Below are 100,905 nucleotides of genomic sequence, written 5' to 3'. Positions count from 1 at the left end.
GGGGGGCGGGGCGGTGGGGGGGGCGCGGCCGCGCCCCGCGGCCCCCCCCCCCCCCCCGCCGGGGGCCGGCCCGGCGGGCGCCGCCCCCGGGCGGCCCCCCCCCCCCCCACACAACAACCCCGCACAGCATTCTTGGCGGTCATCGGGCGAACGATGCTAGTTTCCCGCCGTGGCCTCGACCGCCGCGTGCACCGGTTACCGGCGAAGCCGTACGGAAAAGCCGGCGCGGAATGAATACCGATCCGACGGACGGTGATGACCTCCCGTCGTGCTGTTCCCGGAGCGGTCCGGAAACCGATCTCCCCGATGAATGCAGTGGCTCTGCCAAGGAGTGGCCGTGACAGACAGCCCCACCACCCCGTTGGTCGTCGTGCTCGGCGCCTCCGGCCTGCTCGGCACGGCAGTGACCCGGGAGCTGGCCAACCGCCCGATGCGGCTGCGACTGGTGGCCCGCCGCCCGGCGTCGGTGCCCGACGGGCACCGCGCCGAGATCGAGGTCCGCCAGGCCGATCTGACCACGCCCGGTGCGGTGGCCGAGGCCGTCGACGGAGCCGACGCGGTGCTGCATCTCGTCGCCCATATCGCCGGTTCGGCGACCTGGCGGGTCTCCTCGGGAGACACGGCGGCCGCCCGGGTCAATCTGGGACTGGTGCACGACGTCATCGACGCGCTGCGTGCCCGGCGGCGGAGCCGGCCACCGGTGGTGGTCTTCCCCGGTTCCACCTCGCAGACCGGCAGCTGCGCCGCCGGGCGCATCACCGAGTTCACCCCGGACGAACCGCTGACCACGTACGACCGGCAGAAGCTGGACGCCGAGCTGGCGCTGAAGGCCGCGACCGCCGAGGGTGTGATCCGCGGGACGACCCTGCGGCTGGCCACGCTGTTCGGGCAGGGCGCGGCGGCCGGCTCGTACGACAAGGGTCTGGTGTCGACCATGCTGCGCCGCGCGTTCGCCGGTGAACCGCTGACCATGTGGCACGACGGCTCGGTCGCCCGGGACCTGGTCTGCGTCGACGACGCCGCCCGCGCCCTGGTCGCGGCCCTCGACCACCCCGACCGCCTGGCGGGGCGGCACTGGCTGGTGGGGACCGGCCGGGCCACCACCATCGGTGCGCTGCTGACCGGCATCGCCCGAGCGGTCTCCGAGGCCACCGGAGAGCCGCCGGTCCCGGTCGTCCCGGTCCCGCCGCCGGACCAGGCCGGCCCGACCGACTTCCTCGACTTCGTGATCGACCCCTCGGCGTTCACGGCGGCCAGCGGCTGGCGGCCGCAGATCCGCTGGGAGGACGCGGTGCAGCACACCGCCACCGCGCTCGCCCAGCAGGCATCCGCGCAGCACCGGGGCGCCGCACGGCCGCAGTCCTGAAGCGTCCCCCGGAGCTTGCGCACCCCGTCCGGCAAGTCCACAACCCCTACGGAGTTCCCATGTGCCCGTCGCACGCCCCGCGTTCGTCAACACGGCCCGACGGCCGCACCCGGAACGAGGTGACACGGTGAGGATCCTGGTCACCGGCGGTGCCGGGTTCATCGGCTCGCACTATGTGCGCACCCTGCTCGACGGCGGCTACCCGGGTTGCGAGAACGCCCGGGTCACCGTGCTCGACAAACTCACCTACGCCGGCTGCCGGGAGAACCTGCCGGCCACCCACCCCCGGCTGGACTTCGTCCGGGGCGACGTCTGCGACGGGCCGCTGCTGCGTGACCTGTTGCCCGGCCACGACGCGGTGGTCCACTTCGCCGCCGAATCGCATGTCGACCGCTCCGTCGAGTCCGCGGCGGAGTTCATCCGTACCAATGTCGGTGGCACCCAGACGCTGCTGGACGCCTGCTTGACGGCGGGCGTGGGGCGCGTGGTGCAGGTGTCCACGGACGAGGTGTACGGCTCCATCGAGGAAGGCTCCTGGACGGAGGAGCACCCGCTGTTGCCCAACTCCCCGTACGCCGCCTCCAAGGCGGCCGCCGACCTCATAGCCCGGTCCTACTGGCGCACCCACGGGCTCGACCTGTCGATCACCCGCTGCTCCAACAACTACGGCCCGTACCAGCACCCCGAGAAGCTGATCCCGCTCTTCGTGACCAATCTGCTGGAGGGCCTGCCGGTCCCGCTGTACGGCGACGGGCGCAACGTTCGCGAATGGCTGCACGTCGACGACCACTGCCGGGCCATCCACCTCGTCCTCACCAAGGGGTCGGCGGGGGAGATCTACCACGTCGGCGGCGGCAACGCCCGGACCAATCGCGCCCTCACCGACCGGCTGCTCCACCTGTGCGGAGCGGATGCCTCCATGGTGCGCCGGGTGGCCGACCGCAAGGGCCACGACCTCCGGTACGCGCTCGACGAGACCAAGATCCGCGATGAACTGGGGTACGCCCCGCGCGTGACGTTCGACCAGGGGCTGGCCGACACCGTGGCCTGGTACGCCGACAACCGCGCCTGGTGGACGGCGCACAAACGCCCGCCGTCCGCCGGGTAGTTCACCGGTCCGCCCCGTCACCGGCCGTCGCCTGCCCGGAGGGCACCGGCTGTCCGGCCGGTTCGAGGAACTGCTCCAGCAGACCGGGCACCGCGGCATCGGCGAGCGCGATCCCGTCGGCCTCGGCCGCGTCGTACACGGTGTACCCGCCGGAACCCGCCGCGGTGACGGCGGTCACCGAGAGCAGCCCCGCCCGGCGCTGGAACACCGACTGCCGGATCTTCCAGCCGACGACCCCGGACCGCTCCAGCGCCACGGTGTGCCGGGAGAAGGTGCCCGAGCGGGTGACCAGATGGGCGCCGCTCAGCCCATGGCCGAGACTTTGGTACGCATCCCGGCCGAGCCACCCGGCCACCGGCAGGAGAACGACCGCGGAGATCCACGCGACATGCAGCAGCACCCCGGACACCACAACGCCCAGCACGGCCGGGACCGCACACACCGCCACGACCGCGCACACCGCCCGGACCAGGCGCTTGCGGCGGGCAGCGGGCGGATGGGTACGCAGTGCGGCCGAGGTGGGCACGGCTTCCGTACGCAGCACCGCGGCGGCCACCCGGTCGGCGGTCGCACGCGGTGCGGTCGGCAGCAGAGTGCGGTAGCCGGCCGTCTTCTTGTCGCCGTCCGCCTTCCGGATGCCCGTGCCGACCGCGTCCACCCGTGCCGCGCCGAACGACCGGCTGCCCAGCGGCTCCACCAGGTCGACGCCGCGCAGCCGCTGCTGCTCGAGGGAGACCGACCGGGTGGTGAACAGGCCGTGCCGGCAGTGCAGCACGGTCCCGTCCGGCCCGCGCTCCAGCCGGTAGTCCCACCACTGCTCGACGAACCACAGCAGCGAGCCGAGCACGCCGATCAGGACCCCGGCCGCCACCAGGGCCAGCACCGCCGGCAGCACGCGCCCGTTGCCGAGCACCTGGACCGCGTACGTGAAGAGGGAGCTTTCCGCGCCGAACCAGTCCGCGATCTTCAGGGCGAGACCGAACGCCGCGGCGGCCGTGGCGGGCGCGGCGATCGAGACGGGTGCGTACCGGAGCCAGCTCCAGTCGAGGGCGGCGAGTACGCCGGGGCCGCGCTCCGGCGTCTCGGTCTCCGGCTCCGGCTCGTTCAGCAGCAAGCGCCTTATCCGGTCCGCCTCGTGGCGGTGCAGCGGCGCCAGTTTGACCCGCTCACCGTCCTTGCCGCCCTGGCCGGTCCCGGCGGTCAGTTCGGCGAGTCCGAACAGCCGGTGCAGCGGACTGGCGGTGACATCGACCGTGCGCAGCCGTTCCCGGCGCAACGTCCGGCGGGACCTGACGACCAGGTCGAAGCGGGTCTCGACGAGTTCATCGGTGATCCGGTAGCGCATGGACCGCCAGAACGCCAGCCCCGCCAGCGGGCTGAGCAGGAGCACCAGGGCGGTGACCGGAAGTACCCAGGACAGCGCGGTGGCGAGGCCGTGTTCACGGGCGAGACCGATGGTGGTGGGGACGGCGGCGCCGCAGGCGATGCCCGCGACCAGGGCCGCGGTGAACGCCACGGACCGCCGGTCGAGATGCTGCCAGTCGTCCGCCGTCACGGCGGGGCCGGTGGTGTCCGTCATGTCGCGTCTCCCGGGGTGGCCTGGGCGGTTTCGATCAGCCGGCGGGCGAGGTCGACGGCCGTCGTGTCCGCCAGCCCATGGAGCGTGAGCTCACCCTTGGACGAGGCGGTGCTCACCAACACGGTGGCCAGACGCAGCCGTTGCCGCAGCGGCCCGCGCAGGGTGTCGACGGTCTGGATGCGGGATATCGGGATGACGGCCCATTCCCGCCGGAGGTATCCGGTGCGCACATAGACCGCGGTATCGGTGACTTCCCAGCGGTGCAGGCGGTACCACAGGACGGGTAACAGCAGGACAGCCGGAACGAGGACTGCGAGCTGTATCCCGGCACCCGCCCAAGGCCACACCGAACGCACGCCGAGCAGCACAGTGGTGAGCACTCCGCATCCGGTCACCACGAAGAGGGCGGAGATCGCCAGACGAATACGCCACCAGACGATGAACCTACGATCGAATGTGCAGGCAGGGGGGCGCAGTTGAGGTGTCTTGACCTGATCCATACCTCTCCTCCTCGGTTCGCCGTCGAATCCTAGCCCGGTGGCTCCGGCGAAATGCCGTGTACCAGCGGGGCGCACACACCATCGGCCCGGCCGGTTCGCCGGCATGGAGGCAGAAAGGCGGAGAGGAGCGGTCAATGTCCGGACTGCAGGACCGGACAGACAGTGAGGAAGGGGGGAAGTTTCCGGGCGGAGGGTTTGATTCCGGCATCGGCGGCCGGCAATGGACGGCAAGGCCTGCGGCGCCGGGAGCAGGTACTCCTCGTGCATGCGCAGACCTTGCGACGATTCATTCCCCCGATCATTCCCCCGAAGAGATCACAGCGGTGATGCCGTTCCTGCTCATGTGCTTTCGAGTGCCGTAATGGCGGCGTGGTCCAGAATCGAAACCATCCATGCCAGCAGATCCTGGTCGGCATTTTCCGCGGCCCGCTGCCAGCGCTGCTTTTGCTGATCGACCAAATCCATCTTGATGTGCACGACCGCCTTGCCGTCGTCGCCCAGCTCACGTCCGCTGCGGATCCGGCGCCGGAGCTCGTTCCGGGACCAGCCGTGCAGCTCGGCCTGGCCGAGCCAGTTGTCCTGCTCCGCCTCGGGCAGGCTGGTGACCTCGGCGTGGTGCTGGAAGCTGAGCTTGGCGCGGCGCCGGTCGGGAGTGAACCGACGGGCGACCCAGGCGTAGTTGCGGAGCGTCTGATAGTCGAGTGCGGTCTCGGCGATGGCCTGCTTGTACCGATTCGGGTACTGGGACTGGCCGAAAATGAGCCAGTCCCCGAGCCACCAGGCGGAAGAATCAGAGATGACATGAATTTGCCGACCGAGATTGCGCCATTCTTCAATGGTCATACCCGATGGCATGGAGAGGGCTACCCTCTTGGTGATGGCCTTGCTCGCCACGCCGAGCCGCTCCTGTGTCGGACGTATCACCGGTCGTGCATTGTCCGCCGCAGCTGTCATTACCCGGTGGCCATGGTCTGACATAAAACTCGTACCGTCCTTGCCTGATCCGGTCACTGCTTGCTTGTGGTGCCAGATTGCCAGGACTGACCAAATGCCGACTATATAGAGTCTTTAAACTTCCCCCACGAAACCTAAACGTCGAGGTGGCGCCTTGCGAACGGGGTTTCGGTGTGGTCATCGTCCCGCTGGCGAGACGCAGCCGCCGGCACCGCCCAGTGGTTCGACGGCGGATATCGAGCCGAAACTGGCGGGATTTCTACTGGACTGCTTATCGCCGACCTGCCGGTGCCTGAAGGGGGCACGGGGAAATCCCGCGGAATCACTGGCACATCCCCGGCGTTCACCGGATGTGTACCCCACTGACGGGCCGGAAACCCCACAGATCAGGCCGCAGGCTCAGCGGGTGGCGCCGATGTGGCGGACGGAGAGACGGAGGGCGGCAGGCGATGGCGCGAGACGGTGGGACCGCTTTCCCGGAGCCCGAGCCCGGAGCCCGGAGCCGGAACCGTCATCAACGTCGATGTCGGATTCCCGCCAGCCCGAGGCCCTCGGCTGAGGAATCCTGAGGGCATGCACACCGACACCGAGCGCTGTCTGCGCGCCGTGCAGTCCAAGGACGCCCGCTTCGACGGCTGGTTCTACACCGCCGTGCTCACGACCCGTATCTACTGCCGTCCCAGCTGTCCCGTGGTGCCTCCCAAGCCGGAGAACATGCGCTTCTACCCGAGCGCGGCCGCCGCCCAGCAGGCCGGATTCCGGGCCTGCAAGCGGTGCCGGCCGGACGCCAGCCCGGGGTCCCCGGAGTGGAACGAGCGGGCCGACCTCGTCGCCCGTGCCATGCGGCTGATCGCCGACGGCGTCGTCGACCGCGAGGGCATTCCCGGACTCGCGGCCCGGCTCGGCTACAGCACCCGGCAGATCGAGCGGCAGCTGCTGGCCGAGCTGGGGGCCGGGCCGCTCGCCCTGGCCCGTGCCCAGCGTGCGCAGACCGCCCGGCTCCTGGTGGAGACCACCGCACTGCCGATGGCCGAGGTCGCCTTCGCCGCCGGGTTCGCCAGCATCCGCACCTTCAACGAGACGGTGCGGGAGGTCTTCGCGCTGTCCCCGACGGAGCTGCGGCAGCGCGCCCGGCCCGGCCCGCGGGGGACGGCGCCCGGTGCGCTCGCGCTGCGGCTGCCCTTCCGGCAGCCGCTGAACCCCGACAACCTCTTCGGGCACCTCGCCGCCACCGCGGTCCCGGGCGTCGAGGAGTGGCGGGACGGCGCCTACCGCCGGACCCTGAACCTCCCCTACGGGCACGGCATCGTCGCCCTCGCGCCCCGCCCCGACCACATCGACTGCCGCCTCTCCCTCACCGACCTGCGCGATCTCGCCGGAGCCATCGCCCGCTGCCGCCGGATGCTCGACCTCGACGCGGACCCGGAAGCCGTCGACGGGCTGCTCCGCGAGGACCCGCGGCTGGCTCCGCTCGTCGACAAGGCGCCCGGCCGCCGGGTCCCGCGGACGGCCGACGCGGACGAGTTCGCGGTCCGCGCCGTCCTCGGCCAGCAGGTCTCCACCGCGGCGGCCCGTACCCACGCCGGCCGGCTGGTCCGTGCGCACGGCGAACCGGTCGACGACCCGGACGGCGGCCTCAGCCATCTTTTCCCGTCCGCCGCCGCGCTCGCCGAACTGGACCCGGAGCAGCTGGCGATGCCCCGCACCCGCCGGGCCACCCTCACCGGCGTCATCGCCGCGCTCGGCTCCGGCGCGCTGCAACTGGGCGTCGGCAGCGACCGGGACGCCGCCCGGACGCAGCTCGCGGCGCTGCCGGGCATCGGCCCCTGGACCGTCGAATGCATCGCCATGCGCGCACTCGGCGACCCGGACGCCTTCACCCCGACCGACCTCGGGCTGCGCCGCGCGGCCACCGGCCTCGGCCTGCCGCACACCCCGGCCGCCCTCATCCGGCACTCCGCACTCTGGCGCCCCTGGCGTGCCTACGCCGTCCAGTACCTCTGGGCGACCGACGACCACCCCATCAACCACCTCCCGACGAACTGACCCACCACCTGCCTACGAACCGGGCCCCTTACCTTTCGACGAACCGAGCCCACCGCCTGCCGGCGCACTGAGGCCCCCACCTCGCGACGCAACCGAGCCCACTACCTCCCGGCAACCCAGCCCAGCCCCCTACCTCTCGACGAACTGAGCCCACCGCCATGACCGTTCACGCATCCGAAGCCGCCACCGCCCCCGTCACCCACACCGTCCTGGACGGCACCCCGGTGGGGCCGCTCACCCTCGTTGCCACCGGCGATGCCCTCAGCGGCCTCTACATGACCGACCAGCGCCACCGCCCGCCCCAGGAGACCTTCGGCACCCCGGCGGACCCCGGCGCCCCGCCGTTCACCGCGGCCATCGCCCAGCTCCAGGCCTATTTCCGCGGCGAGTTGACCACCTTCGACCTGCCGCTCGCCCTGCGCGGCACGCCCTTCCAGCGCCGGGTGTGGGCGGCGCTGTGCACGATCCCGTACGGCGAGACCGTCACCTACGGGCAGCTCGCCGAGCGGCTCGGTGCCCCGTCGGCGTCCCGCGCGGTCGGCCTGGCCAACGGCCGCAACCCGGTCGGCATCATCGTCCCCTGCCATCGCGTCGTCGGCGCCGACGGCAGCCTCACCGGCTACGGCGGCGGCCTCGACCGCAAGCGCCGCCTGCTCGCCTTCGAGCGAACCGCCGACACGCTCTTCCCGGCGGAGATGTGCGACTGACGGCGACACGTACAGGAAGGCCGCGGCCGACACCACTGCCCACGGCCCCAGCGAAGGCGCCCGACGGCCCCAGCGACAGCGCCCGCTAGCCGCCCGTCACCGCCCGAACCTCCGCCACCAGCCGCTCCGCCTCCGTAAGGGACCGGCGCAACTGCGCTTCCGTGTGGCCGAGTTCACCGAGCAGGGCTGTGGTACGGGCGGCGAAGTCGGGTGGGGTGTCCGGCATTGCGGCGGCTTGGGCCAGGGCGCCCTTCTCGTTGAGGCACCAGTTCCGGTGGTGGGCGTGCAGGGCCTGGACGAGGTCGCCGGCGGCGCGGGACAGACACAGGGCGGTGTGGAGTACGTCCCGGGCGGCGTGGGCCTTGCCCGCCATCGCCACCGAGAACCCGGCGTCCCAGACCGCGCGGCCGGTCAGCTCCTTGCGCAGGGCTTCCGGGTAGTGCCGGGTCTCGCTCCGGAGACGGGTCAGTTCGCCCTCGGTGTCGGCGAGTACCCGGCCCAGCGCCGCCTCGCCCGGGTAGGCGGGGGACCAGAAGCCGAGCGGGTGGCCGGCCTGTTCGCCGATCTCGAAGCGGCCCGCACGGCACTCGTCCCAGACCTGCCGCACCCGGTCGACGTCCCGCAGGATCCAGTCCACATGACGGCCGTCCGGCAGCACCAGCCAGGCGCCGCCGTTCACCCAGGCACCCCAGGAGCCCGGCCCGTACACCTCGACCGGACCGCCGGTCAGCTCCGCGGCCAGCGCCTCCAGGGCCATCAGATCCGGTTCTCCCCGGTAATAGACCCCCAGATCCCAGTCGGAGTCGGCCCGGTGCGTGCCCCGTGCCCGGCTGCCGCCGAGCATCACCCCGACCACTCCCGGCACTTGGGCGATCCTCGCTGCGATGGTGTCCATGGTGGCCAGCCTAGGCAGCGCCGACTCCCCGCTGTCCAGCGCATTTCGACGGTCCGTCAGCTGGGGGAGGGGCCGGGCAGGGGATGGCACCGGCTGAGGCGCGGCACGGCCCAATGACCCCGCCGCCTGAGCCGCCCCTAAGCCGCCCCCTCACCCCCACCCGGCGGAAATCCGTCCTCCAGTTCCGCCGGGCCACGCCCGGTCGCGAGGGCCTTCAGCGCGGCGTCGAGCCGTAGGGCCATCTGGTGGCTCACCAGGGTGCGGGCCTCGTCCCAGTGCACCAGGCGCCAGGAGAGCAGCTCCTCCTCCTGCAGTCGGATCGCGGCGAGCTGCGCGGCGTCCAGCACCCCGCCGTCGTAGAGGTACGACACCAGCGGCGGCCGCTCCTTGCCGCGCACCCAGTCGACGGCGAGCAGCGGGCCCGGCTCGATGTCCAGGCCGATCTCCTCGGCGGTCTCACGGCGGGCGGCCTGGCGGGGCGATTCCCCGGCGTCCGACTCGATGGTGCCGCCGGGCAGGATCCAGGTGTCGCGGTAGTTGGGCTCCACGAGCAGCAGGCGGCCCTCCGCGTCGCGGAAGAGGGTGCCCGCGCCCGCGATCACCCGGGGCAGACCGGCGATATAGGTGGCGTAGTCCATGGTCGTCACGACGCGAGCCTACGGGCTGTCCCGTTGTCCCCGCGGATCTCCGAGGGGCGTATACGGGCGCGCCCGGTGGCACCGCCGTACCGGATGCCCTGTTCGCCGCGGCATGCGCCGGATAAGGTCACAGCGGCGCGACTGCCAGTTCGAAAGCAAGGGGAAACACGGTGGCGGACGCTGCAAGGACACCCACGGCACATGTGCTGATCGCCGCGGACAAATTCAAGGGCTCACTCACGGCCGTCGAGGTCGCCGAGCATGTCACGGCCGGTCTGCGGAGCGCCGTTCCCGAGCTGGAGGTCTCGGCCGTCCCGGTCGCCGACGGCGGCGACGGCACGGTGGCGGCGGCCCTCGCGGCCGGCTTCACCCGGCACCGGGTACGGGTCACCGGCCCCACGGGCGCGCCGGTCACGGCCACCTTCGCGCTGCGTGCGGAGGCATCCCCAGCGGTAGCTGGGGGAGGTACCGCGGTGGTGGAGATGGCGGAGGCGTCCGGACTCCAGCACCTTCCCGGTGGCGTCTTCGCGCCCCTGACGGCGACCACGTACGGCACCGGCGAGCTGCTGCTCGCGGCCCTCGACGCGGGTGCGACCTCGATCGTCTTCGGTGTCGGCGGCAGCGCCACGACCGACGGCGGGGCGGGGATGCTCACCGCGCTCGGCGCGCGGTTCCTGGACGCGGAGGGCGCACCGATCGCGCCCGGCGGCGGGCCGCTGCGCGACCTGGCCACCGCCGACCTGTCAGGTCTCGACCCCCGGCTGGCGAAGACCGCGATCGTGCTCGCCAGCGACGTCGACAATCCGCTCACCGGCCCGAAGGGCGCACCGGCGGTCTACGGCCCGCAGAAGGGCGCGAGCGAGGCGGACGTGGCCACGCTGGACGCCGCGCTGGCGCACTACGCCGCGGTGCTGGAGCGTGCGGTGGGGCCCGAGGCCGCGGAACACGCCCTGGCCCCGGGCGCGGGCGCCGCGGGCGGGATCGGCTACGGCGCGCTGGTCGGCCTGGGCGCGGCGTTCCGGCCGGGCATCGACGTGATGCTCGACGTCCTGGGCTTCGCGCCGGCGCTGGCGCGGGCCACCTTCGTCATCACCGGCGAGGGCTCGCTCGACGAGCAGACCCTGCACGGCAAGGCGCCGGCCGGGGTCGCCGCCGCGGCCCGTGCGGCGGGCCTGGACGTGGTCGCGGTCTGCGGGCGGCTCCGGCTGCCGCAGGAGGCGCTCACCGCGGCCGGTATCCGGCGGGCGTACGCGCTGACGGATCTGGAGCCCGACCCGGCCCGCTGCATGGCCGAGGCGGGGCCGCTGCTGGAGCGGGCGGCGGCCCCGGGGGGGGGGCCCTCCCGGGTCGGGGGCCGGGGCCCCCCGCGGGGGCCCCCCCCCCCCCCACCCCCCCGGCCCCCGGGCTAGGTTTGCGCGGGGGCCCCGCGGCGTTGTGTGCGGTTCCGCTAGGGAAGCTGTGCGGCGCGGGACTCCGCGCGCGACTCACGACGGTTGTCGCGGAAGGTGTTGACCCGCCGGGCCGTCGCGAAGAGCGGGATCATCGCGCCCAGGACCACCTGCAGGGAGCAGCCGGTCTGGAGCAGCAGCTGACCGCCGGGGGCGTCCAGCGCCCAGGCGGCGAGCATGCCCATGCTGAGCACGATCCAGCTGAGCATCGCCACCGCGAGGCGGCCCCGCGGCTTGGGGTACTCGACCCGGCTCACCATCAGCCAGGCCACCCCGATGATCGCCAGCAGCGTCGGCAGGAACGGCAGCTCCAGCAGCACGATGGCGACGACGGTCAGGGCGCCGAACGGGCTCGGCATGCCCTGGAAGATTCCGTCACGCAGCGTGACGCAGGAGAACCGGGCCAGCCGGAGCACCACCGCCAGCAGCACCACCACCGCCGCGACGACCGACACCCGCTGGTGCGCGTCCTGGGCGACCATGCCCCAGGTCACGACGAAGTACGCGGGCGCCAGCCCGAAGCTGATCAGGTCGGAGAGGTTGTCGAGCTCGGCCCCCATCGCCGAGGCCCGCAGCTTGCGCGCCACCAGCCCGTCGAAGAGGTCGAAGACCGACGCGAGGAGCATCAGGATCACGGCCATCGCCGCGCTGTGCCGGGCCATCCCGCCGTCCTCGTTGCCCGTCAGATGCGGGATGAGGACGCCGGTGGTGGTGAAGTACACCGCCATGAAGCCGCAGATCGCGTTGCCGAGGGTGAGGGTGTCCGCTATTGACAGCCGCGTGGACAGCGGCATGTCGTCCTCGTCCTCGTCGGTCTCCGGTGCCCAGCCGGCTTGTGTTTCCGGATCAATCACGGTCAAGGCGAGTCACCCCCGCGGTAGTGGCCTGGCCGACCTCGACCGCGGCCTCGACGCCCTCCGGGAGGTAGACGTCGACCCGCGAGCCGAAGCGGATGAGCCCGATCCGCTCGCCCTGCTCGACCTTGGTGCCCTGGGGCACGTAGGGGACGATGCGGCGGGCCACCGCGCCGGCGATCTGCACCATCTCGATGTCACCGAGCTCGGTGTCGAAGTGCCAGACCACCCGCTCGTTGTTCTCGCTCTCCTTGTTGAACGCCGGAACGAATCCACCGGGGATGTGCTCCACGGAGGTCACCGTGCCGGCCAGCGGCGCACGGTTGACGTGGACGTTCAGCGGGCTCATGAAGATCGCGACGCGGGTCCGTCCGTCCTTCCACGGCATGATGCTCTGCACCACGCCGTCGGCCGGAGAGATGACCCGGCCCTGCGCGATCTCCCGCTCGGGGTCGCGGAAGAACCACAGCATGCCCGCCGCCAGTGCGGTGGTGGGCACGGCAACGGCGGCCCAGCGACCCGACCGGCGGGACCGGGCGAGACTGACCGCTGCCGTGGCAACGGTCGGCAGGAGCCACGGCGACGCTCCGCGCGCGAGGCGGACGCGACCGCGTTGTGCAGAGGATTGGCTGTGGGGCATGGATGACCTTCGTAGCGGAGGATGCCGCTTATGGATACGGGGGACGGCGGCTTTCCGTGGATGCTATCGGTTACGAGCGGCAACTGGCCAAGAGCCAGAGCCAATCCGTGGCCGAAGAACGATGACGGGGTGTGATCTTCGTCTAGACCAAAAGGGCCCAAACGGGATGTTCACCCCTGGATCCGGTACTCCTCCAGTAGCCGTCGCCCAATGATCATTTTCTGGATCTCGGCGGTGCCTTCACCGATCAGGAGCATCGGGGCCTCGCGGTAGAGGCGCTCGATCTCGTACTCCTTCGAGAAGCCGTAACCGCCGTGGATGCGGAACGCGTCCTCCACCACTTCCTTGCAGTACTCGGAGGCCAGGTACTTCGCCATGCCCGCCTCAAGGTCGTTTCGCTGCCCCGAGTCCTTTTTGCGAGCGGCGTTAACCATCATGGCATGGGCCGCCTCGACCTTTGTCGCCATTTCCGCCAGTTTGAACTGGATGGCCTGGTGCTGGGCGATCGGCTTGCCGAAGGTGTGGCGCTGCTGGGCGTACGAAACACCCAGCTCGAAGGCGCGCTGGGCGACACCGCAGCCACGTGCGGCCACATTGACCCGGCCGACCTCGACGCCGTCCATCATGTGATAGAAGCCACGTCCGGTCTCGCCGCCGAGCACCCGGTCGGCGGGGATCCGCAGCCCGTCCATGATCAGTTCGGTGGTGTCGACGCCCTTGTAGCCCATCTTGTCGATCTTGCCGGGAATGGTCAGGCCCGGCCGCACCTCACCGAAGCCGGCCTCCTTCTCCACGAGGAAGGTCGTCATCGACTTGTGCGGGGCGGTGCCCTCCGGGTGACCCTCGTCCGTCCGGCACAGCACCGCGACCAACGTCGAGGAACCGCCGTTGGTGAGCCACATCTTCTGGCCGTTGAGGACGTATTCGTCGCCGTCCCGCACGCCCTTGGAGGAAATGGCCGAAACGTCGGACCCCAGCGCCGGCTCCGACATCGAGAAGGCGCCCCGGATTTCGCCGGCCGCCATCTTCGGCAGGAAGTAGTCCTTCTGCTCCTGCGTACCGTGCTGCTTGAGCATGTACGCCACGATGAAGTGGGTGTTGATGATGCCGGAGACGCTCATCCAGCCGCGGGCGATCTCCTCTACGGTCAGCGCGTAGGTGAGCAGGGACTCACCCAGACCGCCGTACTCCTCGGGGATCATCAGGCCGAACACGCCGAGTTCCTTGAGGCCCTCGACGATCTGCGACGGGTATTCGTCGCGGTGCTCCAGCTCGGTGGCGACCGGCAGGATCTCCTTGTCCACGAAATCGCGGACGGTGGAGAGGATTTCCCGCTGGATGTCGGTCAGGCCCTCGGTCTGCGCGAGACGGGTCATGGCTACTTCTCCTTCTTGGCCGGCGGGGCCGCAAGCTCCGGGCGGCCGGGCTGCTCGCCGCCGCGCTCCTTGATGTAGGTGGCCGTGGGGACCATGACCTTGCGCCGGAAGACGCAGACCAGGGTGCCGTCCTGCTTGTAGCCCTTGGTCTCGACGTGGACGATGCCGCGGTCCGTCTTGGAGCGCGACGGCGTCTTGTCGAGCACGGTGGTCTCGCCGTAGAGGGTGTCGCCGTGGAAGGTGGGCGCCACGTGCTTCAGCGACTCGATCTCCAGATTGGCGATGGCCTTTCCGGAGACATCGGGCACCGACATGCCCAGCAGCAGGGAGTAGATGTAGTTGCCGACGACGACGTTCTTCCCGAAGTCGGTGGTCTGCTCCGCGTAGTTGCTGTCCATGTGCAGCGGGTGGTGATTCATCGTGAGCAGACAGAAGAGGTGGTCGTCGTATTCGGTGACGGTTTTCCCCGGCCAGTGCTTGTACACGTCGCCGACGGTGAACTCTTCGTAGGTGCGGCCGAACTGCATCGCGCTTAAGCCTCCGGGGCCTCGAACTTGGATGTGCGGATCATGCCGGCGGCCCGGCCCTTGCCGGCGATGACCAGTGCCATCTTCCGGCTCGCCTCATCGATCATCTCGTCGCCGAGCATCGCGGAACCCTTGGCGCCGCCCGCCGCCGAGGTGTGCCACTCGTAGGCGTCCAGGATCAGCTCGGCGTGGTCGTAGTCCTCCTGGGAGGGCGAGAACACCTCGTTGGCGGCCTCGACCTGGCCCGGGTGGAGTACCCACTTGCCGTCGAAGCCGAGGGCGGCGGCGCGCCCGGCGACCTCGCGGTAGCCGTCAACGTTCTTGATCTGAAGGTACGGACCGTCGATCGCCTGGAGATCGTAGGTACGAGCCGCCATCAGAATGCGCATCAGAATGTAGTGATATGCGTCCGCCCCATAGCCGGGCGGCTGCTCGCCGACCACCAGGGACTTCATGTTGATGGACGCCATGAAGTCGGCCGGGCCGAAGATGATGGTCTCCAGGCGCGGCGACGCACCGGCGATCGCGTCGACGTTGACCAGGCCCTTGGCGTTCTCGATCTGCGCCTCGATGCCGATCCGGCCGGCCTCGAAGCCCATGGTCTTCTCGATCTGCGTCAGCAGCAGGTCCAGCGCCACGATCTGCTGGGCGTCCTGGACCTTCGGCAGCATGATGCAGTCGAGGTTCTGCCCCGCGCCCTCGACGACCGTGATGACGTCCCGGTACGTCCAGTGGGTGGTCCAGTCGTTGACCCGCACGACCCGTGTCTTGCCGGTCCAGTCGCCCTCGTTCAGCGCCTCGACGATGTGGTGCCGGGCGCCCTCCTTGGCGAGCGGGGCGCAGGCGTCCTCCAGGTCCAGGAACACCTGGTCCGCCGGGAGGCCCTGGGCCTTCTCCAGAAAGCGCGGGTTGCTGCCGGGGACCGCGAGGCAGGAGCGGCGCGGCCGGCCACCGGGCGGGCGGTTCGCCTGGGTCATGCGGGGACCTCCAGGGGGTCGAGCTGGTTCGCTTTCCGGATCTCGTCGACGATACGGCCGATGATCTCCGTAATACCGAAATCCTTGGGGGTGAAGACGGCCGCCACTCCGGCTTCCCGGAGCGCGGTCGCATCTGCGGAGGGGATGATGCCGCCGACGATGACCGGTATGTCGTCGACGCCGGTGCGGCGCAGCCGGGCCAGGACGTCCGGCACCAGCTCGGCGTGCGAGCCGGACAGGATCGACAGGCCGACGCAGTGCACGTCCTCGGCGACCGCGGCCGAGACGATCTGCTCCGGGGTGAGCCGGATGCCCTGGTAGATCACCTCGAAGCCGGCGTCCCTGGCCCGTACGGCGATCTGCTCGGCGCCGTTGCTGTGCCCGTCCAGGCCGGGCTTGCCGACCAGCAGCCGCAGCTTGCCGCTGCCGAGCTCGGCAGCGGTCTTGGCGACCTTCTCGCGGACCTCGGCGAGCGGGCTGCCCTCCTCGGCGGCGACCGCCAGCGGAGCGCTGGAGACGCCCGTGGGGGCACGGAACTCGCCGAAGACGTCCCGCAGCGCCCAGGCCCACTCACCGGTCGTCACACCGGCGCGTGCGCACTCCAGGGTCGCCGCGAAGAGGTTGCCGTCCCCGGCCGCGGTCTTCTTCAGGCCCGACAGCGCGTCCTGGGCGCGGCTCTCGTCGCGGTTGTCCCGCCACTCGTGCAGCGCCTGGACGACGCGTGCCTCGTTGGCCGGGTCGACGGTCATGATGGCCGTGTCGAGATCCGCGGTGAGCGGGTTGGGCTCGGTGCCCTCGAAGCAGTTGACGCCGACGATCTTCTCCTCGCCGGCCTCGATCCGGGCCCGCCGCTCGGCGTGCGCGGTGACCAGCTGCGACTTGAGGTAGCCGGACTCCACGGCGGCCATCGCGCCGCCCATCTCCTGGATCCGCTCGATCTCCGCGAGGCAGTCGGCGACCAGGGCGTCCACCTTGGCCTCGATGACGTGCGAGCCGGCGAAGATGTCCTCGTACTCCAGCAGATCGCTCTCGTGCGCCAGCACCTGCTGGATACGCAGCGACCACTGCTGGTCCCAGGGGCGGGGCAGTCCCAACGCCTCGTTCCAGGCGGGGAGTTGCACCGCACGGGCGCGGGCGTCCTTGGAGAGCGTGACGGCCAGCATCTCCAGGACGATCCGCTGGACGTTGTTCTCCGGCTGCGCCTCGGTCAGGCCGAGCGAGTTGACCTGGACGCCGTAGCGGAACCGGCGCTGCTTCTCGTTCTCGATGCCGTAGCGCTCCCGGGTGATCTTGTCCCAGATGCGGCCGAAGGCGCGCATCTTGCACATCTCCTCGATGAAGCGGACTCCGGCGTTCACGAAGAACGAGATACGGGCCACGACGTCGCCGAACTTCTCCGGCGGCACCTGCCCGGAGTCCCGCACCGCGTCCAGCACCGCGATCGCGGTGGACATCGCATAGGCGATCTCCTGGACCGGCGTGGCGCCCGCCTCCTGCAGGTGGTAGCTGCAGATGTTGATCGGGTTCCACTTCGGGATGTGCGCCACCGTGTACGTGATCATGTCGGTGGTGAGCCGCAGCGAGGGGCCCGGCGGGAAGACGTGCGTCCCGCGGGACAGGTACTCCTTGACGATGTCGTTCTGCGTCGTCCCCGACAGCTTGGAGATGTCGGCGCCCTGCTCCTCGGCGACCACCTCGTACAGCGCCAGCAGCCACATGGCCGTCGCGTTGATGGTCATCGAGGTGTTCATCTGGTCCAGCGGAATGTCCTGGAACAGCCGTCGCATGTCGCCGAGGTGGGACACCGGCACCCCGACCCGGCCGACCTCGCCGCGGGCGAGGACGTGGTCGGGGTCGTAACCGGTCTGCGTCGGGAGGTCGAACGCGACCGACAGGCCGGTCTGGCCCTTGGCGAGGTTGCGACGGTACAGCTCGTTGGACGCCTCGGCGGTGGAGTGGCCGGCGTACGTCCGCATCAGCCACGGACGATCCTTCTGACGCTCAGTCATATCAGGCCCGTATCTTCGTGGTCCGGAGTCCGAGTGGCCTCAGACGTTCCGGAACCGGTTGATGGCGTCGAGGTGCTTGGCGCGCATTTCTTCGTCGCGCACGCCCATCCCCTCCTCGGGGGCCAGCGCCAGCACGCCGACCTTGCCCTGGTGGAGGTTGCGGTGCACGTCGTACGCCGCCTGCCCGGTCTCTTCGAGGGTGTACGTCTTCGAGAGGGTCGGGTGGATCTTCCCCTTGGCGATCAGGCGGTTGGCCTCCCACGCCTCGCGGTAGTTGGCGAAGTGCGAGCCGACGATCCGCTTCAGCGACATCCACAGGTAGCGGTTGTCGTACTCGTGGTTGTAGCCGGAGGTGGAGGCGCAGGTGACGATGGTGCCGCCCTTGCGCGTGACGTACACCGAGGCGCCGAAGGTCTCCCGGCCGGGGTGCTCGAAGACGATGTCCACGTCCTCGCCGCCGGTCAGCTCGCGGATGCGCTTGCCGAAGCGCTTCCACTCCTTGGGGTCCTGGGTCTGCTCGTCCTTCCAGAACTTGTAGCCCTCGGCGTTGCGGTCGATGATCGCCTCGGCGCCCATCTTCCGGCAGATCTCCGCCTTCTGGTCGCTGGAGACGACACAGATCGGGTTGGCGCCGCCGGCCAGCGCGAACTGGGTGGCGTACGAGCCGAGGCCGCCGCTGGCGCCCCAGATCAGGACGTTGTCGCCCTGCTTCATCGCCGCGCCGTTCTGCGAGACCAGTTGGCGGTAGGCGGTCGAGTTGACCAGACCGGGCGACGCCGCCTCCTCCCAGCTCAGGTGCTTGGGCTTGGGCATCAGCTGGTTGGACTTGACCAGCGCGATCTCGGCCAGGCCGCCGAAGTTGGTCTCGAAGCCCCAGATGCGCTGCTCGGGGTCGAGCATGGTGTCGTTGTGGCCGTCGGAGGACTCCAGCTCGACGGACAGGCAGTGTGCGACGACCTCGTCGCCGGGACCCCAGGCGTTGACACCGGGGCCGGTACGCAGGACCACGCCCGCCAGGTCGGAACCGATCACGTGGTACGGCAGGTCGTGCCGCTTGGTGAGCGGGGAGAGCCTGCCGTAGCGCTCCAGGAACCCGAACGTCGACACGGGCTCGAAGATCGAGGTCCAGACGGAGTTGTAGTTCACGGAGGAGGCCATGACGGCCACCAGCGCCTCGCCCGGGCCCAGCTCGGGCACCGGCACCTCGTCGACGTGCAGTGACTTGCGGGGGTCCTTCACCTTGCTTTCGAGGCCGGCGAACATCTCGGCCTCGTCCTTGTGCACGGTCACCGCGCGGTAGGACTCGGGGATGGTCAGGCCGGCGAAGTCGGCGCTGGTGGTGTCAGGCGCGAGGATTGCGTCCAGGATTTCGTTCACGGGGTGCCTCCGGCGAAGCGCGTCGGGGAAACGGCTTGAGGGAACGTCGGGGTGGTGCGGGAGGTGGTGCCGTCGGTTCGGCCGGGGTGGCGCCGTTGCCGTCGCCTCTGCGGGGGTCGCAGAGCCGTCGGCCGCGGTGCCTGGCAGCGCTGGGTGAGCGCGGTGCCCAGCGGCAGCTGGGAAGTGCCTGTGACGCAGGCATCCGGGCGGACAGCCACATAGGGCTGGTGGGACAGCCGGCGTGCGTGGGTTCGCAGCACGCCGGCCGCCCGGACACCCTCAACGTATGACACCGCGTGCCAGTCGACAAGACACTGAGTGCCAAGAATTTCTCTCAGATGTCATCTGGGCGGCACGCATGAGCAAAAGAAGGCCGATGAGAAGCCTGACGGTGACGCAAAGAAAGCGAAAATGTACGCAGAGTGCGCAGTGAAGGGGTTACGCCATCCGGGTCGCGGCCCGGCCGGTTCAAGGGCGACGGGCCGCGCTCCGTGGAGGGTCAGTTACTTCCGGTCTTTGATCGCCTTGCGGATGGTGCGCATGACCTCGTCCAGCGGGGCGTCCGTACGGGCCACCGCCACCAGGACCTCGCCCTCGCGCGAGACGGACGCCGACGGGGTGTCCCCGCTGCCGGTGCGGCCCGCGCCGATGCCGGCGCCGAAGGTCTCCCGGACGATCGCGAAGGCGTGGTCGAGCTGGGCCTCGACGTCGCCCTGGGCGTCGGCCCGCAGCCAGCGCCGCAGGACGTGGTTGTGCGCGGTGACCACGGCGGACGCCGCGACCTCGGCGAGCAGCGGATCGTCGTCGCCCTCGCGGTGCGCGCCCTCGTCGAAGTGGCCCAGGAGGTAGCGGGTGAACAGCCGCTCGTAACGGGCCACCGAGGCGATCTCGGCCTCGCGCAGCGTGGGCACCTCGCGGGTCAGGCGGTAGCGGGCCACCGAAACGGCCGGGGAGGCCGCGTACATCCGCATGACCTCCTTGATGCCGCGGCAGACCGTGTCGAGGGGGTTCTCGTGCGCCGGGGCGGCGTCCAGGACGGCCTCCGCGCGGACGAGGGTGTCGTCGTGGTCGGGGAAGATCGCCTCTTCCTTGGAGCGGAAGTGACGGAAGAAGGTGCGCCGGGCGACGCCCGCGGCGGCCGCGATCTCGTCGACCGTCGTCGCCTCATAGCCCTTGGTCGCGAACAGCTCCATCGCCGCGGCCGACAATTCACGGCGCATTTTGAGCCGTTGAGCCGCCGCCCGGCGGGTACCGGGGGTCGCGGTGTCGGGGTCGGCGGGCTGCGTACGAGCGGGCTGGGACATGTGGGGACGGTACTGCATATTTACGCGACCTGCGGCATGAGGTGCCACCTCCGCACCGGTGAGCGGGGGTGGACCGCCGTCGGGTTCCAGCAGTCCACCCCACCCTCCCCCCGCCGGGCGGGGGTGCCGCCACGCGTCAGCGCCGGGCGTACTCACGGAAGCCGCGGCCGGTCTTGCGGCCGAGGCAGCCCGCCGCGACGAGGTGCTCCAGCAGCGGCGCCGGGGCCAGCCCGGGGTCGCGGAACTCCGCGTGCAGCACCTTCTCGATGGCCAGCGACACGTCCAGGCCGACCACGTCGAGGAGTTCGAACGGGCCCATCGGGTAGCCGCCGCCGAGCTTCATGGCGGCGTCGATGTCGTCCAGGGTCGCGTAGTGCTCCTCGACCATCTTGATCGCGTTGTTCAGGTACGGGAACAGCAGCGCGTTCACGATGAATCCGGCGCGGTCGCCGCAGTCCACGGGGTGCTTGCGGACCTTGGTGCAGACCGCCCGCACGGTGGCGTGGACGTCGTCGGCCGTCAGGACCGTACGGACCACCTCGACCAGCTTCATGGCGGGCGCCGGGTTGAAGAAGTGCATCCCGATGACGTCCTGCGGGCGCGAGGTGGCGCGGGCGCAGGCCACGACCGGCAGCGACGAGGTCGTGGTGGCCAGGACGGCACCCGGCTTGCAGACCTTGTCCAGCGTCTTGAACAGCTCCTGCTTGACCGCCAGGTCCTCGGCCACCGCCTCGACCGCGAGGTCCACGTCGGCGAACGCGTCCAGCGAACCGGCCGGGGTGATCGCGGCCAGCGCGGTGTCCCGGGTCTCCGCGCTCATCCGGCCCTTGTCCACCGAGCGGCCCAGCGACTTGGCGATCCGGGCCTTCGCCTTCTCGGCCTTCTCCAGGCTGCGGGCCGCCAGCACGACCTTGTAGCCGGCCTTGGCGAAGACCTCGGCGATACCGCTTGCCATCGTCCCGGAACCGGCGACGCCGACACCGGTGACCGTCCGCCCGCCGGCCGGCTCATCGGCGGCCGTCGGGCTCTCCGCGTCCGGCACGACCGTGGCGCTGCCCGGCGCGTCATAGGTGTAGAAACCGCGGCCCGCCTTGCGGCCGGTCAGGCCCGCCTCGGCCAGCTGGCCGAGGATCGGCGCGGGTGCGTGCAGCCGGTCCTGGGACTCGGCATACATCGCCTCCAGGACCGTACGGGCGGTGTCCACGCCGATCAGGTCGAGCAGCGCCAGCGGGCCCATGGGCAGCCCGCAGCCGAGCCGCATCGCGGCGTCGATGTCCTCGCGGGTGGCGTACTTGGCCTCGTACATCGCCGCGGCCTGGTTCAGATAGCCGAACAGCAGACCGTCCGCGACGAAGCCGGGGCGGTCACCCACGGCGATCGGGTCCTTGCCCAGGTCACGGGCGAGTTCGGTGACGGCGGCGACCGCGGTCGGCGCGGTGAGCACCGAGGAGACCACCTCGACCAGCTTCATGGCCGGCGCGGGGTTGAAGAAGTGCAGGCCGAGCACCCGCTCGGGGCGCTGCGAATCGGCGGCCAGCCGGGTCACGGACAGCGCGTTGGTGCCGGTGGCCAGGATGGTGTCCGGCCGGACCACCGCGTCCAGCGCGGCGAAGACCTGCCGCTTGAGCTCGTAGTCCTCGGGCACCACCTCGATGACGAGATCGGCGTCCGCGGCGGCCTGCAGGTCGGTGAAGGTACGGAACCGGGCCAGGGCGTCCTGGCGCTCCCGCTCCGTGAGCCGCTCGCGCTGCACGGCGCGGGCGGTGGCGGATTCGAGGGCGGAGACGGCGTGCCGGGCCGCGGCTTCGTCGGTGTCGATCCCGATGACCTCACGGCCGGCCCGGGTCAGCACCTCGGCGATACCGGTGCCCATGGTGCCCAGACCGATCACGGCCACGGTGGAAAGGGACAGCGAAGAGGCTTGAGTTGAGAGATCAGGGGTGGACTGAGGGCCCATCGCGAGACTCCTGAGGGTGTTCCCCTAGGGAAGGGGAGAAGTGACGACTGAGGGTTGTCCGCGCGGACGCGAGACCTGTGATCACCGCGGCGGAAAAACGGCGGAGAGCCGCGAGGAGCCGCGGCGCCATGGCAGCGCCGGCGGTGCGGGAGACGCGGCGGAAGCCCTGTCCCGGGGCCTTGCCGTGTGCTCCGTACTGTGTCGTGCTGTGCTGAACCGACTTCACTCTGTGGCGGCTGCGTCACCAGGCCGCCCGAGCAGTGGTGCTGCTCGTTCCAGCAGGTTAACCGGTGAGTAACCGGAGCGCCAGGGGTAGCAGGGGTCACTAGGCTGTGGCGCGGGCCACGTCGCGGGAACCGGGGCGGACCCGCGGGAGGGGAGCGACAAATGGAAGAGGGATTCCACGAGTTGACCGACCGGGTGCGGGCCGAACTCCGCTCCCCGGAGGATCTGGTCGCCTACGAGCGGTTGCTCGGGCTGGCCCGCAAGAACACCCCGGCCGCGCGCGAGGAACTGGCCCGGATGCTGGTCGCTGTTGAACGTCCGCTGTGGGCCCGGGAGATCGCCGCCTTCGTCCTCGGCTGCGCCGGAGACAAACGGGCCTTCGAGACGCTCGTCCTGTTACTGAACTACCGCGACCCGGTGCGCTGCGCCACCGCCGCCCACGCACTGGGCCGGCTCGGCGACCCCCGCACCGCCCGCGCCGCGGCCGCGCTCGCCACCAACCCGCTGCGCACCGCCTACGCCCTGTATCCGGTCCGGCTGCTCGCCGAACTCCGCGCACCGCAATCCGTGCCGGCGCTGATCGGGACCCTGGAGCGGCTGCTGACCCCGCACAACCCCTACTGGCGGGTGGCCCTCGCCTGCGTCGAGGGCCTGGGCGCCCTGGGCGACCGCCGCGCGGTCCCCGCCCTCACCTCCGCCGTCGCCCACCCCCGGCTGGCGGCGGCCGCCGCGGCGTCGCTGGCACGGCTGGGCGTGCATGAGGACGTGACGGCGGGCGACGGGGGCGCGGCGGAAGGTGCTGCGGGGGAGGGGGCCGCGGAGGGTGGCCAGGGGGTGTCCGGCTAGCCGGACGTGCGCCCGAGCCCTCGCGCTGCGCCGCCGGGCGGGCCGGTCCCGCGCGATATGGGCGCCGGCACAGGCACCGAGCCGCGTCGGCCGCCGGATGTCAGTGGCGGGGGCTATAAGTGGGGACCATGACCTCCACGCCGCTGCACTGGAAGCTCGTCGTCGACACCCATGACCCGCACGCCCAGGCCGACTTCTGGGCGGCCGCGCTCCGCTACGAGCTGGAGGACCACAGCGCCCTCATCGGCAAGCTCCTCGACCTCGGCGCCATCCCGCCCGAGATCCTCCTCGACCACCACGGCCGGCGGTCCTGGCGGGACGCCGCTGCGGTACGCCACCCCGACGACCCGTACGACCCGGAGAGCGGCACGGGCCTGGGGCGCCGGCTGCTCTTCAACCGCGTACCGGAGACCGAGAAGAAGACGGCCAAGAACCGCCTGCACATGGACCTGCACGGCCCCGCGGGCGGGCTGGACTCGGAGGTCGAGCGCCTCCGCACCCTCGGCGCCCTGGTAGAGCGCCATGTCAAGGAACCGGCCGGCGAGTGGGTGGTCATGACGGACCCGGAGGGCAACGAATTCTGTGTGCACTAGGTGTGCTGTCCGGAGAGGCTGGCGACGCGCTGTCAGTTCGCGGCTGCTTCGGACCATACGGCCTCGTAGTACCGGACCCGATCGTCTTCAGCGACCGGGTGCATACCGGCTGCGGTCATCACGCGCTGGGACGCGACGTTGTCGTGGTCGGCGTCGCCCTTCACACAGGCGATGCCGCTCGCTCGGGCGTATGCCAGGAGTGCCCGCAGGGCCTCGGAGGCGTATCCGTGGCCACGGGCCGACGGCACCAGGCCGTAGCCGATCGTGACGCTGCCGTCCGCATCGGCCGGGCCATGGAAATCCACCCCGCCGATCGCGCACCCGTCGTGACGACACCGGATCTCATAGGCGCCCGGATGCCGGGCGCCACTCCCCTCCGCGCAGGAACGCAGAAAACGCCTCGCCGCGGACTGGTCCCCCTCCATCGGGTACTCGGGGGCCCAGAAGGCGCTTCCCACTGGAATTCCGGCCACCAGCCCCGCCGCCTCGCCGACGCTCAGCCGGTGAAGTACCAGCCGCTCTGTCACGAGGTCACTCGCGGCGCGATCATCCATGGAAGGCCCCGGGGTGTCGCTGAGGGGGGCTATGTCCCGGGGTTCCGGGGCCAGAGCGCAGCGGTAGCGCAGCTCGGGGACCTCGGTGCCGCCCACGTCGGACGCCTCCTCGGCGCCGTCCGGTACGAAACCGGCCCGCTCATAGAAGCGCTGGGCGCGGGTGTTGCCGCGGACGACCCAGAGGTACAGGGTGTGGAAGCCGTGCGCGCGGGCGCGGGCCGTGCCGGCGGAGAGCAGGGCGCGTCCGATGCCCGTGGCGATCAGGGCGGGGCTCACGTAGAGGGCGAGCAGTTCGCCCGCCGACGGCCGGGAAGCGGCCAACTCACCGGCTCCCGGGGCGATGTCGGGGTCGCGGGACGGGCCGACGCACACCCAGCCGACGACCTCGCCGTCCCGCTCGGCCACCAGGTCCGACACCTCCGGGGAGCGGCGCCCGAACCACGACCTCCGCTGCTCGGCGTCCGCCGCCACGCTCATCGCGTCCAGATACGCCTGTGGCATCAGGCCGCGGTAGGCCGCCTGCCAGCCGTGGACCCGCACAGCGGAGACCGCGTCGATGTCGGCTTCGGTCATCTCCCGTATGTGTACGGGGCGTGGTGGCTGCCCTGTGGTGTGCTCAGAGGTCCCGTCCATGCCGGAGAGGTTGCCGGAGAGGTGTGGGGCCTCGTCAAAGGGTTTTGGCGTACGACCGGTGCCGGGCGTCCCGTCCCGGTGGGGTCGGGGCGGGGGCCGGGGTCGGGGTCAGATCAGGGTCAACTGGGTGGGTTCCGTGGGGTGGTGGGAGGTGTCGTCGTCCGCGGCCGTTCTTCCGGGTGAGAAGCGCCTTTTGATGCTCCTGCAGAGGTGCCCGAGAGGAGAGTGGTCGGTACAGACCACTTGCTCGCCAAGGAGGCCAGATGCTCCCCACGATGGCGGAACACGGATGCTCGCCCGAGCACCACACGACCCACATCAAGGCCGACGGAACACACATCGAAAAGTGCGCTTCGTGCGGCTACACCATCACCCACAACCGACCAGCAGGAGGCACCAATGCCTTGCCTGGCACCCCGGCCCGACACCCGGACCGTGACGTCCGTCGATGAGATCAGCGCCGACCTGACGCCTAGTGCGGACCGCAATGCCCGATCTGCGGGTCGAGCAACACGTACACCCAGACAGACGAACGAATGGTTACTTGGATCATCTGCCAGGACCCCGGTTGCGGCGCCCGTTCCTGCTGAATGGCCCCGAAAGCGCCCCCGCCCATGTCCCTTTCCCGGGGCGTGAGCGGGGGCTTTCTGCTCGGTGGGCCTACGCGACCACGTGCAGGGGGCGGCCGGCGCGGGTGGAGCTATGGGCAGTGTCGATCGTCCGGCTGACGACCTCCGTGCCGAACGGTGCGGACGGGCTGTCGCCGAGATTGCTCCAGCGCATCGGGCCTCCTTCTGGATCCTGCCGAGCCCCGTGCGCGATAATGGAACAGATGTTCCCCTCCGGGTCGGAGCCCCTGAATTTGGGCGCGCCGACGAGGGGTGGTTGGCTTGGTGGCGCACCGCAGGACCGGCAGGTCGACAACTGGAGGAAGACGCAATGGGGCAGGTCGAGGCCATCACGCAGCGCGAGATCGCGGCGGACCCGGAGGACGTGTTCGACGCGCTCGCCGACTACAGCGGCACGCGCCGGCAGCTGCTGCCCGAGCACTTCAGTGAGTACGAGGTCCGCGAGGGCGGCGACGGCAAGGGCACCCTCGTCCACTGGAAGCTCCAGGCCACGAGCAAGCGGGTGCGGGACTGTCTGCTGGAGGTCGACGAGCCGACCGACGGCCAGCTCGTGGAGAAGGACCGCAACTCCTCCATGGTGACCACCTGGGTCGTCACCCCGGCCGGTGAGGGACGCGCCAAGGTCGTCGTCACCACCACCTGGCAGGGCGCCGGCGGTATCGGCGGCTTCTTCGAGCGGACCTTCGCGCCCAAGGGGCTCGGCCGGATCTACGACGCCCTGCTGGCCAACCTCGCCGCCCACGTGGAGAAGTGAGCGACGCTCACCCCGTCACCTGGCGTGCATGCCGTCACACTCACCGGTTCGGGTGGTTTCCCATGAGTCGACGTGTGCGGCCCGCCGGAGCGGTTCCGTACGGAAAGCCCTGATGGGAGCCCAATAGGCGTTCCCGGCAAGGTACTTGACGTCCGGTCCCGCCCCGCCCGCACCCCTTTGCCGCGCTTGATCGGTGTTGTCGCCCAATGCGAGAACTTGGGCGGCAACAGGCGTGACGAGGGGAGCAGGACGTGGGCGGGACCACCCTGAGCGAGTGGGCCGGGCGCACCGATCCGCCCGTGTCCGGTGCGACGACGGTGCCGGCGAAGGCGACGGGAACGGCGACGGCAGCGGGAACGGGAGCGGGAACGGGAAGGGTACCGGCACCGGACACGGCTCCGGGCCCGAGCCGGACTTCGCGCCCGGCCGCGAAATCGGCACCGAGTTCGGCTGCGAGTTCGGCTCCCGGCCCGGCCGCGAGTCCGGCTCCCCATCCCCGCACGGCCGTGAGCCCGACTCCGGAGCCGGTCCCGGCCGTGGGCGGCGAGGCCGGGGAGCCCGCCCCCGTGGCACCGGCAGCGGCACCAGCCCCGCTCAGCGCCCGCCGCACCCGTCTGGTCGTCGCCGGCCTGATGCTCACGCCGCTGCTCGCCGCCCTCGACCAGGCCGTCGTCGTCACCGCGCTGCCGAAGATCTTCGGTGCGCTGCCGGGACCGGGCGCGATGTCCTGGGTGGTGACGTCCTACCTGCTCGCCTCGGCCCTCGGGCTGCCCCTCCACGGCAGGCTCGGCGACCGCTTCGGCCGTAAGCCGGTCTTCCTCTTCGCCGTCCTCGTCTTCACCGTCGGCTCGGCGCTGGCCGGCTGGTCCCGGAGCATGGACGAACTGATCGCCTTCCGGGCCGTCCAGGGGGTCGGCGGCGGTGGGCTGATCCTCGGCGTCCAGGCGATCGTCGCCGATCTCGTGCCGCGCCGGGCCCGCGTCCGTTACACGGGCCTGACCGGTGCCGCCCTCGGCCTCGCCGCCGCGGCCGGGCCGCTGATCGGCGGCTTCTGTGCCGATCACGCGTCCTGGCGGTGGTGCTTCTACCTCAACGTCCCATTCGGCGCGCTGACGTTCCTGCTCATTCCCTGGGCGCTGAAGCTGCCCCGGCCCGCGCGGCGCAGCAAGCTGGACCTCGCCGGAGCGCTGCTGCTCGCCGTGTTCGCCATCTCCCTGATCCTGCTGGCCAGTTGGGGCGGCAGTACGTACGCCTGGAACTCGCGGGTCGTGCTCGGTCTCGGCGCCGGAGCGCTCGGCACCGCTCTGCTGTTCCTCGCGGTCGAGTACTTCGCCGCCGAACCCCTGCTCCCGCTACGGCGGTTCCGCGACGCGCTCTGCCACGTCACCGGCCTGACCGGCATCGCCGTCGCCCTCGCCGTCGCCCTCGCGCTCTTCGGCGCCGCCGAATACCTGCCGGCCTTCCTCCAGGGACTCGACGGCGCGCCCCCCACCGCCACCGCCACCGAGTCCGGACTGCTGATGCTGCCCCTGACGGGCGGCATCCTCATCGCCTCGCTCGTCTCCGGGCGGCTCATCCACCGCGCCGGTCACCGCACCGGCCACCGCAAGGTCCTCCCCGTCCTGGGGTGCGCCATGGCCGCGACGGGGATGTGGCTGCTGACGCGGTCGCAGCAGGCCACCGCGGGGGAGGCCGGCAGCCTCTGGACGGGCCTCCTCGGTCTCGGAGCCGGTATCGGCTGCGTCCTGCCGGTGCTGGTGCTCGCCGTACGGAACTCCGTACGCGCCGTCGGCCCCGGCCCCGGCCCCGACCTCGGCACTGCGACCGGCGCCCCCCGCTGCCTCCGGCGGCTCGGCAGCAGCGTCGGCGCCGCCCTCTTCGGCATCCTCCTCGCCGACCGGGTGGCCCGTCGGCTCGCGGACGGGCCGTCGGCATCCTCGCTACTGCCCGGCCCGGAGCCGCTCACCCCGCATCTGCTGCGTGTGCTGCCCGCCGGGCTGCGCGACAGCCAACTCGCCGCGTACGCCGACGCCGTGCCCGGGATCTTCTGCTACCTCGTGCCGGTGCTCGTCCTGGGCCTGGTGCTCGCCTTCTTCCGGAAAGAGAAACCATTGGTGTCCCACGCGTCTCATGCCCCACAGGCCTCCCCGTCCCCGCTGTCGTACGGCGACCCGGCCGACCCCGCCGCCGTCCCGCCGGCGCGTTCCACCACGGACCGGACCACCGTCAACTCCCATGACTCCGGCGTCCCTTACGCGCGTGCGCACAGCTACGCCCCCGCCGGCCCCGCCCCCGTCACCGCCGGTGTCCCGGTGTGCGGCACCGTCCAGCACCACGACGGCAGCACCGTGCCGCGTGCCGCGCTCACCCTCATCGATGTCGCGGGGCGGCAGATCGGCCGCGGCGCCACCGGGGAGGACGGGCGGTACGCGCTGAGTACCCCGGGCACCGGCTCGTATGTGCTGATCGCGGCTGCGGGCGGGCACCAGCCGCAGGCGGTCACGGTCACCGTCGGCGAACGGCCGGTCGAGCTGGATGTCGTGCTCGGCGGCGCGGGCCGGCTCGCGGGCACCGTCACCACCGCGGACGGCACCCCGGTACGCGACGCCATGGTCACCCTCACCGATGTACGCGGAGAGGTCGTCGCCACCACCCGCAGCGGCCGCGAAGGCGGCTATGTCATCGGGGAGTTGGTGGCGGGCGAATACACCCTGGCCTCCAGTGCCCCGGCGTTCCGCCCCGCCGCGCTGCCGGTGACCGTCCAGGCCTCCCGGGAGACCCGCCAGGACATCGAGCTGGCCGGTGGCGCGGTGCTGCGCGGGACCGTACGGGCGGGCGGCGGCCGGCCCGTCGAGGACGCCAGGGTCACCCTGCTGGACGCCGCCGGCAATGTCGTCGACACCGCGACCACCGGGCCCGATGGTCTGTTCCGCTTCGTCGACCTGTCGGCCGGTGAGTACACCGTCATCGCCGCCGGCTACCCGCCGGTGGCCACCGTCCTCCAGGTCGCGGGCGGCGGCCGCACCGAACGCGACCTCCAGCTGGGGCACGAGGACTGAACGGGGTGTGCGCCAGAGCTGTCAGGGCTGACCCGTAAGGGAGGCGGGGCGCCCCGTAAGGGACGCGGGAGGCCCAGCCCCGACAACCCCGCTCCGCCCGCCAACTCGCCCTGTACACAAGGTGCGTAGGGTTCTCACCGGCGGGCCCTCAAGGGGAACCCGCCGCGGAACGACGGGGGATGGGACGGGGGAGTCGAGCCATGGCGGCAGCCGGTGGGCGCACGCGGGTGACGGGACGGCGGGCGGTGGCCGTCATCGTGCTGGTGCTGGTCGTGCTCGTGGGCGGTGGGTACGCGGCGAAGCCGCTGTGGCAGCCGTATTGGTACGCGACGCGGATCTGTGGGGGGCTGCTCCCGGCGGACGATCTGGCGGAGGTGCTCCCCACCGAGCAGCTGAAGTCCGGCAAGGAGGAGACCGATCTCGCCCACGGCCTGATGAGGTGCGGGGTGGACACGCCGGACGACCACTTCTCGCTGCTGGTGAACGTCGACTCCGATCCCGACGATGTGGTCCGGCTGCTCAGGGCTGAGTTCACCATCCCCACCGTGCCGCGCTTCGACTTCCCCGCGGGAATCCCCGGATTCCGCGGCGACCTGGGGCACTACATCGTGCAGGAGTGCCCGGATCTGCGGCGGGACTCCTTCGGCCGCAAACGGCGGCTGGTGACCCGGGTGGCCGGCAAGTGGAACGAGGAGCACGGCACCCCCGCCACGCTGCGGATCGCTGTCGCGGTCGCCAACGGCGCGGCGGCGCAGTCCGGTTGCGGCGCGCCGCGGCTGCCGCTGCCGCAGCGGACGGAGCTGCGTCCGAAGGCCGTGCCACTGGAGCGGGGCGGTGCCGGTTGCGGCTGGCTCGCCCGGGCCCGGCTCCCCGAGAATCCGGCGGGCCGGCCCTGGCGGGTGGTCGCGCGCTCCGACGCACATGCCCCGATCACCCGCTGCACGCTGGTGGACCGCACGGGCGGGCCGTCGTACGCCGAGTTCAGCGGCTGGTACGGAGACTGGACGAAGGAGCCCTTCAAGAGACTGGTCATGGGCAACGTCCGGCTGCCGGATGACTTCCCGGACGGTGGGCAGACGATGAGCGAGGACTTCGGCACCGCCGCCGCCCGCTGTGACGGCGAGGCCGCCCACTTCGAGGTGAGCGGCTCCATGGACTCGTCGGAGCGGCGCCTCCCGGGGCGCGAACTGCGGCCGCTCCTGGTCGCGTTCGCCAAGGATCAGGCCCGGCGGCGGGGCTGCGGCCACCTGGTGCTGCCGGGGCGGGAGATCTTCCCGAACGGGCGATGAGCCGGGCCGCCGGAGGTCAGTGCGTCAGATCGCGGTGGATGACCCGTGCGGCGCGCTCGACGGCGGCCACCCCGTCGTCCATGGTGTGGTTCCTGGTGGAGAGGACGGCCATGCCGTAGTCGTTCCCGTGGCCGTCGAAGGCGCCGACGCTGTTCACCCGCCAGCCGTCGGTCTTGCGCGGCAGCCAGCCGTTCTTGACGTGCACGGTGGCGCCGCCGGGGGCACCGGCGGGGACGCCCCAGCGCTGGTCGGGGACGACCCGGTGCATCAGGCCGAGGGCGTAGCCGCGGGAGGCGGCGGTGAGCACCGGGTTGTCCGTGGTGAGCAGCTTCATCAGCGTGAGCTGGTCGGCGGCGGTGATCTGGGTGAGGCCCCAGGCGCCGTGCGTGCCGGGGACGGTGTGCCGCATGCCGGCCAGGGACAGGAAGTGCTTGATGCCGGCCGGGCCGATCCGGCGCCAGAGCGCGGTGGTCGCGTTGTTGTCCGACTTGGTGATCATGGCGGTGGTCAGCCGTACCTCGTGCGGGGTCAGCTTGCGGTGCGCCTCCTCGGCCTTCCGCAGCAGGGCGCCGAGCACCGTGACCTTCACCACACTCGCCGAGTCGAAGTGGGCGCCGGCCTGGAACTCGCAGTGGGTCCGGGTGCGCCGGTCGTAGACCGCCAGCGCCGAGGCGCCCTCCCGCCCGTGGAGGGCGTCGGCGATGTCCTGGGAAAGGGCGGGTGCCAGGCCCGGCCGCTGTGAGGTGCACACGACCTTGGCGTGGCCGACCGGCGCGCTGGCGGAGCCGGCCGCGGCCGGGGTCGCCGTGGTGAGCACCGTGAGCAGCGATCCGGCAGCCACGACCGCGGCCAGCCCGCGGCGCGCGCAGCTCGATATGCGTGATCCGTGCATGGAGGTGGTGTCCTGTCCCGCTGTGTATCGGAGGCTCCGCCGCCGGGCGGCCGGCCTCGTGCGACCGGCTCCGTGCCGGGTCACCGCGGCCGTGCGGCCGAGCGGTGTCCCGCTTCATGGGTCACGGCGACGATACGGGGCGGGGGTGCGGACACCCCGGGGATTTATGTGGTTTGTCCGTATTTGGGGGGTGTGGTCAGGGTGTGACATTCGCCAAATCCGAGGGCGAATGCCGTCGGGTCTCTACGGTCGTGGCAGGGCCTTCCGGGGCTTGGCGCCGGTGCGCGGGCGACGGGTCGCGGCCGCCCGGCGGCGGCGTGCGCCGGCCATCAGCTGGCGGGTGCGGAGGGCCATCTCGATCTCGAAGCGGGCCCGTGGGTCCCGCAGGCGGGCTCCGAACAGCTTCTCCAGCTGACGCATCCGGTAGCGGACCGTCTGCGGGTGGATGCTGAGCGCCTTGGCCACCTCCGGAGCCCCCATCCCGCCGAGCCAGGCGAGCAGGGTCGCCTCCAGCCGCTCACACCGCTCCGGCGTCAGCCCCGCGAGCGGGCGCAGACGGCGGGCTATCAGGGTGTGGGCGAGCGATTCGTCCTGGAGCAGGACGAGGGAGGAGAGGTGGTCGTCGACGAAGACCACGCCGGCGTCCGGACCGTCGTGCGCCGCCGCCAGATCCAGCAGCCGGGACGCGGTGCGTACGGAGGCGGCAGCCTCTGTCGGCGCCACCGCGTGGCCGACCACCGCGGCGCGGTGGCGCAGTACGCCCTTCAGCCGGGCCCGTCCGTTCCTGCCGTCGGCCAGCGCGGCGGGGATCAGCAGGCCCGGTGCCTCGCCCGGTGCGCTGACGAGGCAGTCGCCCAGCGCGGACGCCACCAGGTGGATGTCGGTGTCGGAGCGCAGCATGACCGCGCGCACCTTTTCGGGCAGTGGACGGCCGGACCGCAGGACGCCCTCGATCAGCCGGGCCACCTGCTGGCTGCCGCCCCGCTCGATGACTTCCTTGAAGCTCGGGTTGCGATCGCAAAGAGACTGCGCGATCAGTTCGGTCAAGATCGCGAGTTGGCCTTCGCTGTCGGCTTGCGTGTCACCGCATTGCAGTAACTGGACGCCATTGAGTGCCTCGCTCACCATTCTGCCTCTGTTTCCTTGCGTGGAAAGCTGGTCCGGCCTGTTGTACCCCACCTGGCATGTGCCGTCGGCAGCTGACAGAACTCGTTCGGATGCCCTTACGGAATCCGTCAGAAGTCCTTCCGCTTTGCGACAGAAACTGTGCGAGATGCGGTGGGACACGAGCGTACCCCCAGCTTCCGCTTGGAAGGAATCGTGGTGCTGAGATGAAGAAGTCGTGCGCTTGCCCTCAACGGGGCGGCCCGGTAGCGCGCTGGACGAGGCGTCAGGCCGACACCCCCTAGGCTGGGCAATCCGTTCGGTATCGCCGAGACTGTGCTGAGCGGGCGGCGTCAGGTCACCTGCGTACCGCCCACCGGCTGCGACGGGACTGGTGCATGTGAAGATCCTCATCTCCGCGGACATGGAGGGCGCGACGGGGGTGACCTGGCCGGCCGATGTGCTGCCGGGGACGCCCCAGTGGGAGCGCTGCCGCCAGATGTTCACGTCCGACGTCAATGCGGCCATCGCCGGCTTCCACGACGGCGGGGCCGACGAGGTGCTGGTCAACGAGGCGCACTGGACGATGCGCAACCTGCTGCTGGAACAGCTCGACGAGCGCGCGCAGATGCTCACCGGACGGCACAAGTCGCTGAGCATGGTCGAAGGGGTGCAGCACGGCGACGTCGACGGGATCGCCTTCGTCGGCTATCACACCGGGGCGGGCACCGAAGGCGTCCTCGCGCACACCTACCTCGCCAACACCCTCACCGGCGTCTGGGTCGACGGCGTCCGCGCGAGCGAGGGCTACCTCAACTCCCTGGTCGTCGCCGGGTACGGCGTCCCCGTGGTGCTGGTCACCGGCGACGACCGCACCTGTCAGGACGCCCTCGGATACGCCCCGGAGGCGCCCGGCGTCGCGGTCAAGGACTATGTGTCGCGCTACGCGGCCGTCTGCCGCCCGCCGGCCCGTACGGCCGCCGAGATCCGGGCCGCCGCCCGGAAGGGAGCGGCGCTGGCGGTGCGTCATGAACCGTCCCGGCGCGGCCCGTTCCGCGTCGAGCTGGAATTCGACGCGGAACATCTGGTGGGCGCGGCGACCTGTGTGCCGGGCGTGGAACGTTCCGGGGAACGCCGTGTCGCGTACACCGCTCCGGACATGTACGAGGGCATCCGGTGCTTCAAGGCGGTCACCACCGTCGTGTCGTCCGCCGTGGAGGAGCAATATGGCTGAGGCGGAGTCCGGCACCGGGCCGTCCCCCGACGCGGACCAACGGGCGCTGGACGAGGTGGTGCGCTTCACCTCCGACCTGATCCGGATCGACACCAGCAACGCCGGTGACGGCACCTGTCAGGAGCGCCCGGCCGCCGAGTACGTCGCCGAGCGGCTCGCCGGGGCCGGGCTGACGCCGACGCTGCTGGAGCGCAGCAAGGGCCGGACGAACGTGGTCGCCCGCATCGAGGGCACCGATCCGGCGGCCGACGCGCTGCTGGTGCACGGTCATCTCGACGTGGTGCCGGCCGAGCCCGCCGACTGGAGCGTGCACCCCTTCTCCGGGGAGGTCCGCGACGGCGTGGTCTGGGGCCGCGGCGCCATCGACATGAAGAACATGGACGCGATGGTGCTCGCCGTGGTCCGCCGGTGGGCCCGCGACGGGGTCCGGCCGCGCCGGGACATCGTGCTCGCCTTCACCGCCGACGAGGAGGCCAGCGCCGAGGACGGTTCCGGCTTCCTCGCCGACCGGCACCCCGGACTCTTCGAGGGCTGCACCGAAGGCATCAGCGAGTCCGGGGCGTTCACCTTCCACGCCGGTGACGGAATGCGGCTCTACCCGGTCGCGGCGGGGGAGCGCGGCACGGCCTGGCTGACGCTGACCGCCCGGGGCCGGGCCGGGCACGGCTCGAAGGTCAACCGCGACAACGCCGTCAGCCGGCTGGCCGCGGCCGTCGCCCGGATCGGCGCGTACGACTGGCCGGTCCGGCTCACCCCGACGGTGCGGGCCGCGCTCCGCGAGCTCGCCGCCCTGCACGGCATCGACGTGGACGCCGGCGCACCGGACTTCGACGTCGATGCGCTGCTCGACAGGCTCGGCCCGGCCGCCGGGCTCGTCGCCCCGACGGTCCGTAACAGCGCCAACCCCACGATGCTGGCGGCCGGTTACAAGATCAATGTGATCCCGGGAACCGCCACCGCCCATATCGACGGCCGGGTGGTCCCCGGCGGTGAGACGGAGTTCCGTACCACCCTGGACGCACTCACCGGACCCGGGGTGAGCTGGGAATACCACCATCGCGAGGTCGCGCTCCAGGCCCCGGTCGACGCCCCGGTGTTCGCCGCGATGCGGGCCGCGATCGAGCGCTTCGACCCGGACGGCCATGTCGTGCCGTACTGCATGTCCGGCGGCACCGACGCCAAGCAGTTCTCCCGGCTGGGCATCACCGGCTACGGTTTCTCCCCGCTGAAACTGCCCGAGGGCTTCGACTACCAGGCACTCTTCCACGGCGTGGACGAATGTGTGCCGGTCGAGGGGCTGCACTTCGGGGTCCGGGTACTCGATCATTTCCTGCGCTCGGCCTGACCGGCCGACGCATGGCCCGACCGGTGGTGGAGAGGAACAACAGCATGGTGACCACGGCTCCGTACGGTGGCTGGACGTCCCCGATAGAGGCCCGGACGGTCGCCGCCCACGACGGCCGGCCGGCCTTCGTCGGCGTCGTCGGCGACGAGGTGTGGTGGACGGAGCCACGGCCCGCCGAGGGCGGCCGGCGGGCGCTGGTCCGCCTGCGGCCGGACGGCACCGAGGAGTCGGTTCTCCCCGCGCCCTGGAACGTCCGCACCCGGGTGCTGGAGTACGGCGGCCAGCCCTGGGCCGGTACGGTCACCGACCGCGGACCGCTGGTCGTCTTCAGCGACTTCGCCGACCAGCGGCTGTACGCCTACGCACCGGACGGCGACGAGGCGCCGCGCCCGCTCACCCCGCTCTCCGGGGTCGGTGCCGGGCTGCGCTGGGCCGACCCGGTGCTGCGCCCGGAGCTCGGCGAGGTGTGGTGCGTCCTGGAGGAGTTCACCGGCGACCGGCCGGACGAGGTGCGCCGGGTGCTCGCGGCCGTCCCGCTCGACGGTTCCGCCGCCGAACACCGCGACTCCGTACGGGAGTTGACCGGCGACCGGCAGCGCTTCGTGACCGGCCCGCGGATCTCCCCGGACGGGCGGCGGGCCGCCTGGCTCGCCTGGGACCACCCCCGGATGCCCTGGGAGGGCACGCTGGCGATGGTCGCCAGGATCACCGGCAACGGCGAGTTCGAGGACATCCGGCCGCTCGTCGGCGACCTCGGCCCCGGCGCGCCGCACGGCGGTGCGGACGGTGAGTCCGTCGCACAGATCGAATGGGCGGCCGATGGCTCACTGCTGTTCGTCTCCGACCTCAGCGGCTGGTGGGAGCTGCAGCGCATCGACCCCGACGCGACGGGCGACGGCGTGGTGGCGAGCCGCGCGCTGTGCCCGGCCCGGCAGGAGGAGTTCGGCGGGCCGCTGTGGACCGTCGGCCAGCGCTGGTTCCTGCCGCTGGACGACGGCACCCTCGCGGTGATCCACGGCCGGGGCGCCACCTCGCTGGGCATCCTCGACCCGGTGAGCGGCGAACTCGTCGACGCGGCGGGCCCGTGGACCGAATGGGCGCCCAGCCTCGCCGTGCACGGCAGCCGCATCGTCGGCATCGCCGCCGGCCCGCAGAGCTCGTACGAGATCGTCGAGCTGGACACCTGCACCGGACGTGCCCGGGTCCTCGCCTGCCGGCACACCGACGTCCTGGACCCGGCCTACTACCCCCGGCCGGTCGGCCGGACCTTCACCGGCCCCGACGGGCGCGACATCCACGCCCACATCTACCCGCCGCACAACCCCGGTCACCGCGCCCCCGACGGTGAGCTGCCGCCCTTCGTGGTGTGGGCGCACGGCGGCCCCACCAGCCGGGCCCCGATGGTGCTCGACCTGGAGATCGCCTACTTCACCACCCGGGGCATCGGCGTCGCCGAGGTCAACTACGGCGGCTCGACCGGCTACGGGCGCGCGTACCGCGAGCGGCTGCGCGGCCAGTGGGGCGTGGTGGACGTCGAGGACTGCGCCGCCGTCGCCCGCGCGCTGGCCGATGAGGGCACCGCCGACCGGGCCCGGCTGGCCATCCGCGGCGGCAGCGCCGGCGGCTGGACCGCCGCCGCCTCCCTGACCACCACCGACCTCTACGCCTGCGGCACCATCAGCTACCCGATCCTGGACCTGACCGGCTGGGCCACCGGTGAGACCCATGACTTCGAGTCGCGCTATCTGGAGTCGCTGATCGGTCCGCTCGACGAGGTGCCCGACCGCTACCGCGAGCGCTCGCCGCTGCACCGCGCGGACCGGATCACCGCGCCGTTCCTGCTGCTCCAGGGCCTGGACGATGTGATCTGCCCGCCGGCGCAGTGCGAGCGCTTCCTCGCCGAGATCGACGGGCGCGCCGTACCGCACGCCTATCTGTCGTTCCCCGGCGAGGGCCACGGCTTCCGCCGCGCGGACACCATCGTGCGCGCGGTGGAGGCCGAACTCGCCCTCTACGTCCAGACCTTCGGCATCACCCGCGACGATGTCCCGGCGCTGGAACTGGGCGGATGACGGTGACCGGAGCGGTCCGGCCGCCGCGGCTGCGGCCCGGTGACCGGGTGGCGGTGATCGCGCCCAGCGGCCCGCTCGCGCCGGAGCGGCTGGACCGCGGGCTGGACGTGCTCCGCGGCTGGGATCTCGACCCGGTCGCCACGCCTCACGCCCGCGGCACCCACCCCACGCTGGGCTATCTCGCCGCCTCCGACGAGGAGCGGGCCCGCGACCTCCAGGAGGCGTGGTGCGATCCGTCCGTGAAGGCGGTGTTCGCGGGGCGCGGGGGCTATGGCGCGCAGCGGATGGTGGACCTGCTCGACTGGGACGCCGTCCGTGCCGCGGCCCCCAAACCACTGGTCGGCTTCAGTGATGTGACGGTGCTGCACGAGGCGTTCGCGATGCGCGCCGGGGTGTCCACCCTGCACGGACCGGCCGCCGCGGGTGAGGTCTTCCTCAAGGACGACGCCACCCGGGAGCATCTGCGGCGCACGCTGTTCGCGCCGGAGACCGTGCGCACCCTGGTGTCGCCGACCGCCCGGCCGCTGGTGCCGGGCCGGGCCCGCGGTGTCACCCTCGGCGGCTGTCTGGCCCTGCTCGCCAGTGAGCTGGGCACCCCGGGGTCCCGCCGGAGCGCGGCGGGCGGGCTGCTCCTGCTGGAGGACGTCGGGGAACCGCCGTACCGCATCGACCGGACGCTCACCCAACTCCTGCGGGCCGGCCGGCTGGACGGTGTCGCCGGGATCGTCCTCGGTTCCTGGGCCCGCTGCGGGCCCTACGAGCGGGTGCGGGAGGTGCTGGTGGACCGGCTGGCCGGGCTCGGGGTGCCGGTGGCCGAGGAGTTCGGCTTTGGGCACGGCGATTCCGCGCTGACCGTGCCGCTGGGCGTCCCCGCCGAGCTGGACGCCACGGCCGGCACGCTCACCTTCGGGGAGCCGGCAACGGTGTGAGGGCCCGCCCGGCTCGACGGCAGGTCACTGCGGTCCAGGGGCCGGGGCCCGCGGCTGCTCTCACCCGCAGCGGAGCCGGCCGACGGCCCTGAACGCACGTCCTAACCGCGACGCGACTGCGGAGCGTTGACTTGCCGTCACACCTGGCACAGCATGAGCGCCCCGCTACCGACTGGTTGGTACGACCTGTGTGGAGGTCCTCGTGCCCAGCGACTCCCGTGCCGTGTTGCGCCCCGTGCTCCGCAGGTCCCTCGCCCTGCTGGCCGGCGCCGCCCTGGCCGCGCCGCTCGCCCTGACCGCCCCCGCCGTCGCCGCCGCCGACCCGTACACCGTCACCGCGCTGAAGGTCACCGTCCAGGCCGGGGACCGCCGTTGCACCCTGGACACGGACGTCTACCGCCCGGCCGGGGCCGACGCCGCGCACCCGGCGCCCGCCGTGCTGACCACCAACGGCTTCGGCGGCAGCAAGAAGGACGGCTCGACCGACGGCCTCGCCAAGGCCTTCGCCGCCCGCGGCTATGTGGTGCTGGCCTACTCCGGGCTCGGCTTCGGCCGGACCGGCTGCCCGATCTCCCTCGACGACCCCCGGATCGACGCCCGGGCGGCGAGCGGGCTGGTCGATCTGCTGGCCGGCACCCGTGCGGCCGACAACGGCACGCGGATCGGCTATGTCGCCGCCGACGCGGCCGGAGACCCGCGGGTCGGCATGATCGGCGGCTCCTACGGCGGCGCCATCCAGCTGGCCACCGCCGCCGTCGACCACCGGGTCGACGCGCTGGTCCCGCTCATCACCTGGAACGACCTCGTCTACTCCCTCGCCCCGAACAACACCGGCCGCACCGACGGTGTCACCGGCCCGCTGCCCGGCGCCTACAAGTGGCAGTGGACGAAGGGGTTCTTCCTGCTCGGCGAGGCGCAGGGGCTGCTGCATCCACAGCTCGCCCCGCCGCGCCCCGGCGGCTCGCGCTGTCTGCACTTCGTTCCGCGGGCCTGTGAGACCAAGCGGCTGCTGGATTCCGGGAGGTACCCGGCGGAGCGGACCGACGCCGTGCTCACCTACGCGCGCAGCGTCTCCCCGGTCTCGTACCTGTCCTCGGTCACGGCACCGACGCTGCTCGTACAGGGCCAGAACGACAGCCTGTTCAACCTCAACGAGGCCACCGCCACCTACCGGACCCTCGCCGCGCAGGGCACCCCGGTGAAGATGATCTGGCAGGCCTGGGGCCACAGCGGCGGGATGCGGAAACCGGCGAAGGGCGAACTCGACCTGGCGCGGGGCAATCTGGACTCCAGTTACGTCGGGCAGCGGATCGTGACGTGGTTCGACCGCTATCTGCGGCACCGGACGGCGACCGCCACCGGCCCGGCCTTCGCCTACCACCGGGACTGGATGACCGACGGGTCCGCCTACGCCGCCGCACCCGCCTTCCCCGTGGGCAGCACCCGTCGGCTGTATCTCTCCGGGGACGGCACACTCGTCGACCGGCGTGCGGCGGTGGTACGCGGCAGCCGGGCGTACCGCAATCTGCGGATGGCCACCAGCCACTCGGAGAGTTCGCTGTCCGGGATGCTGGGGCTGCCGGATGTCGCGCCGTACGACGCCCGGGGCACCTACCTCGACTGGACCTCGCAGCCGGTGGCGGACGGGCCGGTGGACGTGGTGGGTGCGCCCAGGGTGACGCTGGAGGTCGCCTCCCCGCAGGCCGAGCGGGCGCAGACGTCCGCGGACGCGGCCGACCGGCTGGTGCTGTTCGCCAAGCTCTACGATGTCGCGCCGGACGGCAGGAAGACGCTGGTGCACCGGCTGGTGGCCCCGGCCCGGGTGCCCGATGTGACCCGGCGGTTCACCGTGGAGCTGCCGGGCATCGTGCACCGTTACGAGCCGGGGCACCGGCTGCGTCTCGTGATCGCCGCGAGCGACGACGCCTATGCGGGCAATCGCGGGGTGAAGCGGGTGACGGTCAGCAGTACGCCCCAGGACACCGGGGTCCTCGAACTGCCTGTCACCCAAGGGGTGTTGCGGTAGCGGATGGGGTGGAAGCCGGAGGGACGAGTGGAGCGTGCGGACGTCCCGGCGCGCCGCGGGCGCCGGGTGCCACCGGGCGCCGGGTGCGTCAGCCGGGCCGTCCGCGCTGCGGGCGGCTCAGTCGTCCGTGACCGTGAGCGCCTGCACGGGGCAGGCGCGGGCCGCTTCCCGCACCAGCGGGTCGCCCGCGCCGTCCTCCCGGCCGGGCAGCAGGGCGCTGAAACCGTCGTCGTCCTGTGTGAAGACCCCCGGCGCGGTCAGGGCACACTGCCCCGCGCCGATACAGCGGTCGATGTCGATCGCGATCCGCATTCCGGACCCCTTTCCTCGGTCCGCCGTCCTGGCCGCTACCAGGTCAGCGGCAGTTCGATCATGCCTTGCAGAGTGTCTCCGGCCTTGAACGGAATCTCCGCGGCCGGCACGGCGAGCCGCAGCTCCGGAATCCTGGTGAACAGCGAGCGCAGCGCGATCTCCAGCTCCGCGCGGGCGAGGTTCTGCCCCAGGCACTGGTGGACCCCGAAGCCGAACGCCACGTGGTGGCGGGCCGAACGGTCGAGGTCCAGCTCGTCCGGTGCCGGATAGACGGCAGCGTCCCGGTTGATCAGCGAGGAGGGGAACAGGACCGCGTCGTCGGCGCGGATGATCTGCCCGCCGATCTCGATGTCCGCCGTCGCCACCCGCAGCATGCCGTCCGCGATGGACAGGAACCGCAGCAACTCCTCGACGGCGGCGGGCATCAGGCCCTCCTCGGCCCTGAGCTGCGCCAGCTGTTCGGGGTGTTCCAGCAGCGTGAAGGTGCCGAGCGAGATCATGTTGGCGGTGGTCTCATGGCCGGCCACCAGCAGGATCATGGCGAGCCGGACCAGCTCCTGGCGGGTGAGCGCGCCGGCCCGCAGCCGGTCCTCGATCAGCTCGTCCAGCAGCCCGTCGCCCGGGTGCCGCTCCTTGGCGGCGATCAGCTCGGCGAAGTACTCCTCCAGCTTCAGCCGGGCGTCCTCCGCCTCCTCGGCCGTCCGGCCGCGCAGGAGGCGGCAGGACTGCTCCTCGAAGAACTCGTGGTCCGCGTACGGGACGCCGAGCAGTGCGCAGATCACCATGGACGGCACCGGCAGGGCGAAGGCGGAGACCAGCTCGGCGGGCGGGCCCTGCGCCAGCATCCGGTCGAGCAGCCCGTCGACGATCCGCTGGATCTCCGGCCGCAGCGCGGCGGTCCGCTTGACGCTGAAGCTGGGGATCAGCATCCGGCGCTGGGTGTTGTGCTCCGGGTCGTCGACCCCGATCAGCGGGGTCCGGACCCGGCGGATCGCCTCGAAGCGCTCCACCGGGACCGGGAATGCCGGGTTCTGCCGGTCGGCGGACAGCCGCTGGTCGGTCAGCAGCGCGCGGGCCTCGGTGTGGCCGGTGACCGCCCACACCTGGCGGCCGTCGTAGAGCGTGACATGGGTCAGCGGACGGGCCTCGCGCAGCGGCCGGTAGCCGGCGGGCGGATGGTAGGGACAGGTGCGGTCCTGAAAGTAGGGGATGGCTTCGGTCACGGAATTCCTCCCGTACGGGACCCGAGTGGCCCGGGGTGCCCGTGTGTGAGATGGCCATGCTGTGGCGCGCCGTGCTTGCCGCGCCGATCTCACCTCATGCCTCGGATGCCGGGGACGTCTACGCGCAGTTCGGCCAACTTCGTTGAAATTCAGCTGAGTCCGGACCGGATGGCTGCGTTCCGTGGTTGCACGAGGGTGTCGATCACGCCGTTCAGATAGCGCTCGCGGGCCGCGTCGGCAGGCAGGCACTGCGGGACGGCGTGCCCGAGCTGGGCGTGGCCGAGGTAGGCGGTGTAGGCGAGCAGACCGCGGCGTCGCGCCTCGTCCTCGGCAAAGCCCAGCGCCGCGAAGAGCGCGGCGACATAGCCGATGCGCCGGTCGGTCACCCGGGCGAGCGCGGCCGCCACCCGTGGGTCCGCGGCGCTCGCCGGCAGGGTGACCTCCAGCGGGTCCGCGGCGGCGCGGGAGGTGGCCTGCACCAGCAGCCGCCGCAGCCGTCGCTCGGGATCGGGATCGGCCTCCATCTCGGTGATCACGGCCTCGGTGCCGGTCTCCTCCCAGCGCTCCAGCGCGGCCTCGATCAGGGCGTCGCGGTTGCTGAAGTGCCAGTAGAAGCTGCCCTTGGTGGCGCCCAGCCGGGCGGCCAGCGGTTCCACGGCCACCGCGGCGAGGCCGCCCTCGCCCATGGCCGCGAGAGCGGCATCGGCCCAGTCGCGGGCGGTCAGTCGCTCTCGTGCGCCGCTGTCGCGGGGCGCTTTCGCTCGCTGCTGTGGCATGTCCATACGGTACCGTACGGTAAAACATACGCCACCGTATGGAGGTGCCCCGTGCGTACCGTCCGCGATGTTCATGCCCGCACCGTCCACGCCCCGGCCGAGATGGCCGGAGCGCTGCTCGACCGGCTCGGCGGCGCGGACGATCCGCTCTTCCCCACGCCCGTCTGGCCGCCGATGCGCTTCGACCGTCCCCTGGGGGTGGGCGCCGACGGCGGCCACGGGTTCGTCCGCTACCGCGTCGCGGCCTATGAGCCCGGCCGCCGCGTCCGCTTCGACTTCACCGACGGCGGGGGCTGGCACGAGGTCACCGTCCGGCCCCTGGGGCCGGACCGCTGCCGGGTGGAGCACGTCCTGCAGAGGCGGCTGCCGCTGGTCCAGGGCGTGCTGTGGACACTGGCCATGCGGAGTGTGCACGGCACCGTGGTGGAGGAGATCTTCGACAACGTCGAACGGGCCGCCACCGGGCGGGTGTTGACCCCGGTCCGCCGCTCGCCGCGGGTACGCCTGCTCAACGGGCTGCTCTGGGACCGGCCCCGGGCCGTCGCGCTCCCCGCCGCGGCCCGGCTGGCGCACCGGGCTTTCCCGCGCACCGACTTCCAGGACGCCTGGCAGATGGAACTGCTGCCCGGTATGCCGCAGGAACCGGAGGCGTGGCAAGACGTACTGCGCGGCGCGTCCTTCCCGGTCGTCGGGCGCGCGGACGGCGAGATCCTGCTCGGCGAGGACGCCCGGCACCTGGACTTCCGCGCCTCGATCCTGGTCGCGGACGGCCGTGTCACGCTCGGCACGGTCGTCCGCGTCCGCAACACCGCCGGCCGCCTCTACTTCGCGCTCGTCCGCCGGGTCCACCCCTTCATGGCCCGGCTGATGCTGCGCCGCACCCACCGCCGGCTGGCCCTCGCCGCACCGAGCGCGGGGGAGCGGACGGGCCGGTGACGGCCGGGCCGGCCCCGGCGCGCCGCGCATGCGGCTGGCCCGCCGTGGCCGCGCTTCGTACGATCTTCCGGTGACGAGCAACGACCGCTATCTCGCGCGCGGCCCACGGGTCGGCATCCGGCACTTCACCGCCGCCGACCGGGCGGAGTTCACCGCGCTGGCACGGGAGAGCGCGGAGCTGCACCACCCCTGGCTCTTCCCGCCCACCACGGACGCCGCCTACGACAGCTATCTGCTGCGGCTCCAGGAGCCGCAGCGCGAGGGGTTCTTGATCTGTGCGGCGGCCGACGGCCGGATCGCCGGCTACCTCACCGTCAACAACATCGTGCACGGCGCGTTCCGCTGCGGCGCGATCGGCTACGGTGCCTTCGCACACGCCGCCGGCCGCGGCCTGATGAGCGAGGGCCTGCGGCTCGTGCTGCGGCACGCCTTCACCACGATGGGCCTGCACCGGCTGGAGGTCAACGTCCAGCCGGCCAACGGGCAGTCGATCGCCCTGGTCAGGCGGGCCGGCTTCCGGCTGGAGGGGTTCTCCCCGGACTTCCTCTTCATCGACGGCGCCTGGCGCGACCACGAGCGCTGGGCGATCACGGCGGAGATGGTCCCGGGGGTGGGGGAGTGATGCAATGTCCGTCATGACCATCGACTTCCACCGCACCGTGCCGATCTTCCGGATCTTCGACGTGGCCAAGGCCCATGAGTTCTACGTCGGCTATCTCGGCTGCTCGGTCGACTGGGAGCACCGCTTCGAGCCCGGTATGCCGCTCTACACCCAGGTGTCGCGCGGCGACCTCGTGCTGCATCTGTCGGAGCATCACGGCGACGCGACGCCCGGCTCCGCCCTCCACACCGAGCTGAGCGGGGTGCACGCACTGCACGCCGAACTGACCGGCAAGAACTACCCGTATCTGCACCCCGCCCTCGAACACGACGAGACCGGGACCTCGCTCACGCTGACCGATCCCTTCGGGAACCGGCTGCGCTTCACCGAAGCCGGTTCCGGCGCGCAGCCGTCCGAGGACGCCCCGGCTACCGGGACTTGCGGTTGATCTTCATGGTGTCCATGTCGGTGGCGGTGGACCGCAGGTCGCGGTAGCCCAGCCCGGCGGCGCGCAGTGCGGTCTCCGCCTTGTCCTCGGCGAGCGCGGCCGCCATCTCCTCGCCGTCCGCCGCGTCCGAGACGATGACGTAGCGGTAGCTGAAGGAGTGCAGCGCGGTGTCGTACGCCAGCGAGCCCTCCGGGGTGAACTTGAGCTGGGACAGGCCGTGTTCGTCCACCTCGGCCAGCAGCTCCGCCCGGGAGCCGGGTGTCAGGCCGTCCCACTTGCCGCGGACGATCACTCGGTAGGTGTGCTGGTCAGACATGGGTGCCGCTTCCGTTCCGGGGGGTCAATGAGCCGAAGTGCCAGGCTATTTCGCCGGATCTCCGAGGGCCTCCCCTTTTTCGGCGCGGCTGTGTGACGATCACCGTATGCGCCGTACCGTACTGATCGATGCCCCCTCCAACCTGGGACTGCGCCCGCCCGCGCCCGGCACCGTCCCCGGCTGCTACAAGCTCGCGGGCGCCCTGCGCGAGCAGGGTCTGCTGCGCAGGCTCGGGGCGCTGGAGGGCGGTGTGGTGGTGCCGCCGCGCTACGACCTGGGGGACTGGCAGGAGGGCGACGGCGACTTCAACGCCGCCGCTCTCGCCGCGTACACCGGCCGGCTCGCGACCCGTATCGAGGGACATGTGGCCGGTGGCGGCTTCCCGGTGGTGCTGGGCGGTGACTGCAGCATCCTGCTCGGCGCGGTGCTCGCGCTGCGGCGGCTGGGGCGCTACGGCGTCGCCTACCTCGACGGACACGGCGACTTCCGGCACCCGGGCAACACGGCGGTCTCCGGTCCGGTCGGGGCCGCGGCCGGGGAGGGCCTGGCGCAGATCACCGGTCGGGGCCAGGCGGACCTCACGGACCTCGACGGGCTGCGGCCGTACGTCCGCGACGAGGACGTGTGCGTCCTCGGCATCCGCGACGCGGACGAGGACCAGGAGGAGCTGACCGGTCTCGGCATCAGGCACGCCCCGGTCGGCGCGATCCGGCGGCGCGGTCCGGAGGCGGTGGCCCGCGACGTTCTCAAGCGCTTCCAGCACCCCCCGCTCGACGGCTTCTGGATCCATCTCGACGTGGATGTCCTCGACCCGTCCGTCATGCCGGCCGTCGACAGCCCCGACCCCGGCGGTCTGCTCACCGACGAACTCCGGGAGCTGCTGGGCCCATTGGCGGCCTCACCGCGCTGCGTCGGCGTCAACGTCACCATCTACGACCCGGACCACGACCCGGAAGGGACCGGCGCGGCGCTGCTCGCCGACCTCCTTGAAGGGGTCTTTGCGCAACCCTGACCCCGCCCGGCAACGAGAGGCCCTGTGCAGACCGGCGGTCACGCGGTTCCATGGTCAACAGGAGGCCGCCGCAGCCGAGGCGGCCCGGTCCAGCATTGCGAGGCAGCCGTGGCCACGAGTGTGCGACGCACCACCCTGACCCTCCCCGCCGCCCCTCTCGGCCCGGACAGCCCGCTCCCCGCGCTGCGGACGTGCCAGGACCCGCACCGCATCGAGGTCCCCCGGGACGCCGGACTGCCCGCCGACATGGCGCGGCAGTTGGGCCGGTCACCGCTGCGCTCGATCCTGCCCGTCCCGCTGCGCGACGGCTACGGCCGGGCCCGCCGCAGCACCGACCTGGACGCGCTGGTCATCGAGAACGACCGGCTGCGTGCCACCGTCCTGCCCGGCCTCGGCGGCCGGGTCCACTCCCTGCACCACAAACCCACCGACCGCGAACTCCTCTACCGCAACCCGGTGGTGCAGCCCGCGGCCTTCGCCCTCAACGGCGCCTGGTTCTCCGGTGGCATCGAGTGGAACATCGGTGCCACCGGACACACCACGCTCTCCTGCGCCCCGCTGCACGCCGCCCGCGTCCCGGCGCCGGACGGCGGGGAGATGCTGCGGCTGTGGGAGTGGGAGCGGCTGCGCGATCTGCCGTTCCAGGTGGACCTGTGGCTGCCCGAGGGCTCCGACTTCCTCCATGTGGGCGTGCGCATCCGTAATCCGCACCACCACTCCGTACCGGTCTACTGGTGGTCCAACACCGCCGTGCCCGAAAGCGCGCGCACCCGTGTCCTGGCGCCCGCCGACGACGCCTGGCACTACGGCTACGAACGGACCCTGCGCCGCGTCCCGGTCCCCGACTCCGGCGGCACCGACCGCAGTTACCCGCTGCGCAGCACCTACCCCGCCGACTACTTCTACGACGTGCCCGACGGTGCCCGCCGCTGGATCACCGCCCTCGACGCGGACGGCCGCGGTCTGGTGCAGACCTCCACCGACACCCTGCGCGGCCGCAAGCTCTTCCTCTGGGGCGCGGGGCAGGCCGGGCGGCGCTGGCAGCAATGGCTCACCGAACCGGGCACCGGCGGCTACGCCGAGATCCAGGCCGGACTGGCCCGTACCCAGCTGGAGCACGTACCGCTGGACGCCGGCGGCGAGTTCAGCTGGCTGGAGGCGTACGGGCCGCTGGAAACCGACCCCGCGACGGTGCACGGCGCGGACTGGGGCGCGGCCCGAGCGGAGGTCGCCGCCCGGCTCCGGGCCGCCCTGCCCCGGGCGGACGTCGAGGCCGCCTACGCCGCCTGGCTGCCATATGCCGACCAGGAACCGAAGGAGCCGCTGGCCGCCGGCTCCGGCTGGGGCGCTCTGGAGGCGGCCCGTACCGGTCTGGAGCTGCCCGGGACGCCCTTCGGCCCGGCCACGCTGGGCGCCGAACAGGAGCCGTGGCTGACGCTGCTGAGGACCGGGGACCTGCCGGCCGGCGGCCCGGTGCCCGGCCCGGTGGTGACCGCGCCGGGCTGGCGCGATCTGCTGGAGTCGGCGCCGCCCGGCCCGTCCACCGACTACCACCTGGGGCTCGCCCAGTGGCAGGCCGGCGACCGCGCCCAGGCCGTGCGCAGCTGGGAGCGGGCCGTAGGGCGCGGCGCCGGCTGCCTCCCGCTGTACTGCCTGGCCGTCGCGGAGTCCGAGGCGGGTGAGCCGGCCCGCGCCGCCGACCGGTATGCGCAGGCCTGTGCCGCGGCGGCGCGGGCGGCCTCGGAGCCGGACCCGGCCGCCGGTGCCTGGCGGGTGGTGCTGCCGGCGCTCGCCCGGGAGGCGGTGCCCGCGCTGCTCGCGGCCGGCCGTACGGAGGAGGCCGCCCAGCTGCTGGCGGGCCTGCGGCCGGCCGACCCGGCGGACGGCCGCTTCCGGCTGCTGACCGCACAGGTGCTGCTCGCCCAGGGGCAGCCGGCCGCGGCCCGGGAGGTCTTCGAGGCCGGTTTCGAGATCGCCGCTCTGCGGGAGGGCGAGGAGGTGCTCGGCGACACCTGGTACGCCATCGCCGAGCAACTGGTCGCGGGCGGTGGCCCGGTCACCGAGGAGGTCCGCGCCGCGGCCCGGACCGCCCATCCGCTCCCGGAGCGCTACGAGTACCGGATGCGGCCGGTGTAGCCGGCGCGGCGCCGGGCGGACGGCACGCTGTCTTCCCCGCGGCGCCGTCCACCGGCCCTTCGCCGTCACCCCAGCGGCTTGTCGAGCACCGCCTTGGTGTGGCTGAAGGTGTCCAGCGAGTACTCGCCGTGGTAGCGCCCCATACCGCTCTCGCCGACCCCGCCGAACGGCAGCTCGGGGGCGGTGAGATGGGCGACCGGCAGTCCGAAGGTGAGCGCGCCCGAGGAGGTCTCCGCCAGGAGCCGGCGCTTGGTGTCGTCGGATGCGGTGAACGCGTAGAGCGCCAGCGGCTTGTCCCGTTCGTTGATGAAGGCGATCGCCGCGTCCAGGTCGGGTACCGGCACGATCGGCAGGATCGGGCCGAAGATCTCCTCCTGCATCACCGGTGCGTCGGGGGCGACATCGGCGAGGACGGTGGGCGCCAGATAGCGCGTGGCGCGGTCGTGCGTACCGCCGGTGACCGTGCGTCCGCTGTCGAGCAGGGCCGTCAGCCGGTCGAAGTGCCGTACGTTGACGATCCGTCCGTACTCTGCCGCGGTGGCCGGGTCGGCTCCGTAGGTCTCGTGGACCGCCGTGGCGAGATGCGGCTCGATCTCCCGGGCGGTGTCACCGATCGCCAGGACGTAGTCCGGTGCCACACAGGTCTGGCCGGCGTTGAGGAACTTGCCGGTCACCAGCCGCCGGGCGGCCGCGGCCAGATCGGCACCCGGGTCGAGGACGACCGGGCTCTTGCCGCCCAACTCCAGGGTGACCGGGGTCAGATGCGGTGCCGCGGCCGCCATCACGATCCGGCCGACGGTGCCGTTGCCCGTATAGAAGATGTGGTCGAAGCGCTGGGCCAGCAGGGCGGTGGTCTCCGGGACGGCGCCCTCGACGACGGCCACGGCGTCGCCGTCCAGATAGCGCGGCAGCAGCCGGGCCATCGCGGCCGAGGCGGCGGGGGCGAGTTCGCTGGGCTTGACGACGGCGCAGTTGCCCGCTGCCAGCGCGCCGACGAGCGGGGCGAGCGCCAGCTGCAGCGGATAGTTCCAGGGCGCGATCACCAGGACCACGCCGAGCGGTTCCCGGACGGTGTGTGCGGCGGCCGGGAGCAGTCGCTCGGGCAGCTCCGCGGGCCGGGGAGCCAGCCAGCCGTCGAGCCGCTCCAGGGTGTGGTCGATCTCGTTGAGGGTGAAGCCGATCTCGGTGCGGTAGGCCTCCTCGGGGCCCTTGCCGAGGTCTTCGGCGAGTGCGGCGAGCAGGTCGTCGCGGTGGTCGGTGAGCAGGGTGCGCAAGGCCGTCAGCTGGCCGCGCCGCCATTCCGGGGCGGCGGTGCGGCGGGTGGCGAACGTGCGGCGGAGCCGGCCGACGACGGCGGCGGCATCCAGGTCAGTGGTGAGGGTCTGAGGGGCCATGACGCCGAGGCTACACGAAACGAAAATATTTCGTTTCGTAATGCGGGCCGGTAGACTCCCGGGGTGGCCGAACGCACCGAGAGCAACCAGACCGCGCCCCCCGGGCGGCAGCCGTCCCGCGGCCGGCCACGGGACGCCGAACGCGACCGGGCGCTGCTGGCGGCCACCCTCCAGGTCCTTCAGGAGAGCGGCTACGGCGGGCTGACCACCGCGGCCGTCGCCAAGCGGGCCGGGGTGTCCACGGCGACCCTCTACCGTCGCTGGCGCTCCAAAGAGGACCTGGTCGTGGGCACCGCCGTCAGCTGGGCGAGCGACCTCGGCCCGCAGCCGGACACCGGCAGCCTCAAGGGCGACCTCGCCGTCCTGCTCCGGGACAAGGCCGAGACGCTGGAGGGCCCCGGCGGACGGCTGCTGCACATCCTGATCGGCGAGGCCGCGCACAACGAGGCGCTGGCCCGGGTCCTGGACTCCGCGATCGTCCAGCCGGTCCGCGACCGGGCCGCCGAGGTGGTGCGACGCGCGGTCGCCCGCGGCGACATCCCGCCGCTGAAGGACGCTCATGTACTGGCCGATCTCGTCGTCGGCTCCATGGTCAGCCGCCTCTTCCTCACTCCCGACGTGACCTACCGGGGTGCTGCGGACGGCCCCACGTCCGGCGAGGCGGCGATCGGCGAACTCCTCCCGTTCCTGCTGCGCGCCCTGGGGGCACAGCCCGGCTGAGGGCGAACGCAAGCACCGCCCCGGCCCCGCCCGCCCCGTACCCCATTCCGGTGACCGTCCCCGCGGCCGCGGAATGAACCCCGGCCGTCACGCGTTGTAACGGATCATGAAGGCAATCATCGCGAACAGCTATGGCGGTCCCGAAGTCCTCGAATACACCGACCACCCCGACCCGAAGGTGGGCCCGGACTCGTTCCTGATCCGGGTCAAGGCGGCCGGGGTCAATCCCGTCGACTGGAAGATCCTCGCGGGCTATCTGGACCCGATGATGGATGCGCACTTCCCGTTCGTCCCCGGCTGGGACGTGGCGGGCGTGGTCGAGGCGGCCGGCGCGGACGCCACCGAGTACGGGATCGGTGACGAGGTCATCGGCTATGTCCGCAAGGACGAGGTGCGGCACGGCACCTTCGCCGAACTGGTCGCCGCCCCGGTCCGGACCCTGGCGCGCAAGCCGGTGTCGCTCAGCTGGCAGCAGGCCGCCGGGCTGCCGCTCGCCGGGCTGACGGCCTATCAGGCGCTGAACCGGATCGGGGTGACGGCGGGCGAGACCGTTCTGGTGCATGCCGCCGCGGGCGGCGTCGGCTCGCTCGCCGTCCAGATCGCGCTCGCGCGGGGAGCGCGCGTCATCGGCACGGCCGGCGAGCACAACCATGCGTTTCTGCGCTCCCTGGGCGCGGAGCCGGTCACCTACGGCGAGGGTCTCGCCGGCCGGGTACGGGAGGTGGCGCCCGAAGGCATCGACGCGGCCCTGGACTTCGTCGGCGGCGGCGTCGTGGACGTCTCGCAGGAAGTCCTCAAGGACCGCAGCCGGGTGGCCTCCATCGCCGACGGCGAGGTCACGGCGAAGGGCGGCCACATGGTGTGGGTCCGCCCGGACTCCGCCGATCTGACCGCGCTCGGCGCGCTCGCGGACGCCGGCAAGCTGACGGTGCCGGTCGCGGCGTCCGTCCCGCTGCCCGAGGCGGCCGAGGCGCTCCGGCAGAGCATGACGGGACGCACCCGCGGCAAGATCGTGCTGGAGGTGGCCTGACGGCAGCCCGCTCCGCGCCCGCCGTCCGGCCGCCCGTTGTCCGCCGCTGGGTGGCCCGGGTCAGGTCAGCACCGTGAAGTACAGGACCACACCCGCCGCGACCACCAGCGTCACACCCGCCAGCAGGCTCAGCGCGCCACCGGCCACGTTGTTGTCACGGAACCCACCGGAGACGCTGAAGCACAGCCAGGCACCCCATCCGGCCTCCAGCACACCGAGCGCCAGGAGGCCGGATACGGCGGCGACGGCGTCCCAGTTGGCCTTGACGACATCCCCGTACGAGGTGCCGTGCGCGACCAGCACGCCCAGCTGCGGGCCGGCGAGGCTGAACAGCCCCGCGACGCCGGCGAACAGCAGCAGCCGCCGGATCACCGGGAACCACCGATCCACCAGAAACCCCTCTCCTCGATCGAGAAGCGGGCCAGCCGCTCCCGAGTGCCACGCACCCGGGCCGCCTCCCACTTCTCCTTTCTCGACACCCGGACGAACACTTCGCGCAGCATGCTGACCATCCCGGACAGCACGGCCCGCTCCTTGACCAGCAGCCGCCGGACCGGACGGGTCACGACGATCTCGATGACGACCGCGACGGCCCAGGCGACGGCAGCGAGGACCGGCCAGAGCGGCGGGCCGGCGAGGGCGTAGGCGACGGCCGGGAGCAGCAGCACCGACACACCCTGGAGCATCCGCAGCGTCAACAGCCGGACCTCCCGCCGCCGGACACTGCTCAGGAGCGCCTCCGCCGCCCGCAACGACGCCTCGAAGGCCGCCCCGTCCCCGGCGGCCTCCGCCGCGTCCCCGCCCTCCCGCCGCTCCCTCACAGCAGTTCCTTCAGCGTCCGGTAGAAGCCGTCCCGCAGCTCTCCCACGCCCACGCTGTCGAGCCGGCTCAGCTGGGGCGCGAGCGTCTCGCTGAAGGTGTGCCGGATGAGCTGTGCGCTCATCGGGACGACCGCGATCCGGAGGTCGTTGTGGTCCGCCAGATCACGCAACGCCGTGCAGAAGCCCGATTCCCCCGCCGACGGCACGGCGGAGCCCCCGGGGATGTAGTAGTCGCGGGCCTCGTCGATGCCGTCCCAGTACAGGTCGCTCTTGGTGACCGCGACCAGCAGCCAGCGCAGACTGCGCTCCGCGGCGCGGGTCTGGGTGATCCGGTCGCAGAGGTCCTCGAAGTCGGTGAGTTCCTTCTCCAGGTGCCAGGCGCGCAGGGCATCCGGGCTGAGCGTCCCGGCGCTGTCCCGCACTCCGCGCTCCATCGCCTGCTGCCCTCTGCGGTCCCACATCTTGTTGTAGCCCCAGCAGACCACGTGGATGATCCCCTGCGGGGAGGTCCGGCCGCTGAGAGTCCGGTTCAGCGCGCGCTCACGCTGCACCGACTCCTGACCCGGCACCACCATCACGGACACCCGGACGCGCAGCGAGCCCAGCAGAAAGTTCCGGTGCCCCTCCTCCCGGTCCGGGCTCCGGCCCTTCTCGGTGTCCCCCAGCCGCACCTCCTGCGACAGGGCGTCGAACAGCACCGTCTTCCCCGCCCCGGGCTCACCGGTGAGCGCGACGGCATGCCGCGCCAGTCCGAATCCCGCCCGCCGCGCCAGGAACTCCCCAACGGGCCGACGCCCCGCCCCACCCACCGCACGGGCCGTGGCATCCCAACTGGCCCTGATCACATCCCAGTTGTCGGACATGCAGCCCTCTACCCCCTTGCCCCCGACTCCGGTGGGCATTTACCCATGCCGCGCCGCATCGACTCCAGGGGGCCGGGTCGGCCGTGTGTACGAGAGCGTGTGCCTCATCGCGTCGCCGTACGGGGCCGGTTGCCCCCCGGGCGCCCCGACGGCCTCCGTGCACGGGCAGCGGCCGCGGAGCTTCCGGCCGGCTTTCCCGCAGGTCAGGGCAAGGGCGCGCCCGGCGGGCGGCGATACTGGAGTCCGCCACGAGCCACCCACACCATCCCACTGCCCACCCGGGAGGGCCCCGTCATGCGCAACCGACCCCCGATGACCGGCCGTTGGCGGATCCAGCCGCCCCGCCGCCCTCGTCGTATGCCGGCGCCGGCCCGCACCACCCAAACCGCGCTCGGCGGGCTCACCATGGTCACCGCGGTGGCCGTACTCACCGGTTGCGGGCTGACCGGCCCCGCCACCTACGACCTCGACGACACCACCGTCGAAGCCGCCCCCGGCGAGGAGTTCACACTCTCCGTGCCCTCCAGTGCCTCCCTGGGCGAGCACTGGTACGTGGCGGACCCGCGGCCCGACCGCCGTGTGGTGCGGGCGACGGGAGAGGAGGACAGGGGTGGCGGCGGCGACGCGGACGGGGCGGGCGGTGGCACCCACCTCTTCGGCTTCCGTGCCGTCGGCCGGGGGAACACGACGATCCGGCTGATCCACTGCCCCGTGGGCGCCTGCATCGACAAGGGCGACTCGGCCACCGCCTCCCCGCCTCCCACCGCCGGGCCCACGGCCGCCCCGGCCCGAAGCCAACCGGACTACCGGACCTACACGGTGACCGTGGAGTGAGTGTGTGAGGGGTGAGCACGGGCCGAGTGTGTGTCGGGCGGCCCGTGGCTGACCGGTTCCGGAAGAGGGGCTAGCCCTCCGCGTCCTGACTCCGGTCCACGTACTCGAAGACCGAACCGTCCGGGTGGCGGGCGACGAGGTTGCGGCCGATCGGGGTGGGGAGGGGGCCGGCGATGATGTCCGCGCCGACGGCCTTCAGGTCGGCCACCGCTTCGTCGACGTCCTTGACGGCGAGGGTCGCGGTGATCTTCCGCAGTACCGACAACTCCGCCTCGGGACCGCTCATCAGGAAGAAGCAGCCGACGGCCGCGACCGCCACCCCGCCGCGCTGGAAGCGGATCGCCTCGGCGCCGGTCAGCCGTTCGTAGACGCCGACCGCGGAATCGAGATCGCCGACGCACACCCGCAATGAGGTCCCCAGAATGTCCATACGGGTCACCCTAGTTGGGGGACCTGCCGGTACGCGATCACTTGGCCATGATCAGTCCGCTCCTGGCCGCGCCCCGGGACAGCACGATCTCCCGGATGCTGTCCCGGGCCCGTGCGTAGTCGCTGCGGCCGGGCTGACCGGCCAGCGCCGCGTTGAGGTTCACCACCCGGAAGCCGTTGTTGACATCGGTGAGTTGGGGGAGGAACTCCGCCTTGCGGACCGTCCAGCGGCCGCCGGCAGTGGCCGGGCCGGCGAAGGTGAAGCGGGCCATCGAGCTCTGGTTGCCGCGGCCGTCCGGCTGGTCGCTGTGGTTGAACATGTGGCCCGCGAGCTGGTCACCCATCCCATAGACGACCCAGGTGCCGTTGACCTTCTCGTAGGCCTGCGGGACATGGGCGTGGGTGCCCAGGATCAGATCGATGTCGGGCCGTCCCCCGGTGCGAGCGGCGGTCAGCGCGCGGGCCAGGGTGCGCTGTTGCTCGTCCGGCTGCGGTTGCCACTCCGTGCCCCAGTGGATGCTGACGACCACCACATCGGCACCGGCCCGGCGGGCCGTGCGGGCGTCGGCGAGGATCTTCTCCCGGTCGATCACATTGACCGTCCAGGGCGCCCTGCCGGGCAGCGGAATGCCGTTGGTGCCGTAGGTGTACGAGAGCTGGGCGACCTTCGCGGGGCCGGCCCGCAGCAGGGTGACCCGGGAGGCCTCGGCGGCGGAGCGGGCCGAGCCGGCATGGCGCAGTCCGACCGCGTCCATGGCGCCGAGGGTGCGGTGCACGCCGTCGGCGCCGTCGTCGAGGGTGTGGTTGGAGGCGGTGGAGCAGGAGTCGTAGCCGACGTCCTTGAGGGCGGCGGCGACCTGCGGCGGGGACTTGAAGCTGGGGTAGCCGGTGAACGGCCCGCCGTCCCGGCCGTAGATCGTTTCCATGTGGCAGATCGCCAGGTCGGCACCGGAGACCACCGGTTTCACCCCGGCGAACATGGCACGGAAGTCGTGGCCGTCGCCGTGCGCGTCAGCGCCGGAGCGCCGGATGATCTCGCTGTGCGGCAGCACATCGCCGGTGGCCAGCAGGGTGAAGTGGGCGCCGGCGGCGGCCCGCGCACCGCCGGGCGGGGCGGGCGAGGCGGGGCGAGCGGGGCCGGCGGGCTGCTGGGTGCCGCAGCCCGCCGCCAGGAGGGTCAGCGCCGCTGCCGCGGTCAGGCGTCGTATTCGGGTCACGCCCCCATCCATAGCGGGATTAATGGGATTTATCTGCTGGAGAGGGGTGTGGCTGGGCCGTCGGAGGGAGGGCAGGGAGCGGGCCGCGTCGCCGTGCCGCGGGGGAGGGGCCGCGCCCGGCGCGGGTGGTGAGTGCGCCGCGGTCAGGCGCGGCAGAGGATTTCGCCGTGCAGGATGCCGAACCAGCCGTCCTCCTCGGCGCCCCAGGTCCGCCAGGCCTGCGCGATCCGCTGCAGCTGCTCAGGCGTGGCGTGCCCGCCCGCCACCGCGATCTGCGCGTACGAGGAGCTGACCGTGCGGTCCGCCCACAGCTCGCTCCACCAGGAGCGCTCCTCGGGCGTGCGGTAGAGCCAGGTGCCGAGCGTGGCGGTGATCGCGTCGGGGGCGAAGCCGGCCCGGCGGGCCCAGGCGTGCAGCCGGCGCCCGGCGTTCGGCTCGCCGCCGTTGGCGCGGGCCACCCGCTGGTACAGCCGCAGCCAGTCGGCCAGCCCGTCGGTCTCCGGGTACCAGGTCATCGCCGCGTAGTCCGCATCGCGGACGGCGACGAGCCCGCCCGGCCTGGTCACCCTGCGCATCTCGCGCAGGGCCTGGACGGGGTCGCCCACGTGCTGGAGGACTTGGTGAGCGTGCACCACGTCGAAGGTGTCATCGGGGTGGTCCAGTGCGTGGACATCCCCGACCGTGAAGCGGACGTTCGTCAGCCCGCGCTCCGCGGCCACCGCGCGCGCCTGCGTCAGGATGTCCGGCGCGTGCTCCAGGCCGGTGACCCGGCCGTCCGGCACCAGCGCGGCCAGATCGGCGGTGATGGTGCCGGGGCCGCAGCCGATGTCCAGGATCTGCAGGTCCGGGCGCAGCGCGCCGAGCAGATAGCCGGCCGAGTTGGCGGCGGTGCGCCACGTGTGGGAGCGGAGTACGGACTCGTGGTGGCCATGGGTGTAGACGGCGGATTCCTGCGGCATGGTCGGCTCCTTCGCAAGCGTCGGAGGGCGACCGGACGGCGCGCGGCGGCACCCCCGGTCGTCGCCCCGGGTGGCCGCCCGCACCGCGCGGCGGCCGCCCCTCGGCTGGTGATCACACCGTACGCCGCCATCCCGGATTGTGAGAGTGGGGTCTCATTATTCGGGCAGCAGGCGGTAGACCGTCAGCGCCTCGTTCTGCTTCTCCAGCGTCAACTCTCCCGGCGCATGGGCGACTTCGCCGTCGTACGCCAGCGTGGTGCCCTGCGGGAGGTCGCTGATCCGCAGCCGGGACAGTCGCGCCTCGCCGAGCACCGGCGAGCTGCGCGGAGCGCCCGTCAGGGCCGCGACGAGCAGCCGGGTGCGGGCCAGCCGGCCGCCGTGCACCACCCGCACATCGAGCACCCCGTCCGCCAGGTCGTGCCGCCGCACCGGCGCGAACCCCAGCCCCCGGTACTGGCAGTTGCCGACGAACAGCAGCCATACGGCGCGCCGCTCACCGTTGATGCGCAGGGTCAGCGGCTCGGCGGTGCGCAGCACCTCCCAGGCCGCCAGCACCCCGGCGGGCCAGGCGCCGATCCGGCCCGCCCACCGCTCGCGGATCCGCACCAGCTCCGGATACGCGCCGATCGAGAAGGTGTTGAGGAACTGCCGCCCCTCCAGATGCGGCCCGGCCCGGAAGCGCGCGACGTCCACCGCGACCGCCTCACCGGTCTCCACGGCGCGGGCCGCCGACGCATAGGTCTCGATGCCCAGGTCGTACGCGAAGTGGTTCAGGGTGCCGCCGGGCAGCACCGCGAGCGGCAGGCCGTGCCGCACCGCGACCGCCGCCGCGGCGTTGACGGTGCCGTCCCCGCCGAGCACCCCCAGCGCGCCGCCCAGCGCTCTGGCCCGTTCGGCGGCGTCTTCGAGGGCCTTGTCCAGCGACGGCCCGTCCGGGTCGCCGCACACCGTCACCTCGGCCTGCGGCAGCACCCCGTGGACCTCCTCGGCCCGGTCGGGGCGGGGGCCGGAACGCTGCCCCGACCCCTGGTTCGCCACCACGACCAGACCGCGGCCGCCCGGCAGCGCGGGCGCCTCCGCACGCGGCCGGGCGGGCGGCGCCAGCTGGGCGCGGGTCGGTGCGAACCCGCGCACCGCGAACGCCGCGCCGGCCCCCAGCGCGGCACCCGCCAGCACATCACCCGGATAGTGCACGCCCGTATAGACGCGGGAGAACGCCACCGACGCGGCGACCGGCGCCAGCGCCAGCCCCCACCACTTGTTCTCCATGGCCACACCGGTCGCGAACGCCACCGCGGAGGCCGCGTGCCCGGAAGGGAAGGAGGAGGTGATCGGCTGGCGGTGCAGCTGCCGTATCACGGGCACCGCGTCCAGGAGCGGGCGCTGCCGCCGTACGGAGCGCTTGCCGAGTGTGTTCACCGTTGCGGACGCCACGGCCAGGGAGGCCACTCCGCGCAGTGCGGCCCGGCGCATCGGCCGGCCTCCCAGGGCGGCCGCACCGGCCGCGAGGCCGAACCACAGCAGCCCGTGGTTGGCGCTCCGGGTCAGCCGGGGCAGCACCCGCTGCGCGCCCGGCCATTCGCGCGCCGCAATCAGGTCGAAGGACCGCCGGTCGAGGTGGGTCAGTAGCGTTCGCATGCGCCACCTTGTACCCCAGACCGCCCGGAACAGGCCGGACCCGGCCGCGGAGGCACCGCGCGCGGCGCCGCGCAGCCTCTTGCCCAACGGGGGCCACGGCGCCCGGGCCCCGTCGGCTGTGCTTCCCTACCCCCATGATCAGGAGACGCCAGGACCGCGACCTCGACGCCTGCGTGGCCGTACTGGCCGACGTGCACACCCACAGCGGCTATCCGCACCACTGGCCGGACGAGCCGGTGCGCTGGCTGACCCCCGACGGGCTGACCGCCGCCTGGGTCGCCGAGAAGGACGGCGCGGTCGCCGGTCATGTGGCGCTGTGCGGTGCCGAGGTCAGCCGGCTCTATGTCGCGCCCGCCGCACGGGGTGCGGGCGTCGGCGGACGGCTGCTGCGCGCCGTCGAGGCGGAGGCGGCGGCCCGTGGGCTGCGGCCCGTCCTGGTGGTGAAGTCCACCGACACCGCGGCCCGCGCCCTCTACGAACGGCTGGGCTGGCTCCGCCGCGGCACCGAACGGCAGGACTGGGGCACCGGCGAGACGGTCACCGTGCACCATTACGAGGCGCGGCCGGTGCGCCCGGCGCATTGACCGCCGGTCCCACCCTCCGCTGACGTGTCGCCCCCGTCGCCACCCCCGCGATCTGCCAAGGTGGTCGGGGCCGCCCTTCGTGTGATGGGCCCACGATCGACCCGCCGTCGTGGAGTGGAGGTACGGATGCAGCGGACCGCCCCCGATCCGCAGCGCGAGCCGGACCCGGATCCGCCGGTGGGCCTGCCGGTCCTCCCGGAACTCGCCGCCCACCTCGCCGCGGCCGCCGACCGCACCGAGCCCGAACCCCTGGGCGGCGCCGCGCCGCTGCGCACCGCCGCCTGCGGCTACTGGGCACGCCGCGGCCTGGGCACCACCCCCGACCGGGTGCTCGCCGCCCCCGGTGCGCCCGCCCTGCTCCTCGCGCTCTACGCCGCGGCCGGCGGGGCGGTGGTGCTGCCACGGCCCTGCGCGGAGTTCTACGCACCGCCCGCCCGGCTGCTCGGCCGGGCGGTGCACCTCGCTCCCGTGCCGGCGGAATCGGGCGGGTTGCCCGACCCGTTCGCGCTGCTGGAAACCGTCCGCCGGGCCCGGATGCACGGCGACACCCCCCGCGTCCTGGTGCTCTCCGTCGCCGACGACCCGACCGGCACCTGCCCGGCGCCGGAACAGCTGCACGAGGTCTGTGAGGCGGCGGCGGACGAAGGGCTGTGGATCGTCAGCGACGAGACCCGCCGCGATCTGCTGCACGATCCGCACGACACCGTGCTGCTCAGCCCCGCCGAGATGCTGCCCGACGGGGTTGTGGTGCTCACCGACCTGCGGGCCACGCTCGTGCCTGCCTCCTGGCCCGCCGCGCTGGCCCGCTTCCCCGCCACCGGCCGGGGCACCGCCCTGCACGCCGCCGTGCTGGACGCGCTGTCCGGGCTCCGCACCCCGCTTGCGGGGCCGCTCGGCTGCGCCGTCACCCATGCGCTCGGCGAGCCCGACGAGGTGCGCGCCAGGACGGCCACCGCGGCCCGGGTGTACGGGGTGCTCGCCGCGGCGCTCCACCACATCGTCACCGAGGCCGGCGCCGTCTGCCGTCCACCGCACTCCGGCAGCCATCTGTACGCCGACTTCGAGCCGCTGCGCCGCCCCCTGGGGGCCCGCGGGATCGTGGAATCGCACGCGCTGGAGCGGAAGTTGGCGCCCTGGGGCGCGCGCGGCGGACACCGCTTCGGTGACGCGCCGGGCGCCCTGCGGGTACGGCTCGGCGCCGAGGCGCTGCTGGGCACCGACCGGGAGCAGCGACGGCGCGCCCTGGCTGCCCCCGATCCGCTGGAACTCCCGCACATCACCGAGGCGTTGACCGCCCTGTCCCGTGCCCTGGCCGGGCTCACGACATCCACGGAGGGCTGACCGCCCCCGTCGCCCGGCCGCGCCCCTCCGCACCCGGCATCCGCCCCGTTCCGCCCGCAACCGTCCGCATCCGCCCCGCAGCAGCCTCGTACCAGCCCTGGTTCCGCCCACCGAAAAGGAGCCCCTCGATGACCGAACAGACCGAGCGCTCCCTCGCCGAGCAGCCCCCCGACACCGAGCGACTCCCGCCCGCCGCGCCCGGAGACGGCGTCGCAGTGGGCGGGGGAACGGGCGGGGGACCGGACCAGGCCGCGGGCCACGCCACGCGCCCGGCCGCCGGGCGGGCCACCGCGGACGCGCCGGTCCTCCCGCCTGCCACCCCGCCCCCGCTCGCCCCGCCGCGTCCGCTGGGCGAACCCCGCACCTGGCCGCGCGACTTCACCCACCGGCTGACCGCGCCGCTGCCCGGCGTCCGCGCCCTGGCACGGATCGCCCGGGAGGGCAAACTGCGCCCGCCCCCGGGGACGCTCCCCGACATCCAGCACCTCCCGTTCGCGCCGGGCCCGATGCCGGACGCCGGCCCCACCACCCTCGCCGTCACCTGGGCCGGGCACGCCAGCTGGATCATCCGGATCGGCGGGCTGACCGTACTGACCGACCCGGTCTGGTCCCGCAAGATCCTCGGCACGCCCGCCCGGGTCACCCCCGTGGGCGTCCGCTGGGAGGACCTGCCGCCGGTCGACGCCGTCGTCATCAGCCACAACCACTACGACCACCTCGACGCCCCCACCCTCAAGCGGCTGCCGCGGCACACCCCGCTGCTGCTCCCCGCCGGACTGGCGCCCTGGGCCCGCCGCCGCGGCTTCACCCAGGTCACCGACCTCGACTGGTGGGAGGCGGTCGAACTGCCCGCCCCCGGCGGCCCCGTACGCGTCGACTTCGTCCCCGCCCACCACTGGAGCAAGCGGACCCTGACCGACACCTGCCGCTCCCTGTGGGGCGGCTGGCTGCTGACCGCGCCCGACGGGCGGCGGGTCCACTTCGCGGGCGACACCGGCTACGGCCACTGGTTCGAGGAGATCGGCCGCCGCCACCCCGGTATCGGCCTGGCGCTGCTGCCGATCGGTGCCTACGACCCGCGCTGGATGCTGCGGCCGGTGCACACCGACCCGGAGGAGGCGGTCAAGGCCTGCCAGGACCTGGGCGCCCGCGTGCTGGCCCCGATGCACTGGTCGACCTTCCTGCTCTCCGGTGAGCCGCCCCTGGAGCCACTGCACCGGGTCCGCGCCGCCTGGGCCGCCACCGGCCGCCCCCGCGAGGACCTCTGGGACCTGCCGGTCGGCGCCTCCCGGGTGCTGGGCGAAGGCTGAGCGGGGGCGGCGGCCGTACGCGGAGCGCGGGAGCGGGCCGAGCGTCCGTGTGGGTGGCGCGGGCGGTGCGCGGCCCATGGAGGGACGCCCGGGAAACGGTCCCTGCGAGGCTCCGGCAGACGGGCCCTACGAACCCCTGTCGCCCCGGACCGGCCTGACCCGCCGCCACACCGCCGGTGCCGCGGCGATCACCACCGTCACCGCGATCGCCATGGCCACCCCCTGCCACGCACTGATGAACAGCGAACCGCTCAGCAGCCCGATGAGCTGGTACGTCGCCGCCCAGGCCAGACACGCCGGAAGGTCGCCCCGTACGAACCTCCGCAACGGCATCGCCGCGAGCAGGCACGCCAGCATCACCGGAATCCGCCCGGCGGGAACCAGACGGGAGAGCACCAGCACCAGGACCCCGTGCTCCCGGAGCTGGTGCTGTGCCCGGGCCAGCCGTTCCGGTGCGGCGCGGGCGCGCAGCCGCGCCAGCCAGCGTGACCCATGGGGGGAGTGGCTGCCGCGCCGCCCCAGGGAATACAGCCCCACATCACCGAGGAACGCGGCGGACGACGCCACCGCGAAGACCATCAGCAGCGCGAACGGCGCGGTGTGGTGGAAGGCGACCACCGCCGCCGAGCTGACCAGCGCCCCCGTCGGCACCACGGGCACCAGCGACCCGAGCACCACCAGCAGGAACAGCGACGGATAGCCGACCGCCTGCTGCGTCGACTCCGGTGGCACATGCTCCACCAGCTGCCCGAGCAGCGTCATCACCCTCACACGACCTTCGGCCGGACCGACTCGCCGTGCCCGAGCCGGTGCACCGTCACCTCCGGCGCCAGCAGCGCCACCTGCCGCTCGAACTCCTGGCCCGGCGCATGGAATTCATGCGGCCGGACGGCATCCAGCCCGATCGGCCAGTACGTGCCGTAGTGGACCGGGACCGCACAGCACGGCGCCAGCCGCGCCGCCGCCTGCGCCGCCCGCCGCGCGTCGAGGTGCCCGTGCCCGAGGAACGGCCCCCAGCCGCCCACCGGCAGCAGTGCCACCTCGCACGGCCCGACCTCCGCCGCCATCTCCTCGAACAGCCCGGTGTCCCCGGCGAAGTACGTCCGGGCCGCGCCCCGTACGACATAGCCGAGCGCCGGCACCCGGTGCGGTCCGTAGGGCAGCCGCCGCCCGTCGTGCGCCGCGGACACCGCCCGGACCGTCACCGCACCGGCCGCGCACTCCTCACCCGGCCGCAGTTCGGTGACCCGCAGCCCCCCGGCCGTGGCCACCCGCCGCAGCCCCGGTACCGCGGCCATCGCCCCGTGCGGCACCACCAGCCGGGTCCCCGGCGTGAGCCTGGCCAGGGAGGCCGGGTGGAGATGGTCGGCGTGCAGATGCGAGACCAGGACGAGATCGGCCCGCGCGGCCTCGGCCGGCGGCAGTGCGCCCCGCCGGCGCCGCAGATGGGCCAGCCGGCGCACGAACAGCGGGTCCGTCAGCACCCGCACCCCGGAGTCCTCGACGGTCACGGTGGCATGCCCCCACCAGGTCACCTCCACCGACACCGAGCACCTCCCTTCCCGACGCGCCGCTCGACGCGGGCGGCCGTCTCGCTTCCCGTGCGCGTCCCCTCGATCCTCCACCATCCGGCCCGGAATGAGCCGACGACGGCCGACAACGGGGGAGCGAACTCCTCGGCGCAGGGGAAGCGGGACCCGGTGAACGGGGCCCCGCCCGCTCCCCGCGAGGCCCGCCGTGCCGGGCACCGGACCGCCCCCGTCCGCCCGGCCCGGGGTGCGATGCTGGCGGCAGGCCCGTACCGCCGGGCGGGCCGGAGGGTGAGGTGGAACGGCGTGCGGATGCCGCGGTGGAAGGCTCTCAGCGGTGCCCTGTTCCGGGTGCTCGCGGTCTGGCTGGTGTCCAGCCTGACGCTGCTGGTGCTCGCCGGGCTGCTGCCCGACTTCCGGCTGCAGGCGCCGGGCGGCGACAGCCTCAGCCGCACCGCCCTCACCGCCGCGCTGGGCGCCGGCGCGTTCGGCCTGCTCAGCGCGCTGGTGTGGCCCCTTCTCGTCCGTGCGCTGCTGCTGGTGCCGGCGCTCGTCCTCGGACTGCTGGTCTTCTTCCTCAACGGCTCCCTGCTGCTGCTCGCCCTCGACCTGATCCCCGCGGGGCACGGCCAGGCCGCGCCGGAGACCGCGGTGATCGTCGCGGCCGCGATGTCCGCGGCCTCCTCGGCCACCTCCGCCTTCCTCGCGGTACGCAATGACGAGGCCTACCACCGCCGACTGGTACGGCTCGCCGGCCGCCGCCGTGGCCGCCGGTCCGGCCGGTCCCGCGGCCCGGCCACCCCCGGCACGCTCTTCCTCCAGCTCGACGGCGTGGGCCACGACCTGCTGTCCGCGGCCGTACGGGGCGACCGGCCGCTGATGCCGACCGTCGCCCGCTGGACCGGCGCCAGCCACCGCCTCACCCCCTGGCGCACCGACTGGTCCAGCCAGACCGGCGCCAGTCAGCTCGCCCTCCTGCACGGCAGCAACGAGGACCTGCCGGCCTTCCGCTGGTACGAGAAGGACACCCGCACCGTCGTCGTCAGCAACCGGCCCAGCAGCGCCGCCGAACTCCAGCGCCGCGCCATCGCACGCACCGGCGACGGCGGACTGCTCGCCTACGACGGCGCCAGCCGCGGCAACCTCTTCAGCGGCGGCGCCGACCAGGTCGCGCTGGTGATGTCGGTGGCCGCCCGGCGCGGCAAGCACAACCGCTCCCGCGCCGGCTACTTCGCCTACTTCTCCGACCCCGCCAATGCGACCCGTACCGCCGTCTCCTTCGTCGCCGAGGTCGTCCGCGAGATCGCCCAGTCCCTGCGCACCCGTTTCCGCCGCGAACTGCCGCGGGTCAAACGCGGCGGCCTCTACCCCGTCATCCGGGCCTTCGCCACCGTCGTCGAGCGCGATGTGGTGGTCGCGGCCGTCGTCGGTGACCTGCTCGCCGGCCGGACCGCCATCTACGCCGACCTCGTCGCCTACGACGAGGTGGCCCACCACTCCGGACCCGCCCACCCCGATGCGCTCAAGGTCCTGCGCAGCCTCGACCGGGCCGTCGCACTGATCGCCCGGGCCGCCCGGCACGCGCCGCGCCCGTACCGCATCGTGCTGCTCTCCGACCACGGCCAGAGCCACGGCCCGACGTTCCTGGAGCGCTACGGGCTGAGCCTGGGCGATCTCGTCCGGGCCGGCTGCGGACTGCCGGTGCCCCGGCGCGCGGGCCGCACCCCGAGCGGAGCCGAGGCCAGGGCGGCGGCACGGGCCGCGCTGCACCGTCCGGAGGAGGCGGCGCCGGGGGAGGCGGTGGCCGTGGGAGCGACGTCCGCGGAGTCGACGTCCGGGGAGGACGCGCCTGGGGAAGCGGTCGCCGCAGAGGCAGCGGCCCGGCCCCCCGAGCGGACGCCGCCGGACCCGGGCGCCGCCCACCCCCTCGTGCTGGCCTCCGGAAACCTCGGTCTGGTGTCCTTCCCCGACGTGCCCGGCCGGATCACCCGCGAGGAACTGGACCGCAGACACCCCGCCCTGCTCCCCACCCTCGCCAACCACCCCGGCATCGGCTTCCTGCTGGTCCGCTCCGCGCTGCACGGCCCGGTGGTGCTCGGCCCGGCCGGTGCCGAGCACCATCTCCGCACCGGCCGCCTCATCGGCGCCGACCCCCTGGCCCCGTTCGGTGACGGCGCGGCCGAGGCGGTACGCCGTACCGACCGCTTCCCGCACGCCGCCGACCTCATGGTCAACTCCGCCTGCGACCCGGACACCGGCGCGGTACACGCCTTCGAGGAGCAGATCGGCTCGCACGGCGGACTGGGCGGCGCCCAGAGCCACCCGTTTCTCCTCTGGCCCGTCGAGCTGACCCCGCCGGCCCCGGACGGCGCGCCGCTGACCGGCGCCGAACAGGTGCACCGGGTCCTGCGCCGCTGGCTGGCCGAGGCCGAGGGACCACAATTGCCCCTGAGATCCGCCGCGGACGAACTCCGGCCCGGCGCACCTCCTCCCGAAGGTTTTCCACCCCCGGACCCCGCCGCGCGGGACGATTCCCGCTGATTTTGGCGGACGCCACCGATAGCCGACGATTGGCACCGCTCGGTAACCCCGGGTGCACAGCGCACGACGAGAGGCCCACCACGCCATGAACGACCGGCACACGCGCCGCTTCGGTCTGGGAACCGCCACCTGCCTAGTGATGGGCAACATCATCGGTGGCGGCATCTTTCTGCTGCCCGCATCGGTGGCCCCGTTCGGCACCGTCAGCCTCGTCGCCTTCGGCGTGCTGACCGTCGGCGCCGTCGCCCTCGCCCTGGTCTTCGGCCGGCTCGCCGAGCGCCACCCGGACACCGGCGGCCCCTACGTCTACGCGCGCGAGGCGTTCGGCGACTTCGCCGGGTTCCTCTCCGCCTGGTCGTACTGGACCATGACCTGGGTCAGCAACGCGGCGCTCGCGGTCGCCATCGTCGGCTATGTGCACGTCCTCCTCCCGGGCCGCCCGTCCGACACCACCGACCTGGTGACCGCCCTCGGCGCGCTCTGGCTGCCGGCCCTCGCCAACTTCGCCGGCACCCGCTACGTCGGCCTGGTCCAGACGATCTCCACGGTCCTCAAGTTCGTCCCGCTGCTCTTCATCGCCGTCGTCGGCCTGTTCTTCTTCGACCCGGCCAACCTCGGCTCGTTCCACGAAGGCAGCGGCAGTGCGCTCGGCGGGATGTCCGCGGCGGCCGCGATCCTGCTCTACTCCTATGTCGGGGTGGAGTCCGCCGCGATGAGCGCGGGCGAGGTGCGCGACCCGGAGCGGAACGTCGGCCGGGCCACCGTCCTCGGCACCATCGGCTCCGCCGTGGTCTACCTCCTGGGCACCGTCGCCGTCTTCGGCACCGTCGCCCACGACAAGCTGGTGAAGTCCCAGGCGCCCTTCTCCGACGCGGTCAACGCGATGTTCGGCGGGCACTGGGGCGGCACGGTCGTCGCGCTCGCCGCCGTCGTCTCGATCATCGGCGCGCTCAACGGCTGGACGCTGATGAGCGCGCAGTCCCCGTACGCCGCGGCCAAGGACGGGCTGTTCCCCGCACCGTTCCTGAAGAAGCGGCGCGGTGTCCCGACCTTCGGCGTACTGGCCGCTGCCGTACTGGCCAGCGCCCTCACGGTGCTCAACTACCTGATCGGCTCCGGCGGCGTCTTCGAGATCCTGGTGCTGATCACCACCTTCTCGGCGACCGTGCCCTACCTCCTCGCCGCCGGCGCCCAGGTCTACTTCCTGCTCACCGGCCGCCGCGACAAGGTCCGCCCCGCCCGCTTCGCCCGCGACATGACCCTCGCCCTGACCGCCTTCGGTTTCACCTTCTGGCTCGTCGCGGGCGCCGGCTACGCCGCGATCTACCAGGGCGTGCTCTTCCTGTTCGCCGGCATCCTCGTCTACGCCTGGATGGCGGCCCGTCGTACGGCGCGCCAGGCGGAGGCGGAGGCCGCGCCGCTCACGTCCGCGGACCACGAAGCGGTTCCCCCACCCGCCGCAAGTGCCGCAGCGCCTCCGCGTACGACCTGACCAGTCCGGTCTCGTGGTACGGGACGCCGATCTCGGCGCAGTACGCCCGCACGATCACCTGCGCGCGCCGCAGATGCGGCGTCGGCATGCTCGGGAAGAGATGGTGCTCGATCTGGTAGTTGAGCCCCCCGAGCAGCACGTCGGTCAGCGCCCCGCCCCGGATGTTCCGTGACGTCAGCACCTGACGCCGCAGAAAGTCCGGCCGGGCGCCGCCCGTCAACGTAGGCATCCCCTTGTGGTTGGGCGCGAACGTACACCCCAAGTACACGCCGAAGAGCGCCTGGTGGACCAGCAGAAACGCAAGCGCCTTCCCCGGCGACAGCACCAGGAGCAAGGCACCGCCGTACAGCACGACATGCGCCAGCAACAGCACCGCCTCGGTACCGCGGTGCTTCATGGCCGGGGACCGCAGCGCCCGGATGCTCGACACCCGGAGGTTGAACCCCTCCAGCGTCAGCAGCGGAAAGAACAGCTCCGCCTGGTAGCGGCCGATGAACCGGGGCAGCCCCCTGGCGGCCCGAGCCTGCTCCCGTGACCACACCAGGATGTCCGGCGCGACATCCGGGTCCAGCTCCTCATGGTTGGGGTTGGCGTGATGTCTGGTGTGCTTGTTCATCCACCAGCCGTACGACATCCCCACCCCGAGATTGCCGAACAGCAACCCGCCGGCCTCACTCGCCCGCCGCCCACGGAACACCTGCCGGTGCGCCACATCATGAGTGACCAGCGCGACCTGCGCGAACACGACGGCCAGAAGCGCGGCCACCCCCATCTGCCACCAGCTGTCCCCCAACACGAAGAACGCCACCCACCCCCCAACAAATCCCACCGTCACCATCGCGAGCCGCACGGCGTAATAGCCCGGCCGACGCCGCAACAGCCCCGCCGCCACGACCCGCTGCGACAGCCGCGCGAAGTCACTGCCGGACCCCATCGCCGCCCCGGCACCCGCCCGGGAACTCTCAACCCTCGTCGTCATACCGTCGAGTCTTCTGCCTCGGCACCCGATCCAGACAGCCGGTAACCCCCCGCACCGGACCGGGGGTTAGCGCTACCTCAGGGCTGGGGTACGCCCGCCCTCGCCGCCGGATGCCTCCTCGCCCTGTGGCTCGACTTCATGCATGGCACGCGGCTCAGTCGCCCTGGCCGGTTACGCCGGCCTGACGTCCCTGTGGGCCGCGGCCACCCGCCCTGCGCCCGCCGTCGCCGACTGAGCGTCCCGCGGCCGCCGGCCGGCCCCGCGAACCGGTGGGCTGACATACCCAAACGCACATTCACGGGCACACTCAGCTCCCCTCCGGCCGAGTTCAGTCACATGTTGTTCACCGTGCAACCATCACATCCCTTCGCAAGTCCTCCACATGCAACACAGTTCCATCAGACTCGGAGGGGATCTCTCTTGCACAACCGTCCTGCCGTCGCCGCTGCCGCCGCTCTCGCCGGCGCACTGTCCTTCCTCGCTGCCGCCCCGGCCCAAGCCGCCGAATACCACTCGGCGTTGAAGATCCGCGGCGTCCAGTACGACGCCCCCGGCCGCGACTCCAACCGCTGCTCCACGGGCAACACGGACGAGGAGTACGTCACGATCAAGAACTACTCGTCCTCGTCGACGATCAACCTCAAGGGCTACGTGGTGAAGGACGCCACCGGCAACCGCTTCACCTTCACCGCCAGCCACTACCTCCAGCCCGGCGACTACGTGAAGCTCCGCGGCGGCCACGGCACGGACTCCGACACCCGCAACGTGGTCTACCGCGACAACTGCAACTTCATGTGGAACAACGACCGCGACACGATCTACCTGTACAAGCCCTCCGGCAGCCGCGCGGACGTCCACTCCTACACGCAGCGAGGATCGGACCCCGACGGCGACGGCTACATCCGCTACCACAGCTGAGCCACTGGGTGGTTGAGCCACTGGGCAGTTGAGCAACTGAGCGGTTGCAGCGACTGAGCAGCCGAGACCAGGCGGGAACACAGGGGCCGCCAATCCCCTGTGCAGAGGCGGGCTCGGGAGCACTCGGCCCGCCTCCCGGCCGCCCCGGTCTCGGGCAGTTGTCGGGGCGACTGCCGGTGGTCGCGCGAGGAAGAACGACGGTCCAGCACCCGCCTGCGTGTGGGGGAAAGGGTTCGCGATGCGCGTGGAACGGATGGCAGGGTGCGGCGCATGGCACCCCAGTACCGGATTCGCGCAGACTTCGATGCCGACACGATCGTGGTCTACCAGGCATACGCACCTGCCATAGCCGACGCGGCGCTGCGAGGGGGCCGCTTCGTTGCGCCGTTCTCATTCCACAGAATGACATGGATAAAGCCCTCGTTCCGGTGGCTCATGCACCGCAGCAACTGGGCCCGCAAACCCGGTCAAGAACGCGTTCTCGCAGTACGGATAACCCGGCAGGGCTGGGAGGAAGCCCTGTCCCAGGCTGTACTCACGACCGCGGATGCGGCAGCTGTTGCCCAGGCAGCCGTACATGTCCAGTGGGACCCGGAGCGCTCGTTGCGCGGAGCGGCACTGAACCACTACAGCATCCAGGTCGGCATCGGCCGCAAGCTGATACGTACATTCACCGACGACTGGATCGTCGGCCTCACCGATCTCACTCCCCAGGTCCGCAAGGCTGCGGCTTTGATACAGACCGGGCACGCCGCCAAAGCCCAGCGGCTATTCCCTGCGGAGCGTGAATATCCACTGCCACGGCCCCTGGAAAGCCTCCTTTTTCCGGGTGGATGACGGCCGACTGGCCAGGAAGCATTCGCCTGCTCAGCGGCGGCACGGCCAGAGACACTACGAGCCCTTTCGAAACAGGCTCTGACCTTGTTCTTTAACCTTGTTGTCTACCTACCGGACAGGGTGAGCCCGTCTCTCGTCAGCGTGGACAGCACCTCGCCCTCCTTCCAACTGAGGGGAGACGCGGTGCTGTCGGCGGCGTGTGGGACCGAAGAAGGCTGGATCCGGGTTCGGTGCCCGCCGTGCCGCCTTGGTCAGCCGAGCCGTGTGCCGGCGTAGGCATCGATGGCGTCGCGCTGGTATGCGGCGAGGCCCGGGGCGATGGCCTCGTACGCGGTGCGCCAGGCGTCGTTGTCCACGCAGGAGCGCCCCATGGCCCGGTATTCGTCGGTGGAGACAGCTCGCAGCGCGGTCAGGGTCCGGTACTGGGCGTCGATCTCGGCCTGCACGGGCTCGGCATCGGCCGGATGGCCGGCGGCCATCAGCTCGGCCAGCCGGATCATCTGCGCGGTGCGCTCGCGCTGTCCGGCCTCGATATCGCGCAGGCTCATCCCGGCCACGTGGCGAGCGACCGCTTCGGCGTGCTCGGGAAAGTCGCGCAGGTTCTCCTGGTACTGGGAGGGCACCACGCCCTCGAACAGGTTCTCCGGTCGGTTGATGGCCATAGGTATGCCGTCCTTCCTGGACTGCTCCAGTTCGGCGATCGTGCGCGAGACGGTGGCGGCCAGGGCGCCGAGCCGGTCACGTTCGGCGAGCAGCCGCCGGTGGTGGCCGCGCAGGGCCTCCACCTCGTCGACCTGATCGGCCAGCACCCGGCCGATCTCCGGCAACCCCAGGCCCACCGCCCGCAGGACCAAGATCTGCTGCAACACCAGCAGTTGGCGCGCTGTGTAGTAGCGGTGGCCATTGGCCCCTATCCGAGCGGGCGGGAGCAGGCCGATCGCGTCGTAGTGCCGCAAAGTCCGGGCGGTCACGCCGGACATCCGGGCGACCTCCGCGATCGGCCAGTCCATTCCCGTCTCCTCGCACATCTGTGTCGCTGGTCCGGTCTCTCCGGCCCTGATCGGAACGGTAGAAGCTGCCGTAACGGCAACTTCAACCCCCAGATCAGGCATACCGGCCCCGCACTCCGAAGGGGATGCGGCTCCGCCGTCATTACCTCCCGAGTAATCGCCCTCGCCCCCGCTACCCGGCAGGGTGAAGGCATCGGTTCACGGGCCGGCGCACTCCGGCCCGTGGATCGGTGTCAGGGCGTGGTGCTGTTCGGGCGGTACGCGTCGTAGTGAGTGACACGAGGAGTGGGAGTTAGTCATGACGCAGCATCAGAAGAAGGTCGGCCGGCAGACATCCGACGCGGGGGAGCGGTACGAGGCGGCCGTGGTGCGGTACTTCGAGGCGTGGAATGCGAGCGGGGAGGGGGCGTTGGGTGAGGCCGTCGCGGCGGGGTTCGGTGAGGACGTCACGTACACCGATCCGCTGGCGGATGTTGCGGGGCATGACGGGCTGGCGGCGGCGATTGCCGGGGTGCATGCGCAGTTCCCGGGCCATGTGTTCCGGCAGCTGGGGGACGTGGACGGGCACCACGACGTGGTGCGGTTCGGGTGGGAGCTGATCGGTGTGGCGGACGGGTCGGCGCCGGTGGCAGGGTTCGATGTGGTGCGGCTGGGGGAGGACGGGCGGATCCGGTCCGTTGTCGGGTTCCTGGACCGGGTGCCGTCGGTGTGAGGCACCCCTAGCCACCCACCCTGCGCAGATAAGCAGCCGTCTCCTGGTCGGCCGGGAGGAGGGTTTCCACCGCTAGTTCGGAGACGGTGACATCCATGGGGGTGTTGAAGGTGGCGATGGTGGAGACGAAGGACAGCACGGTGGCGCGGTGTTCGATGATCATGGGGAGGGCGAAGGGGGCGTGTCCGCCGAAGGTGGCTGATTGGTGGCCGCCCGGGGGCAGGGGGTAGCCGCTCACCTCGTCGTGCAGTGCGCGCAGAGGGGCGGAGCGCATCAGGGCCAACTGCCGGTCCATCTGGGCGAGTAGATGGCCGCGCCACTCCCGGTAGTTGCGGATGCGGGGGGCCAGGCCTTCCGGATGCATGGTGAGGCGCATGGCGTTCAGCGGGGGCTTCAGCAAGGCCGGGGCGACGCCCTCCAGCAGCATGGTGATCCCGCGGTTCGCCGCCTGGACGTCGTAGATCCCGTCGACCACCAGAGCCGGGAACGGTTCGTAGCCGCTCAGCAGGCGTTCCATACCGGAGCGCAGGGCGGTCATCGACGGGTCGTCCAGCGGGGTCTCCGGGAAGGTCGGGGCGTAGCCCGCCGAGATCAGGAGGGCGTTGCGCTCCCGAACGGGGACGTCGAGATGTTCGGCGAGCCGCAGCACCATCTCCTGGCTGGGGCGGGAGCGGCCGGTCTCGATGAAGCTGATGTGGCGGGCGGAGGAGTCGGCGCGCAGCGCCAGTTCCAGCTGGCTGATCCGGCGCCGGTCGCGCCATTCGCGCAACAGCGCGCCCACACCCGTGGTCGTCTCCGGCGACGACGCCGCAGCGGTTGTCATGGGAGGGACGGTAGCTGAGCGGTGGGAGGCGAGGGGGCGGTAGGAGAAGGGCGGGAGGGGGAAAGGGGGCGGTGCGGGACGGTCGACGTCCGGGAAGGGCGGGGCCGGGGCGGGGCCTTGACGCCCGCGGCCCTGGCCGTCCTCCGCCTCCCCGGCCCCCGCCGCGGTCGCTCACCCCATGCCGCGCACCGTGTCCCGCAGGCGCCGGGCCTCGCCGATCCGCTTCTCGTAGGTGGCCCCGAGCAGCAGCAGGAGCAGCCCGGCCGCGGCCAGCGGCACCCAGCGGGGGAGCAGGCCGAGCACCTGGACCACGGTCGGGGCGAGCTCGTGCAGCCCGACGAGGACGAGTACGCCGGTGCCGGCGACCAGTGGTGCCTGCAGGCGGGTGCGTGCCCCGATAACGGTGGCGAGCAGGGCCGCCACGCCCAGGAGCAGCGGGCGCACCCAGTTCTCATCGCTCCATACGGCGACGAGGCTGGGGAGCATGGTCGCACTCAGCCCCGCCCCGTAGGCGGGCCAGGAACCCGTCGCCGGGGTGCTCGTACGGCGGCGGTGGCCGATGACCAGTGCGGCTGCCGTGACCGGGAGGGTGTACGCCTCGGGGGAGGAGACGCCCGCGAGGGCGAGGCGTACCCAGGAGGAGGCGATGAGCAGGGCGGTTCCGGCGAGCGCGGCGTGGCGGCGGTCCGGGCGCAGTGCGATGGCGAGGCCTGCGAGCCCGGTCACGGCGAGGACGAGGCTGAGTGCGGTGGGGTGATGGAGCGTCAGGGAGAGGGTGACCGACGCCAGGGCGTACCCGGTGCCTTCGACAGCCGTGGATACCTGAGCGCGCCCCGGGAGCCGCTGCCAGACCGCTGCCGCGCCGGCGGAGGCGATGGCGACCGCGAGCACAAGGAACGCCGTGACCTGCGAGGGCAGGCCGGCCGTGACGCCGGACGCGATCGCCTCGACGCCCAGGGCGAGGACGGCGAAGGCACCCGCGCCACACGCCGTCGCGCGCTCGCCGGGCCGGGCGGTCGGCGCCGCAAGGACGTGGGCGAGTACGCCGGCCGCCACGGCGAAGCTCCCGCATACGGCCAGAACGGCGACCCGGTCTGCCGACGACCAGAGGAGGGCGAGAGCGCCGGTGGTGGCCAGCGCCAGGAGCCTCGGTGGGAGTGCGGCCTCCCGTCGGCGCATGAGGTCCACCGCAACGGCGGCGGTGGCGACTGCGGCGGCCGCCAGCACCCACCCGTACGGCAGGCCCAACGCCACCGGCAGCAGGAGCAGTGCGGGTACGGCGGCCGGCACGCGGGCGTGGTGCAGCGCGTTCGCCAGTCGGTCCGGGTGGCCGTCGCCGACGGCACGGGCGCGCAGGGCGGCCATGGCGGCGAGCACGGAGGCGCACAGCCAGAGCACGACCAGCGGTGCGGTGGCGAGCCGCCAGCTCCACGATGTGGGTGTCGGTGCCAGTTCCGGGTGGCCGTTCCCCCAGAGCGCGACGCCGTGGACGACGGGCCGGAGGAGGGCCTGTGCGAGTTCGGGCAGTGCCACAACACCGCTCAGCAAGAGGAGGGTTGAGGCGGCGATCAGCCCTCCCAGCGCGGCCGCGGCTTCGCGCGGCGGTGTGTGCGGCCCCTCGGCTCCGCCACCCCTCGCAGGCGTCGCCCACCGCCCGATCCGTACACAGCACACCGCCGCCCACACGGCGATGACCGCCGCCGGTATCGCGTATCCGGCCACCGCCCACCCCGCGGGTATGACATGCCGCGACCCGGCACCTACGGCCACGACGAACGCCACGACGGCCACGCCCTCGCCACCGGAGCGCAGCGCGAACGGCAGCCTGCGGAAGCCGCGGCACAGGGCCGTGCCGAGCAGCACCAACAGGCCCAGCGGCACCCAGGCCCGCAGCGCCTCGGCCGCCGACGGGGCGACCACCGCCTGCCCCACCGCGAGCACCCCGCCCAGCAGTGCCCATCCGCCGCTCAGTGCCCCGGCCGCTGTGACCAGGGTGGTGGCGGTCCGTTCGCTGCCCCATCGGTCACGGAGCCCGGCGTTCGCGGAGGCGTGGGCCGTGAGGGCGTACAGGGCCGCGAAGTCCACCGCGGCCGTGCCGATGATCGCGGTCGCGTAGGCCTCGGCCGTACCGCCCATGGCGGCGGCGCCCAGGAGGCCGGGCAGTCGGGCCATCAGGAAGCCCACGGGAAGGGGGAGCCGGAGCCGCAGCCACCAGCCGTAGGCCATCGCTCCCAGCGCGGTCAGCGCGGTGAGCATCGCCCAGTAGCCCGCCGTCCCGACGCGGTCCAGGCCGGCGAGTCCGGCCTGCCGGGCGGCGTAGCCGTCCAGGAGTACGAGGGCGAGTCCCACGGCGGCCGATGCCTCGGCGGTGGCCGTGAGCCGGCGGCGCCGCAGCGGACCGGGCAGGGCGAGTGCGCAGGCGGTCAGCGCGAGCAGTACGGCGGCCCGTCCGCCGATGCCCAGCCGGCCCCAGCTCACCACGGTGAACACCAGCGCGGCCACGACCACCAGCACCCCGCCGACGATCAGCAGCGCGGTCCGGGCGGAGGGGGCGGAGAACTCCCGCCTCCGGGCCCCCGTTGCGCCGCCGCCCCCGCCACTTCCGCCCAGAGGGGCGAACGCCGGTATCCCCGCGGATGCGGGCGCCGGCACCCCGGCTGGTGCGTCCCGGCGTCTCCGCAGCGCGGTCAGCAGCTCCGCGTGCCGCTGCACCAGCCATTGCCGGCGGGCGTCCAGCGCGCGCAACTCACCCGTGACCTGCCACAACGCGAAGGCGTCCGGCCCGATCAGGGGAAGTTGGCACTGCGTGCACCGAGCGGGCGGAGACGACCCCAGAGGGCTTCCGCAGTCCGGGCACACCGGGGGTTCCATAGACATGGCCGGAGTATGCGCGGCCCTGTCGGCCGGGGGCTTGAGTATGCGTACTCAACCGTCCTGGTGCGGACAGGTCTCCACCGCCCGCCGTGCGGTGCGGAACCGGTGGCCGGTGATCGCTGCTGTGCCGCGCGAAAGCGACCTGGGCATGCCAGGCTGGGACCGGCCGGGGCCGCCGCGGCGCAGACGGCGGGCCGGACAGGAGACGTATCGGGAGCCGGCCCATCGGCGGCCGGCGGACGGCGAGAGGCGAGCGTGATGAATGCTCAGGTGGAACCGCTCAGCACGAAGGAGACCGAGGAGCGGCTGGCGGAGCTGCCCGGCTGGTCCGTCGACGGGGAGCTGCTGCGTCGGCACTACCTCTTCCACGGGCATGTCCCGGCCGTCGCCATGGTCGTCCATATCGCGCAGATCCAGGAGGAGTTGGGGCACCACGCCGAACTCACCCTGGGATACAACCGGATCGACGTCGCGGTGAACACCCACAGCGCCGGCGGCCGGATCACCCACCTCGACTTCGGTCTCGCCCGCCGCATCGAGGACATCGCGCCGGGCCACGGGGTGCGCTGACCGCGCAGGGTCTCAGCTGCCGGTGCGGGGCCGCACCACCCGCCCCGCACGGGCCAGCTCCACATTGAACTGGGCGCCGGACAGCAGCGACAGATGGGAGAACCACAGCCAGATCAGGAACACCACCGGCCCGGCGAGCGAGCCGTAGAGCCGGTTGAAGGTCCCGACGTACGAGGCATAGAGGGTGAATCCGGCGGAGGAGACCAGCCACAGGAGCACCGCGACCACACCGCCGGGGGCCGCCCGGCGCACCCCGCGGGAACTGGCCGGGCCGGAACGGAACAGCACCATCGCCAGCACCGTCGCCAGGAGCAGCAGCAGCGGCCACTTCAGCAGGTTCCAGGTGGCCTCGCCGGCCTCCCCAAGGCCCACCGCCCGGCCCAGCGCCGCCGCGATCGGCCCGCTCACCAGCAGCGCCACCGCACTGCTGATCAGCAGCGCCATCAGCAGCAGCGCCGTGAACAGGATGCGCGGCGCCTTGCGCCACGGCGGGCGGTCGTCCTTGGTGCGGTGCATGGCGTGCAGCGCCCGGCGGAACACCGCCAGATAGCTGCAGGACGACCACAGCGCACTGACCAGGGCACCGCCCAGCACCACCCAGGCGGCGGTCTGCTGGTGCGCCATGCCGACCAGCGCCCGGTGGACGGTCGGGCCGGCCTCGGCCGGGGCGATCGAACTGATCTGGTTGATCAGCTGCTCGGTGGCCGGCGGATCGGCGAGACCGATCAGCGACACCGTGACGATCAGCGACGGCAGCAGTGCCAGCACCGAGTAGTACGTCAGGCTCGCGGCCCAGTCCGTCACGTCGTCGTGCCACACGGACAGCGGCGTACGGCGCAGCGCGGTACGGCACTGGGCCCAGGTCGGCAGCGTGGCCGGCTTCCTCGGCCCGACCGCCCCGAGTGCCCGGTCCAGCTGTGTCGGGTCCAGTCCGCGGCGCATACCGCTCCCGCCCATGTCGTGTCCGTCCTCTCCGTCGATCCGCCCTGCATCATCTCCCGGCCCGGCTCCCGCCCACGCACCCGGCCGCCCGGGGCCCCGCTCACGTCAGCCCGCGCGCCCGCTGGAACCGCAGCAGCCCGTCCGCCAGGTCCACCACCGGATCGGGGTAGTCGTACGCCGCGCGCTCGGCCCCGGACAGCTTCCACGGCTGGTGCACCGCCGCGCCCGCGAGCCCCGCCAGCTCGGGCACCCAGCGCCGTACGTACTCGCCGCGGGGGTCGAACCGCCGGGCCTGGACGAGCGGATTCAGCACCCGGTTGGGCCGGGTGTCGGTGCCGGTGCCGGCCACCCACTGCCAGTTGAGCTGGTTGTTCGCCATGTCGCCGTCCACCAGCAGATCCAGGAAGTGGCGCGCGCCCACCCGCCAGTCCACATACAGCGTCTTGGTCAGAAAGCTCGCCACCAGCATCCGGGCCCGGTTGTGCAGCCAGCCCTCGTGGAGCAGCTGCCGCATCCCGGCGTCGACCACCGGATAGCCGGTACGGCCCTCCTTCCACGCCGTCACCTCGGCGTCGTCATGCCGCCAGCGGTCGCCCCGGGGGCGGTAGTCGGCGCGCGCCGCGCCGGGCCGGGCCGCCAGCACCTGATGGTGGAAGTCCCGCCAGGCCAGCTGCCGTACGAACGCCTCGGCACCGGCGTCGTCGCGGCCGGCCGCCTTGTGCACCAGCTCCACCGGTGACAGGCACCCGAAGTGCAGATACGGCGACAGCCGCGAGGTGGCGTCGCCCGGCAGATCATCCTGCCGGTCCTGGTAGTCGGCCATGCCCGACCGCTGCCAGGCCCCGAACCGGCGGCGCCCCGCCCGCTCCCCGCCCTCCGGCAGCGCGGGCGACGGCCGTCCGTCCGGGCACAGGACCCGCGCCGACGGCAGACGCTCCGACCGCACCCCGGCCGGGACCCGTACGGAGCGCGGCGCGGGCAGCACCGACCGCCGTTCCGCCGCCTGCCAGCGCCGGAAGTACGGGGTGAAGACCGCGAAGTGGTCCTTGTCCGGGCCGGAGGGCAGCACCGCGCCGGGCGCCAGCGCCGTGATCACCGCGTCCTGCACCACCAGGGAACGCCCCGCCGCCGCCAGCTCCGCGCCCAACCGCCGCTCCCTGCGCAGCGCGTACCCGCTCACCCCGGCCGCGAGATGCACCTCCCCGGCCCCGGTCTCCGCCGCCACCCGGCAGGTCTCGGCGACCACGTCCCCCGTACGGATGACCAGCCGACCGCCCCGTTCACGCAGCCCGGCATCGAGATCGGCCAGCGCGCCGGCCAGGAACGCGGCCCGGTTGGGCACCACGAACCCGGCGTCAGCGATCCCCGAGTCGACCACGAACAGCGGTACCACCTGCGACGCGGCGCGCAGCGCGGCAGTCAGCACCGGCTGGTCGTGCAGCCGCAGATCGGAGCTGAACAGGCAGATCGCTACATCCATGCCATACGTCTACACCGAACCGGCGCCCCGTGAGCCGCGGCCGGCCCGCCGTCAGGCGAAGGGCAGCCCGCGCCACGGTGAGGCCGGGTCCTGGGTGAGGACGCGGTGGAGATGCACCGCCTCCGCGTACTGCGGCCCGAACCAGCCGTTGTCGAACGCCAGCATCCGGCCCAGGGCGTAGCCCGCGGCGTACTCCTCCCACGATGCGTACGCCTCCCGGGCCCGCGTGGCGGCCTGCTGGACGGCCTGCTCGGCCTGGTGCGGTGCGCACAGCCGGGCGCCCAGGCCCCAGCGGACCAGGCTGACGGCATGCGCAAGGTCCAGCGCGACCAGGGACACCACCCGGCCGCCGTCCGGCAGCAGCCCGTCGGCGCGGAACCGCTCCTCGTAGCGGGTGACCAGTTCGGGGACGGCGGCGGCGTCCCCGGGGCCCGCGGTTCCCGGCTCCGTGCCGTCCGCGTCCTCGGCGGCCGCGGTATCCCGGGCACGGGCCCGTGCGCGCAGCGCCGACTCGGTCTCCGCCGGTACGAACTGCCCGCCGAGCAGCTGGTCCAGCCGCTGCTGCCAGCTCGCCGGGTCGGTCACCGACCACTGGTCGCGCAGGGTCCGGGTGTCGGTGGCGTGGTCGAGGAAGGCCGTACCGAGTTCGTTCCACGGCACGCTGTGGTGCACCGCGATCGGCGCCCCACAGGCCAGCCCCTGCGCGGCGGGGCCGTGCAGCGGACCGCCGTAGTGGGTGACGAGCAGCCCGCCGGGGCGTACTCCGCCCTGGGCGCGGTGCCGCAGCCAGCCGGCGCGGTGGGCGGGCGAAGCGGCCAGATACGTGGCGCTCGGCGTCCCGGGGTTCACCGCCAGCAGCCATCGGTCGTTCGGCCAGTCCTCCGCCAGTTCCTCGACCGAGACCCGGTCGAAGTACTGCTGCGCCTGCCACGGCGGCAGCATGCCGCGGGTCAGGACGGGAATGCATTTACCGCCCGCCGCCGGGTCGTCATAGACAGGCAGCGGGTCCTGCCCAGGCTGCGGAACCGCCAGATACAGATCCTCACCGGCGATTGCCGCGACCTGACCGTCCCAGTCCCCACGCGCCGTTGCTTCGCACAGCCGCCGCTCGGTATCCGTCGGCGGTATCCATCCCGGAGTAGCCACAGGCCAAGACCCTACGAGCATCCCCGCTCGGACGGGAACGTGGGGCCGCCGGACCGTACCCGACAGTTGCCCCCTCACGACCCGTCACGGAGGCTCGACGGTATGAGCGACCACGACCGGCCCGCCCCCGGGCACCACCCTCCGCACGACGGCGCCCACCCCGACTGGGAGGTGCTCGGCCCGCTCCTCGAACGGGGCGCCGAGCTGTACGCGCCGCTCCACGAACAGGCCGCCGCCTGGCTGCGGGAGGCGGCCGGGCCCGGCACCGGCGACGTGCGCAGGGTGCTGGACATCGGCAGCGGACCCGGCGTCGTCAGCTGTCTGCTGGCCCGTACCTTCCCGTACGCCGAGGTGGTCGCGGTGGATGCGACCGAAGCACTCCTGGAGCGGGCGCGCGGCCGGGCCGCCCGCCTCGGGCTCGGCGACCGGGTCCACACCCACCTCGCCGAGGTCCCGGAGGGACTCGACGCCCTCGGCGGTGCCGACCTGATCTGGTCGAGCAAGGCGCTGCACCACGTCGGCGACCAGCGTGCCGCGGTCGCCGCCCTCGCCGGTCATCTGCGGCCCGGCGGACTGCTCGCCGTCGCCGAGGGCGGCCTCGCACCGCGCTTCCTGCCGCGCGACATCGGCATCGGCCGCCCGGGGCTGCAGTCCCGGCTCGACGCGGCCGGGGAGGAGTGGTTCAGCGAGATGCGTGCGGCGCTGCCCGACGCCGCCGACGAGACCGAGGACTGGCCGGCCTTCCTCGCCGACGCCGGGCTGCGCACCCCGTGCACCCGCAGTTTCCTGCTGGATCTGCCGGCGCCGCTGGGCGCCGAGGCCCGTGCCTATGTGGTGGCCACGCTGGCCCGGGTGAGCGAGATGTACGGCGACCGCTTCGACGAGGACGACCGGACCACCCTCGCCCGCCTCATCGACCCCGAGGACGCCGCCGGTATCACCCGCCGCCCGGACGCCTTCTTCCTCGCGGCGCGGACCGTCCACACCGCACGGGCGCAGTAGCCCACGGGCCGGCCCCGCCGGGCCCGTGGGCCGTCCGCTCCGCTGTTACCGGGTCAGCCCTGGTCCATCGGCTTGGGGTTGATGACGGCGAAGGTCGCGCCCTGCGGGTCCGTCACCACGGCCATCCGGCCGGCGATCATGTCGAACGGCTGCTGCAGCGCGGCGCCGCCCGCCGCCGTCACCTTGGCGACCGTCGCATCGGTGTCCGCCACCGAGAAGTACGCGAGCCAGTGCGAGGGGGTGTCGGCCGGCATCTGCTCCGACATCGGCTGCATACCGCCCACCGGACGGTCCTTCACCTGGAGGGAGTAGTAGTTGTCGGCGCCTTCCATAGGCGCGCTCTCGATGCCCAGCGCCGCCTTGTAGAAGGCCGCGGCGGCGGACGGGTCGGTGGTGTTGAGCTCGTTCCAGATCAGCGCGCCGTGTTCGTTGACGATCCCGGCGCCGGGGAAGTCCCCGGGCTGCCAGATGCCGAACACCGCGCCGGTGGGGTCGGCCGCGATACACATCCGGCCGAGCGTCATCACGTCCATGACGGGCAGCAGGACCGTGCCCTCGGCTCCCCGCACCGCCTGGGCGGTGGCGTCGGCGTCGGCGGCCGCGAGATACGTGGTCCACACGGTCGGCGGCGCGGGCTGGCCGCCCATCGGGACCGCGGCCATGATGCCGGCCACCGGCTTGCCGTTGAGCTCACACACCGCATAGCCACCGGTGTCCGGGGGCCCGATCTCACCGGTCCACCCGAAGACCTGGGAGTAGAAGTCGATGGCCGCTTGCTGGTCCGGGGCCGCGAGGTCGATCCAGCAGGGCGTCCCGGGCTGGTAGGGAGCTGTGACTTCGGGCATCAAGGCCTCCTCGATGGGGCACCTCCCGGGCCTTCGGGCGGGGGAGGGGCGGAACGCGGAGGGGTACCGGCCCCGGTCGGCACGCCTCGGGGACCACCCCACACTCACCCTCCACCCTCACCGCGGTCCGCCGAGCCCGCCACTCGGCGTACCGCGGCGCCGCCCGGACGGGCCGGGCGGCGCCGGAACGGGCCGCGGATCAGACCACGTCGAAGGCGGCCGGGTCCGGGCCGAGGCGGCTGCCGGTCTCCAGGCCGGCGAGCGCGGTGAGGTCCGTGTCATCCAGCTCGAAGTCGAAGACGTCGATGTTCTCGGCGATGCGCGAGGGGGTGACGGACTTCGGGATGACGACATTGCCGAGCTGGAGGTGCCAGCGCAGCACGACCTGGGCGGGCGTCCTGCCGTGCTTGGCGGCGAGCTGTGCGATCGTCGGGTCCGCCAGGAGGCCCTTGCCCTGGCCGAGCGGCGACCAGGCCTCGGTGACGATATTGTGCCGGGCGTGGAAGGCGCGCGCGGCGCCCTGCTGGAACTGCGGGTGCAGCTCGATCTGGTTGACGGCCGGGACGACGGAGGTCTCGCCCAGCAGCCGCTCCAGGTGCTCGGGAAGGAAGTTCGAGACGCCGATGGCCTTGGCGCGGCCGTCCGCGTGGATCTTCTCCAGGGCCTTGTACGTGTCGAGGTAGGTGTCCCGTGACGGGAGCGGCCAGTGGATCAGATAGAGGTCCACGTACTCCAGGCCGAGCTTGGCGAGGGAGGTGTCGAACGCGCGCAGCGTCGCGTCGTGGCCCTGGTCGGCATTCCAGAGCTTGGTCGTGACGAAGAGCTCGTCACGGTCGATGCCGGAGGCGGCGAGCGCCTTGCCGGTGCCTGCTTCGTTGCCGTAAATCGCGGCGGTGTCGATGCTGCGGTAACCGGCGTCCAAAGCCTGGCCGACGGCGGTGGTCGCCTGCTCGTCGTCGACCTGCCAGACGCCGAAGCCGAGCCGCGGCATCGCGACGCCGTTATTGAGCGTGATGGACGGAACCTTGCTCACGGGAGAATCGGTCCTTACGTCAGCTGTCGTCTTCACGGATGTCAACGATCATCAGCGGTCGTGCATTCCCGGACCGCCGGACGGGAGGCGGAGCGCGCCGGGCGCGCGGCCCGGTGACCGCCCGCCACAGCGGGGCCGGAGCGGGTCGCGGCGGTGAGTTCGCAGAGCGCGAACGACCCGGCGCACAGCACCACCAGTCCGGCGCACAGCTCCAGGGCACCGACCAGCCCCGGCAGCCCCTCGGGCACCGTGGAGGCGCCGCGGACCAGCCCGTCGGTGACCGCCTGCCCGAGCCACAGACAGCCCCCGCAGGCGAACGCCGCGGCACCGCCGCACCAGGCCAGGGCCAGCGGCGTACGGACCCGGAGCCGGGGCAGCGGACCCGGCAGCACGAGGAGCAGCAGCCCGGCGGCGCCGACGAGCGAGAGCAGGCCCGCGGCCCACTCCGACGCACGGCTGATGACCGTACGGGCGGCCACGTCCGCCGCCGCGGTACCCAGGGGCGAACCCGCGCCCCACAGGACATGGACCGTGCCCAGCGCCGCCAGCAGTACCGCGGCGGGCAGCAGGAAGATCCGCTGCATCGCCCGGGTCCCGGTGTCCGGCAGCGCGTGCAGCGGGCGGCGCAGCAGGCCGCCCCAGCGCTGGTGCGCGTACAGGGCGAAGGCGCCCAGCAGGGTCACGGCCTCGACGGTGAAGCCGCCGTAGACGACGCCGTAGACCCAGGGGGCGAGCCAGTCGCCCGCCGCGAGCGGGTTGGGGAGGCCGGTGACCAGTGCGGTGACGCTGCCGCCGGCGAGCCCCGTCAGCAGCGGGATGAGCAGTCCGGACGCCATCCACAACGGGAACGTCAGCAGCCAGGCCGGAGTGCGGAGGCCGGCCGGCCGGGTGAGCGTGTGGGCCACCACGGCGGCGACGGCGTCCAGGAGGAACGTGACGACATTGGCCGCGATCCAGGTGGCGCGGCCGACGCGGTGGGTGTCGACGACGCCGGTGTCGAAGCCCAGCACCCACAGCAGCTTGAGCGTGAGGTACGGGAGACAGGCGAGGACCGCGACCCGGCCGAGAAGGGTGGTGAGGCGGCGGGATTCCATGGCAGCAGCCTCGTCGGCCCCGGCACGGCCGGCGTCCGCCCGCCGGACGATCCCGCTCCGCCGGACGGGGGAGCCCGCGGCACCACCCGGCGCCCGGTCCCGCCCGTCAGGTCTGGTACAGCGCGTCCACCTCGACCGTGTACGCCGCCTCGATCGCCTTGCGCTTGAGCTTCAACGACGGTGTCAGCAGCCCGTGTTCCTCACTGAACTGGTTGGCCAGTATCCGGAACGTACGGATCGACTCGGCCTGGGAGACCAGCGTGTTGGCGGCGACCACGGCGCGCCGGATCTCGGTCTCCAGGTCCGGGTCGCGCACCAGGTCGCCGGGCGGCATCTCCGGCTTGTCGCGCATGGCCAGCCAGTGGGTGACCGCCTCCGGGTCCAGGGTCACCAGCGCGGCGATGAACGGCCGGTCGTTGCCGACGACGATGCACTGGGCGACCAGCGGATGCGCCCGCACCCGCTCCTCCAGGCCCACCGGGGAGACGGTCTTGCCGCCGGAGGTGACCAGCACCTCCTTCTTGCGGCCGGTGATGGTCAGATAGCCGTCCTCGTCCAGCGCGCCGAGGTCTCCGGTGGAGAACCAGCCGTCGTGCAGCACGGCATCGGTCGCCTTGGCGTCGTTGTGGTAGCCGCGGAAGACCTGCCCGCCGTACAGCCAGATCTCGCCGTCCTCCGCGATGTGCACGGTGGTGCCGGGGACGGGGGTGCCGACGGTGCCGAAGCGGGTGCGCTCCGGGGGATTGGCGGTGGCGGCCGCGGTGCTCTCCGTCAGGCCGTAGCCCTCGAAGATCCGCACTCCGGCGCCGGCGAAGAACAGCCCGAGTCGGCGCTCCATCGCCGAGCCGCCGGACATCGCATGCCGCACCCGGCCGCCCATCGCCGCCCGGACCTTGCTGTAGACGACCTTGTCGAAGAACTGATGCTGCATGCGCAGTGACGCGCTGGGCCCGGTGCCGGTCCCGAAGGCCTTGTTCTCCTGGGCCTCGGCATATCGGACCGCGATCTCGACGGCCTTGTCGAACGGGCCCACCTTGCCGTCCGCCTCCGCCCGGCGCCGGGCCGCGGCGAAGACCTTCTCGAAGATGTACGGCACCGCCAGGATGAACGTGGGCTGGAGGGTCTGGAGATCGGGCAGCAGCGCACGGGCCGCCAGCTCGGGCTGGTGGCCCAGCTTGACCCGCCCCCGGATCGCGGCAACCTGGACCATCCGCCCGAAGACATGCGCCAGCGGCAGGAACAGCAGCGTGGCCGCCTCGTCGCCCGGTTTGGAGTGGAAGACCGCCTCGTAGCGCAGCACGATGTTGTCGGACTCGGCCATGAAGTTGGCGTGCGTGATCACACAGCCCTTGGGGCGGCCGGTGGTGCCGGAGGTGTAGATGATCGTCGCCGTGGCGTCGGGGGTGACGGCCATCCGGTGACGGTGGACGACATCGTCCTCGATGTGCGCACCGGCCGCGGTGAGTTCGGCCACCGGGTCGGCGTCCAGCTGCCACAGCTTGCGCAGTTGCGGAAGGCGGTCGATGACCGAGCCGACGGTCATCGCATGGTCCTCGTGCTCGACCAGACAGGCCGAGACGCCCGCGTTGTGCAGCATCCAGAAGACCTGCTCCGCCGACGACGTCGGATACAGCGGTACGGACTGGACGCCGATGGACCAGAGCGCGAAGTCGAAGAGGGTCCACTCGTAGCGCGTACGGGACATGATGCCGACCCGGTCACCGAACCGGACGCCCTGTGCGAGCAGGCCCTTGGCCAGCGCGAGGACCTCGTCCCGGAACTGGCCGGAGGTGACGTTCTGCCAGTTCCCCGCGTCGTCCTTACGCGCCAGGGCGACGCGGTCGGGGTCGGATTCGGCGTGCTCGTAGACGACATCCGCCAGGCCGCCGGCCCGGGGCGCGGTCGCCAGAGGCGGGACGGTGAACTCGCGCAATGACCCAGCTCCTCGTGGTGTTGCTCACAAGGCCGCGACCGTACCCCACCGTGCCGGCATCCGGCAGGGCGTACCACGTGGCGAACGCGGCCGCACAGGAACTGGCCATCGGGAGAAAAGGGGTGACTTCGGAGAAGGGGGGACAGGGACCGGCTGGTTCAACGCCGGAGGATCACGGTGCCGGGACCATATCTGCACCAAATCTCTGCACGTGACAGCGGAACGGCCGGTCCGTCCCGAGCCCGCCCGCCGGTCAGGGGCGCTGCAGGCGGTCGCCGCCCGCGAGGATCGCGTCGGCCAGCGCCTCCGCCGGGCCCCGCGCCGCGCGCTCGCGCTGTCCGTACAGAAGAACGAAATCCACGCCGCCCAGTTCCGGAAGTCCGGCACGTGGCTGAATGCCGACCAGGCTTGGCGGGATCATGCCCTTCGCGTGGGCCATTACGCCCAGGCCTGCCCGGGTTGCGGCAATCAGTCCGTTGAGGCTTCCGCTGGTACAGGCGATGCGCCACTCCCGCCCCGCGCGCTCCAGCGCCTCCAGCGCACGGGCCCGGGTCAGCGCGGGAGGCGGGTAGACCACCAGCGGCACCGGGCGCTGCGGATCGACGCGCATCCGCTCGGCCCCCACCCACACCAGCCGGTCGCGCCGGACCAGCCGGCCGGCCGGACCCTGCGGGCGCCGCTTGGCGAGTACGAGATCGAGCCGGCCGGCCGCCAGCAGCTCGTGCAGCGTCCCCGACAGCTCGACGGTCAGCTCCAGTTCGACGTCGGGGTGCTCCCGCCGGAACTCCTCCAGGACCTCCGGCATCCGGGTCAGCACGAAGTCCTCGGAGGCACCGAAGCGGAGCCGGCCACGCAGCCGGGTCCCCGCGAAGAAGCTCGTGGCCCGCTCGTTCGCCTCCAGGATCGTGCGGGCGAAGCCGAGCATCGCCTCGCCGTCCTCGGTCAGCTCCACGGCATGGGTGTCCCGGGCGAACAGCCGACGCCCGGCGGCTGCCTCCAGCTTCCGTACGTGCTGGCTGACGGTCGACTGCCGCAGCCCGAGCCGGTGCGCGGCCTGGGTGAAGCTCAGCGTCTGTGCCACGGCGAGAAAGGTGCGCAACTGGGCGGGGTCGAACACGGGCTCTCCGTCCTTGGCCGTGCCCCTGCGCCGGAACCCTGCCCGGCCCGCGGGACGCGGCCGCCTGGGGGTCATCGCACACTGCAATAACAGTGACCACGGTAAGAGGGGTTCCCGATCGCCGCAGCCCACGGCACCCTGGAAGGGCCCGTCCCGGCACCGTGCCCCGGGCCGCCGAACGACCCGAAGAGAGCCCATGCGCCGCCCCCGTCTCACCCAGCTCCCGTCCCGGCTGCCCGTTGACGGTTACCTCCTGGCGCTGGTCGGCACCGTCGCCCTGGCCGCGCTGCTGCCCGCCCGCGGACCGGCCGCCACCGCCGCCGAGGGCGCCTCCACCGGAGCCGTCGCACTGCTCTTCTTTCTCTACGGCGCCCGGCTCTCCACCCGCGAGGCGATGGCCGGCCTGCGCCACTGGCGGCTCCATCTCACCGTCCTGGCCTGCACTTTCGTCGTCTTCCCGGTGCTCGGCCTGGCCGCCGGCGTCCTGGTCCCGCAGATCCTGCCGCCCACCCTCTACACCGGCCTGCTGTTTTTGTGCCTGGTGCCCTCCACGGTCCAGTCCTCGATCGCCTTCACCTCGATCGCCCGGGGCAATGTCGCGGCGGCGATCTGCGCGGGCTCGTTCTCCAGCCTCGTCGGTATCGTCGCCACACCGCTGCTGGCGGGCCTGGTGCTGCACCAGGGCGGCGGCTTCTCCGCCGGGTCGCTGCTCTCGATCGTCTGCCGGCTGCTGCTGCCGTTCCTCGCCGGGCAGTTGCTGCGCCGATGGGTCGGGACCTGGCTCACCCGGCACAAGAAAACCCTCGGCCACGTGGACCGCGGCTCGATTCTGCTCGTTGTCTACGCGGCCTTCAGCGCCGGAATGGTCCAGGGCATCTGGCACCAGGTCTCCGCGGCGCGGCTGCTGTGCCTGCTGGGGGTGGAGGCCGTGCTGCTCACGGTGATGCTCGCGGCCACCTGGTACGGCGCGAAGAAGCTGGGCTTCCACCGGGCGGACCGGATCGCAATCACCTTCGCCGGTTCCAAGAAGAGCCTGGCGTCCGGCCTGCCGATGGCCACCGTCCTCTTCGGTGCACAGGCCGGGCCGGCGGCGCTGCCGCTGATGGTGTTCCACCAGATGCAGTTGATGGTGTGCGCGGTCCTCGCCAAGCGCTTCGCGGCCTCCGGGGCACCGGCGCCGGCACCGGCGGTCGCGGGAGCCGCGGCGGGAAGCGCGGGGCTGAAGGAGGGCTCGGCGGAGGCGATGGCGAGCGGGCCGCGGCGTTAGCGGCGTCCCGCTCGGAGGGCGCAGACGTCCCGTTCGGAGGGGCCGCGGGAGCCTGCACGCCGGGCGGGCCGGGGCCGGGGGAGTCTGCGGCCGCTTCCGGCCCGCGCGGAAGCGCGCCCGGCCCGCCCGGCCCGGTGACGCTTCCGGGCAGGCCGAGGGCGCCGTCCGCCGCGCACCGGTCAGCGCCGCGCGCCCCCACGCACCCGGTCCAGCGGGAGCCTCAGCACCAGCGGGCCGTTCACCGGGGCGTTGTCGGTGCGGACCCGGGAGAGTTCGGCGTCGGTCAGCGCCCGCCGGTAGACGCGTACCTCGTCCAGCGCGCCGGTGAACTGGGCGCGGCTGTCCGGCTTCTGGCCGAGGTGCACGCCGAAGGTGGAGCCGCGGCTGGCCGACCCCGCGACATCGGGGGCCACGGTCGCCTCGCCCCCGTCTACGGTGAGCAGCAGCCGGCCGTCACTACGGCGAAGCGCCAGATGATGCCAACTGCCGTCGTTGTAGGCGCCGTTGGTCACCGCCTGGGCGGTGGCGGCCGGCTGGGCGCCGTCGACGGCGGTGCGGCGGGCGACGATCCGGTGATGGGCGGGGTCGCCCGCGACCGAGATCTGCGGGGACCGGGTGCCCACCCCGCCCATCCACAGCAGCGGCTGTTCGCCGGTGGCGGCGTCATAGCGGAACCACAGGCTGCAGGTGAACTCGGCGGCGCCCAGGGGGAGGGAGCGGCGGAACGGGAGGCGTACCGCATCATCGGTGCCGTCGAAGGACAGCGCCTGCCCGAAGCGGCCGTCGGTGCCGCGGGCGCCGCCGAGGACGAGTGCCGGGCGGGCGCCCGGAGCGGTGTCGCGGGTCGTGGGGTCCGGGGCGCGCCGCGGGCCGAGCCAGTCCTCGGTGAAGCGGGCGAAGCGGATCTCGTCCCGGGCGTCGACCGCGCCGCCCTCGTACATCAGGCCGGTGACCTCACCGGAGACCGCGACCAGGTCGGAGTAGCCGGACCAGTCGGTGGTGACCCGGGCGCCGCGGTCGACGCCTTCCCAGGTGCGGCCCTCGTCGTACGAGGAGCGGATGGTCATGGTCCGGCGCCGGTCGGGGTCGGCGGGCGCGGCGAACAGGGTGCGGCCGGTGCGCGGCAGCCGCAGGGCCGAGCCCTGCACCATCGGGGTGTAGAGGTCGGGGAGGGCGCGGAACGGCGCGGTGAAGGAGTCGCCGCCGTCGCGGCTGACCGCCGCGGTGCGGTGGCCCAGGTCGGTGCCGTCCTGTTCGCGGCCGTTGACGTAGACCGTGCCGTCGGAGCGTTCCAGGAGGGTCATCTCCGAGGGCTTCTGACGGAACGTCCCGCTCCACTCCGTTCCGCCTCCGCTCTTCGACGGACCCTCGGAAGCGGAGCCCGCCGCGACGGGCCAGCTGTCCAGCGCGCCGACCTTCCAGGTGCCGCCGCCGTCGTCGCTGTGGATCAGGGCGGCGTGGTTGGCGGTGACCCGGTGGTCCGCGTAGCTCTCGGCGTTCATGCTGAACAGGAGCCGGCCCGCGTGCCGTCCGCGGGTGAGCTGGATGCCGTGCACGGGACCGGTGGCGTACCAGGAATTCCACTGCGGAGGACGGATGGCGGCGGTCAGGTCCCTGGGCGCCGACCAGGTCGCGCCGTCGTCGTCGCTGTACTGGAGGTGCGGGGTGCGATCGCAGGGCACGTCGCAGCTGAGGCCGTCGGCGCGGCCCTTGTTGTAGGTCTCGGCGAGCACGATCCGGCCGGTGCGGCGGTCCACGAGGGGCGCCGGGTTGCCATGGGTGTCGCCGTTGCCGTGATTGATGACCTGGAGCGCCCCCCAGGTCCGGCCGCCGTCGGTGGAGCGCTTGAGGACGAGGTCGATATCGCCCGCGTCACCGCAGTCGTGCCGCCGCCCCTCGGCGAACGCGAGCAGGGTGCCGTGCGTGGACCGTACGACGGCCGGTATACGGAAGCAGTGGTAGCCCTGCTCCTGGGACGCCTTGAAGAGGACCTGCTGATCGAACCCGTCGGCCGGGGCGGTGCGGGAGCCCGGCGCACCGTCCGGTGCGGCCTGGACCGGGGTGGCCGGCAGGAGGGCGAGGGCGGTGGCGGTCAGTGCGGCGAACAGGGCCGCGGCGTGGCGGCGCCGGGGTCTGCTGCGGGGGCTGGGGTGTGCGCGGAGAGCTGACGTCATGGTCCGGCCTGCCCTTCGAGGCATCGGCGTCGGGTCATCAGGACATCCCACGTCCTATGTGCATCGCGACGGAAGCTACTGCCGCGTGCGGACCGCGACAAGGAGCGTGCGTCGGTTCTCCGTGCCACAGCCGGAATTCACTCGCCCGGCCCGCAGGCACAGCGCCGGGTGCGCCGTACGCGCCGGCTGCGCAGCGGGGGCCGGGAGTGCCGCCTGTGCCGGGTGCACCGGATGTGCCGCCGCCCCGCCGGGTGCACCGCCGCCCGCCGCGTCACGGCCGCAGCACCACCTTGCCGAGGTTGGCCCTGGCCTCGATGATCTCGTGCGCCTTCGCGGCCTCGTCCAGCGGCAGTTCGGCATGGACGGCAGCCCGCAGCCGGCCGGACCCGGCCAGCTCCCACAGCTGCGCCCGGTGCTCCTCGTACAGCTCCCGGTGGACGGTGGAGAAGTGGCGCATCGTCAGTCCGGTGATGGTCTTCGCGCCCGCCAGCAGCTCATACGCCGGGACCGTGCCACCACCGGAGTTGAAGAAGACCAGCCGGCCGCCGGGGGCCAGCGCGGCCAGTGCGCGCGGCAGCAGGTCGCCGCCGACGCCGTCCAGGACGACATCGGCCGGCGCGCCCCAGGACTCCTGGCCATAGGTCACCACCTCATCGGCCCCCAGCCCGAGCAGGAACTCCGCCTTGGCCGCCGAGCTGACCGCGGCCACCACCCGTGGCACCCCCTGGAGCTTGGCCAGTTGGACGGCGAGATGCCCGGCGCCGCCGGCCGCGCCGGTGATCAGCACGGACTCGGCACCCCGCGGCGCGGCGGTGCTGAGCGCGGCCAGCGCGACATGCCCGCTGCGCACCAGCGCCACCGCCTCCACCGCGCTCGCCCGGTCCGGTATCCGGCTCGCCAGAAAGGCGGGCGCGAGGGCGAGTTCGGTATAGGAGCCGGTGAGGGTGAGCGAGGTGACACGGTCGCCGACGGCGAAGCCGGTGACGTCCGGCCCGAGCGCGACGACCGTCCCGGCGATCTCACCGCCGGGCGTCGCGGGCAGCGGGTCGCCACCGCCCTTGCCGTCGCCGCGCACCCGCCGTACGCACGGCAGCGTGACCCCGATCGCCGCGGTGCGGACCAGGAGTTCGCCCGTACCGGGCACCGGCGCCGCCGCCTCCTCGACGCGCAGCACCTCGGGACCGCCGTAGGAATGGAATCGGATGCGGCGCATGGGCAGGCACCTCCGGTGTCATCGGCCGGCGGACACCGGCCGTGCTTCATTGGGGTTCCCAACGATAGCCACAAACCATAGGGGTAGCCAACGGTTTTCATTGGTTTCCCCAATGGGTTTCTCGGTACGCTGGCCCCATGGCCGACACCCCCTATGCCCCCAGCCGAATCCGCACGCTCCCCAGCTGGTTGCTGGGCCGCGCCGCCGCCCGCGGTCACCGCCTCGTCGCCGACGCGCTCGCCACCGAAGGCATCCGGATGATGCATCACGCCGTGCTCTCGGCGGTCGCCGAACTCGGCCCGGTCTCGCAGGCGGAGCTGGGCCGGACGCTGGCCATCGACCCCAAGGACATGGTCGCGGTCGTCAACGACCTCCAGCAGGACGGGCTGGTGACCCGCACCCCCGACCCCAGGGACCGGCGCAAGAACGCCGTCGAGATCTCCGCCGACGGCCGGCGCCGGCTGCGCCGCACCCAACGGCTCGGCGACGAGGCCAACGCGGAACTGACCGCGGCCCTGACCCCGGCCGAACGCGAGCAGCTGATCGCCCTGCTGACCCGGATCGCGCTGCCGGCCGACTGACACGCGGCCGCCGGCCCGTGCGCGGGTGCCCGCGTCAGCCGGTCGAGGCCGCCGCGTCCAGGGCGAGCCGGTGCTCACCCGCGTACACGTTCATGGCGGTGCCGCGCAGAAACCCGACCAGCGTCAGCCCGGTCTCGACGGCCAGATCGACCGCGAGCGAGGACGGCGCCGAGACCGCGGCCAGCACGGGAATGCCCGCCATCACCGCCTTCTGCACCAGCTCGAACGACGCCCGGCCGGAGACCATCAGCACACAGGACGACAGCGGCAGCCGCCCCTGCTGCAGCGCCCGCCCGACGACCTTGTCGACGGCGTTGTGCCGCCCCACGTCCTCCCGGATGTCGAGCAGCTCGCCGTCCGTGGTGAACAGCGCCGCGGCATGCAGGCCTCCCGTCCGCTCGAACACCCGCTGGGCGTCCCGCAGTTGGTCGGGGAGGGAGCTGAGCACCGCCGGTTCGATCCGGACCGGGGTGTCGGGGGAGGTGTCCAGGGGCCAGTGGGTGCTGGTGCGCACCGCGTCCAGACTGGCCTTGCCGCACAGCCCGCACGACGAGGTCGTGTAGACATTGCGTTCCAGGGTGATGTCCGGGACCGGCACCCCGTCCGCGAGCCGGACGTCGACCACGTTGAAGGTGTTGCTCCCGCCCGCGCCCTCCCCGCGCTCCTCGCCCTCCTCGGCTTCGCCCGGGCGGGCTGCGCCCCCACTCGTGGCCCCCGCGCAGTAGACGATGTTCGCCAGTTCCGCGGCGCTCGCGAGTACGCCCTCGCTGACGAGGAATCCGGCGGCGAGTGCGAAGTCGTCACCGGGCGTGCGCATGGTGATCGCCAGTGGCTTGCCGCCGAGCCGGATCTCCATCGGTTCCTCGGCGACGAGGGTGTCCGGGCGGGTGCTCACGGCACCGTCGCGGATACGGATGACGCGGCGTCGCTCGGTGACCCGTCCCATGTCTGATCAGTCCCGTCCGCACCGGCCGGCGCAGTCCGGTGCTGTGTGTGTCGGTGGCCGGAGCGGCCTTCCTGCGGATCGCCGTGGGGCACCGGCCCGCCAGAGGGGGCGAGGTGACCTTGACGTTCTCATTCTCCTGCACCGGCCGGCCCCGCCCGAACGGGTGAGAAATGGAAGGAAGACAGAGGGATGGGCGGGCAGAGGTGTGGGTAGGTGCTTGAGCCGGGGCCGGGTCAGGCCTCCGGATCATCCGGGGCCGGCCAACCGCCGCGGCCCGCAAGGTACGGCCCGGTGACGGGATCTGTGGGGGATCCCGCCACCGGGCTTACCGATGTCCCCGCCCGCCCTGGCGGCAGGCCCGTGGGGAGTCGCGCCCGTCGGCAGCACGGCCTCGGCCGCCGACACCAGGGGCGAACTCCTCGGAGCCTCGGTCCTGTTGATTGTTCCGGCCCTCTTTTCCGCCCGGCCTCGCCCCCCTTCCGCGGGCCGTGTCCGCCCGCTTCCCCGGAACCGGTCCGGTCCCGGCCATCAGCCCCGCGCCCACCCGCCGCGCCCCGACCGGCCTGATCCGGACCACCCCGTTCCGATCCGCGAGACCAGCCCAGGTCCTCGGCCTCTGTCCGGGTAATCTGCAGCGATCACGCATCACGTACCCGAGGCGCGAGACCGCACCAGCACCCGACCGACCAGGAATGGCGAGACGTACATGAGCGAAGGGACAGCACCGGCGGCCGACGAGGCGGCCTCCGTCGCCGATGAGGCGGCCCGTGAGCGGCTGCTCTACCTGCGCGGCAGCATCGACAACCTCGACGCCGCCCTGGTGCATCTGCTCGCCGAGCGCTTCAAGTGCACCCAGCAGGTCGGCGAGCTGAAGGCCCGGCACAGTCTGCCGCCCGCCGACCCGGCCCGGGAGGCCGCACAGATCGAGCGGCTGCGCCGGCTCGCCGAGGACGCCAAACTGGACCCGTCCTTCGCCGAGAAGTTCCTCAACTTCATCATCGGCGAGGTCGTCCGCCACCACCGGGCGATCGCCGACCGTACGCACGAGGCCACGGCGGAAGCCGCACCTTCGGCCGGGCCCACTGCGGGCTGAGCCCCGTACGCACGACGGGCGGCGGGGTACGGTCCGCGGCGCGGCACCGCCCGCGCGGCGCCCTCGCCCCCGCACGAAATGTGGCGCACCCCCTCCTTGACCGCCCTACCCCACGGTCGCCTCACCCGGGTGGCTCCGTCGCGCGCCCCGAGTGACACTCGCCATAGCTGACGCCGGACCGTCCCGCAGTGTCGCCGCGCCCACTACCGTCCAGTAACACGGTTCCTCCGGGGACCGGTCGAGCGCCACCACCCTGCCCCTCCGGCCGTGCACCGAGAGCGGAGACACATGATGGCCACCTCCCCCATATCCCCCGCCGATCCGGGGCGGAGCGAACGTCCCGGGCCTGCCCCGACGCTCCTGCTGAAGCCCGGTACGTCCTGGCAGGAGGCCTGGCAGCGCAGCCTGGCCGCGACCCCCGAGGCGTTCCGCGACGACCAGGCCCTCAACCTCTGGGGCGGCGCCTGGCGCCCGGACGGTCACCCGCTGCCCGCCACCAGCCCCGTCGACGGCAGCCCCATCGCCGGCCCGCCCCGGCTCGACGCGGACGCCGCACTGCATGCCGTACGCGCCTCGCTCGACCAGCACCGGGACTGGCGCCAGGTCCCGTTGGCCGAACGCACCGCCCGGATCTCCGCCACCCTCGACGCGCTGACCGAACACCGCGAGCTGCTCGCCCTCCTCCTCGTCTGGGAGATCGGCAAGCCCTGGAAGCTGGCGCAGGCGGACGTCGACCGGGCGATCGACGGGGTCCGCTGGTACGTCTCCGAGATCGACCCGATGCTGGCCGGCCGCGCACCGCTGGCCGGTCCGGTCAGCAACATCGCCAGCTGGAACTACCCGATGTCGGTCCTGATCCACGCGATGCTCGTCCAGGCGCTGGCCGGCAACGCGGTGATCGCCAAGACCCCCACCGACGGCGGTCTGGTCTGTCTCACCGTCGCCTGTGCCCTGGCCGCCCGGGAGGGCGTCCCGGTCACCCTCGTCAGCGGCAGCGGCAAGGAACTCTCGCCCTCGCTCGTCCGCTCACCGGAGATCGGCTGTGTCTCGTTCGTCGGCGGCCGGGACACCGGTGCCCGGGTCGCCACCGCCGTCGCCGACCTCGGTAAACGCCACATCCTCGAACAAGAGGGCCTCAACACCTGGGGCATCTGGAACTTCACCGACTGGCCGACCCTGACCCCGCTGCTCCGCAAGACCTTCGATTACGCCAAGCAGCGCTGCACCGCCTACCCCCGCTTCGTCGTCCAGCGCGAGGCCTTCGCCGACTTCCTCGCCGCCTACCTTCCGGCCGTCCGCAGCGTCCGTTTCGGTCACCCGCTGGCCGTCGCCGACCCCGCCGATCCGCTCCCCGAACTCGACTTCGGCCCGGTGATCAACGCGGCCAAGGCCAAGGAGCTCGCAGACCTCACGAGCGAGGCGATCTCCCGGGGCGCGGTCCCGCTGCACCGCGGCAGCCTGGCCGACGGCCACTTCCTCCCCGGCCAGGACACCTCGGCCTACCTCCCGCCGACCACGCTCCTGGCCCCGCCGCCGTCCTCCCCGCTGCACCACGCCGAGCCGTTCGGCCCCGTCGACACCCTTGTCCTCGTCGACACCGAGGCGGAGCTCCTGGCCGCCATGAACGCCAGCAACGGCGCCCTGGTCGCCAGCCTCTCCTGCGACGACCAGGACACCTACGACCGCCTCGCACCGCAGATCCGCGCCTTCAAGGTCGGCCACGGCAAGCCCCGTTCGCGGGGCGACCGCGACGAACTCTTCGGTGGCTTCGGCAACTCCTGGAGCGGTGCCTTCGTCGGCGGTGAACTCCTCGTCCGCGCGGTCACCGAAGGCCCGGCTTCCGAACGCCTGCCGGGCAACTTCCCCGACTACCACCTGATGCCGTAGCCGGGAGCCGGCGGCGCCCGTCGCGCTCCTCCGCCGTCTAGCCGATCCCCTGCCGGTCGGGGGACGACGCGAACCGCCGGTCCGGGGCCGCCGGCACCGCACGCTCCATCGCCTGCACCAGGAGCGTGCGGTGCCGCACCAGCGGCTCTCGCCGGGGCTCCGGCGCGAGCAGCAGCAGATCGTCGATCGCGGCCAGCATCCGCCGGGTGACCTGCGGACTGTGCACGGCCGCCACCCGGATCTCGGTCAGCCCCAGATCCACCAGATCGGTCCAGCCCGGCACGTTCTGCACCAGCCGTACCGCGCCGCGGCGGTCCCGGTGGCGCACCGCCCCGAGCGGCCGTCCCGCCACCGCCGCGAGGATCTGCACGATCCGGTCCAGGCACTGCACGGCCGTGGTCGGATCGTTCACCGCGGGCGACAGCGCACGCAGCGCGATGTCCGACAACTGCCGCAGCCCGAGGCCGAGGTCCTGGTGAAAGGTGCGCTCCACGCCCACCGACACCGTCCGCCGCAGTGCCCACCGCGGCGGCGCCGTCCCGCCGTGCACCGCGAGTACCGGCGTCCCCGGCAGCACGAAGTCCCCGATCCGCGGCAGCAGCCGTAGTACGACCCCCTGCCGCCGCGCCACCCGCACCAGCCGCGCCACATGCGCATCCAGCACGACCCCGGCCCGCCCGGTGTGCGCCACCCGTTCCGTCTCCGGCGCCAGGGAGCCCCCGTCCGCCGCGTCCTCCCCGCCCGTGCCCTGCCGCGCCAGCATCCGCAGCGTCTCCCGGGTGATCCGGTCGACCACCGGCCCCACCTGCATCAGCCGCAGCGTGGCCGACACATACGCGATGAACAGCAGCAGGCTCAGCACCACCAGCACCATCGTCAGCAGGTTCTGCACCACGGGCACCGAGGTGACCTGCCGGACCTCGGTCTCGCTCTCGTACGAGGTGAGCACCAGCAGCGAGAACAGAAAGGTCGCGAGGAAGACCGTGAGCGTGATCTTGCTGATCCGGCTCCGGATGAAGATCCGCACCACCCGCGGGGTGAGCTGACCGCTGGCCATCTGCACCGCGACCAGCGAAATGCTGAACACCACACCGATGAAGGTCATCATCGCCGAGCTGATCGTGGTCACGATCGTCTTGGTGTCCTCGGCGATCGACATCAGCTCCCGGAGCGCCGGATAGGCCTTCTCCCGCTGCAGCAGCGCGACGATCCGCAGATCGAGCGTCGACGCCCCCCACCACAGCAGCACCGCACACACCAGCCCCACCGTCGGCGCGAACCAGAAGGTGTCCCGCAGATGCTCCCGCAGCGGAGACAGCGCACGTGGCCTGCGTGGACCGGCGAGATGCTCGACATGTCCCTCATTGCCCATAAATCGAGGTTATGTGGGTGGCGGATACGCAGGTGAAGGGCACTCCGAAACCTTGGTATTGTTGTCCATGTCGCCGCGGGGAACGCCCCGTGAAGATCACACCTAGTCCGGGTGGCGGAATGGCAGACGCGCTAGCTTGAGGTGCTAGTGCCCTTTATCGGGCGTGGGGGTTCAAGTCCCCCCTCGGACACCAGCGAAACCCCTGCTCAGCAGGGGTTTCCTGCTTTTCCGGAGCAGCGGGGCAAGAGAAGTCCAATTTGCCTGTTCCATTCCCTTTGTTTGGGAGTATCCTGAAGACCGGCCTACGGGGCGAGCGAGGGAGTTCGACTGGACTGGCCTCGGGGAAGGGAGCTCTGGCTCTCGCCGAGGACAAGAGGAAAGGTCGGGCTGAGAGGCCAGAAGGTCGTAAGACCGGAAGGCGACCCCCAAGCACCTGATCCGGACAATGCCGGCGAAGGGAGCCCACCTCGTAGGTCTTTCGTGTGCGCCGGTCAGCCGCTCCGCATCAGGTCCGCGCACTTCTCCCCGATCATCATCGTCGTGATGCACGGATTCACGGCCGGCAGGAACGGCATCGCCGAACCGTCGGCCACTCGCAGACCCGTGACGCCCTTGACGCGCAGCTGGGGGTCGAGCGGTGTGGCCTGGTCCTCGTCGGCGCCCATCCGGACCGTGCAGGCGGGGTGGTAGACGGTGTTGTGGGTGGTGCGGATGTAGTCGAGGAGCTCGGCGTCGGAGTGGGCGGAGGGGCCCGGGGCGAGTTCGGTGCCCGCCCAGGCGGCCATGGCGGGCTGGGCGACGATCTCGCGGGCGAGCCGGAGCCCATGGGTCATGACACGGACGTCGTGCTCGTCGGTGAAGTAGCGCGGGTCGACCTTGGGCTTGTCACGGAAGTCGCGGGTGCGCAGCCGTACGGTGCCCAGGGAGCGGGCGCGGGTGACGTTCGGGGTGAGACAGAAGGCGTTCTCCGAGGTGGGGTAGCCGCGGCGGTAGGTGTTCATGTCGAAGGGCACCTGGCCGTAGTGGAACATCAGGTCCGGGCGGTCCAGGCCCGGTTCGGTGTCGACGAAGATGCCGATCTCCCACCACTGGGTCGAGGAGCGGACCATGGGCTGCTTGGCGTCCCACATGATCACGCCCTCCGGGTGGTCCTGGAGGCTCGCGCCGACGCCGGGGGAGTCGACGAGCGGATCGATGCCGGTGGCGCGCAGATGGGTGGCCGGGCCGATGCCGGAGAGCATCAGGAGCTTCGGGGAGTCGATGGCGCCGCAGCAGACGACGGTCTCCCGGCGGGCGTTGACGGTGCGGGTGTGGATCAGGTCGGGGGCGAGGTAGTCCACGCCGGTGCAGTGCCGTGCGGAGTCGAAGTTCAGCCGCTTGGCCTGCAGTCCGGTGCGTACCTCCAGGTTCTTGCGGCTGTCCATGACGGGGTGGAGGTAGGACACCGAGGCGGATGAACGGGTGCCGTCGGGGCGGCAGTTGATCTGGAACCAGTTCGCGCCCCGGACGACGGTCCGGCCGGAGTTGAAGGCGGTGGTGGGGATACCGGCCGCCGCGCAGGCCTCCAGCAGAGCCACCCCGCACGGGTCGTGCGGCGGGACGCTGCGCAGGACGACCGGGCCGGTGCGGCCGTGGTGGTCCCCGGGGCCGTCGTTGCTCTCCAGCCGCTGGAAGAGCGGGAAGCAGTCGGCCGCGCTCCAGCCCGGACACCCCATCGCCGCCCACTCGTCGAGATCCTCGGCCGGGGTCCAGAAGGCGATACAGGAGTTGTGCGAGGAACAGCCGCCCAGCACCTTGGCGCGGGCGTGCCGCAGGAAGCTGTTGCCGTTCTCCTGCGGCTCGACCGGATAGTCCCAGTCGTAGCCGGACTCCAGCAGCCCCATCCAGCGGTCCAGGCGCAGGACGTTCTGGTCGCCGACGTCCGAGGGGCCGGCCTCCAGCAGGCAGACGGTGACCGCCGGGTCCTCGCTGAGCCGGGCCGCCACGACGGCGCCGGCCGTGCCGCCGCCGACCACGACGTAGTCGAACTCGTCCACAGGGGCCTCTTGGGGCATCGTGCCGTCTCCAGATCAGGGGGTGGATGTGCCGGTGTCGCCCGGGGTGCCGCCGCCCGGGTGGACGGCGGCGTGCATGGCGAGGACGCCCGTCTTCTTGCGCTGGACGAACCAGTAGTAGGCGAAACCGCCGAGCGCCACGACGCCGATGAACAGGAAGGCGCCCCAGCGCAGGTACCAGTGCTGCGGGCCGGTCGCGTTGTAGACGGCGGCGCGCGGCCAGGCGAGGTTGAGGGACATCGCCAGCCCCCAGAGCACCGCCAGGACGTTCACCGGGATGCCGAACTTGCCGAGGGAGAACTTGCCCTTGGCCGGGGTCCAGTTGCCCCGCAGCCGCTGGACCAGCATCGGCAGGGTCACCGACAGATAGGCCAGATAGATCATGATGATCGCGATGCTGGTGATCACCGAGAAGATCTGCGGCTGGTTGACGTTGATGACGAGGATGCCGATCGCCACCAGACCGATGATGACGGCCGGCAGCACCGGCGTCTGGAAGCGCGGGCTGACCTTGGCGAGCAGCGACGCGGCGGGCAGGTTGTTGTCCCGGGCCATCGCGAACGCGAGGCGGATACCCGCGGTGTGCACCGCCAGTTCGCACACGGTGATCGCGATGACCACACACCAGAGCACGATCTGCCCCACGGTCGAGCCGAGCGTGGAGAGCACCACGTACTGCAGCCCGTCCACCTTGAGCTGTTCGGCCTGGAGGTTGGGCACGGACATCAGGGCGAACAGCAGGATCAGACCGCCGATGAGGAACGACGCGACCAGCGCCCGCAGGATCGCGCGGGGGGCGTTGCGGCCGGGGTCCCGGGACTCCTCACCGAGCGACGAGGCCGTGTCGAAGCCGTACATGACGTAGGCCGAGGCCAGGGACGCGGTGAGGAACGCGCCGAAGTAGCCGAGGTTCTCGCCCGCGCCCAGGCCGAAGGTGTCGGTCACCACGTCGGGGCCGCGGGTGACATGCGCGGCGAGCAGCAGGATCAGGACGATGGCGGCGATCAGCTCGATCGCCACGCCGGCGGAGTTGATCCGGGCCATGAGTTTGACGCCGAAGGCGTTGACCAGGGTGGTGAAGGCGATGAGTACGGTGCCGAGCAGTACCGCGTTCTCGGCCGCGGACTTGCCGGTGCCGTCGCCGATGAACTGGAACCACGACGAGATCTGCGGCAGCGTCACCTGGTAGGCCAGTGCCACCGCGGAGAGCGAGACCATGGTCGCGGTCAGCATCATCCAGCCGCCGAGCCAGCCGATGTGCGGGCCGCCGAGCTTCTTGGCCCAGTTGTAGACCGAGCCGGCCACCGGGTAGCGGGCGGCCAGCTCACAGAAGCACAGCGCCACCATCAGCTGCCCGGCGAAGACCATCGGCCAGGACCACCAGTACGCCGGGCCACCGTGCGCGATGCCGAAGTAGAACAGCTGGAAGGTGCCGGTGAGGATGGAGATGTAGCTGATTCCGGCGGCGAAGGTGTGGAAGTTGCCCAGGGTGCGCTTGAGTTCCGGCTTGTAGCCGAGTTCGGCGAGCGAGTCGTCGTCGTGCTCCCCGTGGGCCGGGCCGCCGGGGCGGGGGGACTCGGGGCCGGTCACTCGAACCACCTCTGTGGCCGTGGCGCGGTGTTGCGCCAGATGTGCTTGGCCTCTTGGTACTCCGCCAGTCCCGCGGGGCCCAGCTCGCGGCCGATGCCGGACTGTTTCATCCCGCCCCACTCGGCCTGTGGCACATAGGGATGGAAGTCGTTGATCCAGACCGTGCCCGCGCGCAGCCGGGCGGCGACCCGGTGGGCCCGCTCGCTGTTCTGCGTCCACACCGCCCCGGCCAGCCCGTACACCGTGTCGTTGGCGAGCGAGACCGCCTCCTCCTCGTCGCGGAACCGCTCGACGGTCAGCACCGGGCCGAAGCTCTCGTCGCGCACGACGGACATGTCCGGGGTGCACTCGTCCAGCACGGTCGGCAGGTAGTAGAAGCCGTTCGACAGTGACGGATCGTCGGGCGGGGAGCCGCCGCAGAGGAGCACGGCGCCCTCTTCGAGCCCGGCCGCCACATACGTCTCGACCTTGTCGCGGTGCGCTGCCGAGATCAGCGGGCCGGTGC

The 100,905-nt window shown here is 72.4% G+C and carries 87 protein-coding genes, 1 tRNA gene and 2 pseudogenes (1 of these 90 only partly in view); 38 read left to right on the top strand and 52 right to left on the bottom strand.

The window, feature by feature from the left end; genetic code table 11:
• The first annotated feature begins 337 nt into the window (after nucleotides 1-337).
• Together ACFW5B_RS01960 and rfbB are read left to right on the top strand one after the other, a co-directional pair.
• Nucleotides 338-1,366, top strand: coding sequence for an NAD-dependent epimerase/dehydratase family protein (locus ACFW5B_RS01960; RefSeq protein WP_386431650.1), 1,029 nt, complete (start codon nucleotides 338-340; stop codon nucleotides 1,364-1,366).
• A gap of 127 nt (nucleotides 1,367-1,493) precedes the next feature.
• Entirely contained in the window at nucleotides 1,494-2,474 is a 981-nt protein-coding gene (gene rfbB, locus ACFW5B_RS01955) for a dTDP-glucose 4,6-dehydratase (RefSeq protein WP_386431647.1), read from the top strand.
• Nucleotide 2,475: 1 nt separating this feature from the next.
• Here the strand turns inward: rfbB and ACFW5B_RS01950 are convergent, their stop codons facing one another.
• The 3 genes from ACFW5B_RS01950 to ACFW5B_RS01940 form a co-directional block, all read right to left on the bottom strand.
• Nucleotides 2,476-4,053: a PH domain-containing protein gene (locus ACFW5B_RS01950; protein WP_386431644.1), complete on the bottom strand. Its 1,578-nt coding sequence runs from the start codon at nucleotides 4,051-4,053 to the stop codon at nucleotides 2,476-2,478.
• Nucleotides 4,050-4,553, bottom strand: a complete 504-nt coding sequence (locus tag ACFW5B_RS01945; RefSeq protein WP_386431641.1) for a PH domain-containing protein — start codon at nucleotides 4,551-4,553, stop codon at nucleotides 4,050-4,052. The genes ACFW5B_RS01950 and ACFW5B_RS01945 overlap by 4 nt, the downstream gene beginning before the upstream one ends.
• 339 nt (nucleotides 4,554-4,892) lie before the next feature.
• The gene (locus tag ACFW5B_RS01940; protein WP_386431638.1) at nucleotides 4,893-5,447 is read right to left on the bottom strand and encodes an LmbU family transcriptional regulator; all 555 of its coding nucleotides are present in this window, start codon (nucleotides 5,445-5,447) and stop codon (nucleotides 4,893-4,895) included.
• A 633-nt stretch (nucleotides 5,448-6,080) separates the two neighbouring features.
• Here ACFW5B_RS01940 and ACFW5B_RS01935 point away from each other — a divergent pair.
• Both ACFW5B_RS01935 and ACFW5B_RS01930 read left to right on the top strand, forming a co-directional pair.
• The gene (locus ACFW5B_RS01935; protein WP_386431635.1) at nucleotides 6,081-7,553 is read left to right on the top strand and encodes an AlkA N-terminal domain-containing protein; all 1,473 of its coding nucleotides are present in this window, start codon (nucleotides 6,081-6,083) and stop codon (nucleotides 7,551-7,553) included.
• 158 nt (nucleotides 7,554-7,711) lie between these two features.
• Nucleotides 7,712-8,260, top strand: a complete 549-nt coding sequence (locus ACFW5B_RS01930; protein WP_386431632.1) for a methylated-DNA--[protein]-cysteine S-methyltransferase — start codon at nucleotides 7,712-7,714, stop codon at nucleotides 8,258-8,260.
• A gap of 85 nt (nucleotides 8,261-8,345) precedes the next feature.
• On the opposite strand, the gene ACFW5B_RS01925 is transcribed toward ACFW5B_RS01930, so the two are convergent.
• Both ACFW5B_RS01925 and ACFW5B_RS01920 read right to left on the bottom strand, forming a co-directional pair.
• Nucleotides 8,346-9,155: a DUF4037 domain-containing protein gene (locus ACFW5B_RS01925; protein WP_386431629.1), complete on the bottom strand. Its 810-nt coding sequence runs from the start codon at nucleotides 9,153-9,155 to the stop codon at nucleotides 8,346-8,348.
• A gap of 137 nt (nucleotides 9,156-9,292) precedes the next feature.
• Complete coding sequence (locus tag ACFW5B_RS01920) at nucleotides 9,293-9,793, bottom strand: NUDIX domain-containing protein (RefSeq protein ID WP_386431717.1); 501 nt, start codon at nucleotides 9,791-9,793, stop codon at nucleotides 9,293-9,295.
• A 203-nt stretch (nucleotides 9,794-9,996) separates the two neighbouring features.
• Between ACFW5B_RS01920 and ACFW5B_RS01915 the strand changes: the two genes are divergently transcribed.
• Nucleotides 9,997-11,202 carry a glycerate kinase gene (locus ACFW5B_RS01915; protein ID WP_386431714.1) on the top strand — a complete coding sequence of 402 codons (1,206 nt, stop codon included), beginning with the start codon at nucleotides 9,997-9,999 and terminating at the stop codon, nucleotides 11,200-11,202.
• Nucleotides 11,203-11,240: 38 nt separating this feature from the next.
• On the opposite strand, the gene pssA is transcribed toward ACFW5B_RS01915, so the two are convergent.
• The 9 genes from pssA to ACFW5B_RS01870 all read right to left on the bottom strand — a co-directional run bounded on the left by pssA (nucleotide 11,241) and on the right by ACFW5B_RS01870 (nucleotide 22,262).
• Nucleotides 11,241-12,101: a CDP-diacylglycerol--serine O-phosphatidyltransferase gene (pssA, locus tag ACFW5B_RS01910; RefSeq protein WP_181018717.1), complete on the bottom strand. Its 861-nt coding sequence runs from the start codon at nucleotides 12,099-12,101 to the stop codon at nucleotides 11,241-11,243.
• The gene (locus tag ACFW5B_RS01905) at nucleotides 12,088-12,735 is read right to left on the bottom strand and encodes a phosphatidylserine decarboxylase (RefSeq protein WP_042161276.1); all 648 of its coding nucleotides are present in this window, start codon (nucleotides 12,733-12,735) and stop codon (nucleotides 12,088-12,090) included. The genes pssA and ACFW5B_RS01905 overlap by 14 nt, the downstream gene beginning before the upstream one ends.
• Nucleotides 12,736-12,905: 170 nt before the next feature.
• Nucleotides 12,906-14,111, bottom strand: coding sequence for an acyl-CoA dehydrogenase family protein (locus tag ACFW5B_RS01900; RefSeq protein ID WP_328383052.1), 1,206 nt, complete (start codon nucleotides 14,109-14,111; stop codon nucleotides 12,906-12,908).
• 2 nt (nucleotides 14,112-14,113) lie between these two features.
• Complete coding sequence (locus ACFW5B_RS01895) at nucleotides 14,114-14,638, bottom strand: MaoC family dehydratase (protein WP_386431624.1); 525 nt, start codon at nucleotides 14,636-14,638, stop codon at nucleotides 14,114-14,116.
• 5 nt (nucleotides 14,639-14,643) lie between these two features.
• Nucleotides 14,644-15,615, bottom strand: a complete 972-nt coding sequence (locus ACFW5B_RS01890) for an HpcH/HpaI aldolase/citrate lyase family protein (protein WP_386431620.1) — start codon at nucleotides 15,613-15,615, stop codon at nucleotides 14,644-14,646.
• Nucleotides 15,612-17,624, bottom strand: a complete 2,013-nt coding sequence (locus ACFW5B_RS01885; protein WP_386431617.1) for a protein meaA — start codon at nucleotides 17,622-17,624, stop codon at nucleotides 15,612-15,614. The genes ACFW5B_RS01890 and ACFW5B_RS01885 overlap by 4 nt, the downstream gene beginning before the upstream one ends.
• A 39-nt stretch (nucleotides 17,625-17,663) precedes the next feature.
• On the bottom strand, nucleotides 17,664-19,001 hold the full coding sequence (ccrA, locus tag ACFW5B_RS01880) for a crotonyl-CoA carboxylase/reductase (RefSeq protein WP_386431615.1): 1,338 nt from the start codon (nucleotides 18,999-19,001) through the stop codon (nucleotides 17,664-17,666).
• A gap of 503 nt (nucleotides 19,002-19,504) precedes the next feature.
• Nucleotides 19,505-20,305, bottom strand: coding sequence for a TetR family transcriptional regulator (locus tag ACFW5B_RS01875; protein ID WP_386431613.1), 801 nt, complete (start codon nucleotides 20,303-20,305; stop codon nucleotides 19,505-19,507).
• A gap of 136 nt (nucleotides 20,306-20,441) precedes the next feature.
• Entirely contained in the window at nucleotides 20,442-22,262 is a 1,821-nt protein-coding gene (locus ACFW5B_RS01870) for a 3-hydroxyacyl-CoA dehydrogenase family protein (RefSeq protein ID WP_386431610.1), read from the bottom strand.
• Between the two features lie 387 nt (nucleotides 22,263-22,649).
• Here ACFW5B_RS01870 and ACFW5B_RS01865 point away from each other — a divergent pair, with 387 nt between their 5' ends.
• A complete protein-coding gene (locus ACFW5B_RS01865; protein WP_386431607.1) occupies nucleotides 22,650-23,333 on the top strand; it encodes a HEAT repeat domain-containing protein in 684 nt (227 codons plus the stop codon).
• Nucleotides 23,334-23,461: 128 nt separating this feature from the next.
• A complete protein-coding gene (locus ACFW5B_RS01860; protein WP_386431604.1) occupies nucleotides 23,462-23,926 on the top strand; it encodes a VOC family protein in 465 nt (154 codons plus the stop codon).
• 32 nt (nucleotides 23,927-23,958) lie between these two features.
• On the opposite strand, the pseudogene ACFW5B_RS01855 reads toward ACFW5B_RS01860, so the two are convergent.
• The 3 genes and pseudogenes from ACFW5B_RS01855 to ACFW5B_RS01845 form a co-directional block, all read right to left on the bottom strand.
• A pseudogene (locus tag ACFW5B_RS01855) lies at nucleotides 23,959-24,432 on the bottom strand (GNAT family N-acetyltransferase); the annotation flags it as partial.
• 108 nt (nucleotides 24,433-24,540) lie between these two features.
• Nucleotides 24,541-25,053: pseudogene (locus ACFW5B_RS01850) on the bottom strand (GNAT family N-acetyltransferase); the annotation flags it as partial.
• Nucleotides 25,054-25,773: 720 nt separating this feature from the next.
• A complete protein-coding gene (locus tag ACFW5B_RS01845; protein ID WP_386431601.1) occupies nucleotides 25,774-25,896 on the bottom strand; it encodes a hypothetical protein in 123 nt (40 codons plus the stop codon).
• A gap of 156 nt (nucleotides 25,897-26,052) precedes the next feature.
• Between ACFW5B_RS01845 and ACFW5B_RS01840 the strand changes: the two genes are divergently transcribed.
• The 3 genes from ACFW5B_RS01840 to ACFW5B_RS01830 all read left to right on the top strand — a co-directional run bounded on the left by ACFW5B_RS01840 (nucleotide 26,053) and on the right by ACFW5B_RS01830 (nucleotide 30,844).
• Nucleotides 26,053-26,496, top strand: coding sequence for an SRPBCC family protein (locus tag ACFW5B_RS01840; protein ID WP_386431598.1), 444 nt, complete (start codon nucleotides 26,053-26,055; stop codon nucleotides 26,494-26,496).
• A gap of 632 nt (nucleotides 26,497-27,128) precedes the next feature.
• Nucleotides 27,129-29,555 (top strand): MFS transporter, encoded by a 2,427-nt coding sequence (locus tag ACFW5B_RS01835; protein ID WP_386431711.1) that lies wholly within the window; start codon nucleotides 27,129-27,131, stop codon nucleotides 29,553-29,555.
• Between the two features lie 200 nt (nucleotides 29,556-29,755).
• Complete coding sequence (locus ACFW5B_RS01830) at nucleotides 29,756-30,844, top strand: hypothetical protein (RefSeq protein WP_386431595.1); 1,089 nt, start codon at nucleotides 29,756-29,758, stop codon at nucleotides 30,842-30,844.
• Nucleotides 30,845-30,860: 16 nt separating this feature from the next.
• On the opposite strand, the gene ACFW5B_RS01825 is transcribed toward ACFW5B_RS01830, so the two are convergent.
• Nucleotides 30,861-31,736 (bottom strand): serine hydrolase, encoded by an 876-nt coding sequence (locus ACFW5B_RS01825; protein ID WP_386431592.1) that lies wholly within the window; start codon nucleotides 31,734-31,736, stop codon nucleotides 30,861-30,863.
• Nucleotides 31,737-31,979: 243 nt separating this feature from the next.
• Nucleotides 31,980-32,783 carry a PucR family transcriptional regulator gene (locus ACFW5B_RS01820; protein WP_386431589.1) on the bottom strand — a complete coding sequence of 268 codons (804 nt, stop codon included), beginning with the start codon at nucleotides 32,781-32,783 and terminating at the stop codon, nucleotides 31,980-31,982.
• Nucleotides 32,784-33,240: 457 nt separating this feature from the next.
• On the opposite strand from ACFW5B_RS01820, the gene ACFW5B_RS01815 reads away from it, so the two are divergent.
• The 5 genes from ACFW5B_RS01815 to ACFW5B_RS01795 all read left to right on the top strand — a co-directional run bounded on the left by ACFW5B_RS01815 (nucleotide 33,241) and on the right by ACFW5B_RS01795 (nucleotide 40,446).
• Nucleotides 33,241-34,074, top strand: a complete 834-nt coding sequence (locus ACFW5B_RS01815; protein WP_386431586.1) for a M55 family metallopeptidase — start codon at nucleotides 33,241-33,243, stop codon at nucleotides 34,072-34,074.
• A complete protein-coding gene (locus ACFW5B_RS01810; protein WP_386431583.1) occupies nucleotides 34,067-35,419 on the top strand; it encodes a M20/M25/M40 family metallo-hydrolase in 1,353 nt (450 codons plus the stop codon). The genes ACFW5B_RS01815 and ACFW5B_RS01810 overlap by 8 nt, the downstream gene beginning before the upstream one ends.
• Nucleotides 35,420-35,463: 44 nt before the next feature.
• On the top strand, nucleotides 35,464-37,491 hold the full coding sequence (locus ACFW5B_RS01805; RefSeq protein ID WP_386431580.1) for a prolyl oligopeptidase family serine peptidase: 2,028 nt from the start codon (nucleotides 35,464-35,466) through the stop codon (nucleotides 37,489-37,491).
• Nucleotides 37,488-38,420 carry an LD-carboxypeptidase gene (locus ACFW5B_RS01800; protein WP_386431577.1) on the top strand — a complete coding sequence of 311 codons (933 nt, stop codon included), beginning with the start codon at nucleotides 37,488-37,490 and terminating at the stop codon, nucleotides 38,418-38,420. Before ACFW5B_RS01805 ends, ACFW5B_RS01800 begins: the two co-directional genes overlap by 4 nt.
• A 202-nt stretch (nucleotides 38,421-38,622) precedes the next feature.
• Entirely contained in the window at nucleotides 38,623-40,446 is a 1,824-nt protein-coding gene (locus ACFW5B_RS01795) for an alpha/beta fold hydrolase (RefSeq protein ID WP_386431574.1), read from the top strand.
• A gap of 117 nt (nucleotides 40,447-40,563) precedes the next feature.
• Here the strand turns inward: ACFW5B_RS01795 and ACFW5B_RS01790 are convergent, their stop codons facing one another.
• From ACFW5B_RS01790 to ACFW5B_RS01780, 3 genes are all read right to left on the bottom strand, one after another.
• Nucleotides 40,564-40,758 (bottom strand): ferredoxin, encoded by a 195-nt coding sequence (locus ACFW5B_RS01790; protein WP_386431572.1) that lies wholly within the window; start codon nucleotides 40,756-40,758, stop codon nucleotides 40,564-40,566.
• 35 nt (nucleotides 40,759-40,793) lie between these two features.
• Complete coding sequence (locus ACFW5B_RS01785) at nucleotides 40,794-41,981, bottom strand: cytochrome P450 (protein ID WP_386431569.1); 1,188 nt, start codon at nucleotides 41,979-41,981, stop codon at nucleotides 40,794-40,796.
• A 149-nt stretch (nucleotides 41,982-42,130) separates the two neighbouring features.
• Nucleotides 42,131-42,763 (bottom strand): TetR/AcrR family transcriptional regulator, encoded by a 633-nt coding sequence (locus ACFW5B_RS01780; protein WP_386431566.1) that lies wholly within the window; start codon nucleotides 42,761-42,763, stop codon nucleotides 42,131-42,133.
• 45 nt (nucleotides 42,764-42,808) lie between these two features.
• Between ACFW5B_RS01780 and ACFW5B_RS01775 the strand changes: the two genes are divergently transcribed.
• From ACFW5B_RS01775 to ACFW5B_RS01765, 3 genes are all read left to right on the top strand, one after another.
• Complete coding sequence (locus ACFW5B_RS01775; protein WP_386431563.1) at nucleotides 42,809-43,693, top strand: DUF2867 domain-containing protein; 885 nt, start codon at nucleotides 42,809-42,811, stop codon at nucleotides 43,691-43,693.
• Nucleotides 43,694-43,763: 70 nt separating this feature from the next.
• On the top strand, nucleotides 43,764-44,315 hold the full coding sequence (locus ACFW5B_RS01770; protein ID WP_386431560.1) for a GNAT family N-acetyltransferase: 552 nt from the start codon (nucleotides 43,764-43,766) through the stop codon (nucleotides 44,313-44,315).
• Nucleotides 44,316-44,328: 13 nt separating this feature from the next.
• On the top strand, nucleotides 44,329-44,742 hold the full coding sequence (locus ACFW5B_RS01765; protein ID WP_386431557.1) for a glyoxalase superfamily protein: 414 nt from the start codon (nucleotides 44,329-44,331) through the stop codon (nucleotides 44,740-44,742).
• Here ACFW5B_RS01765 and ACFW5B_RS01760 read toward each other — a convergent pair.
• Complete coding sequence (locus ACFW5B_RS01760) at nucleotides 44,723-45,058, bottom strand: DUF6204 family protein (protein WP_386431554.1); 336 nt, start codon at nucleotides 45,056-45,058, stop codon at nucleotides 44,723-44,725. The genes ACFW5B_RS01765 and ACFW5B_RS01760 overlap by 20 nt on opposite strands.
• Before the next feature lie 106 nt (nucleotides 45,059-45,164).
• Between ACFW5B_RS01760 and ACFW5B_RS01755 the strand changes: the two genes are divergently transcribed.
• Nucleotides 45,165-46,070 (top strand): arginase family protein, encoded by a 906-nt coding sequence (locus ACFW5B_RS01755; protein WP_386431552.1) that lies wholly within the window; start codon nucleotides 45,165-45,167, stop codon nucleotides 46,068-46,070.
• 108 nt (nucleotides 46,071-46,178) lie between these two features.
• Nucleotides 46,179-48,206, top strand: a complete 2,028-nt coding sequence (locus ACFW5B_RS01750; RefSeq protein WP_386431549.1) for a DUF5107 domain-containing protein — start codon at nucleotides 46,179-46,181, stop codon at nucleotides 48,204-48,206.
• Nucleotides 48,207-48,271: 65 nt separating this feature from the next.
• On the opposite strand, the gene ACFW5B_RS01745 is transcribed toward ACFW5B_RS01750, so the two are convergent.
• Nucleotides 48,272-49,600: an aldehyde dehydrogenase family protein gene (locus ACFW5B_RS01745; protein WP_386431547.1), complete on the bottom strand. Its 1,329-nt coding sequence runs from the start codon at nucleotides 49,598-49,600 to the stop codon at nucleotides 48,272-48,274.
• A 63-nt stretch (nucleotides 49,601-49,663) separates the two neighbouring features.
• On the opposite strand from ACFW5B_RS01745, the gene ACFW5B_RS01740 reads away from it, so the two are divergent.
• Both ACFW5B_RS01740 and ACFW5B_RS01735 read left to right on the top strand, forming a co-directional pair.
• Nucleotides 49,664-50,320, top strand: a complete 657-nt coding sequence (locus ACFW5B_RS01740) for a TetR/AcrR family transcriptional regulator (RefSeq protein WP_386431544.1) — start codon at nucleotides 49,664-49,666, stop codon at nucleotides 50,318-50,320.
• Nucleotides 50,321-50,426: 106 nt separating this feature from the next.
• Complete coding sequence (locus ACFW5B_RS01735; protein ID WP_386431541.1) at nucleotides 50,427-51,350, top strand: NADP-dependent oxidoreductase; 924 nt, start codon at nucleotides 50,427-50,429, stop codon at nucleotides 51,348-51,350.
• Nucleotides 51,351-51,410: 60 nt separating this feature from the next.
• Here the strand turns inward: ACFW5B_RS01735 and ACFW5B_RS01730 are convergent, their stop codons facing one another.
• From ACFW5B_RS01730 to ACFW5B_RS01720, 3 genes are read right to left on the bottom strand one after another with little or no spacing between them, the layout of a single operon-like run.
• Nucleotides 51,411-51,740, bottom strand: a complete 330-nt coding sequence (locus ACFW5B_RS01730) for a hypothetical protein (RefSeq protein WP_386431538.1) — start codon at nucleotides 51,738-51,740, stop codon at nucleotides 51,411-51,413.
• A complete protein-coding gene (locus ACFW5B_RS01725; RefSeq protein WP_386431536.1) occupies nucleotides 51,719-52,171 on the bottom strand; it encodes a hypothetical protein in 453 nt (150 codons plus the stop codon). The genes ACFW5B_RS01730 and ACFW5B_RS01725 overlap by 22 nt, the downstream gene beginning before the upstream one ends.
• The gene (locus ACFW5B_RS01720; protein WP_386431534.1) at nucleotides 52,168-53,034 is read right to left on the bottom strand and encodes a hypothetical protein; all 867 of its coding nucleotides are present in this window, start codon (nucleotides 53,032-53,034) and stop codon (nucleotides 52,168-52,170) included. Before ACFW5B_RS01720 ends, ACFW5B_RS01725 begins: the two co-directional genes overlap by 4 nt.
• A 294-nt stretch (nucleotides 53,035-53,328) precedes the next feature.
• Between ACFW5B_RS01720 and ACFW5B_RS01715 the strand changes: the two genes are divergently transcribed.
• Nucleotides 53,329-53,868, top strand: a complete 540-nt coding sequence (locus tag ACFW5B_RS01715) for a protease inhibitor I42 family protein (protein ID WP_386431531.1) — start codon at nucleotides 53,329-53,331, stop codon at nucleotides 53,866-53,868.
• A 70-nt stretch (nucleotides 53,869-53,938) separates the two neighbouring features.
• On the opposite strand, the gene ACFW5B_RS01710 is transcribed toward ACFW5B_RS01715, so the two are convergent.
• From ACFW5B_RS01710 to ACFW5B_RS01695, 4 genes are all read right to left on the bottom strand, one after another.
• On the bottom strand, nucleotides 53,939-54,298 hold the full coding sequence (locus ACFW5B_RS01710; protein WP_386431528.1) for a VOC family protein: 360 nt from the start codon (nucleotides 54,296-54,298) through the stop codon (nucleotides 53,939-53,941).
• Between the two features lie 37 nt (nucleotides 54,299-54,335).
• Nucleotides 54,336-55,526, bottom strand: a complete 1,191-nt coding sequence (locus ACFW5B_RS01705) for a CapA family protein (protein WP_386431525.1) — start codon at nucleotides 55,524-55,526, stop codon at nucleotides 54,336-54,338.
• 131 nt (nucleotides 55,527-55,657) lie between these two features.
• Entirely contained in the window at nucleotides 55,658-56,473 is an 816-nt protein-coding gene (locus ACFW5B_RS01700; RefSeq protein ID WP_386431523.1) for a class I SAM-dependent methyltransferase, read from the bottom strand.
• 156 nt (nucleotides 56,474-56,629) lie between these two features.
• Nucleotides 56,630-58,111 carry a bifunctional phosphatase PAP2/diacylglycerol kinase family protein gene (locus ACFW5B_RS01695; RefSeq protein WP_386431520.1) on the bottom strand — a complete coding sequence of 494 codons (1,482 nt, stop codon included), beginning with the start codon at nucleotides 58,109-58,111 and terminating at the stop codon, nucleotides 56,630-56,632.
• 134 nt (nucleotides 58,112-58,245) lie between these two features.
• Here ACFW5B_RS01695 and ACFW5B_RS01690 point away from each other — a divergent pair, with 134 nt between their 5' ends.
• The 3 genes from ACFW5B_RS01690 to ACFW5B_RS01680 all read left to right on the top strand — a co-directional run bounded on the left by ACFW5B_RS01690 (nucleotide 58,246) and on the right by ACFW5B_RS01680 (nucleotide 61,346).
• Nucleotides 58,246-58,695, top strand: coding sequence for a GNAT family N-acetyltransferase (locus ACFW5B_RS01690; protein WP_386431517.1), 450 nt, complete (start codon nucleotides 58,246-58,248; stop codon nucleotides 58,693-58,695).
• Nucleotides 58,696-58,821: 126 nt separating this feature from the next.
• A complete protein-coding gene (locus ACFW5B_RS01685) occupies nucleotides 58,822-60,036 on the top strand; it encodes an aminotransferase class I/II-fold pyridoxal phosphate-dependent enzyme (RefSeq protein WP_386431514.1) in 1,215 nt (404 codons plus the stop codon).
• 128 nt (nucleotides 60,037-60,164) lie between these two features.
• A complete protein-coding gene (locus tag ACFW5B_RS01680; protein ID WP_386431512.1) occupies nucleotides 60,165-61,346 on the top strand; it encodes an MBL fold metallo-hydrolase in 1,182 nt (393 codons plus the stop codon).
• A gap of 126 nt (nucleotides 61,347-61,472) precedes the next feature.
• On the opposite strand, the gene ACFW5B_RS01675 is transcribed toward ACFW5B_RS01680, so the two are convergent.
• Both ACFW5B_RS01675 and ACFW5B_RS01670 read right to left on the bottom strand, forming a co-directional pair.
• Entirely contained in the window at nucleotides 61,473-62,108 is a 636-nt protein-coding gene (locus tag ACFW5B_RS01675; RefSeq protein WP_386431509.1) for a DedA family protein, read from the bottom strand.
• A gap of 5 nt (nucleotides 62,109-62,113) precedes the next feature.
• Nucleotides 62,114-62,893, bottom strand: a complete 780-nt coding sequence (locus ACFW5B_RS01670) for an MBL fold metallo-hydrolase (RefSeq protein WP_386431506.1) — start codon at nucleotides 62,891-62,893, stop codon at nucleotides 62,114-62,116.
• Between the two features lie 294 nt (nucleotides 62,894-63,187).
• Here ACFW5B_RS01670 and ACFW5B_RS01665 point away from each other — a divergent pair, with 294 nt between their 5' ends.
• Together ACFW5B_RS01665 and ACFW5B_RS01660 are read left to right on the top strand one after the other, a co-directional pair.
• On the top strand, nucleotides 63,188-65,416 hold the full coding sequence (locus ACFW5B_RS01665) for a phage holin family protein (RefSeq protein ID WP_386431708.1): 2,229 nt from the start codon (nucleotides 63,188-63,190) through the stop codon (nucleotides 65,414-65,416).
• 85 nt (nucleotides 65,417-65,501) lie between these two features.
• A complete protein-coding gene (locus ACFW5B_RS01660) occupies nucleotides 65,502-66,908 on the top strand; it encodes an amino acid permease (protein WP_386431504.1) in 1,407 nt (468 codons plus the stop codon).
• On the opposite strand, the gene ACFW5B_RS01655 is transcribed toward ACFW5B_RS01660, so the two are convergent.
• Nucleotides 66,838-67,887 (bottom strand): fatty acid desaturase family protein, encoded by a 1,050-nt coding sequence (locus tag ACFW5B_RS01655; protein ID WP_386431501.1) that lies wholly within the window; start codon nucleotides 67,885-67,887, stop codon nucleotides 66,838-66,840. The two genes, ACFW5B_RS01660 and ACFW5B_RS01655, sit on opposite strands and share 71 nt — an antisense overlap.
• A gap of 420 nt (nucleotides 67,888-68,307) precedes the next feature.
• Between ACFW5B_RS01655 and ACFW5B_RS01650 the strand changes: the two genes are divergently transcribed.
• Nucleotides 68,308-68,805, top strand: a complete 498-nt coding sequence (locus ACFW5B_RS01650) for a lamin tail domain-containing protein (protein WP_386431498.1) — start codon at nucleotides 68,308-68,310, stop codon at nucleotides 68,803-68,805.
• Nucleotides 68,806-69,075: 270 nt separating this feature from the next.
• Nucleotides 69,076-69,642, top strand: a complete 567-nt coding sequence (locus ACFW5B_RS01645) for a DUF4291 domain-containing protein (RefSeq protein ID WP_386431495.1) — start codon at nucleotides 69,076-69,078, stop codon at nucleotides 69,640-69,642.
• Nucleotides 69,643-69,893: 251 nt separating this feature from the next.
• Here the strand turns inward: ACFW5B_RS01645 and ACFW5B_RS01640 are convergent, their stop codons facing one another.
• The gene (locus ACFW5B_RS01640) at nucleotides 69,894-70,652 is read right to left on the bottom strand and encodes a MerR family transcriptional regulator (RefSeq protein WP_386431493.1); all 759 of its coding nucleotides are present in this window, start codon (nucleotides 70,650-70,652) and stop codon (nucleotides 69,894-69,896) included.
• 298 nt (nucleotides 70,653-70,950) lie between these two features.
• Between ACFW5B_RS01640 and ACFW5B_RS01635 the strand changes: the two genes are divergently transcribed.
• On the top strand, nucleotides 70,951-71,364 hold the full coding sequence (locus tag ACFW5B_RS01635; RefSeq protein ID WP_386431490.1) for a nuclear transport factor 2 family protein: 414 nt from the start codon (nucleotides 70,951-70,953) through the stop codon (nucleotides 71,362-71,364).
• Between the two features lie 7 nt (nucleotides 71,365-71,371).
• Here ACFW5B_RS01635 and ACFW5B_RS01630 read toward each other — a convergent pair whose 3' ends face one another.
• Together ACFW5B_RS01630 and ACFW5B_RS01625 are read right to left on the bottom strand one after the other, a co-directional pair.
• Nucleotides 71,372-72,187: a helix-turn-helix domain-containing protein gene (locus tag ACFW5B_RS01630; protein ID WP_386431487.1), complete on the bottom strand. Its 816-nt coding sequence runs from the start codon at nucleotides 72,185-72,187 to the stop codon at nucleotides 71,372-71,374.
• A 171-nt stretch (nucleotides 72,188-72,358) separates the two neighbouring features.
• Nucleotides 72,359-75,064 (bottom strand): SCO7613 C-terminal domain-containing membrane protein, encoded by a 2,706-nt coding sequence (locus ACFW5B_RS01625; RefSeq protein WP_386431484.1) that lies wholly within the window; start codon nucleotides 75,062-75,064, stop codon nucleotides 72,359-72,361.
• A 255-nt stretch (nucleotides 75,065-75,319) separates the two neighbouring features.
• On the opposite strand from ACFW5B_RS01625, the gene ACFW5B_RS01620 reads away from it, so the two are divergent.
• A complete protein-coding gene (locus ACFW5B_RS01620) occupies nucleotides 75,320-75,631 on the top strand; it encodes a 4a-hydroxytetrahydrobiopterin dehydratase (RefSeq protein ID WP_386431481.1) in 312 nt (103 codons plus the stop codon).
• 12 nt (nucleotides 75,632-75,643) lie between these two features.
• Here the strand turns inward: ACFW5B_RS01620 and ACFW5B_RS01615 are convergent, their stop codons facing one another.
• From ACFW5B_RS01615 to ACFW5B_RS01605, 3 genes are all read right to left on the bottom strand, one after another.
• On the bottom strand, nucleotides 75,644-76,588 hold the full coding sequence (locus ACFW5B_RS01615; protein ID WP_386431478.1) for a YihY/virulence factor BrkB family protein: 945 nt from the start codon (nucleotides 76,586-76,588) through the stop codon (nucleotides 75,644-75,646).
• Between the two features lie 85 nt (nucleotides 76,589-76,673).
• Complete coding sequence (locus tag ACFW5B_RS01610) at nucleotides 76,674-78,053, bottom strand: cryptochrome/photolyase family protein (RefSeq protein WP_386431475.1); 1,380 nt, start codon at nucleotides 78,051-78,053, stop codon at nucleotides 76,674-76,676.
• A 51-nt stretch (nucleotides 78,054-78,104) separates the two neighbouring features.
• On the bottom strand, nucleotides 78,105-79,199 hold the full coding sequence (locus ACFW5B_RS01605; RefSeq protein ID WP_386431472.1) for a DUF1266 domain-containing protein: 1,095 nt from the start codon (nucleotides 79,197-79,199) through the stop codon (nucleotides 78,105-78,107).
• 102 nt (nucleotides 79,200-79,301) lie between these two features.
• Here ACFW5B_RS01605 and ACFW5B_RS01600 point away from each other — a divergent pair, with 102 nt between their 5' ends.
• Nucleotides 79,302-80,201: a class I SAM-dependent methyltransferase gene (locus ACFW5B_RS01600; RefSeq protein WP_386431470.1), complete on the top strand. Its 900-nt coding sequence runs from the start codon at nucleotides 79,302-79,304 to the stop codon at nucleotides 80,199-80,201.
• Between the two features lie 53 nt (nucleotides 80,202-80,254).
• On the opposite strand, the gene ACFW5B_RS01595 is transcribed toward ACFW5B_RS01600, so the two are convergent.
• The 5 genes from ACFW5B_RS01595 to ACFW5B_RS01575 all read right to left on the bottom strand — a co-directional run bounded on the left by ACFW5B_RS01595 (nucleotide 80,255) and on the right by ACFW5B_RS01575 (nucleotide 86,223).
• Complete coding sequence (locus ACFW5B_RS01595; RefSeq protein ID WP_386431467.1) at nucleotides 80,255-81,046, bottom strand: VOC family protein; 792 nt, start codon at nucleotides 81,044-81,046, stop codon at nucleotides 80,255-80,257.
• 199 nt (nucleotides 81,047-81,245) lie between these two features.
• Complete coding sequence (locus tag ACFW5B_RS01590) at nucleotides 81,246-82,079, bottom strand: aldo/keto reductase (protein WP_386431464.1); 834 nt, start codon at nucleotides 82,077-82,079, stop codon at nucleotides 81,246-81,248.
• Between the two features lie 41 nt (nucleotides 82,080-82,120).
• Complete coding sequence (locus ACFW5B_RS01585; RefSeq protein ID WP_386431462.1) at nucleotides 82,121-83,173, bottom strand: hypothetical protein; 1,053 nt, start codon at nucleotides 83,171-83,173, stop codon at nucleotides 82,121-82,123.
• 106 nt (nucleotides 83,174-83,279) lie between these two features.
• Nucleotides 83,280-85,106, bottom strand: a complete 1,827-nt coding sequence (locus ACFW5B_RS01580) for an AMP-dependent synthetase/ligase (protein ID WP_386431459.1) — start codon at nucleotides 85,104-85,106, stop codon at nucleotides 83,280-83,282.
• 253 nt (nucleotides 85,107-85,359) lie between these two features.
• On the bottom strand, nucleotides 85,360-86,223 hold the full coding sequence (locus ACFW5B_RS01575) for a LysR substrate-binding domain-containing protein (RefSeq protein WP_386431456.1): 864 nt from the start codon (nucleotides 86,221-86,223) through the stop codon (nucleotides 85,360-85,362).
• Nucleotides 86,224-86,419: 196 nt separating this feature from the next.
• Here ACFW5B_RS01575 and ACFW5B_RS01570 point away from each other — a divergent pair, with 196 nt between their 5' ends.
• Nucleotides 86,420-87,490, top strand: a complete 1,071-nt coding sequence (locus ACFW5B_RS01570; protein ID WP_386431453.1) for a bile acid:sodium symporter family protein — start codon at nucleotides 86,420-86,422, stop codon at nucleotides 87,488-87,490.
• Nucleotides 87,491-87,669: 179 nt separating this feature from the next.
• Here ACFW5B_RS01570 and ACFW5B_RS01565 read toward each other — a convergent pair whose 3' ends face one another.
• The gene (locus tag ACFW5B_RS01565) at nucleotides 87,670-89,664 is read right to left on the bottom strand and encodes an exo-alpha-sialidase (RefSeq protein ID WP_386431450.1); all 1,995 of its coding nucleotides are present in this window, start codon (nucleotides 89,662-89,664) and stop codon (nucleotides 87,670-87,672) included.
• 271 nt (nucleotides 89,665-89,935) lie between these two features.
• Nucleotides 89,936-90,877, bottom strand: a complete 942-nt coding sequence (locus ACFW5B_RS01560) for a zinc-binding alcohol dehydrogenase family protein (protein WP_386431447.1) — start codon at nucleotides 90,875-90,877, stop codon at nucleotides 89,936-89,938.
• Nucleotides 90,878-91,014: 137 nt separating this feature from the next.
• On the opposite strand from ACFW5B_RS01560, the gene ACFW5B_RS01555 reads away from it, so the two are divergent.
• The gene (locus tag ACFW5B_RS01555) at nucleotides 91,015-91,458 is read left to right on the top strand and encodes a MarR family winged helix-turn-helix transcriptional regulator (protein ID WP_386431444.1); all 444 of its coding nucleotides are present in this window, start codon (nucleotides 91,015-91,017) and stop codon (nucleotides 91,456-91,458) included.
• A gap of 34 nt (nucleotides 91,459-91,492) precedes the next feature.
• On the opposite strand, the gene fdhD is transcribed toward ACFW5B_RS01555, so the two are convergent.
• Complete coding sequence (gene fdhD, locus ACFW5B_RS01550) at nucleotides 91,493-92,404, bottom strand: formate dehydrogenase accessory sulfurtransferase FdhD (RefSeq protein WP_386431441.1); 912 nt, start codon at nucleotides 92,402-92,404, stop codon at nucleotides 91,493-91,495.
• A 706-nt stretch (nucleotides 92,405-93,110) separates the two neighbouring features.
• Between fdhD and ACFW5B_RS01545 the strand changes: the two genes are divergently transcribed.
• Nucleotides 93,111-93,497, top strand: coding sequence for a chorismate mutase (locus tag ACFW5B_RS01545; protein WP_386431438.1), 387 nt, complete (start codon nucleotides 93,111-93,113; stop codon nucleotides 93,495-93,497).
• A gap of 291 nt (nucleotides 93,498-93,788) precedes the next feature.
• Entirely contained in the window at nucleotides 93,789-95,384 is a 1,596-nt protein-coding gene (locus ACFW5B_RS01540; protein ID WP_386431435.1) for an aldehyde dehydrogenase family protein, read from the top strand.
• 37 nt (nucleotides 95,385-95,421) lie between these two features.
• Here the strand turns inward: ACFW5B_RS01540 and ACFW5B_RS01535 are convergent, their stop codons facing one another.
• Nucleotides 95,422-96,756, bottom strand: coding sequence for a DUF2254 domain-containing protein (locus ACFW5B_RS01535; protein ID WP_386431433.1), 1,335 nt, complete (start codon nucleotides 96,754-96,756; stop codon nucleotides 95,422-95,424).
• Between the two features lie 105 nt (nucleotides 96,757-96,861).
• Between ACFW5B_RS01535 and ACFW5B_RS01530 the strand changes: the two genes are divergently transcribed.
• Nucleotides 96,862-96,949: transfer RNA gene (locus ACFW5B_RS01530), tRNA-Leu, on the top strand.
• Nucleotides 96,950-97,247: 298 nt separating this feature from the next.
• On the opposite strand, the gene ACFW5B_RS01525 is transcribed toward ACFW5B_RS01530, so the two are convergent.
• The 3 genes in view from ACFW5B_RS01525 to ACFW5B_RS01515 are tightly spaced (at most 15 nt apart) and all read right to left on the bottom strand, a layout consistent with a single transcriptional unit that may run on beyond the window.
• A complete protein-coding gene (locus ACFW5B_RS01525; RefSeq protein WP_386431430.1) occupies nucleotides 97,248-98,810 on the bottom strand; it encodes a GMC family oxidoreductase in 1,563 nt (520 codons plus the stop codon).
• 15 nt (nucleotides 98,811-98,825) lie between these two features.
• Nucleotides 98,826-100,400, bottom strand: coding sequence for an APC family permease (locus ACFW5B_RS01520; RefSeq protein ID WP_386431427.1), 1,575 nt, complete (start codon nucleotides 100,398-100,400; stop codon nucleotides 98,826-98,828).
• A protein-coding gene (locus tag ACFW5B_RS01515) for an aldehyde dehydrogenase family protein (protein ID WP_386431424.1) crosses the window boundary here: on the bottom strand, nucleotides 100,397-100,905 show its final stretch. 961 nt of this gene lie beyond the right edge of the window; 509 of the gene's 1,470 nt are visible here — the last part of the coding sequence; the start codon falls outside the window, past its right edge; the stop codon is at nucleotides 100,397-100,399. Before ACFW5B_RS01515 ends, ACFW5B_RS01520 begins: the two co-directional genes overlap by 4 nt.

The organism is Streptomyces sp. NPDC058773 (assembly GCF_042746015.1).
Classification (GTDB): Bacteria; Actinomycetota; Actinomycetes; order Streptomycetales; family Streptomycetaceae; genus Streptomyces.
Note: the sequence above shows the minus strand (reverse complement) of the source record. Positions and strands in the feature narration are given on the sequence as shown.

Coding starts and splice junctions, on each gene's coding strand:
- ACFW5B_RS01950 (WP_386431644.1), bottom strand. CDS start 4,053: ATGACGGACACCACCGGCCCCGCCGTGACGGCGGACGACTGGCAGCAT.
- ACFW5B_RS01945 (WP_386431641.1), bottom strand. CDS start 4,553: ATGGATCAGGTCAAGACACCTCAACTGCGCCCCCCTGCCTGCACATTC.
- ACFW5B_RS01935 (WP_386431635.1), top strand. CDS start 6,081: ATGCACACCGACACCGAGCGCTGTCTGCGCGCCGTGCAGTCCAAGGAC.
- ACFW5B_RS01930 (WP_386431632.1), top strand. CDS start 7,712: ATGACCGTTCACGCATCCGAAGCCGCCACCGCCCCCGTCACCCACACC.
- ACFW5B_RS01925 (WP_386431629.1), bottom strand. CDS start 9,155: ATGGACACCATCGCAGCGAGGATCGCCCAAGTGCCGGGAGTGGTCGGG.
- ACFW5B_RS01920 (WP_386431717.1), bottom strand. CDS start 9,793: ATGGACTACGCCACCTATATCGCCGGTCTGCCCCGGGTGATCGCGGGC.
- ACFW5B_RS01905 (WP_042161276.1), bottom strand. CDS start 12,735: ATGCCCCACAGCCAATCCTCTGCACAACGCGGTCGCGTCCGCCTCGCG.
- ACFW5B_RS01900 (WP_328383052.1), bottom strand. CDS start 14,111: ATGACCCGTCTCGCGCAGACCGAGGGCCTGACCGACATCCAGCGGGAA.
- ACFW5B_RS01895 (WP_386431624.1), bottom strand. CDS start 14,638: ATGCAGTTCGGCCGCACCTACGAAGAGTTCACCGTCGGCGACGTGTAC.
- ACFW5B_RS01890 (WP_386431620.1), bottom strand. CDS start 15,615: ATGACCCAGGCGAACCGCCCGCCCGGTGGCCGGCCGCGCCGCTCCTGC.
- ACFW5B_RS01885 (WP_386431617.1), bottom strand. CDS start 17,624: ATGACTGAGCGTCAGAAGGATCGTCCGTGGCTGATGCGGACGTACGCC.
- ACFW5B_RS01875 (WP_386431613.1), bottom strand. CDS start 20,305: ATGTCCCAGCCCGCTCGTACGCAGCCCGCCGACCCCGACACCGCGACC.
- ACFW5B_RS01870 (WP_386431610.1), bottom strand. CDS start 22,262: ATGGGCCCTCAGTCCACCCCTGATCTCTCAACTCAAGCCTCTTCGCTG.
- ACFW5B_RS01865 (WP_386431607.1), top strand. CDS start 22,650: ATGGAAGAGGGATTCCACGAGTTGACCGACCGGGTGCGGGCCGAACTC.
- ACFW5B_RS01860 (WP_386431604.1), top strand. CDS start 23,462: ATGACCTCCACGCCGCTGCACTGGAAGCTCGTCGTCGACACCCATGAC.
- ACFW5B_RS01845 (WP_386431601.1), bottom strand. CDS start 25,896: ATGCGCTGGAGCAATCTCGGCGACAGCCCGTCCGCACCGTTCGGCACG.
- ACFW5B_RS01840 (WP_386431598.1), top strand. CDS start 26,053: ATGGGGCAGGTCGAGGCCATCACGCAGCGCGAGATCGCGGCGGACCCG.
- ACFW5B_RS01835 (WP_386431711.1), top strand. CDS start 27,129: ATGCTCACGCCGCTGCTCGCCGCCCTCGACCAGGCCGTCGTCGTCACC.
- ACFW5B_RS01830 (WP_386431595.1), top strand. CDS start 29,756: ATGGCGGCAGCCGGTGGGCGCACGCGGGTGACGGGACGGCGGGCGGTG.
- ACFW5B_RS01825 (WP_386431592.1), bottom strand. CDS start 31,736: ATGCACGGATCACGCATATCGAGCTGCGCGCGCCGCGGGCTGGCCGCG.
- ACFW5B_RS01810 (WP_386431583.1), top strand. CDS start 34,067: ATGGCTGAGGCGGAGTCCGGCACCGGGCCGTCCCCCGACGCGGACCAA.
- ACFW5B_RS01805 (WP_386431580.1), top strand. CDS start 35,464: ATGGTGACCACGGCTCCGTACGGTGGCTGGACGTCCCCGATAGAGGCC.
- ACFW5B_RS01800 (WP_386431577.1), top strand. CDS start 37,488: ATGACGGTGACCGGAGCGGTCCGGCCGCCGCGGCTGCGGCCCGGTGAC.
- ACFW5B_RS01790 (WP_386431572.1), bottom strand. CDS start 40,758: ATGCGGATCGCGATCGACATCGACCGCTGTATCGGCGCGGGGCAGTGT.
- ACFW5B_RS01780 (WP_386431566.1), bottom strand. CDS start 42,763: ATGGACATGCCACAGCAGCGAGCGAAAGCGCCCCGCGACAGCGGCGCA.
- ACFW5B_RS01765 (WP_386431557.1), top strand. CDS start 44,329: ATGACCATCGACTTCCACCGCACCGTGCCGATCTTCCGGATCTTCGAC.
- ACFW5B_RS01760 (WP_386431554.1), bottom strand. CDS start 45,058: ATGTCTGACCAGCACACCTACCGAGTGATCGTCCGCGGCAAGTGGGAC.
- ACFW5B_RS01755 (WP_386431552.1), top strand. CDS start 45,165: ATGCGCCGTACCGTACTGATCGATGCCCCCTCCAACCTGGGACTGCGC.
- ACFW5B_RS01745 (WP_386431547.1), bottom strand. CDS start 49,600: ATGGCCCCTCAGACCCTCACCACTGACCTGGATGCCGCCGCCGTCGTC.
- ACFW5B_RS01735 (WP_386431541.1), top strand. CDS start 50,427: ATGAAGGCAATCATCGCGAACAGCTATGGCGGTCCCGAAGTCCTCGAA.
- ACFW5B_RS01720 (WP_386431534.1), bottom strand. CDS start 53,034: ATGTCCGACAACTGGGATGTGATCAGGGCCAGTTGGGATGCCACGGCC.
- ACFW5B_RS01715 (WP_386431531.1), top strand. CDS start 53,329: ATGCGCAACCGACCCCCGATGACCGGCCGTTGGCGGATCCAGCCGCCC.
- ACFW5B_RS01710 (WP_386431528.1), bottom strand. CDS start 54,298: ATGGACATTCTGGGGACCTCATTGCGGGTGTGCGTCGGCGATCTCGAT.
- ACFW5B_RS01705 (WP_386431525.1), bottom strand. CDS start 55,526: ATGGATGGGGGCGTGACCCGAATACGACGCCTGACCGCGGCAGCGGCG.
- ACFW5B_RS01700 (WP_386431523.1), bottom strand. CDS start 56,473: ATGCCGCAGGAATCCGCCGTCTACACCCATGGCCACCACGAGTCCGTA.
- ACFW5B_RS01695 (WP_386431520.1), bottom strand. CDS start 58,111: ATGCGAACGCTACTGACCCACCTCGACCGGCGGTCCTTCGACCTGATT.
- ACFW5B_RS01690 (WP_386431517.1), top strand. CDS start 58,246: ATGATCAGGAGACGCCAGGACCGCGACCTCGACGCCTGCGTGGCCGTA.
- ACFW5B_RS01685 (WP_386431514.1), top strand. CDS start 58,822: ATGCAGCGGACCGCCCCCGATCCGCAGCGCGAGCCGGACCCGGATCCG.
- ACFW5B_RS01680 (WP_386431512.1), top strand. CDS start 60,165: ATGACCGAACAGACCGAGCGCTCCCTCGCCGAGCAGCCCCCCGACACC.
- ACFW5B_RS01675 (WP_386431509.1), bottom strand. CDS start 62,108: ATGACGCTGCTCGGGCAGCTGGTGGAGCATGTGCCACCGGAGTCGACG.
- ACFW5B_RS01665 (WP_386431708.1), top strand. CDS start 63,188: ATGCCGCGGTGGAAGGCTCTCAGCGGTGCCCTGTTCCGGGTGCTCGCG.
- ACFW5B_RS01660 (WP_386431504.1), top strand. CDS start 65,502: ATGAACGACCGGCACACGCGCCGCTTCGGTCTGGGAACCGCCACCTGC.
- ACFW5B_RS01655 (WP_386431501.1), bottom strand. CDS start 67,887: ATGACGACGAGGGTTGAGAGTTCCCGGGCGGGTGCCGGGGCGGCGATG.
- ACFW5B_RS01645 (WP_386431495.1), top strand. CDS start 69,076: ATGGCACCCCAGTACCGGATTCGCGCAGACTTCGATGCCGACACGATC.
- ACFW5B_RS01640 (WP_386431493.1), bottom strand. CDS start 70,652: ATGGACTGGCCGATCGCGGAGGTCGCCCGGATGTCCGGCGTGACCGCC.
- ACFW5B_RS01635 (WP_386431490.1), top strand. CDS start 70,951: ATGACGCAGCATCAGAAGAAGGTCGGCCGGCAGACATCCGACGCGGGG.
- ACFW5B_RS01630 (WP_386431487.1), bottom strand. CDS start 72,187: ATGACAACCGCTGCGGCGTCGTCGCCGGAGACGACCACGGGTGTGGGC.
- ACFW5B_RS01625 (WP_386431484.1), bottom strand. CDS start 75,064: ATGTCTATGGAACCCCCGGTGTGCCCGGACTGCGGAAGCCCTCTGGGG.
- ACFW5B_RS01620 (WP_386431481.1), top strand. CDS start 75,320: ATGAATGCTCAGGTGGAACCGCTCAGCACGAAGGAGACCGAGGAGCGG.
- ACFW5B_RS01615 (WP_386431478.1), bottom strand. CDS start 76,588: ATGGGCGGGAGCGGTATGCGCCGCGGACTGGACCCGACACAGCTGGAC.
- ACFW5B_RS01610 (WP_386431475.1), bottom strand. CDS start 78,053: ATGGATGTAGCGATCTGCCTGTTCAGCTCCGATCTGCGGCTGCACGAC.
- ACFW5B_RS01600 (WP_386431470.1), top strand. CDS start 79,302: ATGAGCGACCACGACCGGCCCGCCCCCGGGCACCACCCTCCGCACGAC.
- ACFW5B_RS01595 (WP_386431467.1), bottom strand. CDS start 81,046: ATGCCCGAAGTCACAGCTCCCTACCAGCCCGGGACGCCCTGCTGGATC.
- ACFW5B_RS01585 (WP_386431462.1), bottom strand. CDS start 83,173: ATGGAATCCCGCCGCCTCACCACCCTTCTCGGCCGGGTCGCGGTCCTC.
- ACFW5B_RS01570 (WP_386431453.1), top strand. CDS start 86,420: ATGCGCCGCCCCCGTCTCACCCAGCTCCCGTCCCGGCTGCCCGTTGAC.
- ACFW5B_RS01565 (WP_386431450.1), bottom strand. CDS start 89,664: ATGACGTCAGCTCTCCGCGCACACCCCAGCCCCCGCAGCAGACCCCGG.
- ACFW5B_RS01560 (WP_386431447.1), bottom strand. CDS start 90,877: ATGCGCCGCATCCGATTCCATTCCTACGGCGGTCCCGAGGTGCTGCGC.
- ACFW5B_RS01555 (WP_386431444.1), top strand. CDS start 91,015: ATGGCCGACACCCCCTATGCCCCCAGCCGAATCCGCACGCTCCCCAGC.
- fdhD (WP_386431441.1), bottom strand. CDS start 92,404: ATGGGACGGGTCACCGAGCGACGCCGCGTCATCCGTATCCGCGACGGT.
- ACFW5B_RS01545 (WP_386431438.1), top strand. CDS start 93,111: ATGAGCGAAGGGACAGCACCGGCGGCCGACGAGGCGGCCTCCGTCGCC.
- ACFW5B_RS01540 (WP_386431435.1), top strand. CDS start 93,789: ATGGCCACCTCCCCCATATCCCCCGCCGATCCGGGGCGGAGCGAACGT.
- ACFW5B_RS01535 (WP_386431433.1), bottom strand. CDS start 96,756: ATGGGCAATGAGGGACATGTCGAGCATCTCGCCGGTCCACGCAGGCCA.
- ACFW5B_RS01525 (WP_386431430.1), bottom strand. CDS start 98,810: ATGCCCCAAGAGGCCCCTGTGGACGAGTTCGACTACGTCGTGGTCGGC.